Below are 113747 nucleotides of genomic sequence, written 5' to 3'. Positions count from 1 at the left end.
TACCTGCATCGGCATCGAACACCGAGGTGTGGGTTTCACCGACGAAATCGGTGGCCACCACCTTGTCTTCGGTGTAGCCCAGGATGCCCTTCAGCGCGCCTTCGCTCTGTGCCTTCACTTCGGCGCAGATCTCGGCGTAGGTGGCTTCCTTTTCCAGCTCGACGGTCAGATCGACCACCGACACGTCCGAAGTCGGCACGCGGAAGCTCATGCCGGTCAGCTTCTTGTTCAGTTCCGGAATGACCACGCCCACGGCCTTGGCCGCACCGGTGGACGAGGGAATGATGTTTTCCAGGATGCCACGGCCGCCGCGCCAGTCCTTGTTGGACGGGCCGTCAACGGTCTTCTGGGTGGCGGTTGCCGCGTGCACGGTGGTCATCAGGCCACGCTTGATGCCCCACTTGTCGTTGATGACCTTGGCCAGCGGGGCCAGGCAGTTGGTGGTGCACGACGCGTTGGAAATGATGGCCTGGCCGGCGTAGGTCTTGTCGTTCACGCCGAACACGAACATCGGCGTGTCGTCCTTGGACGGGGCCGACATGATCACCTTCTTCGCGCCCGCATCGATGTGCTTCTGCGCGGTTTCCTTGGTCAGGAACAGGCCGGTGGCTTCCAGCACCACGTCGGCGCCGACTTCGTCCCACTTCAGGTTGGCCGGATCGCGTTCCTGGGTCAGGCGGATCTTCTTGCCGTTCACCAGCAGGTCGTTGCCCTGCACGGCCACGTCGGCCTTGAAGCGGCCGTGCACGGAGTCGTACTTGAGCATGTACGCCAGGTAGTCCGGCTCCAGCAGATCGTTGATGGCCACGATTTCGATGTCGTCGCCGAAGTTCAGCACCGCCGAGCGCAGGACGTTGCGACCGATGCGACCGAAACCGTTGATACCAACCTTGATTGCCATGTTCTCAAGCTCCTGCGGCCGCGACAGGTGCGGCGGGATGGATAGGGCCCACAAGTCTAGCAAACCGGGCCTGACCACCGTGGGCCAGACCCCCTGCTGGCAGGGGCCGCCGGGGGGATTTGATCCGGATCAAAGCGTTAGCGCGGCGTGAGGCCGACACTGGCCCCATCAACCCCGCAACGAGAACACCCCCATGCGCACGCATTCCCCCCTGATCCTGGCCAGCCTGGCCGCCGCCCTGTCACTGGCTGCCGCCCCGGCCATGGCCCAGTCCAAGGGCGACTGGACCGTTTCGGCCGGCGTCCACCAGGTCGCGCCGAAGTCCAACAACGGCTCGCTGGCCGGCGGCACCCTGAAGGTGGACGTGGACAATGATGTGAAGCCGACCATTACCGGCGAATACTTCATTGCCGACAACCTGGGCATTGAAGTGCTGGCCGCGCTGCCGTTCAAGCACGACATCAACATCAACGGCCTGGGCCGTGTGGGCAGCAGCAAGCAGCTGCCGCCGGTGGTCACCCTGCAGTACCACTTCAACAGCAAGGGCAAGGTGTCCCCGTTCGTGGGTGCCGGCCTGAACTACACCACCTTCTTCAGCGAAGACACCACCGGCGCGCTGGCCGGCAGCAACTTGAAGCTGGAAGACTCCTGGGGCCTGGCCGCGCATGCCGGCGTGGACTTCGCCATTGGCGAAAAGGGCGCCCTGCGCGTGGACATGCGCTGGATCGACATCGACAGCAAGGTGAAGCTGGACGGCGAGAAGATCGGCACGGTGAACATCGATCCGCTGGTGTACGGCGTGTCGTACGTCTTCAAGTTCTAAGGAATGTTCTGAGTGCGGGGGCTTCGCCCCCGCTCCCCCGTCTCAAGCAGCAACCCGCCAAGCAAAGACGCTCGCAGCATGTTGCCCCGGTGTGTGTGCCGGGGCTTTTTTGATTGGGCGGGGCGGGTGGATTTCATTGGTCTGCGGCCACTTCCACCCGGTTGCGGCCGGCGGCCTTGGCGCGGTAGAGCGCCTGGTCGGCCCTGGCCAGCGCCTGTTCAAGGGTATCGCCGCCGTCGTCATGCCAGCGCGCTACGCCAATGCTGACGCTGACCACTGGCGCCGCATCGGAATCGGCATGGGCGATCGCCAGCGCCTGCACCTGCTGGCGCAGCTGTTCGAACGGTGCCGACTGCGGCTGGCCCGGCTGCCAATGGCCCAGCGCCACGAACTCTTCGCCGCCATAGCGCGCCACTACCGAATCCACGTCGCGCAACTGCGCCGACAACGCCGCGGCCACGGCATGCAGCACGGTGTCGCCGGCGGGGTGGCCGTGGTGGTCGTTGTAGCGCTTGAAGTAATCGATATCGATCATCGCGATGCGCAGCGCACCGCGCGGGTGTGGCGTGCGCAGGTAGTGCTGGAAGATCTGCCGGGCACGGCGGTCGAAGGCGCGGCGGTTCAGCAGGCCGGTCAGGCCATCGTGGTTGGCCAGCGCGTCCAGCCGCTGTTCGGCAATGAAGGTGGCGCGTGCCTGGCGTTCGGAGATGTAACAGCCCACCATGCCCGCCACGTGGGTGGCCAGTACGAACATCAACGCCTCGGCCAGGGCCGGCCCGGCCGGCAGCACGTTTACTTCGGCCAGCACGAAGGCGGCGCTGATGACCGTGCCGTTGAAGGTGGCCACCTTGAAGCGCAACCCGCACAGGAAATAGTTGAACAGCAGGAACAGGCTGACCCCTTCGTAGGGGTAGCCACTTTCGGCGTGGTGCGCGGTCCACACCATGGCCACCAGGGCCAGCCCGCTGCACAGCACCATGGCCCCGCCGATGTACTGTTGGTAGCGGCGCCACGCCGGCAGATAGGTCATCACCACGCCCACCAGCAGTGCCGGCAGCAGCACGCCCAGGCGCCAGCGCAGCACCACGGCGCCGATGTCGGGCGGCAACCATTGTCGGTCCAGCGCGATGAACAGCAGCGAGAAGCAGGCCGCCACGGCGCAGGCCCAGCGCATGCGCCACAGCACCTGTGCGTCGAAGGCAACGGCAAATCCGGATTCGTCGATCGGTACTGCGGTAACGCGCCTGTCGGTGCTGGTCATCGCCGTCCCCATGCGTGGCCGCGCCAGCCTAGCGGCAAGCAGATCAACGCGGCGTCGGCAGCGGGCCGCTGGCGACGCGCCGCGTTGCGTCAATTCCCTGCCCGGCGGCGCCGCTAGAATGGGCGGATGAAAGCCCTGCACTCCCTGTTCCTCGCCGCCGCGCTCGCCCCGGCCCTGCTGACCCTGTCCGCGCCCGCCCATGCCTGGGGCGCACAAGGCCACCGCCTGGTGGCCGAGGTGGCCGAAACCCGCCTGAACCCCACGGCCCGTGCCGAAGTGGACCGCCTGCTGGCCACCGAACCGGGCGCCACCCTGGCCAGCATCGCGCCCTGGGCCGACCAGCTGCGCGCCAAGGACCCCGGCCTGGGCCGCCGCTCGGCCGGCTGGCACTACGTCAACATCGCCGAAGACGGCTGCCATTACGAAGCCCCCAAGCACTGCAAAAACGGCAACTGCATCGTGGAAGCCCTGAAGGCGCAGAGCACGATCCTGGGCGACCGCCAACTGACCGATGGCGAGCGCCTGCAGGCGCTGAAGTTCGTGGTGCACCTGGTGGGTGACGTGCACCAGCCGATGCACGCCGGCTACGGCCACGACAAGGGCGGCAACGATTTCCAGCTGCAGTTCGGTAACCGCGGTACCAACCTGCATTCGCTGTGGGACAGCGGCATGCTCAACACCCGCAAGCTGGATGACAGCGGCTACCTGCCGGTGCTGCGCGCACTGCCGGCGCCGAAGCTGGCACGCCAGTCCAACCCGCAGCAGGATCCGCAGCGCTGGGCCGAAGCCAGCTGCCGCATTTCGGTGCAACCCGGCGTTTACCCCGCTTCGCGCAAGATTGGCGATGAATACACCGCGCGCTATCGCCCGGTGGCCGAGGCGCAGCTGCGGCTGGCCGGTGAAAACCTGGCCCAGCTGCTGAACCGCGTGCTGGGCACACGCTGAGGAGGTTCCATGTCGGTCCAGGTCCAATCCTTCTTCCACCGCGACAGCAATACCTTCAGCTATCTGGTCAGTGATCCGGCCAGTGGCGAGGCGGCGTTGATCGATCCGGTCCTGGATTACGACCCGGACACCGACGCCAGCAGCGACGCGCCCGTGCGCCCGCTGCTGCAGGCCATCGAACAGCAGGGCCTGCAGCTGCGCTGGCTGCTGGAAACCCACGCCCACGCCGACCACGTGTCGGCCGGGCGCCGGTTGAAGGCGCGGTTCCCGCAGGCCACGCTGGCCATTGGCGAGGGCATCCGCGCGGTGCAGGCCACCTTCGCGCCGCGCTACGGCCTGGACCTGCCAGCGCAGCACGCGCACTTCGACCATCTGTTCAGCGATGGCGAAACCTTCGCGCTGGGCTCGCTGCAGGGCCGCATCATCGCGGTGCCGGGCCACACCAGCGACAGCATCGCCTACCTGATCGACGATGCACTGTTCACCGGCGACTCGCTGTTCATGCCCGATGGCGGCACCGCCCGCTGTGATTTCCCGGGCGGTGACGCGGCGCAGCTGTACCGCTCCATCCAGCGCCTGCTGGCGCTGCCCGATGCCACCCGCGTGTTCGTCTGCCACGACTACGGCCCGGGTGGCCGTGCGATTGCCAATGAAACCACCATCGGCGCGCAGCGTGCGCACAACATCCACGTGCACGACGGCGTGGACGAAGCGGCGTTTGTCAGCGTGCGGCAGGCACGCGATGCCTCCCTGGCCGAACCGAAGCTGATGCAGCCGGCGGTGAAGGCCAATATCCAGGGCGGGGCCTGAGAGCGGCGGCGAGGACACGCCGGGCATGGCCCGGCGCTACCGTGTTCCTGTCAGGCGCTAGCGGCCCTGGGTGCGCACCACGTGCTGGCCTTTCACGATTTCGAAGGTGAAGGCGTACTGCAGGGTGACCGCCACCGGTTCGATGCTGTCGGCGCCCTTGCAGTCACTGCGGTCTTTCGGCACGTTGCCCGCTGCAAAATGACAGACCGCCGCCGGGGAATACTTCCACTGCGCGACCGCATCCTGCGCGGCCTTCAGCAGCGGGCCATTCTCCGTCGCTGCACCCGCGCTGCATTCCTTCCGGTCGGTCAGCGGCATGCTGCGTTCAACCCCGCCCTGCGCGTCCACCACCACCTGCAGGCAGACCGTGGTGGGCGGCAACGCGGTGCGTGGGTCGCGCTCGCCCACCACCGGGTCCGGTGCCGCATACAGCTGCGGCATCCGGTAGCCCTCGCTGGCAGCCAGCGTGTATGGCTGGACCTGCCCCGCACCACCGGCCGCATTGGGCTGCAGGCGCTGGTGGCCGACGCTCTCGTTGCGCGTATCGACCGTGGTCAGGCGTTCATGGCTGGCGCACCCGGCCAGCAGCGCCGCCAACAGCCACAGCGGCAGGCCTCTCACTTCCGGCCACCGTCGGCCTCATCGTCATCCATGGCGAAGGTGATCGGCACCTTCACCGCGGCCGCCACGGGCACGCCGCCCTTCAGTGCCGGACGGTAGGTCCAGCTGCGCGCGGCAGCCTTGGACACTTCGTCGAACACGCCCGGATTGGTGGCGCTGAGGATCCGCACATCGGTCAGCTGGCCCTGTGCATCCACCTCCAGGCGCAGCGTGACCACGCCGGTCTGGCCGTTTTCAAACGCCGAGCGCGGATAGCTGGGCGGGGGCATCTTGTCGATCTGGATATCGCGATTGCCCGCGCCCGCTGACGCAACGCGCTCTACACCACCGGCCCCCTGGCTGGCCCACGCCAACGCCGCCCCACCCATGCACAGACCCACCAGCAACAGCTGGCCCGACAATTTCGGCAATGCCTTCCGTTTCGACTGCTTCAACATGGCGATACGCTCCTTCAACACGGGTTGGCTGCGCCAATGGCAGGCCATCGGCGCAACCGGGTGGACCAGCTGCGCCTTCAGCAGCGTGCTGGCGTAGAGACGGCGCTGCGAGGGCTGCGCGGCAACGGTGCGTGCATCGCAGGCCAGTTCCTGGTCGCGCAGGAAACGGCGCGCGGCCCAGGACAGCAACGGGTGGAACCAGAACACCGTGCGCGCCAGCAGCAGGCCGCCATTGGCCCAGTGATCGCCGTTGCGGCGATGGCTGCGTTCGTGCAGCAGGATCAGGGCCTGCTCATGGGCATCGAACTGTTGGTCGAAGTGCGGGCCGACCACGATGCGCGGCCGCCACAGCCCCACCAGCGCGGGCAGGCCGGGGTCGGCGCTGGCCTGCCAGCTGCCATCGGCACGCGCCTGCAGGGGGCCCAGCGCCTGCTCGAAACGGCGTTGCGCACGTAGCGCGCGCAGCAGCTGCAGGCCGGCACCCAGCGCCCAGGCCACGGCCAGCAGCCACGGCCACAGCGGCAACTGCGCGGCAGGCCCTTCCAAGGTGCCCGGCACCACCTTGAATGGCAGCGTGGGCACGTGCTGCAGCACTGGCAAGGCCGGCACGGGCAGCAGCAGGGCCAGCAACAGCAGCGGCAGCAACCACCAGCTGCGATAGGCCAGTTCCGCACCACCCAGCGCTACCAGCACGGGCCGCGCGGCCGCCAGCAGCAGCACGCCCAACGCCAGCCCCAGGCTGGCCTGCCACAGTCCATCGAGCAGCTCATTCATCGTCCATCTCCTGGATCAGCTTCTTCAGTTCGGCAATGTCCTGTGCCGTCAGCCGCCCGCGCTCGCTGAAGTGGGCGACCAGCGGCGCCACCCGGCCATCGAACACGCGGCCGATGAAATCCTGGCTCTGCATGTCCACCCACGCCTGGCGTTGCAGCAGCGGCAGGTAGAGGTAGCGACGGCCGTCGCGTTCGGCGGCAATGGCGCCCTTGGTCAGCAGGCGGTTGAGCAGGGTCTTGATGGTCGGCTCGGCCCAGTCGCGGTGGGCCAGCGCGGCGACCACATCGTCTGCGCTGCGCGGCGACTGCTGCCACAGCACTTCCATCACGATGGCTTCGGCTTCACTGATCGGGCTCATTGTTTACATCCGTAATCGACAATTCGATTACGCGCGTAATCGAGCGTGCTGTCAAGCCCCTCGACATGCGGTTCATCTGCCACGGACCAGCATCGAAGCCACCGCCCACGGAGCCTGCATGAAGCCCCTGCGCAAGAAGGACTACCCCGTCCAGGACGCACGCCGGTTCCTGGAACCGGGCCCGATCGTGCTGGTCAGCACCGCGGCGCAGGGCCAGCGCAACCTGATGACGATGGGCTGGCACATGGTGATGGGCTTCTCGCCGTCGCTGGTGGCCACCTACCTGTGGAGCGAGAACCACAGCTTCGCCCTGGCCCGGGACAGCGGCGAATGCGTGATCAACGTGCCCGGCGTGGAGCTGCTGGACACGGTGGTGGACATCGGCAACTGCAGCGGCCGCGACCTCGACAAGTTCGCCCACTTCGGCCTGGACGCGCTGCCAGCGCGCGAGGTGGCTGCGCCGCTGGTGGGCCAGTGCCATTCCTGCTTCGAGTGCCGCCTGTACGACGACAGCCAGGTGCAGTCGAGCAATCTTTTCATCTGGGAAATCGTGCGCGCACACGTGGCGCCGCGGCCGAAACTGCCGCGCACGTTCCACTATCGCGGCGATGGCCAGTTCATGCTGTCCGGCGCCGAAGTCTCGCGTCGACGGCGGTTCAAGCCCGACATGCTGTAATGCCCGCACTCCCCCGCACGCAGGACCTTGCCGCATGACCGAACACCTGACCGACCTGGACGCCGCCGTTGACTGGCTGTTCGCGCGCGTGGACGGGCCGCTGCGGGTGGGTGCGCCGCTGGCGCTGGGCAAGCCGCACCGGCTGTTGAATGCCTTGTATGCGCGGGTGGAAGCAGATCCGTCGCGACCACTGCAGCTGTACACCGCGCTGTCGCTGAACCCGCCCAAGGCGCGCGGCGATGGCCTGGAGGCGCGCTTCATGGCGCCGTTCGTGCAGCGCCATTTCGGCGAGGATTTCCCGCGCCTGGCTTACGCCGATGCCATCGCCCGCGATGCGCTGCCGGCACACGTGCAGGTGGAAGAGTTCTACATGCAGTCCGGCGCGCTGCTGGGTTCGCGGCAGGCGCAGTCCAGCTATACCAGCCTGAACTACACGCACGCGGCCGATGCGGTGGCCCAGCGCGCGCCGCAGGTGATCGTGCAGAAGGTGGCCATGCGCCCGGATGATCGCCGGCTGTCGTTGTCCTGCAACAACGACATCACCCAGGACACGCTGGATGCCATTGCCGCACGCGGCCTGCCGCGCCCGTTGCTGGTGGCCGAGATCGACCCGCAGCTGCCCTACCTGGGCGGTTCGGCCACGGTGGATGTGTCCTTCTTCGACCTGGTGATCACCCCGCCGCCGCCCTACCCCGCGCTGTTCGGCCTGCCGCGGCAGCCGGTGGCCGACGCCGACTACGCCATCGGCCTGTATGCCAGCACCCTGGTGCGCGATGGCGGCACGCTGCAGATCGGCATCGGCACCCTGGCCGATGCACTCAGCCACGCGCTGGTGCTGCGCCATACCGACAATGCGCGCTACCGCCGCGTTCTGCATGCGCTGGACCCACAGCTGGCCAGCCATCCGCTGGTGCAGGAAATCGGCGGGCTGGAACCGTTCGAGGTCGGCCTGTATGGCTGCAGCGAAATGCTCAACGAGGGCTTCCGCCGGCTGGTGCAGACCGGGGTGATCAAGCGCAAGGTGCACGACGATCTGGCCCTGATGCAGCGCATCGAGAACGGCAGCACGCTGTCGATCGACCACGCCACGCTGGCCGCCGAGGGTGAATACCTGCACGGCGCGTTCTACCTGGGTTCGCCGGAATTCTACGAATGGCTGCGCACCCTGCCCGAAGACGAATGCCGCGCGATCGGCATGCGGCGCATCAGCGAGATCAACCAGCTCTATGGTGGCAACGAGACCCTGGAGCGCCTGCAGCGCCGCCATGCGCGCTTCTTCAATTCCTGCATGATGGCCACCGCGCTGGGCGCGGCAGTGTCGGATGCGCTGGATGATGGGCGGGTGGTCTCGGGTGTGGGTGGCCAGTACAACTTCGTGGCCATGGCCCATGCGTTGCCGGAAGCACGCAGCATGTTGATGTTCCGCGCCGCGCGCGACGACAAGGGCCAGCGCGCCTCGAACGTGCGCTGGAACTATGGCCACACCACCATTCCGCGGCACCTGCGCGATATCTATCTGAACGAGTACGGCATTGCCGATCTGCGCGGTTTGACCGACGAGGACTGCGTGCAGGCGATGACCGCCATTACCGAAGCGCCGTTCCAGGCAGCACTGCTGGAGCAGGCGCACGCGGCGCGCAAACTGCGAGCCGCGCAGCAGCCGGATCCGCAGCGACTGCAGCGCAACACGCCTGCCGCGTTGGCGGCGGCGCTGGCACCCTTCCGCAGTGATGGCACCCTGCCCGACTACCCGCTGGGCAGTGATTTCAACGAGATCGAACAGGTGCTGGTGAAGGCGCTGGGCTGGCTGAAGGCCAATACGCAGACGCGCGGCGCGACGCTGCGCACGGCGTGGGCCGCGCTGCGCCAGCCGGCCGGCGATGGGGATGCGGTGTACCTGCAGCGCATGGGTCTGCAGGCGCCGAAGGATTTCGGCGAGCGATTGAACGCGCGGCTGCTGCGGCTGGCGTTGGCGCGCACCGCGTAATCGTGCGTACGGTGGCGCCGGGACATGCCCGGCGGAACGGCTTCAGTGCCAACCAAGGTTGGCACCTACCAGAGCATCACGGCACGCTATGCTTTGCCGATGAATGACGATTCCCGTTTCCTGCACGACCTGCAGCAACGCCAGGCCGCAGGCGAAGACCTGCGCTATCTGTGTTTCTGGGGCCACCAGCCGCCGCGCAGCGGTGTCTCTGCATCCTGCTTCAGCCAGTGGTACGACGCCGGCTTCGACATTGATGGCGTGCACTACCGCACCGCCGAGCATTACATGATGGCCGGCAAGGCGCGGCTGTTCGGCGCAAGCGTGCTGCTCGACAAGATCATCGCCAGCGCCACGCCGGACAAGGCCAAGGCGCTGGGCCGCCAGATCGAAGGCTTCGATGAAGCGCGCTGGGTGCAGGCGCGCTACGACCTGGTGGTGGCCGGCAACCGCGCCAAGTTCAGCCAGAACCCGGAACTGGGCGCCTTCCTGCGCGCCACGGCGGGTTGGGTGCTGGTGGAAGCCAGCCCGGTGGATTTCATCTGGGGCATCGGCCTGGCCAAGGACCACGCCGACGCGCACAACCCCGCGCAATGGCGCGGGCTGAACCTGCTGGGCTTTGCATTGATGGATGTGCGCGAGGCGATGTAGCGCTCATCCACGCATGGCGTGGATCTACTGCGCCGAACAAGAAAGGCCGGCTTGCGCCGGCCTTTCCCTTTCCTGCTTCGCGGGGCCGCTTACAGCGCCTTGGCTGCTTCCACCACGTGCGTGGCGGTGATGCCGAAGTGCTGGTACAGCTTGTCGGCCGGGGCCGAGGCGCCGAAGGTGTCGATGCCGATCACCGCACCGTCCAGGCCGACGAACTGGCGCCAGAAGCCGGTCACGCCGGCTTCCACCGCCACGCGCTTGCGCACGGCGTTGGGCAGCACCGATTCACGGTAGGCCGCATCCTGGCGCAGGAACACGTCGGTGGACGGCATGGAGACCACGCGGGTCTTCAGGCCGGCGGCATCCAGCTGCGCCTTGGCTTCGGTGGCCAGAGACACTTCCGAACCGGTGGCGATCAGGATCACGTCCGGGGTGCCGGCCGCATCGGCCAGCACATAGCCGCCGCGTTCGATCTGCGCGATCTGCCCGGCATCGCGCGGCTGGTGCGGCAGGTTCTGGCGGCTGAACACCAGGCAGCTCGGGCCGTCCTGACGGGTGATCGCAGCCTTCCAGCTCACTGCCGATTCCACTGCATCGCAGGGGCGCCACACATCGTTGTTCGGGATGTAGCGCAGCGAGGCCAGGTGTTCCACCGGCTGGTGGGTCGGGCCGTCTTCGCCCAGGCCGATCGAGTCGTGGGTGTAGACGTGGATGGCATGGGCCGGGATCAGCGCGCTCATGCGCACGCCGTTGCGGGCGTAGTCGCTGAACACCAGGAAGGTGGCATCGAACGGAATGAAGCCACCGTGCAGGGCCAGGCCATTGGCAATGGCGGTCATGCCGAACTCGCGCACGCCGTAGTACACGTAGTTGGCGTTGGCGTCGTCGCTGGCGACCGACTTGCTGCCCTTCCACAGGGTCAGGTTGGAATGCGCCAGGTCAGCCGAGCCGCCGACGATTTCCGGCAGCAGCGGGGCGAAGGCTTCGATGGCCAGCTGCGAGGCCTTGCGCGAAGCGATCGTCGGGCCTTCCGCGGCCACCTGGGCGATGTAGGCATCGGCCTTGGCGATGAAGTCGGCCGGCAGTTCGCCGTGCGAGCGACGGGTCAGTTCGGCCGCTTCGGCCGGGAACTGCGCGGCGTACTTGTCGAACTGCTGTTCCCATTCGGCCTGGCGCAGGGTGCCGGTACCGCCAGCGCGCCAGCCGGCGTAGATCTCTTCGGGAATCTCGAACGGACCGTAGTTCCAGCCCAGCTGCTTGCGGGTGGCTTCCAGTTCGTCCTTGCCCAGCGGCGCACCGTGGCTGGATTCCTTGCCGGCCTTGTTCGGCGAACCGAAACCAATCGTGGTGCGGCAGCAGATCAGGGTCGGCTTGTCGTCCTGCGACAGGGCCGCTTCGATGCCGGCCTTGATGCTTTCCGGATCGTGGCCATCGACATCGCGCACCACGTTCCAGCCATAGGCCTCGAAACGCTCGGGGGTGTTGTCGGTGAACCAGCCTTCGACGTTGCCGTCGATGGAGATGTGGTTGTTGTCCCAGAAGCAGACCAGCTTGTGCAGGCCCCAGGTGCCGGCCAGCGAAGCGGCTTCATGCGAAACGCCTTCCATCAGGCAGCCATCGCCCATGAACACCCAGGTGCGGTGGTCGACGATTTCCAGCTCCGGGCGGTTGAAGCGCTGTGCCAGCAGCTTCTCGGCCAGGGCGAAGCCCACGGCGTTGGCAAAACCCTGGCCCAGCGGGCCGGTGGTGGTTTCCACGCCCGGGGTCTCGTGGCGTTCCGGGTGGCCGGCGGTGTGGCTGCCCAGCTGGCGGAACTGCTTGAGCTGTTCGATCGGCAGGTCGTAGCCGCTCAGGTGCAGCAGGGCGTACTGCAGCATCGAGCCGTGGCCGTTGGACAGCACGAAGCGGTCGCGGTTGAACCACTGCGGGTTGTTCGGGTTGTGCCGGAGATAGTCGTTCCAGAGGACTTCGGCGATATCGGCCATGCCCATGGGCATGCCGGGGTGGCCGGACTTTGCGGTTTCAACCGCATCGGCGGCAAGGAAGCGGATGGCGTTGGCCAACTGGCGACGGGTAGGCTGCGTCATGGTTCTGTCGGAATCGGGAGGCGGCCGCGGACGTGCGGGCCCCCCATTGTCCCACAGACCCGGGGCCGGGTTCAGGCGTAGGGCCAGATCCCTTGCCAGAGAAAGGGATCTGGCCCCGCCCGCCGCTTACTTCGGGGCGGCGGCCTCGATCACAGCGCACATCGACTTCTTCTGGAAGTCCTCGCCGGTGGCGTAGGTGGCCGGGGTGGTCTTGGTCACGGTGATCTTCGAGCCCTTGCCCTCGGCCTCGATCAGCACGTTCCACGGCAGGGTGGTCTGGCCACCGTTGAACTGGACGTTCTGCTCCATGGTGAGCATGCCCAGGTCCTTGTCCACGGTGGCCACCTTCAGGCCCGACTTCACGCCTTCGATCTGGATGCGCTTGAGCGCGTCAGCCGGCGTCGCGTTGGGCACTACGTCCCAGGTGGTGAAGGTGCGCCCTGCGAAAAAGCTGCCGGTCTTGGTGTAGTTGGTTTCACAGGCCTTCTGGGCACTGGCGTCGAAGGCCAGCAGGCCCAGGGCGGCGACCATCACGTACGAAATCCTCATTTCTGCTCCCGTTCGCACGGCGCCAATCCCGACGCCTTCCATGCGTCGGGATAGTATCCATGGCATTCAGGGCGCGTTCAATCGCGCGGCGCAGCCGGCTCCGGGCCATCGTGCGCTTCGCCCTTGGCCACCAGGGTGGTCAGGGCCAGGTCGCCGGTCACGTTCAGGGCGGTGCGGCACATGTCCAGGAAGTGGTTCACGCCCAGGATCAGGCCGATGCCCAGCGGGTTCACCCCGACCATGGCACAGATCATGGCCACCACCGGCAGCGAGCCGGACGGCACGCCGGCCGTACCGATGCCGCCCAGGATGCACACGGCCATGACCATGATCTGCTGGCCGATGCTCAGGTCCACGCCGAAGAACTGGGCCAGGAAGATGACCGTCACGCCCTCGAACAGCGCGGTGCCGTTCTGGTTGGCGGTGGCGCCCACGGTCAGCACGAAGCGCGACACGCGCTGCGGCAGGCCCATCTGGTCGGCCACGCGCAGGGCGGTGGGCAGGGTCGCGTTGCTGGAGGCGGTGGAGAAGGCCATCACCGTCGCTTCCTGGGTATCGCGGAAGAACGACAGCGGCGAACGGCCCGACAGCCACACGGCGGTACCGTAGGTCACCACCATGTGCAGGCCCAGGGCCAGCACCACCACGCCCACGTAGGCGCCCAGGCGGATGATCAGTTCGAAGCCGAACAGTGCGGCCAGGTTGAACATGAAGCAGGCCACCGCGTACGGGGCCAGGCGGATGACCAGGTTGATCAGGGTCATCGAGATTTCGAACACGCCCTCGATGGCGCGGCGCAGCGGCGCAACCTTCTCATCGTCGGTCAGCACCATGCCGATGCCGAACATCAGTGCGAAGAACATCAGCGACAGGATGGCGCCGTTGTCCGAAGCGGCCTGCAGCACGTTGCTGGGCACGATCGACAGCAGCATGTCCATGCCCTTGGGCGTGCCATGGATGCCGGCCACGATTTCCTTGCTGCGCTCGGCGTTTTCCGAAAGCATCAGCGCGGCGGTCTGCGGGTCCACGCCGGCGCCGGGCTTGAGCACGTTCACCAGCACCAGGCCGATGCCCACGGCAATGCCGGACAGCAGCACGGTATAGGCCAGGGTCTTCCAGCCGATACGGCCGAGGGCGCGGATATCGCCCATTTCCGACACACCCATGATGAGTGCCGAGAAGATCAGCGGCACGATCAGCATGAAGATCAGGTTGAGGAACAGGCCCGAGGCGGGCGTGGTGATGTAGTCCATCACCCACTTGGCGCCGGTCTGCAGGCCTTCCACGCTGCCACCCAGGGCGTGCACGATCAGTCCCAGGACCAGGCCGATCGCGAAGCCGATGCCCATCTTCCAGTGCAGGGGCAACTTCTTCTTGCCGGCAGCAGCTGCTGTCATATGCGGGGTTCCTCGAAAAATGAATCTACTCTAACAAAGCGCGCAGGCCGCGCTGGTTCAGGGTTGCCGCGTGGGGTACAGCGGCGCCAGCCCAGTGTCGCCGGCCGCGTGCGGGGCCGACCAGTGCGGTCCGTCACGGAAGGCCACCCGCAGGCGCGCCCGCAGCGCACCCAGTTCGCCCTGCCCGCCCCAGCGCGCCTGCTGCAGGTCCTGCAGCACCTGGCGCTGTTCGGCGTCGGCCAGGCGTTCGATCACCTGCTCCAGGCGGTCCACGCCGGCCATCTTGCACAGCTGTGCCTCTACCTGGTCGAAGCCGTCGGCATCCAGCGCGCGGCGCAGGTCGGCCGTGCTGCCGCCACCCCGGCGGACCGGGGACGCCGCCGCGCCCGCCGGGGCACCGGCAGGCGCCGCTGCCCTGCGGCCACGGCGCCAGCCCCACAGCAGGGTCAGCAGCCACAGCACGACCAGCCCCACCACGGCGGCCACCCACGGCCATGCCGGCAGCGCGCGCGCCGTCGCGGCCAGGGCCGTCTGGGTCGCCGGGGTCGCATCCTGGCCGGGCAGGGCCGATTGCGTGTCGATCGGCTGCGGTGCAGGCACCCCGCCACGCCCGGCGCTGACCGCCAGGCGCAGTTCGGGCAGGCGCGCCTGCTGGGCCGTGCCACTGTCCACGTTCCACCAGGCCACGCTGGGCCCGGGCACCACCAGCTCGCCCGGTGTGCGCGGCACGATCGAATAGCGCCGGGTGATCTTCAGCCGCGGCGTGCTGCCGGTGAAGGTTTCATCGTATTGCGCCGGTTCGGCGAACACCTGCGCCGTATCGCCCAGGTCGGGCACCGGCAGGTCGGTGAACTGCGCGCGCGTGGCCCCATTGGCCACCGCTTCAACGACAACGGTGGCGGCCTCGCCGGTACGCGCGGTGGTCGGCGCACTGGTATAGCGCAGCTGCAGGCCGTGCAGCGGCAGCCAGGGCTGCGGCGCCTGCGCCGGTTGCTCGCGCACCTGCAGGGTGCGCTCGGGCGCGACGGCATTCATGCGGCCATCGCCGCCGTTGCCGAAGAAATCGTCGAAGAAGCCGCCGGCGCTGCGGCCGCTGAAGCGTGCGCCCGGCAGGCGCAGCGCACCGCTGCGTTCGGGAATGAGCAGGAAGCGCCGTTCAACCACGTTGTAGCGACGGCCATTGATCTGCCGCACGTCGGTGCGGTCCTCGCCCACCCGCTGCAGCGATGCGCCCTGCGGCGTATCGAGCACCAGCTCGCCCGAGGCCAGCTGCGAGGCGAAATACAGCCTCACCACCACGCCTACGCTCTGCTGCACGTAGGGCGTGTCATCGTCCACCTCGGTTTCGACGAAGGCGGCGGCATTGGTCTGCGCCGTCGCTACTGCCGCGGCATTCACCTGCAGGGTGAGCGGCACCGTGCGTGCGGCGCCGACCTGCAGCGAGGGGACCTGCAACGCGCCGGTGCGGCGCGGCGTCAGCAGCACCGTGTACACATCGCGGCGCTGCATGCCGCCATTGCTCCACTGCACCTGACGGCTGCTGCTCTGTGCGCCCAGCGCGAAATCGACGTTCAGCGGCGTGTAGTCCGGCGTGCCCTGGTCGGTTTCCACATTCAGGGTGACCGAGTCGCCGGCGGCGATGGTGTCCGGTTCCAGCCACGCACGGGTCTGTGCCATCGCGGCCAGCGGCAGCCACAACAGCCAAAGGGCCAGCGCCGGCAACGCCCAACGTTCATGCACGCGTGCCCTGCGCTTCATCGCCCTTCCCTCTTTCTACGTTCGTTTTCCAACTGGAACTTGGTGCGCAGCAGCGCTCCCGGATCATCGGGAACGCGGCGCATCCACGCTTCCACGGCCTGTTGTTCCTCGCGCTGCTGCGGGGTGCGGCCGTCGCTGCGCGCGGCCACCTTGCCGGCCTGGTCGGCAGGCTGCGCCTGCTGCAGGGACTGCTGCATGCGCTGGCGCTGCTGGGCATCGGCCTGCGCCTGCGCCTTGGCGTCGGCAGACTGTGGCGGTTGCTGCGAATCGCCCGCGCCCGAACCGTCCTGCTGCTCACCCGGTTTGCCGTCCTGCGGACGTTGCGGCTGGCCCTGCTGGCCTTGTTGACCCTGCTGCCCCTGTTGACCCTGACCCTGCTGGCCCTGCGACGGCTTGGGCTGCTGCGATGGGTTCTGCGACTTCGGCGGCTGTTTGCCCTGCCCTTCGTTCTTGCCCGGTGGCGGCTTGCGCTTGCGCGCGGCATCGACCACCGCGCGGTTGGCCACCGCATCAGCCATGCCCGGGTGCCTGGCCAGCGCCTTGTCATACGCGGCGATGGCGCCGTCATAGTCGCCCTGGCGTGCCAGCGCGTTACCCAGGTTGTACCAGCCGGCATCGCTGTCGATGCCTTCGAACTTCTGCCGGGCCGCCGCGAAATCGCCGTTGTGGTACGCCTGCACGCCTTCGGCCAGACGCTCGTGTTCGCGCTGGTCGCCGCGTTGCCACAGCGTGCCGTGCTCTGCGCGGGTGGGCGCGGCAGGCGGCGCGGCCTGCACCTGCCCGCTCAGCGGCAACAGGCCCACGGCCAGCACGGCGGCCAGCAGTGCGCGGCGACGGAACGCCAGCAGCGCCAGCAGCATCACCGGCGGCAGCAGCCAGTAGCCTTCGTCCTGCCACTGCCGGCTCTGGCCGGGACGCGCCTGTGCCTGCGCGCCGCTGCCGTCAAGTACATCCAGCGCCTGCAGGTCGCGATCATCGGCGGCAATGCGCTGGTAACGACCGCCGCCGGCCGTGGCCACTGCGCGCAGCCCCGTTTCGTCCAACGCGGCCTGCGCGATCTGGCCGCTGCTGTCGCGGTAAGCGGCACCGGCGGGCGTGCCCAGGCCCAGCACCGACACCTGCAGGCCGAGTGCGCGCGCCTGCGCCGCGGCCAGTGCTGCTTCGCCGTTGGCCTGGTCGCTGATCAGCAGGATGCGTCCGCGCAGCGCACCGGTCTGCCGCAGCAACTGGGTGGCCCAATCAATACCGCGGTCGGCACGCTGGCCATCACGCGGCATCACATCCGGCGCCAGCGCATCCAGGTACAGCGCCACGTTGGCCACATCGTCGGTCAACGGCGCCACCGTATAGGCATCGTCGGCGTAGACCACCAGGCCCACCTGCCCGCCCTGACGCGCCCGCAGCAGAGCGCCGATCTTGGCCCGTGCCTGCAGCAGGCGCGACGGCGGCAGGTCGGTCGCGGTGATGCGGCTGGACAGATCCAGCACCACCACCAGAGGCGCGCTGGACTGGAACAAGGGCTGTGTCTGTTGCCGCCAGCTGGGCCCGGCCAGGGCCAGCACGGCCAGCGCCCAGCCCAACACGATCGCCCACGGCAACCGCAGCCGTCGGCGCCCCTCGGCCGCCAGCAGGTGCGGCAGCAGATGCGCATCCACCGCCTGCCGCCAGCCTTCGCTGCGGCGCTGCCGCCACAGGGCGAAGGCGATGATCACCGGCAGCGCCAGCAACGCCCACAGCCAATCAGGCCGCAGGAAATGCAGCGCGTTCCAGTCCGGTAGGGCCAGCGACAGGGCGATCATCGGCGGCGCTCCGGCCACAGCCAGGCCAGCGAACCCAGCAACAGCGCCAGTGCCAGCGGCCAGGCGTAGCGTTCGTCGCGCGGGCGCGTGCTCGGGCCCTTGCCGGCGATCGGCTCCAGCCGGTCCAGTTCGGCATAGATGCCCACCAGTTCATCGGTATCGCGCGCACGGAAGAAGCGGCCGCCGGTCTGCTCGGCGATCCGCCGCAGCGTGGCCTCGTCCACCGGGTCACGATCGGCGGCGATGGGAATACCGAACAGGCGCATGCTGCCGTCGCCACCGAAGGCCACGGTGTGTACCCGCACGCCTTCGGCCTTGGCCAGCTCGGCCGCGCGCAGCGGTTCCAGCACGCCGGCATTGCTGACACCGTCGGTCAGCAGGATCAGCACCCGCTGTCCTTCCGGCTGCGCGCGCAGGCGCTTGACGGCCAGTGCGATGGCATCGCCGATGGCCGTTTCGCGCCCGGCCAGGCCGACCACGCTGTCGCGCAACTGGTCGCGCACGCTGGCCAGATCGGCGGTGATGGGGGTAAGCGTGTAAGCGCGGTCGCCGAACACCAGCAGGCCGACGCGGTCGCCGGCACGGCGGTCCAGGAAGTCGGCCAGCACCGCCTTGGCAGCGGTCAGGCGTTCCACCGCCTGCGGGCCCAGCACCATGTCCGGTTCGCTCATGCTGCCGGATACGTCCATGGCCAGCATCATCTGCCGGCCCTGCTGCGGCGGGGTGATGGCTTCGCCCAGCTGCTGCGGGCGGGCCATCGCCACGCACAGCGCGGCCCAGCCCAGCCACAGCAGCAGGGTGCGCAGCCACGACGCATTCACCCGCCCACCACCGGCCAGGGCCTGCAGTTCGGCGGCGGCATACGGCACGCGCAGCGCCGCGCCCGGCAATGCGCGGCGCGGCCAGAAGTGCATCAGCAGCGGCAGCGGCAGTGCCAGCAACGCCAGCGGCCAGGCCAGCTGCAGATCCGGCCAGGGCCAGTAGGAGGCCAGCAGGTTCATCGGCGGCGCTCCTGCAGCAGCTGCAGATAGCGCTGCCGCGCCCACGCGCGAACATCGTCCAGCTGCGAGGTTTCTATCTGCGGGCGGTACGGGCCTTCGGCCAGCAGGGTGCGCTGCGCATCGGGCAAGGCGTTGTGCGGATCGATGCGCGCCCACCAGGCCGCATCCTGCAGCGCTTCGCTGCCCGGTTGCGCCTGGCGTGCCGCACGTCGCAGCAGACCGCCAATCGCGGCCAGCTCGGCCGGACCAGTGCCGGCCGCCCGCAGTTCCTGGTCGAAGGCGTGCAACCAGCGCTGGCGGCGACGGCGACGCCGGACCACGATCACCACGATGACCGCCAGCACCAGCACCACGGCGGCGATCACCATCAGCCAACCCGGCGCAGGCGGCCACCAGGCCGGTGCAGGCGGCAGCGCAACGTCGCGCAGCGGCAGCGCGGCGCTCATGCCGGCACCTCGGTGGCCGCCGGGGCCAACCAGGCATCGCTGGCGGCATCGGTCGAGAGCAACTGCACATCGATGCGGCGCGCCACCAGGTGCCGTCGCAGCGCGTCCACCGGCGCGACGAAATGGGCATGCCAGTGCGCCTGCACATCGCTGCGGCGCAGGTCCAGACTGACCCGCTGCTGTGGCGACAGGAACTGCAGCGCGGCCGATGGCGGCTGCATTTCCAGCGGATCCACCAGCAGCAGCAGCGTCACGTCGTGGTGTTGGGCCAACGCGCCCCAGCGCGCAGGGGCGATGCGCAGGGCTTGCTGCGGATCGGCCAGCACCAGCAGCCGCGCACCGGGGCGCAGCACGCGGCTGGCGTGGTCCAGCGCGCGCTCCAGGCCCAGATCGTCGGCGGGCGGCTGCGCGTACCAGCGGGTAAGCGCGTCGAGCACGCGCAGCACGCCGCGCGGCCCGCCAGCAGGGGCTACCGGCGGTTCGCGGTCGCTGCCGCGCAACGCCCCGATGCGGTCGCCACGGCGCTGCGCCGACCACGCCGCAATGGCGCCGGCACGCGCGGCCTGCACCGACTTGAAGCGCACGCGGGTGCCGAAATACAGGGCCGGCGCGGTGTCGGCCACGATCAGCGTGACCCGCTCGCGCTCGGCCTGGAACAGCTTGGTATGCGCGCGCCCGCTGCGGGCGGTCACCCGCCAGTCGATATGGCGCGCGTCATCGCCGGCCACGTACTCGCGCGATTCGGCGTATTCCATGCCACGGCCGCGCAGCGGCGACGGTGCCTGACCGGCAAGACCGGTGCGACCGCGACGCGGTGCCGGCGGGCGTTGCGCCAGGCCACGCAGGGCCACCAGTTCGGCCAACTGCGGTCGCAGGCCGTCGCCGGCGCTGGGCGTGGGAAGATCGGTCATGCGCGGACTCAGGGCGCGGGCACGCGGGCCAGCAGTTCCTGCACCAGGCGCTCGCCGTCCCAGCCTTCGGCGGTGGCTTCATAGCTGGGCAGCACCCGGTGGCGCAGCACGTCGGCGGCCACCGCCCGCACGTCGTCGGGGGTGACGAAATCGCGACCGGCCAGCCAGGCGCGCGCACGCGCGCAGCGTTCCAGGGCGATGGACCCGCGCGGGCTGGCACCCCAGGCGATGCGGCGGCCCAGTGCCGGGTCGTAACGGCCGGGATCGCGCGAGGCCAGCACCAGTTCCACCAGGTAGCGTTCCAATGCCGGCGCCATGTGCAGATCCAGCACCTGCCGGCGCGCATCGAAGACATCCTGCATCGGCAGCTTGTCCGGTGCCGGCGCCGCTTCACCCAGCGCACCACGCGCACGCTCCCGCGCCAGCCGCAGGATCTCGGCTTCGGCGGCCTGGTCGGGGTAGCCGATGCGCACGTGCATCAGGAAACGGTCCAGCTGCGCTTCCGGCAGCGGGAAGGTGCCTTCCTGCTCGATCGGGTTCTGCGTGGCCATCACCAGGAACAGCGACGGCAGCGCATAGGTGTGCCGGCCGACGGTCACCTGGCGTTCGCCCATGGCTTCCAGCAGCGCCGACTGCACCTTGGCCGGGGCACGATTGATCTCGTCAGCCAGCAGGATGGGATGGAAGATCGGGCCGGGCACGAATTCGAAACGGCCTTCCTGCGGGCGCCAGATCTCGGTACCGGTCAGGTCGGCCGGCAGCAGGTCGGGGGTGAACTGCACGCGCGCGAACTCGGTTTCCAGGCGTGCGGCCAGCGCGCGGATGGCGGTGGTCTTGGCCAGGCCGGGCGCGCCTTCCACCAGCAGATGGCCGTCGGCCAACAGCGCGATCAACAGGCGCTCGACCAGTGCGGCCTGGCCGACGATCTCCGCCGACAGCGCATCGCGCAGGGCGGTGAAGGCGGCATGCAGCCGCGAGGTGGCCGGCGCAGGCGGCGGGGAGATGGATTCGGGCATCGGCGGTGGCAGGTTCATGGGGGCCTTTGACCGGCGCAGGACGGCACGGGTTCCCCACATCATCGCAGGCTGGTCCGGGGATTGGATCAAGGATGGATGAATGGCCCTGCGCGCAGGGCGTGGATCCACAACGAAAAGGGGCCGCACATGGCGGCCCCTCTCGTACATCCGGTGGCACCGATCAGCTGCGCTTGGCTACGCGCAGCACCTTCGGGGTCACGAACACCAACAGTTCCGCCTTGTCCTTGTTGCGGCCGCGCTTCTTGAACAGATTGCCCAGGAAGGGCACGTCGCCCAGGAACGGCACCTTGCTGACGCTGTTGCGGTCGGTGAACTCGTACACGCCGCCGATCACCACGGTCTGGCCGTCTTCCACCAGCACGGCGGTGTTGACTTCGCGACGGTTGATGTTCGGCACCTGGCCGTAGCCTTCCAGCACAATGTAGCTTTCGACCTCGTCCTTCTTCACCGCCATGTTCAGGAACACGCGGTTGTCGTCGGTGATGGTCGGGGTGACCTTCAGCTCCAGCACCACTTCCTTGAACTGCACGTTCGGCGTGGCCGCAGCACCGACACCACCACCGCTGATGGTGACGTAGCCGATTTCCTTACCCTGCTTGATCAGGGCTTCGCGCTGGTTGGTGGTGACCACGCGCGGGTTGGAAATGACTTCACCACGCGACTCTTCCTGCATGGCCGACAGTTCCACGTCCAGCAGATAGCCGGCGTTGAGGATCGACAGTGCCAGCGAACCGGGGTTGCTGGTGGAGGCCACCGGCAGGTTCCAGTTCAGACCGCGGGTGATGGACGAACCGACCGCGACAGGACGGGGGCCCACGCTTCCGCCCGCAACCCAGTCACGAACGGCCTTGGCATTGGTTTCCGCTGCGTCAACCTGCGACTTGCGGGTCGCGGCATTGGCATCCAGATCACCACTGAAGTACACGTTGTCGCGGCTGCCGCTGATGCCGAACTTCGCACCCAGTTCGCGGGCAAAGGTATCGGTGGCGATCACGATGCGGCTTTCGATCAGCACCTGGTCGACCGGGCGGTCGATCACCCCGATCAGCTCACGCATGCGCGCGATCTTCTTCGGAATGTCGCTGATCATCAGCGTGTTGGTGCGCTCGTCGGCCACGATGCGGCCGCGCGAGGACAGGAAACCACTCTCTTCCTGCGACGACGAACCACTGCCGCCACCACCCTGGCCACCACTACCGCCGCCGCCGATGCCCTTGGCTTCGGTCAGCGCTTTGAAGATCTGCGTGGCGCTGTGGTAGTTGATCTGCACGTAATCGGTCACCAGGTCTTCGCGGTTCTCGATCGCAATGCGCGCGTCTTCCTTTTCCTGCTCGAACTTGGCCAGTTCGGCCTGCGGCGCAACCCAGATCACGCTGCCGTCGCGACGCTTGTCCAGGCCCTTGGCACGCAGCACGATGTCCAGTGCCTGGTCCCACGGCACGTTGACCAGGCGCAGGGTCACGTTGCCCTGCACCGAATCGGAGGCCACCACGTTCAGGTTGGATTCTTCGGCGATCAACTGCAGCACGGTGCGCACCGGCACGTCCTGGAAGTTGAAGGTGACCGGCTTGCCGCTGTAGCCGCGCTGCGGCACGCCCTTGGCGGCCTGGCTGACGCTGCCGGCGCTGACCGCACCCACCGCGGCCGGAGCCTTGCGCGGGGTGATCTCGACCACGTATTCGTTGCCGCTCTGGTAGGCCAGCGATTCGACCGCACCGCCGGTGCTGAGCACCAGCTGGGTGCCGGCACCGGACGGCTTGGCGTCGATGCGCTGCACCGGCGTGGCGAAGTCGGTCACGTTCATCGGCTTCTGCAGGTTCGCCGGCAGGCGTGCGTTGCCCACATCCACGATCACGCTGTTGTCCTGCGTGCGCAGATCCGGGATGGCGCCCTGGCCGTCGAACTGCACGATCAGGCGGCCGCTGCCGTCGTCACCGCGCTTGAAGTCGATGCGCGACACCGCCAGGCTGGCCGGCGCGGTGGCCGGTGCAGCGACGGTGGTGCTGGCCGGCTTTGCAGCCGGTGCGGCAGCCAGCGCCGGAGCGCAGGCCAGCATCAACGCGACTCCCAGCGCGCTGATGCGGTTCAAGGTAGAGCGCCGGATGGGTCGCAGCCCCTTGGCTTGGTGAAAAGTCATCGTGCTATCCCCAGTAAACGATCATTGATCTTCCAGCGCGAGCGTAGCCGGACGTTCCAGCCAGCCACCCGCGCCATCCGGCACCAGTTCGATCAGCTCCACGCGGTCTTCGAAGACCGCGGTGACCCGCCCGTCGCTCTGCCCCAGGTAACCGCCCGGGCGTACCCGGTAAGTCACCTTGTCCGGCCCCATCACCAGCGCGACGGTACCGCCGCCGGTGCCGATGGTGCCGACCATGTCCAGTGCATCCAGCGGGAACCCTTCCAGGGGTTCCTTGCGCCGGTTCGGATCCGGGCGCAATCCGCCAGTCCCCTGCTGCGGATTGGTCCAGGCATCGGTGAACGGATCGCGCATGCCCTGCGCGGAATATTCGAAGGTCTCGAACTGCTGCATGACGGGCAGCGGCTCCAGCGGCTGCGCCGGTCGGGCGCGTTCGCTCTCGACCCACTTCTCAAGGTTGGGGGCATCGCCCGGCGTGCTGGTCACACCGCGGCCGCAGGCGGCCAGCAGCAGTACCGCCATCGCCATGCCACCGCGTGCAATGAAGGAACGGATCACTTCTGCGCCTCCTTGCCTGCTTCGCCTGCTTCAGCCTTCTGCTGTTCCGCCACCTCGGTTTCATCCAGGTAACGGTAGGTCTTGACCGTACCGGACAGCACCAGCGCACCGGCGCGGATGTTGCCGTTGGTCTTGTCGGCCGGCTTCAGGTTGATGTCGTGCATGGTCAGGATGACCACGCGCGGCAGCGAGGCCACGCCACTGACGAACGCACCGAACTGGTGGTAGCTGCCCACCATGCTCAGCTTGATCGGCTTTTCGGCGTAGAACTCCTTGACCTGCTCTTCTTCCGGCTCGAACAGCTGGTTGGCCAGGCCGCTGGACAGCGCGGTCTGCGAGATGTCGATGATCAGATCGGGCATCTCGGTCTTGCTGGGCAGCTGGCGCAGCATCTGCTGCAGCACCTGTTCCATCTGTGCCAGCTGCTGCTTCAGCGGTTCCAGGTTGACCGCGCGTTCCTGTTCCTTGGTGAATTCCTGGCGCAGGGTGGTTTCCTGGCTTTCCAGGGTCTGCAGCTCTTCGCGCTTGCCGCTGATCAGCAGCATCCACAGCACGAAGATGATGACCAGGGCGATCAGCGAGCAGAAGACAATCTTGGCGTTGCGCGGCCAGTTGCCGATGTCGTTGAAATCAAGGTTCTTCAGTTCGACTTTCTTGCTCATGCGCGGTCCCCCTGCGGCAGGGCATGGAAGGCCTGCGGCGGCTGGGCCAGGCGGCTACCCTCGTTCTTCGGTGCGGCGGCCGGCGGTGCCGGTTGCGCTGCGGGGGTGGCCGGTGCGGCCGGGGCCTGCGGTGCAGGTGCCGGTGCGTTGCCCGGGGCCGGTGCATTGGCCGGCGCCGGGGCTGCGCCCGGTGCGGCCGGAGCAGCCGGTGCGGCGGCATCCGGGCCCGCACTGAGCGGGGCCACGGTGGGTGCAGCCGGTGCGCCAGTTGCCACGCTGCCGTCGGCGTTCAGGCCCGGAGTGGTCGACTCCTCGCTCTGTGCCGGCAGCTTCACCGTCACCTTGAACACATACGGCAGGGCCTTGATGTCAGCCACCGGACCCACCGGTGCGGCGTCCTTGTCTTTCTCAGGCTCGCTGGCCTTGATAATCGACAGTTCCGGGTTGGTCATCCAGCCGGACACTTCCAGGTTGCGCATGTAGGCGGACACGCGCGCATTGGACTGCGTGCGGCCTTCCAGGGTGAGGGTGTCGCCATCCTGCTGCAGGGCGGTCAGCACCACGCCATCGGGAATGGTGCGGACCAGGGCGTCGAACAGGTGAACCATCTGCGAGCGCTTGGCCTGCAGCTGTTCGATCACCGCCTTGCGGGCCAGCAGACGGTTCTTCTGCTCGTCCAGACGGTCGATCTCGGCGTTCTGCGCCTTCACCTTGGTGATCTCGGCCTGCAGGTAGGCATTGCGGTCCATCTGGCCGCTCACCTGCATGTCGTAGTAGAACCACACCAGCAGCGACAGCAGCACACCGCCGAGTGCGGCCATGCCCAGCATGACCCCGAACTCGCGCTGGCGTTGCTTGCGCCGTTCGGCGCGCCAAGGCAATAGATTGATGCGTGCCATCAGTCGAAGCTCCTCAGTGCCAGACCGGTGGCGATCATCAGCGCCGGGGCATCCTGGGCCAGCGCCTGGGCCTGCACCTTCGGGCCCAAGGTCATCTGTGCCAGCGGGTTGGCGACTACGGTCGGCACGCCCAGCTGTTCTTCGACCATTTCCGGCAGGCCTGCCAGCGCAGCGCAGCCGCCGGCCAGCACGATGTGATCAACCCGGTTGAATTCGCTGCCCGCGTAGAAGAACTGCAGCAGGCGGCTGATCTGCTGCACCGTGGCTTCCTTGAACGGTTCCAGCACTTCCATTTCGTAGCTTTCCGGCAGCCCACCCTGGCGCTTGGCCAGACCGGCTTCCTCGTAGCTCAGGCCGTAGCGGCGCATGATCTCGTCGGTCAGCTGCTTGCCACCGAACACCTGTTCGCGGCTGTACAGGCTGCGGCCACCGCGCAGGACGTTCAGGGTGGTCATGGTCGCGCCGATGTCCACCAGGGCCACCACGCCATCGCTGGACACCGGCAGTTCGCTGGCCACCAGGGCGAAGGCGTTCTCGACCGCGAAGGCCTCCACGTCCATCACCTTGGCCTGCAGGCCACCCAGTTCCAGCGCCGACTGGCGCAGTTCCACGTTTTCCGAACGCGATGCGGCCAGCAGCACCTGGACCATTTCCGGGTTGTTCGGGATCGCCCCGATCACCTCGAAGTCCAGGTTCACTTCCTCGATCGGGTACGGAATGTAGTTGACCGCTTCCAGCTCGATCTGGGCTTCCATGTCGTTTTCGTCCAGATCGGCCGGCATCGGGATCACCTTGGTGATCACCGCCGAGCCGGCCACGGCAGCGGCGGCCAGCTTGGCCTTGCTGCCGGAGCGGTTCATCGCGCGGCGGATGGCCTCACCCACGGCCTCCACTTCAACGATGTTCTTCTCCACCACCGCATTCGGCGGAAGAGGTTCCACGGCGTAATGTTCCACGCGGAAACGGCTACCGCTGCGGGAAAGCTGCAAGAGCTTCACCGCAGTCGAACTGATGTCGACGCCTATGAGTGGCGACTGACCTTTTGGGATAAGCCCCACGGTTTCTCCCCTGCCGACGGGCACTTGGACACAAGAACTGTGTCCGCGCATTAATAACGTATTCTTAGCAAATGGCAACCACCCTGCTGTGAAGTCCCTCACAGGTTCACGATGCAGCCCCTGGCGTTTGTCGTTGCGTCCCCTGGTAGCGACCCCAGCCGCCACCGTGCGTAATCTATACTCTGCGACCACGAAATTCGCAATCGGAATCTGAACCCGATGACTCGACTCCGCCGCTGGCTGCGCTGGATCTTCCTTGTTGTACTGGTCCTGGCGCTGGTCGGAGCGGCCGCCGTGGGCGGCCTGTACTACGCCGTGTCCTCCAAGCTTCCCGACGTGCAGACCCTGCGCGATGTGGAAATGCAGGAGCCCATGTACGTCTACGCTGCCGACGGCAAGCTGATGGCGGTGTTCGGCGAGACCCGGCGCACCCCCATCACCATGAAGGACGTGCCGGACAAGCTGAAGAAGGCCTTCCTGGCCACCGAAGACGCCCGCTTCTATGAACACGGGGGCGTGGACTACAAGGGCATCGGCCGTGCGGTGTGGCTGCTGGCCACCACCAACGACAAGCGCGTGCCCGGTGGTTCCACCATCACCCAGCAGGTGGCCCGCCAGTTCTTCCTCAGTTCCGAATACAGCTACACCCGCAAGCTGGCCGAGATCCTGCTGGCCCGCAAGATCGAGTCGGAGCTGAGCAAGGACGAGATCTTCGAGCTGTACCTGAACAAGAGCTTCTTCGGCAACCGCGCCTACGGCGTGGCCGCCGCGGCCGAGTTCTACTACGGCAAGAAGCTGAACGAGCTGGACCTGGATGAAATGGCCTCGCTGGCCGGCATCCCCAAGTTCCCCTCCTCGGGCAACCCGATCTCCAACCCGGAACGTGCCCGCCAGCGCCGCGACAACTACGTGCTGCAGCGCATGGCCGACCTGAAGTTCGTCACCCAGGCCGAGGCCGACGCGGCCAAGGCCGTGCCGATGCACGCCACCGCGCATGAACCGCCGGTGCAGGTGGAGGCGCCTTACGTGGCCGAGCTGGTGCGCCAGGAAATGATCGCCCGCTTCGGCGGCGATGTGGTCAACAAGGGGTACCACGTCACCACCACCATCGATGCCACCCTGCAGACCGCGGCCAACCTGGCCGTGCGTGACGGCCTGCTGCTGTACGACCACCGCCACGGCTGGCACGGCGTGGAAAAGCAGGTGACGCTGGGCGCCGGCGACGATGCCGCGGCCCTGGCCGAGCACCTGCGCGGCATGTACGGCCAGGCCGGCCTGCTGCCGGCCATCGTGGCCAGCACCGGCGCCGATGGCAGCGCCACGGTGGTGCTGGCCAACCGCAGCGAGATCGTGCTGCCGGCCGGTGCCGCCAAGTGGACCAACAAGACCCCCGGCAAGCTGGTGCAGCGCGGTGACATCGTGCGCGTGCGCGCCGGTGCCAAGGAAGGCGAGTGGCTGCTGGACCAGATTCCGCGCGGCCAGTCCGCGCTGGTCTCGCTGGACGCCCACAGTGGCGCGCTGAAGGCGCTGGTGGGTGGCTTCAGCTTCTCGGGCAACAAGTTCAACCGTGCCACCCAGGCCCGCCGCCAGCCCGGTTCCAGCTTCAAGCCGTTCGTCTACGCAGCCGCCTTCGACAAGGGCTACAACCCGGCCTCGATCGTGCTGGACGCCCCGGTGGTGTTCCGCGACCGCCGCGGCAAGACCTGGGCACCGCAAAACGATGGTGGCGGTTTCCGCGGCCCGATGCGCCTGCGTGAAGCGTTGGTGCAGTCGCGCAACCTGGTGTCGGTGCGCCTGCTGGACGGCATGGGCGTGGACTACGCACGCAAGTACATCAGCGAGTTTGGCTTCGCCGAATCGGAGCTGCCGCCGAACCTGTCGATGTCGCTGGGTACCGCCTCGCTGACCCCGCTGTCGGTGGCCCGCGGCTATGCCGTGTTCGCCAACGGCGGCTCGCGCGTGGACACCTGGTTGATTGACCAGGTGAACGACCGCGACGGCAACCTGGTGTTCAAGGAAAACCCGGCGCTGGCCTGCCGTGAGTGCGCCGGCAGCAGCGACCAGCCAGTGAACCAGGTGGTGGACGGCTTCAACTTCGGCGCCCCGGCCCCGAAGGTGGACCCGACCGCTGCCGCCAAGCCGGCCACCGAGACCCCGGCCGCGCCGGCCAACCCGGATGCCCGCACCGCCCCGCGCGCGATCGATGCCCGCACCGCCTACCAGCTGGTGTCGATGATGCGCGACGTCGTGCAGCGCGGCACCGGTACCGCCGCCAAGGTGCTGGGCCGTGAGGACGTGGGTGGCAAGACCGGTTCCACCAACGACCACCGCGACGCGTGGTTCTCCGGCTTCGGCGGTCCCTACGCCACCACCGTCTGGGTGGGCCGCGACGACTTCCGTTCGCTGGGCTACCGCGAGTACGGCGGCAAGGCCGCCCTGCCGATCTGGATCGACTACATGCGCGTTGCGCTGAAGGACACCCCGATCGCCCAGAACGAGCCGCCGGCGGGCATGGTGCAGACCACGTTGAACGGCGCCACCGAGTGGGTGAAGGTGGAAGACATGGACCGCCTGACCGACTACGACCTGGACCTGCAGAGCACCCCGCAGGCCGACGCCGCCGCGTTCGATATCTTCTAAGGGACGGATGGGTGGGGGCCAACCTTGGTTGGCCCTGCGTGCCGACCAAGGTCGGCACCTACCAGAGCAAGGTAGCGGGCCAACCTTGGTTGGCCCCACGCAGCCCGTTGGTTGGCCCTTCGTGCCGACCAAGGTCGGCACCTACCAAAGCAAGTGCCCACCGAGCACGCGCATGTCACATCCCTGCGCTACTCTGTACCCAGGTCGCAACAGGAGTCATCGCATGCATCGCGCACGCCAGCATGCTGCCAGCCAGACCCGCGAGCGACGCCATCGCCTCGCCCACGAAGCCGCCCGCCTGATGGCCGAAGGCGGTATCCGCGACTACCATCAGGCCAAGTTGAAGGCCGCCAGCCGGCTCGGCATCCACGACGATGCTTCCCTGCCCCGCAATTCCGAGATCGAAGACGCCCTGCGCGAGCACCAGCGGCTGTTCGCTGGCCCCCAGCACAGCAGCCAGCTGCAGCGCCGCCGCGAGGCTGCGGTCAACGCGCTGGAGTTCCTGCACGGCTTTGCCCCGCGCCTGGTCGGCCCCGTGCTGGACGGCACCGCCGATGCCAACAGCCCCGTGCAGCTGCACCTGCACAGCGATGATGCCGAGGCCGTGCACCGCTTCCTGGACGAGCACCGCATTCCCGCCGAATCGCGCACGCGCCGCCTGCGGCTGGACCGCGAGCGCAGCCTGGACGTTCCGGTCTGGGTTTTCAGCGCCGAGGAACTGACCTTCGACCTGGCCGTACTGCCCTACGACGCCCTGCGCCAGGCGCCGCTGTCACCGGTGGATGAAAAGCCGATGCGGCGCGCTTCGGCGGCGCAGGTGCGGCAGCTGCTGGCCGAAGACGAAGCCAGCAGCTACTTCGGCACATGAGGCAGCGCCGGCCGCGACCGGCGCCACCCTCGCCCACCTACCACTGGCTGTACGGCAGCTGGTCGCGATACATCACCCGCCCCATCAGCGGCCAGGGCTCCCGATAGCTGGACTGGTACATCATGTTGGCGTGCATGCGCCGCAGGTCATGCAGTATCCACAGGTGTGCGTGCACATCGCCGAAGTCGTCCGCCCAGCCGTGGGCCAGGCGACTGCGCTCCCCCTCCAGTTCCGGCACCACGTCCTCCGGCACCTCCAGTATCGGCTGCAGTGCCTGGTGCACCTGCATGCTGCGTTCGCTCGCCTCGTGCAGGGTCTGGATGTACTCGCTCACCTTCTCGCAGGGGTACGGCGCGCACACACCGGCCATGCCGATGTAATCGGCAATGTCAGCCAGCATGTCCGACTGCAGTTGCAGCGACACCGGCACCTGCAGGGCCTGCCGCACCTGCATGGCCCGCTGCGCACCGGCCACGATGCGCGCATGGGTAGTGAACGGCGTCAGCCCGCGGCCATCGGCATGGCGCACGGCCCCCATCCGTCGATGCGCCTCGTAGGACAGCATCTCCATGCGCACCTGCGCCGCCTGCGGGTGGACGCGCGGCACCGTGGGGTTCATCGCGCGCCAGCCCACCCAGACCGTCGTGGCCAGGCACACGCCCATGAAGACCACCACGAGCGTGACCGAATTGAGGTAACGCCGGTAATAGTGGAACTTCGCGCGCAGCGTGTAATAGCGCCGGTAGCTCATGAAGCGGCTCACGTAGCGATAGCTGCGCATTTCCCTTTCCAGCATGCTGGAACGCCGCCCCGGTTCGGGGTTCTGCTTGTCAGTGCTCATGGTTCACCAGCCAATGCCCAGGCCCACGCCCATGGTGCGTTCACCGCTGTTGGTGAAGGCGCCATTGAGGCTGAAGGTGGCCGAGCCTTTTTCGTTGAGGACACGCTGGTAGCCCACCGCCATGGCCGATTCGCCATCGCTGTAGCCCACGCCTGCGCCCAGGCGGTTGTAGGTGTTCAGGCCAGCGGTGTTCATCGCCATCGCACTCTGCGCGCTGCTCATCGCCGCCATGCGGTTGAAGCGCTTGTCCATCTTGTCCAGGCGACGATCCACCTCGCGCGAGATGCCATCGCTGTACTCGTTGGCACGGGCCAGCATCTTTTCCAGATCGGCGGTGTCGACCTGCGGGGTCGGTTCCTTCGGGGTTTCCGGCGTGGCGTTGGGGGCCTTGCCGGTGTCGGCCACGGTCGGCGTTTCGCTTTGAGGCTGCGGGGCTTCCGGCGTGCTGGCAACGCGCGCCTGCGGCTGCCCGTCGATGCGCTGTTCCAGGCCATCCATGCGCCCATTGAGCTGCTGCTGCACGTCGTGCAGCTGCCCGCCATTGACCGCGTCACGGCTACCGGCAGCCACCAGACCGTTGGCCACGTTGGAAATGACCATGCCCTGCGCACCGGCCAGGGTGAGCTGGTTCAGGCCGTCGCTGCGGGTGGTGGTGTCCTGGAAGACGGAGCGGAGCTGGGTTTCCACCTTGTCCACGCGCGAGCCCTGGGTGGTGACAGCGCCATCGAGCGACTGCAGTGCATCGTTGAGGGTGGACTGCTGCTGGCCTTGCACGGTGAAGTGTGGGCCGATGATGTTGCCGTTGCTGTCTATGTGAGCGCCGCCACCGAGGGTGGCCAGGGTGGCGTTGAGCTGGGCGACGGTGGTGGCGTCCTGGGCATTGCGGCCGTTGGCTACGTTGGTTAGACGGCGCTTTGCACCGTCACTCCCGAACGAGACCGTGTGTGATTCCGTCGCAACTGATCCATAGCCAATGGCCACGCTATTAACTGCCCCAATCGCCACACGGCTTTCTGTTCCCAATGCGATTCCATTCTCCTGAAGAACTGAAGAGCCCGTACCCAAAGCAAAAGCGTTACCCGCATTCCGATCGACGAAAGCAGCGCGACCGAGTGCAACACTGTTCTTTGCAAGCGATCGAGCGTAGCTGCCGACCGCCCCCCCCCCTTCACTGTCCGGCGATGCCTCAGCAGAATCACCAATGGCGACACCAACAAGACCAGCTCTAGCCGCTGCGTCCTCACCACCTCCGCCTATCGCGAGGAACCGCGCACTTCCCTCTACACCGTCAAGTCGCTCACTAATCGCAAACAGTTGTCCACCATTAACGACGTCCTTGCTCCGAGCGGAAAGCTCTCCATCCGCCACGCCGGTCACTGTCGCGCCACCGAAGTCAATAACGCTCCCCGTCTCAGCCGCAGACGAGCGCGTAAGATCGTTACCCGTCACCTGAGAATCGCGCAGCGCATCCAGATCGCTGCGATTGCGGGCGATCTCCTGCTTGGCATCGTGCAACTGGCTACCCGTCACTGCATCGCGACTGCCCGCTGCGATTCGACCATCAGCCAGATTGGTCAGCACCGCCCCCTGTGCGCCGGACAGCGTGAGTTGGTTCAAACCATCAGCGCGGATCCCGGTGTCCTGGAACGCCGAGCGCAGCTTGCCTTCCAGCGAGCCGACCCGTGCATCGGTCACAACCACCGCACCATCCAGCGCGGTCAGCGCATCGCCGACGGTGTTGTGGTTGCTCCCCTGAATCGCGTAGGTGGGCGCGATGATGTTGCCACTGGCATCGAGGCCGGCACCACCTCCAAGGGTTGCCAGAGATTCCCTGAGTTGTGCAACTGTAACTACGTCATTCTCAGCGTGGCCTCGACCCACATTTACGATCCGGCGTTGCCGCCCCTTTGTCCCGACAGAAACCGTATTCGTCTCGTCAGCGATTGCCCCATACCCAAGGGCTACAGCACCTTCTGCGTCAGCGCCGACAACTGCACGAGCTCCCAAGGCAACGCCCCCACTAGCCTGAACGTGCGAGCTAGAACCTAGCGCGAAACCCTCGGTTGCCTCTTCTACTACCCACGAAGCCCGCCCCAATGCAACCGAGTTAACGCCGAGCGCTTTCGAGAAGCTGCCCACAGCGGTGCCACCTTGACCAGTCGGTGACGATTCTGCGGAATCACCGATGGCGACACCCAACCACCCGGCAGACGCATCCTCGCTAAACTCGTCGTAGCCAACCTGCAGGAAGCGACTGCCCTGCTCCATCTGCTCAATCCGGGCATTGGTGGCAAACAACTGCCCACCATTCACCGCATCCGTACTGGCAGCCGAGCTGATATCCCCCGGACCGACACCCTTCACCACGGCACCTTCAAGGTCAACCAGGGTCCGGTCAGCATTGAACTTCACCACGCCTTCCAGATCCGGTTCGAAGCCATCGAAGTCGGCGCGCAGGCGGTCCAGATCCACACGATGGTCAGCCAGACGATCAGCGTGATCCACCAACTGCAGATCCTGGGCCTCGTTCCGCGCCTCTGCCGAGCCTACGCGCTCGTTGGTGGCAAACAGCTGCTGACCGGTCACCGCATCGGTGCTCGATGCGCCCAGGATGCCGTTAGCGATGTTCTGGATGCGGCGGCGCGCGCCGTTCTTGTTGGACACGTCCAGTACGGTGCCGGTGTTCTCGGCACCCAGGCGAACCTGGCCGCTGGCCGACACCTGCCCGATCAGACCGGCCACGGTACCTACCTGGCTGATGGCGCTGTCGGCCGCCGTCTTCGCGGCGGTTGCCGTGGACTGCGCGGTGGTCACCGCCGAGTTGGTGGCATGCAGCTGCTGACCGGTCACGGCCTCGGTGCTGGAGGCACTGAGCGTGGCATTGGCCACGTTGCTGATGCGGCGGCCAGCACCATTCTTGTTGGCTACATCCAGCACGGTGCCGGTGTTCTGCGCACCCAGGCGCACATTGCCGCTAGCAGACACCTGCCCGACCAGACCGGCCACGGTGGTCACCTGGCCGAGGGCATTGTCTGCGGTCGTCTTCGCGGCGGTTGCGGTGGACTGCGCGGTGGTCACCGCCGTGTTGGTGGCATGCAGCTGCTGCCCCGTCACAGCATCGGTGCTGGAGGCACTGAGCGTGGCGTTGGCCACATTGCTGATGCGGCGGGCAGCACCATTCTTGTTGGATACGTCCAGCACGGTGCCGGTGTTCTGGGCACCCAAACGCACATTGCCGCTGGTAGAGACCTGCCCGACCAGACCGGCCACGGTGGTCACCTGACCGAGGGCATTGTCTGCGGTCGTCTTCGCGGTGGTTGCGGTGGTCTGTGCGGTGGTCACCGTCGTGTTGGTGGCATGCAGCTGCTGGCCGGTCACGGCATCGGTGCTGGATGTACTGAGCGCGGCGTTGGCCACGTTGCTGATACGACGAGCGGCGCCATTCTTGTTGGATACATCCAGCACGGTGCCGGTGTTCTGGGCACCCAAACGCACATTGCCGCTGGCCGAGACCTGCCCGACAAGACCGGCCACGGTGGTCACCTGGCCCAGCGCGCTGTCCGCTGCGGTCTTTGCCGCCGTGGCGGTGGTCTGCGCGGTGGTGACTGCGGTGTTGGTGGCATGCAGCTGCTTGCCGGTTACCGCTTCGGTGCTGGTGGCGCTGAGCGTTGCATCGGCCACCCCGGTCAGCTTGCGGTTAGCGTTGGACTTGTTGCGGATGTCCAGCTGGATGCCCGTGTTGTCACCACCCACGCGCACTGCACTGCTGGCCGAGGTCTGCGTAACCAGTCGCGTGTTGACCAATGCCTGGTCGGCAGCGGTCTTGGCGGCATTGGCCGTGTTGGTCGCGGCGGTGACGTTCTGGTTGGTGGCGTGGAGCTGCTTGCCAGTTACCGCGTCGGTACTGGTAGAGGACAGTCGGGCGTCTGCCACGTTGACGACCCGGCGCTTCGTACTGCTGCTGCCCACCGATACCGAGTTGGATTCGGTCGCCTCCGAATTCAGCCCCAGTGCCACACTTCCGACCGCCAATGCTTTGGCGTGATGACCTACGGCTACACCGTTGTATTCAGCGCGTGCATTTCCACCCAGGGCCACTGCACCCGAGTATCCTGCTGTACCTGCAAAGGCATTTCCGCCGATAGCTATCCGCGCAACGCCCGCGGAGCTTTCGACGGTGCGCGCCCCGCTACCCACGGCAATCGAATTCTGGGAGTACGCCTTGGCATTGTTTCCCATGACCGTGGTACCAATTCCATTCCCTTGGGCATGGGCTCCCACTACCGTCGAGTAGCCCTGTAGTGCTTCGGCTCCGTACCCAAATACGGACGTATTGTCTCCCAGACCGCGCGCCTTGTTCCCAAAAACCGTCGCGTAGCTCCCGTCCACATAGGCGCCAGCACCCATGACAAAGAAGAAACCACTTCGCAAGGACGCGTCGGCATGGCTCACCGTGTCATGGCCAAGGAACGGGGCACACCTTGTGAATCCAGACTCGTTGCTACCGCAGCCAAGAAAGACAGTGTCATTTGCGCTGGCAGTACCACCGGCGATCAAACCGGCGGCCACTAGAACCGAAGAAAAAGCTAGTTTGTGCTTGCTGGACTTTCCTTCGCAACGCGCCAACTCACTGGCCACGACCCAGCACTGCAGAGCCTTCGACCATAGACGACGATAGATCCGGTTCATGTTCACTCCTTAACAACCAAGGGAAAAGAAGCCCGTCGCTGCGTGCCGCCGCGACGGGTCGAGCGCTTCAGAGCGCGAGGGCCTGCACGTGTTCGCGATAGCCATCGCGGGTCAACCGATAGCGCAGCTGCAGGCGATGGCCAGGCTTCGGGGTAAAGGGCAATTGCAGGGATGCGCCGGGGTACAGGCTGCGTGAGACGTCATGGGCGGTGCAGGCACCGGTTGCATCGCAGTCGGCCACGCTGGTCAGGCCCACCCGCAGCGTTCCGGCATTGACCAGGCTGTCGCCCTGTATGCGCACGTCCACGCGTCCATTGGCCGGAACCACGTTTACCAGCGCGCCCCAGACCAGGCTCATGCCCACCGCGGCGCGGGTGGCCGGATCGTCCGGCTCGGCATCGTCGGGGCCGCGCACAGCTTCGAAGTACACGCGGTAGGCGGTCTCCTTCTCCACCGGCTGCAATGGAATGACCCGGATCAGCCGATTGGCGCCACCCGCCAAGGCGAACTTGCCGGGTGTGATCGTGATCGCCGCGTCGGCCGGCTCGATCTCGACTTCCTGCTCGTCCCCACTGGCTGGATCGTCGATGCGAAGGATCGACGCCTGCACGTACTGCGCGGTAGTGGATTGCGAGTACACGCGGATCTGCGCGCCCTTGCCGGCCTCGACCGAGGTGCGCATGGGATGTACGGTCAGGTTGGCGTGGGCGGGCACCGCTGCAAGCAGCAACGCGCAGGCGAACAGGCAGGGCAAAGCAGGATTCATGGCGAACTCCATCAACATCAAGGGCGGGAAGTGGGCAGGCGCAGTTCGACCTTCAGATCGCCCTGGTAGGCACCAGAGCGCTTCTCGTCGATAGGGACGCGCGGGGTATCGAGGGTGAGCGGCGTGGGCACGCAGAACACCGGCTGGGTCATGCCCGGCAACATCACCAGGCGCAGGCGCGCGGTATCGATGTTGCGCAGCTGCTCTTCCACGCCATTGCGCATGGGAATGCGCGCGCCGTTGTGGTCGAGGGTGACGGTGTAATCCACACGCTGGCCGTCGTCGCTACCGCCATCGGTGTGCCAGACCGAATAGCCGGTGGGGCCGGGACGGCGCGTGCCGCTGTCGCGCACGGTGACGCCGAGGTACTCGCTCTGCGAACCGAGGCCGTCATACAGGCACATGTCCAGGTGCGCGCGGCCACCGACCGTTCGGGCAATGGGGTCGTAGCTCAGATTGAGGCCTACGGTGGGGGCGGCTTCCTGGAACTCGGGCAGGTAGATGGAGACCGCGTCGTAGTCGGTGATGGTGAGCGTGAAACGGTAGGTGTACGTGGCGAGGTTGCGGGCGTCGGGGGTGTTCGCGCGGAGTTCGAGCGTTGCGGTCCAGATGCCTGCGACGAGCTTCCCAAGTTCCGGCATCTCAATAGCAAGCTGAGCGCCAATTCCCGCGGGTTCTGCCCCAGGGCAGACATTGAAGTAGGTCGACCAAGGCGCCATGATCCCGAGTTGCCAGTAGTCACCCAAGCAGGCGCGACTGCTGAGCGCCCGTTCCACCCCCCCTCGGATGCTCAACTCTGTATGCATTTGGCTGCGTTGCTCAACGAAAGTCAGAGCGATACTTCTGAGACCAGTATCAGGATCCTCGATCCCCTCAACCGGGCACCTACCCCTCTCCGCGCTGCTATCCGAAACACACGTCAGGTGCAGTTCGCCGTAGCGCTTTCCCAGATCCACGTGGTCATACGCCAGCAGCGTTCGCGGCGGCATCAACACAATGTCCCCCGGCATCGCAGACCGATCCCACGTCATCACGATGTCGCGATGCTCATCAGTCGGGTGCGTCTCCGGCGGCCGTTGCGCCATCGCACGCGGCGCCATCACCACCAGCGCACAGAACAGCACCAGCCACCACCACAGCCGCCGGCTCATCGCACACCTCCTGCTGCCGCCTGCTGGCTGCTGGCCATCAAGGCCTTTTCCTGCAGCAGCCGCGTCACCCGCGCCTGCTGGCGGATCTCTGCGGGCAACTGCGCCACGTTCAGCGGTTCGCACTGCACGGCCCCCACCAGCAGCACCACCTGGCGGCGCTCGCGTATCTGCAGCGGGCATTGCAGCAGGCGATCATCCTGCAGCAGGTAGAGCACGGTTTCGCGGCGCGGGAAGTCGGCCACGAAGCCGCCATTGCTGCCGGTGCCCGGCACCGGTGCGTTGAGGATGCGGGCGCCGCGCAGCGGCGTGCCGGCCAGGTCCTGCGCGTTGCCGATGAAGGTGTAGGTCACTTCAATCGGCACCGGCATGCGCATCAGCTTGCCGGGCGGCAGGAACAGCGGGCGCGCGCCGCCCACGCCGCTCACGCGGATGGAGGCGATGCTGTCCAGCGCGCTGGCGTCCTGCACTTCGGCGCGGTGCGATTGGTAGGCCGGCAGTGGCAGCAGGCGGCGCTCGCCCAGCTGCAGGCGCTGGCGGCGCAGGCCTCCCACCTGCAGCTCGGCGGCCACGCCGGTCAGCTCCAGGTCGTCGGTGCCATCGACTTGTACGGCCAGGCCCGCATCGGCGCCCAGGCCACCGCCCCAGTACAGCCCGCGCGAGCCCAGTGCGACGCCGGAACTATGGGTGGCGCTGTAGGCCATCTCGTCGCGGCCGCGCTGCTGGTAGCGCGACACCGTCGCGCCGGTGTGGCCGATACGGTTCTGCACCTGTGCGCTCAGCGTGGCGCTGTAGCGATCGCTGTTGTTGCCGCGCAGTTCGGCGGACAGTTCGCGGAACTGGTCGTCGTGGTCCTGGCGCAGGCTCTGCGCCACGCTGTAGGTCAGATCCGGGCGTTGGTGCTGCGGTTGGCGCAGATCCAGCCCGTAGCGGCGCTGCGCGTTGCCGCGCTCGCCCTGCTGCAGGCGGGTCAGGGCAAGGGTGAGGAACACGCCGCGATCGCGGCTGCTGCGCAGGCTGCCGTCGTTGTGCTGCTGCCACACGCCCACGCGGGTGGACGCGCTGAAATCGCCCCAGCGTTCGCTGCGGTTGTAGCTGGCCTGCCAGGTGCGGCTGAGCTGCGGTTCGCGGCTGGGCTGCGGCGCCCACGGCGGCAGCAGCGGGTCCAGGCCATGCAGCGGATCGTCGATATCGCCGGGCACGCCCACGCCCTGCCGCCAGGTCTGGCGCCGGGTATAGGCCAGGTAGGCATTGCCCCCGGCCACCGGCAGCGCCACCGAGGCGCTGAGCGAATCGACGCAACCCAACTGGTCGCGTGCATCGTCGCGGAATTCGCATGCCTTGCCGCGCATGCGCTGCTGGTACAGATTCCACGACGCACGGCGGCGGTAGGACAGCTGATACTGCTGCCCACCGCTGCCGTCGCTGCCGTGCATGCCGCTGAAGCTGGCGCGGATTTCCTGCGTGGCAAACAACCGGCGCAGGTCCACGCGCAGTTCGCCATAGCTGAAGCCGCCCAGGTCGGCCACGCCGGCGATGACGGTGGCGCTGCGCCCCAGCGGCACGCGCACGCCGCCCATTGCCGACATCTCGCCGTCGAACTGGTCGCTGCGGCGCTCGCTGCGGCGGCCGCCCTGCAGGAACCACTGCACGCTGCTGTCGGCCCAGTCGCCGCCCTTGTCGAAGGGCGCGTCTTCGCTGCGCACCAGCACGCCGTCTTCGTAGATGCGCAGGGTGACGGTGTAGTTGCCGAACGGGAACCGGCGCGTATCGATCTGGTTGATGCCGGCCTGCAGGTAGTAGGTCTGCAGCAGGCGCTGGCCATCGAAGGCATCGACGCGTGCATCGCGTGCCAGCAGCACGGTCAGCGGCGTGGCCTGCACCGCCGCCTCGCTGTCCACGTAGGCCTGGGTGGTGCCGATGCGCAGGCCCTGGAAGCGGTCCAGCGGCAGCATGCTGAAACTGAAGGTGCCGCCCTGCGGGCTGGACAGGTTGCGGCGGTCCATGCGCCCGGCCTGCAGGTAGTGCTCCGGGCCGATGTCATGCCGGTAGTAAGCGTTGTCCAGCTGGAAATCCTGCCGGGTGCGCTGGTTGCGGTAGCGCTGGTGGCTGAAGGTCCAGTTGGCCGAGACGTGGCCGCGCTCGAACAGGCCCAGCACGCCGGTACCCTGTGCGGCCAGCGCCTGGTAATCGCGGCCGCCGCTCAGGTTCACCGTCTGCTGGTGCAGGAAGGCGTTCTCGGCGTTGGCGCTGACCTGGTGGTGGCGCTGCGCGGCGGGTTCGCCGGGAATCCATTGGCGGGCGACAAACAGGCGCACCGCGCCCTCGCCCTCGTCATACAGTGCGCGCACGGCGGTGGGGTCCTCCGGGGGATCGAGATAGCCGCAACCGGCGGCGGCACCGCCGTAGCGGCAGGCCAGGTGGCTGTTGCGCGGCAGCGGCTGCGACAGTGCCGGCAGCAGCGCCGCCTGTGCTTCGGCGGGCAGCTGCAGCGCCTGCAGCGCTTCGGCGGGCGCTTCCAGCTGCACGTGGTCGAGGGTGACGCGCACGGGCATCAACCCGGTCGAACGGCCGAACAGGCGCACGTCCAGCTGCTCGGTCTGGCCTTCGACCAGATCCTCGAAGCCGGCAGGAACGCCGCGCGCGGCGACCATCGGCGCAGCCAGCGACAAGGCAAGCGCGAGCGCCAGCCGGGTAACGGCGGGGGCGGTAGCATTCATGGGGGGGCAACCAGAAGCGGCCGGCCCAGCAAGCGGGCCGGCGCGGGGCGGAACTTACGGGCTGGCGGTCTTCTGCTTCATGGCGATGCTGACCATGCCCTGGAAGCTGTCAGCCACGGTGATTGCGCCTGGGGTCTTCTGGGCGATCTCCAGCGGCATGGCCACCGAGGCACCCGGCAGCGCGCCATCGAACAGATCAGCAGCCAGGTAGTCGGTGGCGGCCAGGCCCAGCTCACGGTTGTTCAGGCTGACCTTCAGCGGCACCGACGGCGTGCCGGCGGCATTGCCGATCAGCACCGGCTCGTTGATCAGACGGACTTCGATGTCCTTGTCGATGTCGTTGGAATAGATGCGCACCTGCCGCTTCCAGGCATCAAGACCCGTTCCCGGCTTGTGGACCATCTTGATCGCATCCGGCAGCGGGCTGCCGTCGGCCTGCAGCAGGGCCAGGGTCGGGTCGACGTCGGCCAGGATGGTGATGTGGGTTTCGGCGGCATTCGCGGACAGCGAAGCGGTGACCAGCGCTGCAGCCAGCGCGGCCTTCTTGAAGATGTGCATGGGTGTCTCTCTCGGACAATGAAATAGGGAAAGCTCCCCTCCCGAACGGAGATAAGGGAGGGGAGCGCCGCCCGCCTGGGTGGGGGTGGGCGACGGAGAGAATGGTAGGAATCCCTACTCCCGGCGGCTATTCAAGCATTCCTAAAACGTTGAACGTTAAGTGGAATTCTTGAATTCGCTCAATGTTCGAGAGTTATGCAAGTTTCCTCAGGTCGGGTTTGCAAGAATCCTCATTGCATAGATCGCGCAGTCGAGCATGGCTCGGCTCTACAGCTGTGGAGGCGGGCTCGCCTGCATCGGGTCGAGCAGCAGCATTTCCTGCACTTCATTCCACATCTTTTCGCGCACGCGCCGCACCAGGGCCGAATCGCGTTTGGCCGGAACCGGAACCGGCAGCACCTCGCGTGCGTACGCGGACAGCAGCGTTGCGGCGCTGGCGGCGGTGGGTCGCTGCAGGGGATCGGCGTGCATCAAGGCCGCTACCAGCTCGCGTATCGCGCGCGGCACGCCGCGGCGCAGCCGCCCCACACTGGGCCGCTGCTGGGCGCTGGCCGGTTCACCCGGCTCGGCCTCGTCGCGATGCATCAGCCACGAGGTCAGCAACTGGTGGATGGTCGCACCCAGCCCATACAGGTCTTCGCGCAGGTGGCTGCCCTGGAATGCGCCGTGGCGCGCTTCCGGCGGCATGTAGCTGGGCGTGCCCCAGGGCACATCGCTGGTGGCATCCACGCGCAGCGCGCCTTCGAAGTCCAGCGGGCGCAGGCGTCCGCTGCGGTCCACCATCAGGTTGGCCGGCTTCAGGTCGCGCCATACCCAGCCCGCCGCATGCAGTTGCGCCAGCACGGTGGCCACCGCCGAAGCGTAGGCCAGCGCGGTCTCCAGCGCGATCTTGCGCTGCGGGTCGGCGCAGGCCTGCAGCAGCGGTTCGCCATCGATGTGTTCCATCACCAGATAGCGGTGCTCGCCGATGCAGAACGCATCGATCACCGCTGGTGCAGCGAAGGCGGCACCGTGCGCGGCACGCAGGAAGGCTTCTTCGCGTTCGACGAAACTGCGGCCATCCAGGCCCAACCAGTTGGTCTCGCCGTGGCGGCGCCCTTCTTTCACCACGCACAGCCGCGCCGGGGACGAGGCGATGTCCACCGCGCGGTACACACCGCCCTTGCCGCGCTGCATGAAGGCGTCGTGGCACAGGAAGCGGGTCTGCAACGGCGTGGGCGGTGCGGCGGCATCGATCACTGGTGCGAACGGGCAGTCCACCCAGTCGGGCACGGCCTTGCCCGGTTCGCGCAGATCCGGCACCTGTTCGCCGCTGGGCAAGCGCAGCGCGCTGACCTTGCGCCCGTCGGCATCTTCCATTTCTTCATGACCGAACGCGCCGTAGCGGAAGTACACCGCACTGCCGCGCCGGTAGGGGCGGTCAAACGGTACGGCGGGCGCGGCCAGATCACGCGTGGCCTGGTCCAGCATTTCGGCCAGCGCCAGCGCGTGCGCCGCGTCGCGCGGGTAGACGGTGATGAACTTGCCGATCTGGCTGAAACCGAACGGAATGGCGCTGTTCAAACGGTTGAGGATGTTCAGGGTCTTCACCGATTTGAACGCCACGCCCTGCTCCACCAGCAACGGCGCGCAGCGGCGGAATACATCGATGGCATTGGGCAGAGTGGCTGAGACGTGCAGCTTCCAGCCCTGCGACGGGTGCTCGGCCTGCGGGGGGCGGTAGCGCCAGCCCGAACGTTGCGGTACCACCGGCAGGTACTGGTCCACCAGCGCGCGCCATTCCTGTTCACGATGCGCGGCCGGGGCCGGCGATGCGCCCGGTGCGGGCGCGTGGTCGATTGCGGTATCGATAGGCAGCACGGCAGCTCTCCTTGCGGCAACGACAGAAAGCGATATGCGGGTGCGCAGCGCACACCCGCATATCGGCGCAACATCAACTACTGGTGGTGGTGGTCGTGGTGGTGCACAGCGGCGTGCTGGTGGTGGTGACCGTGCGGCTGTGGCAGGTGCACGCGGCCACCGAACTGTCGCCGGCCGACATCGCCTGCAGTTCTTCCGGGCTGGACGCGAACTGCGAGAAGTACGCCTTCCATTCGCTGCTGCCGGCGCCGGCATGGATCGCTTTCAAGCCCTGCGCGCGCAGCTGGTCGGCGAAGGCCTTGTCATTGATCGCCTTCTGCACCACGTCGTTTGTCTTCTGCGAAAGTGCCATCTTCAACTCCTTGTGGATCGATGAGGACGCAAGGGTCGGTGCCGCGATGTCGTCAGCCCGACCCGGTGGTGGTGGTGCCGGTGCAGATGGGGCTGGTGGTGGTGGTGACCGTGGTGCTGTTGCAGGTGCAGGCCGCCGCGCCCGCCTTGGCCCCCAGGGCCTGCAGCTTGGCCGGGTCGGTCGCCAGGCCGGTGAAGTGCTGGGCACCGAAATAGGTTTTCCAGGCGGGGCTTTCCTGCCCACCCACCACCGCCGCCAGGGCCTGGCTGCGGATCTGTTCGGCGAATGCGGGATCGGACAACAGTTTCTGTACGAACTCGGTCTGGACAGCCATGTGCGTATCTCCCTTTCCGTTGGAAGGAACAACGTGTGCCGGCGGCTGGCCGGTGGTGCTTCCGACGATGCGTGCAGGGTCACCGCGGCCATGCGCCGCGCGCCCTTGAACGGCCCCCCATCGTCAACGGGTGGTGGCGTGTGCCGCGCACATGACCGGGCACCGGCGCTCCTGCCAACGGCACAGGCACGGCACGCGGCAACGGTCGTCGACCGGCACGGCGGCATTCGTAGTTGGTTCGGGAACACCGGCGCAGGCCTGCGCGATATGCGGCCTGCAGCGGATGTTTACGTGCGTTGCCTCGTCTTCCCCATCGCAATCCCCTTGCGTTCCGGATCAGCACATCAGCGTTGGCGGGGCCGTCATGCGACGGCGGCACCGGGCGGGCGATACCCCGGCAGCCATCCAGCCCAGAGTGTGCGGTGCAGCGTCTGCCGCAACACCGGGCCGGTCAATGGGGTTTCTGCATGAGCACCCATTCACCATTCCGTTCTGCGCGGGCACGCACAGTTCCGCTTCGCAGGCGTTCTCATATTCACGCGCCCGGTTTGGGCAGCGTCGCCCGGTTCTGCGCAAAAAAAACGCCCCGCACAATGGCGGGGCGTCTTCATTGCAACCTGCCGGGGCGATCAGCCCTGGTAGTCGCGCACGTCGCTGCCGGTGTAGACCTGGCGCGGACGGCCGATCTTCATTTCCGGGTCAACCTGCTGTTCCAGCCAATGCGCCACCCAGCCGGAGGTACGGCCCAGGGCGAACATGACGGTGAACATTTCGGTCGGGATCTGCAGCGCCTTGTAGATGATGCCGCTGTAGAAATCGACGTTCGGGTACAGCTTGCGGGCGACGAAGTACTCGTCCTGCAGCGCGGCCTGTTCCAGCTTCACGGCCACGTCCAGCAGCGGATCCTGCACGCCCAGCTGCTTGAGCACCTTGCTGGTCATTTCACCGATGACCTTGGCGCGCGGGTCGAAGTTCTTGTACACGCGGTGGCCGAAGCCCATCAGGCGGAAGCCGGAGGTCTTGTCCTTGGCCTTCACCACGGCCGATTCGACGTTGTCGGCCGAACCGATTTCTTCCAGCATCTTCAGCACGGCTTCGTTGGCGCCGCCGTGGGCCGGACCCCACAGCGCGGTCACGCCAGCGGCGACCGACGCGTACGGGTTGGCACCGGTCGAACCGACCAGGCGCACGGTCGAAGTCGAGGCGTTCTGCTCGTGGTCGGCGTGCAGGATGAACAGCAGGTCCAGCGCCTTCACCACGTCCGGGTTCAGATCGTACTGGCCATCGGCCGACTCGAAGGTCTGCTTCAGGAAGCGGCTGACGTAATCCAGCGAGGTGTCCGGCTTGTTGGCCGGCAGGCCCTTGCCGTGGCGGTAGATCAGCGCCGACAGGGTCGGCACCTTGGCGATCAGGCGCACGGCGGCCTGGCGGCGCTGTTCTGCGTCGGACAGGTCCAGCGAGTCGTGGTAGATGGCCGACAGCTGCGCAATGGCGGCTGCCAGGATGGCCATCGGGTGGGCATCCTTGGCGAAGCTGGCGATCAGCGCGTTGACCGAATCGTCGACGTTGGCTTCGGCGGCCAGCTCATCGGTGAAGGCCTTCAGCTGCTCGGCGCTGGGACGCTCGCCGTTGATCAGCAGGTAGGCCACTTCGACGTAGCTCGACTTTTCCGACAGCTGTTCGATCGGGTAGCCGCGGTACAGCAGCACGCCCTTGTCGCCATCGATGTAGGTGATGGCCGACTTGCAGCTGGCGGTGGCGGTGAAGCCGGAATCGTAGGTGAAGAACCCCGTTTCCTTGGTCAGCTTCGCGATGTCGACGCAGTCGTTGCCAAGGGTGGGTTTGATGACGGGCAGAACGACCGACTTGTCGCCGGCGTTGAGCGTGACCTGATCAAGATCGGACACTGTGTGCGCTCCTTCATGGGAAGGCGCCTGCCCAAGCGCATTGGTCAGGCACGTGAATGACGTCCTCGGCCTGTGCCGGGGATCACGCCATTATCGCACAGCAGCATTTGCCGGGTGCTAGACAGAAGTCGTAGACGACAGGCAGCCGCAGGCCTGCCGACAAGCGGCCCGGATGGGCAAAGCGGCCAGGGGCTGAACGCACTGTTCCGTCCATCCAAACGCCCGTTGGGCAGGCGCCGGACAAAAACAAACGGCCGCGCAATGCGCGGCCGTCGGTTCCAAGCAGTAACGACGTATCAGCGCGCGTAGCGCTTCTGGAACTTGTCGATACGGCCCGAGGTGTCGATGACCTTGTGCTTGCCCGTGTAGAACGGGTGCGAAGCCGAGGAAATTTCGACCTTGACCAGCGGGTATTCGTTACCGTCGGTCCAGGTGGTGGTTTCCTTGGTCGCCATGGTCGAGCGGGTCAGGATCTTGAAATCGGAGGTGACGTCTTCGAAGACGACGTCGCGGTAGTTCGGATGGATATCGGCCTTCATGGGCTCACACCGTAAATGGGCTGGTGGTCAAGAGCGGCATTATAAGCACCGGTTGCCGCGCGGGGCAACCGGTGCGTGGGCATTGGCCTCAGACCGCGCCCAGGGCCTGGCGTACCAGGGCCTCGAAACGGGCCTGGTCGTAGGCCATCAGCAGATCGCAGTTGTCGGGCTGGCCGGTCTGGCGGTTCCAGTCGACGATGGTGGCGCCGCGGCTGAACGTGCCGTTCAGTTCCACGTTCAGCGGACGCGATTCCACCTGCAGCTGCCCTTCCGGGTTCAGTGCCCAGGCCATGGCCACCGCATCGGCGGTGTACCAGCGGCCGCCCTTGGCGTCTTCGGACAGGGCGCGGGTCTTGCGCGAGATCAGTTCGTAGAAGCGCGCGCGGTCGGAATCGGCCTGCAGCCACTGCTCGGCCTGCTCCAGCGGCAGACCGTGGGCCACGGTAGCTTCCCAGTCCGACACCAGCAGATGCTTGAACGAGGTGAACACCACGTGCGCCGCTTCCGGATCGAAGGCGATGTTGAATTCGGCTGCCGGGGTGATGTTGCCGTGGCAGGTGACTGCACCGCCCATCACCACGATGCGCTTGATGCGCTGGGGCAGGGTCGGGTCGAGCTTCAGTGCCAGGGCCAGGTTGGTCAGCGGGCCCAGCATGACCAGCATCAGCTCGCCGGCGTACTGGTGCGACAGGCGCAGGATGGCCAGCGCGGCGTGCTCGGTCTCGGCCTGGCGGCTGGGCGGCGGCAGGTCCACGTCGCCGTAGCCGTCGCGGCCGTGCACGTGGGCGGCATCCACCGAGGGGTGCAGCAGCGGGTCGGGGCTGCCAGCGAACACCGGCACGTCGGTGCGGCCGACGATGTCGCAGAGCTTGAGGGCGTTGCGGACGGTGTAGTCGAGGCCGACATTGCCGGCGGCGATGGTCAGGGCGACCACGTCATGCCGTTCGTCGGCAAAGGCCATCAGCAGGGCCAGGGCGTCGTCCACACCGGGGTCGGTGTCGATCAACAGCGGGATCTTGTGGGTCATCGTTGCCGTCTTCAGATCGGCAACGAAGTGTGGACCGGGTTGATGACCGTTGCAAGTATGGGGGTTGGGGTGTCTGGCAGGGCTGCGCCCTGCCCCGCCTGTAGAGTCGAGCCATGCTCGACTGAAGCAACGTCAAAAGCCTGCGTTCCGTGGGATGGCGGGGTGGGTCCGGTTGCGGGGGACGCTGCAAGTACGTCCTTGTAAGCTCGGTCGCGCCATCCATGGCGCTCACGCCCCCGCAACCGGACCCACCCCGCCTTCGACGGCTTCCTGCGATCTGCCGGAACGGCAGTGGGGTCGGATCCCGTTGCGTTGCAACGGGCTCCGACCCAGTTCTCGAGCCATTCGATGTGTCGCGAATGCCTGCTTTGAAATGGATGTCGTGCGCTTGCACAGAATTCGAGGTTTCAAACTTTCCTCATTGAGGTGGCAGGGGCCTCGTGGAAAACATGGGGCGCCATCGACAACGGATGGCACGGGCTTCCAATCCCGTTTGACTACCTTGTTGTTTACGCTTGCCTGCCGGCGTTGCGCGCTCATTCCCGCGTGGCGTCCGGCAGGCAATCCGTCCGTGCGTCTTATGGCGGGTGGTGCGTGGGGGCCTCGTGCCCGCCGGCGTTTGCGAGGTAGTCACCGGTATTGGAACCACTCACCACCCGCCACCTGCGCTGCCGCGTCGGTGGTCATCCATTTAGGACACCACGATGAGCACTACCCACTACCCTTTTCTTGTCGCCACGCTGGGTGAGGCGGCGGGTCGGTTGCCGGATGATCTGGCGCGTACGCTGGAATCCACATTGGCCGCTACACAGCCTGCCAACACCGGCGACGGTCCTACCCTGCTCGCGTGCCTGCGCCACATCCGTCAGGGCGATGGCGCCGATGGCCAGCCGGTGCCGGGCCGGGGCCGTTCTGCCAGCCAGCGTGCGGCGCTGGCCCGGTTGGACCGGGCTACGGCCGGTATGGGTGTTCTGCTGGAAGTGCTGCATGCCGCAGAGCGCGTGCGTGTGGACGGCGAGCCGGACCAGCAGGTGGGGGATGACGTGCGCGAAGGCTTGTTGCTGGCCTGCCGCGGTCTGTGCGAGTACATGGGCACGCAACTGCCAACCGGGTAAACCCCCGCCACGCGGATACGGATCTCGAACAACGCGCGCCGCGGGAAACGCCGCCGGGCATGGCCCGGCGCTACCAACCCGGTAGATCCACGCCGTGCGTGGATGGGCATGCCCTGGCCGCAACCATCACAAACATGAATTCATCGTCGCCGGGCACACCCTTGGAGCGCTCGACACCATTTGCTATAAAAACCAATACACATTTTATAGAAAACCGCCATGAAGCTGCCCGCCCCGGCGCCGGATCTGGCCACCCTGACCCGCAAGTACGGCGAGAGCCTCGGCCGCATTCTTGATGCGCGCATCGGACCTGAGGTGAATGGCGCCTACGAGCACTGGGACAAGCTGCGTCACAGGACTCCCGCGCCGGGTCTTAGCGCCGAGCAATGGTGGCTGGGCATCGCCTGGACGCGCGCGGCTTTGCTCAAGCCCCTGCCGCTGTTGCTGGACAAGACGCAACAACCCTTCAAGCTTGCGCTCACCGATACGATGCAGCGCCGACTGCACTTCATTGACCGCGAGGCTGCAGGCTCCGTGCAGGGGGTGGATGCAGCCAGTGGCCAAGGGCGTTTCCTGATGCGCTCACTGATCGAAGAAGCGATGACCTCGTCGCAGCTGGAAGGTGCTTCAACCACGCGGGCCGTGGCGAAGGAGATGTTGAGCACCGGTCGCGCCCCGCGCGACCCATCCGAGCGGATGATCTACAACAACTACGTCGCGATGAACGTCATCCGCGAACGCGGCGTACGCCCCATCACGGCAACCGAGATTCTGGAGCTGCATAGCATCCTCACAGATGGCACGCTGGAGCTGACAAGCGACAGTGGACGCTTTCGGACTGCCGAAGACAACGTTGCAATCTTCGACCGTGGCTCTCCACCCACGCTGCTGCACATTCCTCCCCCGGCCGAAGAAGTACCCGCGCGGATCGAGCGGCTTTGCCAGTTCATCAACGAAGAAAGCACGCCCTTCATTCACCCGGTCGCCAAAGCCATCGCCGTGCACTTCCAGATCGGCTACGACCATCCTTTCGTGGACGGCAACGGCCGCACCGCGCGCGCCTTGTTCTACTGGGCGATGATGAACGCTGGCTACTGGATGACCGAGTACTTCTCCATTTCCAGCGTGTTGAAAAAGTCACCCGGCAAGTACATGCGCGCCTACCTGTACACCGAAAGTGACAACCAGGATCTCGGTTACTTCGTCTCCCAGCAACTGGAGGCAATCGAGCAGTCGATCCAAGGACTGCATGCCTACATCGCCAGGAAGCATGCAGAGGATCAAGCCGCGCGACGCATGCTGCGTACTGCACGGCTGGGCGGCGTGCTGCTCAATCATCGACAGCGCGCACTTCTGGCCAATGCACTGAAAGACCCCGACCGGACCTACACGGTCGCCAGCCACCAGGCGTCACACACCATTACCTACCCCACCGCATTGAAGGATTTGAATGGTTTGGTGGCAGCGGGGCTGGTCAGCAAGGAACGCGTCGGCAAAGCATCGGAGTATTTCGTGCTGCCAGGGCTGTCAGAACGGCTCGCCCTGTAAGTTGATCCACGCCGGGCATGGCCCGGCGCTACCTGGTAGATCCACGCCATGCGTGGATGGGCATCGCGAGGCATGGGGTCAGAGCCCTTTGCTGCGCAAAGGGATCTGACCCCGGGGCTTATGCCGAGGCGTAGCGTACGGCGGTGCCGATCCAGCGCTGCACCACGCGGTCGGCCAGCGCGGGCTGCTGGGCCAGCAGGCGCTCGGCCAGGTCGTGTACGCCCGGCAGCAGGCCGGCGTCGCGGGCCAGGTCGGCAATGCGGAAACCGGCCAGGCCGGTCTGCCGGGTGCCCAGCAGTTCGCCGGGGCCACGCAGTTCCAGATCCTTTTCGGCAATGACGAAGCCATCGTTGGTTTCGCGCATGGTCTGCAGGCGCTCGCGCGCCATCTGCGAAAGCGGCGCCTGATACAGCAGCACGCAGCGCGACACGGCCGTGCCACGCCCTACCCGCCCGCGCAGCTGGTGCAGCTGGGCCAGGCCCAGACGCTCGGCGTTCTCGATCACCATCAGCGAAGCGTTGGGCACGTCCACGCCCACTTCGATCACCGTGGTGGCCACCAGCAGATCGATGTCGCCGGCCTTGAACGCCACCATCGTCGCCAGCTTTTCCGCAGCCTTCAGCCGGCCATGCACCAGCCCCACGCGCACGCCCGGCAGCAGCGCCTGCAGCGACTCGTAGGTGGCCTGCGCCGGCGTGGCATCCAGCTCTTCGCTTTCTTCGATGAGGGTGCACACCCAGTACACCTGCCGGCCTTCCTGGCAGGCCAGGGCGATGCGCTCGATCAGTTCCGGGCGGCGGTCGTTGTTCAGCGCCACGGTCTGCACCGGGGTGCGGCCGGGCGGCAGTTCGTCGATGGCCGACACATCCAGATCGGCATATTCGGACATGGCCAGCGTGCGCGGAATGGGCGTGGCGGTCATCACCAGCTGGTGCGGCACGCTGTGCGCGCCTGCGCCCTTGTCACGCAGCGCCAGGCGCTGGTGCACGCCGAAGCGGTGCTGTTCGTCCACGATGGCCAGCGCCAGATCCTGGAACACCACCGCGTCCTGCATCAGCGCGTGGGTGCCGACCACCACCTGCGCCTCACCATTGGCCACCTGCTCGATCACCTTGGCGCGCGCCTTGCCGGTCACCTTGCCGGCCAGCCAGGCAATGCGCACGCCCAGCGGTTCCAGCCAGCCGCGCAGGTTGTTGAGGTGCTGTTCGGCCAGCAGCTCGGTGGGCGCGGCCAGGGCGACCTGCTTGCCCTGCTCCACCGCCAGCATGGCGGCCAGCGCGGCCACCACGGTCTTGCCCGAACCCACATCGCCCTGCACCAGCCGCAGCATCGGACTGGGCCGCGCCAGGTCTTCGCGGATCTGCTTGAACACCCGTGCCTGCGCGCCGGTGAGGGCGAACGGCAGCTGCTTCAGCAGGGCCTTGGCCAGCTTGCCCGGGCCTGCCAGCGGCGGCGCGTGGTGCGCCTGCAGGGCAATGCGCTGGCGGCGCAGACTGAGGTGGTGGGCCAGCAGCTCTTCCATCGCCAGGCGGCGCTGCGCCGGGTGCGTGCCAGCGGCCAGGGCGGCCAGATCGGCATCCGGCGGCGGCCGGTGCACGGTCAGCAGCGCGCTGCGCAACGACGGCAGGCCCAGGCCATCGAGCCAGCCACTAGGCAGCAGCTCCAGCGTGTCTTCTTCGGGAAGGCGGTCCAGGGCCTGGCCGATCAGCTTGCGCATCGTCATCGGCCCCACGCCTTCCACGGTGGGATAGACCGGGTCCAGGCGATCGCCGAGGTCGGGATCGTCATGGCGGCCCAGCACCTGGTAGCTGGGGTGGACGATTTCCAGGCCCAGGTGGCCCGGTTTCGGCGTGCCGAAGCAGCGCAGCCGGTTGCCCACTGCGAACTGGCCCACCTGCTGCTGGCGGAAGTGGAAGAAGCGCAGCACCAGCGTGCCGCGGCCTTCATCTTCCACCGCCACCTTCAGCATGGGCCGGTGGCGCATGCCGCGTTCGACCGCCACCACGCGCACGTCCACCTGCGCCGGCACGCCGTTGCGCAGGTCTTCGATCAGGGTCAGGCGGGTACGGTCTTCATAGCGCAGTGGCAGGTGCAGCCACAGATCCTGCAGGGTGGCCAGGCCACGCGCCTGCAGTTTGGCGGCCACGGCCGGGCCCACGCCGGCCAGCATCGCCAGGGATGCTTCGCCGGACGGTGACAGTGCCGGGGTGACCGCCGCCTTGCGTGCCACGTGGCGGTCAGTCGATGACCATCACCGCGTCGACCTCGAAGTTGGCGCCCTTCGGCAGGCCCGAGACTTCGATGGTGGAACGGGCCGGGAACGGGGCCTGGAAGTAGTCCTGCATGACCGCGTTGACCTTGGCGAACTCGCCCAGGTCAGTCAGGTACAGGCCCAGACGCACGACCTTGTCCAGCGAACCACCGGCGGCTTCGGCCACGGCCTTCAGGTTGTCGAAGGCGCGGCGGGCCTGCGCTTCGATATCGCCGGCACCGACGATGTCACCGGTGGCCGGGTCCAGCGGAATCTGGCCGGAGAAGTACACGGTGTTGCCGGCGCGCACGGCCTGCGAGTACGGGCCGATGGCGGCGGGTGCCTTTTCGGTGTTGATGATCTGGCGGGACATGGTCGCTCCGGTGCTTTGGGAAAACAGAGCGGTGATTGTACCGGGTGGGGATGCATCCACGCATGGCGCGGATCTACGGCCATGGGGTCAGAGCCCTCTCCGTTGGAGAGGGATCCGACCCCAGGTGTGCGTTACTGGCGGCGTACCGACTGCACCACCGACAGGCGGCGCAGGCGGCGCATCACTTCGGCCAGGTGGTTGCGGTCGCGTACCTGGATGTTGAACGCCAGCACGGCGGCGTTGAAGTCGCGGTCCAGGTAGTCCACCCGTTCGATGTTGGAGTGGCTCTGGGCAATCGCGGCGGCCAATTGCGCCAGCACGCCGGTGCCGTTCTCCACTTCCACCACCAGGGCGGTGTCGTAATCGCCGGACACGGTGGTGTCCCAGCCGATCGGCACCCAGCGTTCGGGCGACTTGCGCAGCTCGGCCAGGTTCGGGCAATCCATGCGGTGCACCACGATGCCCTTGCCGGCGGTGTGGTAGCCCATGATCTCGTCGCCGGGAATCGGCTGGCAGCAGCCGGCGAAGGTGACCACGCCGCGCTCGCTGCCGTTGATCAGGATCTTTTCCTGCGAATGGTGGCGCGGGCCGCCACGCAGTTCGGCGTAGGACATCAGCGCCTGCGCGGCCTGGGTCGGCATCCAGTTGCCCAGCGCCACTTCGGCCAGCAGCGCTTCCAGGCGCGGGTAGCGGTGCTCGGCCAGGAAGGCATCCAGGCGGCCCTTGGGCAGGCGTTCCAGCGACGAATCCATCGCTTCCAGCGCGCGGTCCAGCATGCGATGGCCCAGCTGCACGGCGTCTTCGTGTTCCAGCTGCTTCAGCTGGTGGCGGATGGCGGTGCGTGCCTTGCTGGTCACCACGAATTCCAGCCACTGCGGCTTGGGCGTGGCCGAACGCGCGGTGATGATTTCCACCGACTGCCCCGACACCAGCTTGGTGCGCAGCGGCACCAGCTTCTTGTCCACCCGCGAGGCCACGGCCATGTTGCCCACGTCGGTGTGCACGGCGTAGGCGAAATCCAGCGCGGTGGCGTTGCGCGGCAGGGCCAGGATCTTGCCCTTCGGGGTGAACAGGTAGACCTCGTCCGGGAACAGGTCGACCTTCACGTTGTCGAGGAATTCCAGCGACGAACCAGCCGCGCGCTGCGAATCGATCAGTTCCACGATCCAGGCATGGGCCCGGCTCTGCGCGCTGTTGGGGGTGTCGCCGCCGAACTTGTAGGTCCAGTGCGCGGCCACGCCGCGTTCGGCGATCAGGTCCATTTCCTCGGTGCGGATCTGCACTTCGATGGGCGAACCGTAGGGCCCGAACAGCACGGTGTGCAGCGACTGGTAGCCGTTGGCCTTGGGAATGGCGATGAAATCGCGGAAGCGCCCGTCAAGCGGTTTGAAGGTGGCGTGCACCGCGCCCAGCGAGTGGTAGCAGCTGGGCACGCTGCGCACGACCAGGCGGAAGCCGAACACGTCCATCACCTGGTCGAAGGATTTGTTCTCGTCGCGCATCTTGTTGTAGATGCTCCACGGGGTCTTGATGCGGCTGACCAGGCGGTGTTCCAGGCCTTCTTTGGCCAGCCGCTGCGACAGCTGCACTTCCACCTGCGCCATGGCCTCGCGGCGCACCACCGGCTGGCTGCGGATGTGTTTTTCGATGATCGCGTGGCGCCACGGGTACAGCGCCTTGAAGCCCAGGTTCTGCAGCTCGCTCTTGACCAGGCTCATGCCCAGGCGCTGGGCGATGGGCGCGTAGATTTCCAGCGTTTCGCGGGCGATGCGGCCGCGCGCTTCGCGGCTCTGCGCGCCCAGCGTGCGCATGTTGTGCAGGCGGTCGGCCAGCTTGATCATGATCACGCGCAGGTCGCGCGACATCGCCAGCAGCATCTTGCGGAAGCTTTCGGCGGCCGCTTCCTGGCGGTCGCGGAACTTCAGCTTGTCCAGCTTGGTCACGCCATCCACCAGCTCGGCCACGGCTTCGCCGAACTCGGCAGCCAGTTCCTCGCGGGTCAGCGGGGTGTCTTCGATGGTGTCGTGCAGGATCGCAGCGATCAGCGCTTCCACATCCAGGCCCAGCTCGGCCAGCACCTGGGCCACGGCCACCGGGTGGGTGATGTAGGGTTCGCCCGACTTGCGCGTCTGCCCAGCATGTGCCGACGCACCGACTTCCCAGGCCCGGCGCAGCAGCGGCAGCTGCTCGGGGGGCAGGTAGTGGGCGGCGCGTTCAAGCTGGAGGACGTAATCAGGTACGGCCGCGGCGGTGGGCGCGGCTACCTTGGCAGTGGGGCCTGGGTTCATGCCCGAAGCCTATTCCAGCGCGACGTTTACGGCAAACCCTGAATGCGAAACAGCCCGCACGGGGCGGGCTGTTCGGCTGTCCAGCAATGACCTTGATCGATGCGATCAATCGTCGTTCTTGGACATGTCTTCGTCGGCAACCACTTCGGCGGCGGCCCATTCCAGCGCTTCGCGCTCGGCACGCTCGCGCTCGGCCTTCTCGACTTCGTCGATCAGCGCGTTGTCGATCTTGCGGGCGGCGATTTCGCGCAGCGCCAGCACGGTCGGCTTGTCTTCGGTTTCGCTGTTGTCCAGCGTGGCCTGCACGCCATTGGCGAGCTGGCGGGCGCGCTTGGAGGCCATCATGACCAGGTCGAAACGGTTGTTAACGACTTCCAGGCAATCTTCTACGGTAATGCGGGCCATACGGGCTCCCGGCGACCGGTCGGCCGCTCAGTCGAATGAGGGAAAGGGGACGGAGTGTACGGCCAGGGGCTGGACAAAATCAAGCCAACCCCTGGCGGAGCCTTTTGGAATCAGTCAGTTGCGCCCGAATCCGGGGTCAGCAGGGCCTGGATCAGGCCGGCATGGCGGACCTTCTGGGCCTCCCGGCGCAGGCGGCTGGCGGTGAAGATGGCGCACAGCTCGTTCACTGCCGTGTCGAAGACTTCATTCACGATCACGTAGTCGAAGTCGTTGAAGTGCAGCATTTCCTCGCGCGCCGCACCCAGCCGCTGGGCGATCACCGCCTCGCTGTCCTGGCCGCGCTTGCGCATGCGGTCCTGCAGGGCCTGCTTGGACGGCGGCAGGATGAACACCGTCACCGTGCCGGGCACCAGCTGGCGCACCTGCTGCGCGCCCTGCCAGTCGATCTCCAGCAGCACGTCCTGGCCGGCGGCCAGCTGCGGTTCCACCGACTGCCGGGCGGTACCCTTCCAGTCGCCGTGCACCCAGGCGTGCTCGAAGAAATCGCCGGCGGCGATCATTTCCTCGAACTTCTCCGCGCTGACGAAGTGGTAGTGCTCACCGTTCACTTCGCCCGGGCGCATGGCGCGCGAGGTGAAGGAGATCGACAGCGCGATCTGCGGGTCGCGCGCCAGGGTGGCGTTGACGATGCTGCTTTTGCCGGCGCCGGACGGCGCGGCCACGATGTACAGGGTGCCGCGCGCGGGCGCGCCGATGGGGGTGGGCTGGCTGCTCATTCGATGTTCTGCACCTGTTCGCGGATCTGGTCGATCAGCACCTTCAGTTCCACCGCCGCGTTGGAGGTGCGGCTGTCCACCGACTTGGAACCCAGGGTGTTGGCTTCGCGGTTGAATTCCTGCAGCAGGAAATCCAGGCGGCGGCCGACCGGCTCGCGCTGCTTCAGCACGCGGCGGATTTCCACGATGTGGCTGCCCAGCCGGTCCAGCTCTTCATCCACGTCCAGCTTCTGCAGCCACATGACCAGTTCCTGCTCGGCGCGGCCGGGGTCGACCGGGTGCGGCAGGTCGGCCAGGCGGGCGGCGAGCTTGGCGCGCTGCCCGTCGCGAATGGCCGGAATGAGCGTGCGCACTTCGGCGGCGATGCGCTCGATCGCGTCCACGCGCTCGGCAATGGCGGTGGCCAGCTTGTCGCCTTCGCGCTCACGGGCGGCCACGAAGCCGTCCAGCACCTGCTCCAGCAGGGCCAGCGCTTCCACCTGCAGGGCGGCGGCATCGGTGGCCTCGCCCTGGGTCACGCCCGGCAGCTGCAGCAGCTCGGTGAAGCTGACCTGCAGGTTGGGGAAATCCGAGGTGAGGCGGTGCGCCAGCTGGCCCAGCTGGCCCAGCAGCGCTTCGTTCACCTGCAGGCTGGCAGCGGCTTCGGGTGCGCGCAGGCGCATCACCAGGTCCAGCTTGCCGCGGCTCAGGCGCGCGGCGATGCGTTCGCGCAGCTGCGGTTCCAGCGCACGCAGTTCCTCGGGCAGGCGGGTGCCCACTTCCAGGAAGCGGTGGTTGACCGAGCGCAGCTCGCAGCCCAGCGTGCCCCAGGCCGTGGCGCGCTCGCCACCGGCATAGGCCGTCATGCTTCGAATCATCAGCGTTTCCGATGCTCTCAAAGGGGGAATGGTACCCTAGCGGCCCTATTCGAGCCTCCCTGCCTGCCCCTGACGGGTGCGGGCATGGCGGCGTACCTGCCTGTCTTACCCTCCAGGGAATTCGCACCATGTCCGATGCCCGCCCCAGTGGCCGCCAGCCCGACCAGCTCCGTCCGGTCGTCATCCAACGCGGTTTCACCCGCCACGCCGAAGGCTCGGTGCTGGTCTGCTTCGGTGAAACCCGCGTGCTGTGCACCGCCAGCGTGGAAAACCGTGTGCCCGGCTTCCTGCGCGGCAAGGGCGAAGGCTGGGTGACCGCCGAGTACGGCATGCTGCCGCGCGCCACCCACACCCGCAGCGACCGTGAAGCCGCGCGCGGCAAGCAGGGCGGCCGCACGCTGGAAATCCAGCGCCTGATCGGCCGCAGCCTGCGTGCCTGCGTGGACCGCAACGCGCTGGGCGAACGCACCATCACCCTGGACTGCGACGTGCTGCAGGCCGACGGCGGCACCCGCACCGCCGCCATCACCGGTGCCTACGTGGCCCTGGTCGATGCGGTGAACGTGCTGATGAAGCGCGGCGACATCAAGCGCAACCCGATCCTGGGCGCGGTGGCTGCCGTGTCGGTGGGCGTGTACCGCGGCACCCCGGTGCTGGACCTGGACTATGCCGAAGACAGCGACTGCGACACCGACATGAACGTGGTCATGAACGATGGCGGCGGCTTCATCGAACTGCAGGGCACCGCCGAAGGCCATGCCTTCCGCCGCGATGAACTGGATGCGCTGCTGGGCCTGGCCGAAAAGGGCGTGGGCGAACTGCTGGCCGCGCAGCAGGCGGCGCTGTCGGCATGAACCGGCGCATCGCCCTGACCACCCTGGTGGTGGCCGACTACGACGAAGCCATTGCCTGGTACACCGGCAAGCTGGGCTTTGCCCTGCTTGAGGACATCGACCAGGGCAGCAAGCGCTGGGTGGTGGTCGGCCCGACCGACGGCAGCGCCGCCGCCCTGCTGCTGGCCCGCGCCAGCAACGAGGAGCAGCGCAGCCGCATCGGCAACCAGACCGGCGGCCGCGTCGGCTTCTTCCTGAACACCGACGATTTCCGCCGCGACCACGCCGCCATGCTGGCCGCCGGGGTGGAATTCCTGGAAGCCCCGCGCGAAGAACCCTATGCCACCGTTGCGGTGTTCCGCGACCTGTACGGCAACACCTGGGACCTGCTGGAGCCCCGCGCATGAAGACGCTCGTGCTTGCCAGCCACAACGCCGGCAAACTGGTGGAAATGCAGGAGATCCTGGCCGACCTGCCGCTGCAGATCACCTCGGCGGCCGAGCTGGGCCTGGGCGATGTGGACGAAACCGGCCTGACCTTCGTCGAGAACGCGCTGCTGAAGGCACGCGCCGCCTGCGAGGCCACCGGCCTGCCGGCGCTGGCCGATGATTCGGGCCTGATCGTCGATGCCCTGGGCGGCGCGCCCGGCCTGTACAGCGCGCGCTATGCCGGCCACCCGACCAACGCGGCGGCCAACAACGCCAAGCTGCTGCAGGCCATGGCCGATGTGCCCGATGGCCAGCGCAGCGCGCGTTTCTATGCGGTGATCGTGCTGCTGCGCCACGCCACCGACCCGCAGCCGCTGATCTGCGAAGGCCGCTGGGAAGGGCAGATCATCCGCGAACTGCGCGGTACGAATGGCTTTGGCTACAACCCGGTGTTCCTGGACACCACCCACGGCCTGACCGCCGCGGAAATGGAGCCGGCGCTGAAGAACGCGATCAGCCACCGCGCACTGGCCCTGCAGCAGCTGAAGCTGCAGCTGGCTGCCGCTCTCTGACCCACACCCGCACGTAGTTCTGCCGTCATGTCCCACGCCCACGATCACTGCAACCACCTGCCCGGCGAAGCCTGCGACGGCGACCACGGCCACCCCGCACCGGTGCGGCTGGTGCCGCCGCCGCTGTCGCTGTACGTGCACCTGCCCTGGTGCGTGCGCAAATGCCCGTACTGCGATTTCAACTCGCACCAGGCCAAGGGTGAGCTGCCGTTCGAGGCCTACATCGACGCCCTGCTGCGCGACCTGGACCAGGATCTGCCGCTGGTCTGGGGCCGGGTGGTGCACAGCGTGTTCTTCGGCGGCGGTACGCCCAGCCTGTTCCCGCCCGAGGCCATCGATCGCTTCCTGCAGCAGGCCAGCGCGCGCCTGCGCTTCGCGCCCAATGCCGAAATCACCCTGGAAACCAACCCGGGCACCGCCGAACACGGGCGCTTCGACCGCTACCGCGCGGCAGGCGTGAACCGGCTCAGCTTCGGCATCCAGAGCTTCGACGATGCCGCGCTGAAGCGACTGGGCCGCATCCACGACAGTGGCGAGGCCGAGCGCGCGGTGAAGATGGCCCAGGACGCGGGCTACGACAACTTCAACATCGACCTGATGTACGCGCTGCCGGAACAGACCCTGGCCGGCGCCGAGGCCGACCTGGAACGCGCGTTCGCCCTGCAGCCGGCGCACATCTCGCACTACCAGCTGACCCTGGAACCGAACACGGTGTTCTTCGCGCGGCCGCCGCAGGGCATTCCCGATGAAGACAACGCCTGGGACATGCAGGAGCACTGCCAGGCCTTGCTGGCCCAGGCCGGTTACGGCCAGTACGAGGTCAGCGCCTATGCCCGCCCCGGTCGGCAGAGCGCGCACAACCTGAACTACTGGCGCTTCGGCGATTACCTGGGCATCGGTGCCGGCGCGCACGGCAAGATCAGTTCCGGCGCCGAAGAACACGTGCTGCGGCGCTGGAAGGTGAAGCACCCGCAGGCCTACCTGGACAGCGCCGGCACCCCGGCCTCGTTCGGCGGTGACGAGGTGATCGCCGCCGAACGCCTGCCGTTCGAGTACATGCTGAACCTGCTGCGCTTGCACGAAGGCTTCAGCCTGCGCGATTTCGAATCGCGCACCGGCCTGCCACGCAGCGTGCTGGACGCCCCGCTCGCCCAGGCCCGCCAGCGCGGCTGGCTGCAGGTGGCCGACGGCCATGTGCAGCCCACCGAGCTGGGCCGGCGCTTCACCAACGATGTGGTGAGTCTGTTCCTGGAAGATTGATCGGGCGCTCTGGATGGCGCCAGGCAATGCCCGGCGGCTGGCGCCCTGCCCTGCCGACACGGTAGATTGCCGTAACGATCCGCGGGAATCCGGAACCCCTCGTCGATGTCTGCCGTTTTTTCATTGTCCAGCGCGGACACCGCGCGCCTGGCCGCCGCCGACCTGCCACCGCGGGTACGCGAGGTGCTGGGCGCGTTGATCGGCCTGTGCCACCACACCCTCACCGCGCCGTTGATCCTGACGGTGGAGGCGCTGGAACAGACCCTGCTGCACGACGCCGACCACGCGCGCAATCCGCAGCAGCAGGCCGACCTGCTGGCCCAGCGCGGGCAACTGCACGCCTTCGCCGGGCACTTCAGCGAGCGCATGCTCGATGCCCTAACCGATGCACTGGTGCGCTTGCGCGAACCAGCCGCAGCACCCGCGGCGCCGGCAACGCCGCCGCCGCTGCCGGCCATGATGGGCCTGTCGCTGGTTGCCGAACACGAGGTGGACCGCGACCTGCTGCTGGTTGAAATGGTGCGCAGGGAAACCCTGCGCTCGGCCAATGCGCTGAACCTGCTGGGCCAGCGCATGGGCGTGCTGGCCGCCGCGCCGGCCTTCGATGCGGAAACGCTGCCGCTGGCACCGCAGGCGCTGTGCGCGATGGTGCGCCGCCTGGCTGAACGCGATGGCCTGAGCATGGAGGTGCAGCTGGCGCTGTACCGCAGCTTCGAGCGCCAGTGCCTGGAGCGCCTGGGCGATACCCTGGACCGCGCCAACGCGCTGCTGGCCCAGCACGGCGTGCTGCCCGGCCTGGTCTACACCCCCTATCTGGCACGCTCGTCGGCCACCCGCCGGGTGATCACCCGCTCGGTCGGCCACGAACGCAGCGGACGCCCCGCGCCGCGCACGGTGACCCCGATGACCGGCTGGGGTGGTTCGGCACCGGCCGGTTCGTGGTCGAACCTGATGCAGGACGCCTTTGCCGGCGCCGATGCGGCGGCCGCCGGGCTGACCGTGCCGGCCAACACCGTTCTGCACGAACTGCTGCAGCAGGCCCGCCGCCTGCCGGCGCAGCCGCTTGCCCTGGAACCGGCCGCGCTGCCCACCGCCGCGGTGGATGCCGTGCTGGCGCGCCTGCAGGGCCAGGCCAGCGCCGCCACCAGCGTGACCGACCTGCAGGGCGCCCTGCTGGCCCAACTGCGCAGCGAACATGGCGCGCAGGCACAACTGGCCGGGCACGACCGCGACAACCTGGACCTGCTGCGGCTGCTGTTGCAGCAGGTCCAGCAGCAACAACGGCCCGACCCGGTGCCCGCGGCCCTGCTGGCGCGCCTGCAGGTACCGCTGGCCCGCGCCGCCATGGCCGACCCGGCCTTCTTCGTGCGCGACGAACACCCGGCGCGCGAACTGCTGAACACCGTGGCTGAAGCCGGCGCACGCTGGCTGGGCGACGACGACGTGGACCCGCAGCTGCTGCAACGGCTGGCGCAGAGCGTGCAGGGCCTGCTGGGCCAGGATGCGCGCACGCCGGAAGCATTTGCCGCCGCCAACGAGGAAATCCAGCAGCACCAGCGCGCCGCCGCGCACCGCGCCGAACTGGCCGAACGCCGCCACGTGGAAGCCGCACGCGGCAAGGAACGGCTGGAACTGGCCCGGCGCGAAGCCACCACCCAGATCGACCAGTGGTGCCAGGCCACGCAGCCGCCGCGCTTCGTGCAGACCCTGCTGCGCCAGGCCTGGGCCGATGCCCTCACCCTTACCCGCCTGCGCCACGGCGAAGATTCGCCGCAATGGCGCGAGCGCCTGCAGCAGACCGAGCGCATCGCCACGGTCACGGCCGCACCGGCCAGCGCGGCCGGCATGACCGACGCACCGCTGGCCGCCGATGTGGAAGCGGCGCTGCTGCAGGTGGGCTACCACGCCGACGAAGCCGCCGCCGTGGCCCGTCGCCTGGCAACCCCGGGCGGCGAAGACGAAAGCACCTCGCGCACGGAACTGAGCGCGCGCCTGAAGGCACGTGCTCGCCTGGGCGAACAGAACGACGGCAGCGCCGACAGCCAGGCCGACGCCGGGCGCAGCGCGCGCAGCGACAGCGAGGAAGCCTGCTACCAGCAGCTGGTCACCCTGCCCTTCGGCAGCTGGTTCGACATCGACGTGGGCGACGGTGCGCAACGGCGCCAGCGCTTGTCCTGGTACAGCCTGCTGACCGGGCACGTACTGCTGGTGAACGCCCGTGGCCAGAAGATCGGCGAAACCACGCTGGATACGCTGGCGCGGCAGATGGCCGGCGGCCAGGCCCAGCTGGTCACCGAAGAAAAGGGCCGCCTGGTGGACCGCGCCTGGCAGGCCAGCCTGTCGGCGCTGCGTTCGCTGGCCAGCCGCCTGAACCCGGAGCCCAAGGCATGAGCACGCAACCGCCCGTGGATACCCGCCGCGCCCCGCGCCGGCAGGTGGCCGACCTGGTGCCGGTGACCGACCAGATGCGCGACGCCGTGATCGGCCGGCTGGGCAATGTTTCCGAAACCGGCATGCTGATGCTGGCCAGCACTGGCCTGCGCGAGGATGCGCTGTACCAGCTGCGCTTCCCGTTGGCGCTGGGCGATGGCCGCAATGAAACCATCGACGTGGGCGTGCACCTGCTGTGGAGCGAGCCGGCGCACGTACCGGGCCAACACTGGGCCGGCTTCCGTTTCCTGACCCTGTCACGCGAGCACCGCCAGCTGCTGCGCGGCTGGATCGGCGAAGACAACGATCAGGCGCCGGTTTCGACAGGCTGAGTGCCGGTTCCGGCACAGCGGTTTTTCGCCGTATGCGGCAGAATCTAAGGCCGTTTTCCGTGTCGAGCCACCGCAATGATCCAGCAAGACCCCGGCGCCCTGTATTCCGACCACCTGGCCGTGCTGTGCCGACGCGCCGAACAGGCGCTGGCGCGCGGCGGTTTCGCCCATCTGGTGGTGCCCAGCGGCACCCTGCATTACCAGGTGTTCGACGATCGTGACTACCCGTATGCGGTGAACCCGCAGTTCAAGGCCTGGCTGCCGCTTACCCGGGTGCCCAACAGCTGGGTGGTGTTCACCCCCGGCAAGCGCCCGGCGGTCATCTTCCACCAGCCCTTCGACTACTGGCACGTGGTGCCCGATGCCCCCAGCGGCTGGTGGGTGGAGCACTTCGACATCCACATCATCCGCACGCCGGACGAGGCGCTGGCCCTGCTGCCGGCCAACCCGGCCCGCTGCGCGATCCTGGGTGAGCCGCAGAGCGCGCTGGGCGCCTACGTGCCGAACAACCCGGCGCCGGTGCTGAACTACCTGGAATGGCACCGCGCCTACAAGACGCCGTATGAAGTGGCCCTGATGCGGCAGGCGCAGGTACTGGGCGTGCGTGGCCACCGCGCCGCCGAGGCCGCGTTCCGCAACGGTGCCGACGAATTCAACATCCACATGGCGTACTGCCAGGCCGTCGGCCAGGATGCCAACGAACTGCCCTACGGCAACATCGTGGCACTGAACGAACACGCCGCCGTGCTGCATTACACCGAACTCGGCCGCAAGGCACCGCAGCCGCTGCGCAGCTTCCTGATCGATGCCGGCGCCAGCGCCCTCGGCTACGCCAGCGACATCACCCGTACCTACGCCGCGCACGGCCACGACGAGTTCGCCGCAATGATCGATGCGGTGGACGCGGCCCAGCAGCAGATGTGCGCGGCCGTGCGCGCCGGCTTCGACTACAAGCAGCTGCACGTGGACGCGCACCTGTCGCTGATGGGCGTGCTGAAGGACTTCGGCGTGATCAAGGTTTCGCCGCAGACCGCACTGGAAACCGGCGTCAGCGCCGCGTTCTTCCCGCACGGCATCGGCCATCTGATCGGCCTGCAGGTACACGACGTGGCCGGCTTCGCGGCCGGCGAAGACGGCGGCCGCATCGAGCGCCCGGCCGGCCACCCCTACCTGCGCCTGACCCGCGTGCTGGAACCGGGCATGGTGGTGACCATCGAACCGGGCCTGTACTTCATCGACATGCTGTTGAACGAAGTGAAGGCAGCCGGCCATGGCGATGCGATCAACTGGGACCGTGTGGATTTCTTCCGCCCCTACGGTGGCATCCGCATCGAAGACGAAGTGCTGTGCACCGAAGGCAACGCGGACAACCTGACCCGCCCGGAGTTTGCGGCAGCCAACGGCTGAGCCCCTCGTGGCTGGGCGCTGGGTGCGGCGGGATTACTGATATCTGGCCGGGCGGATGGGCTGCGCAGGGGACGCTGCAAGTACATCCATGTAAGCTCGGTCGCCGCATCCATGCGGCTCACGCCCCTGCGCAACCCATCCGCCCGGCCACGGACAATTTCCGTGCGCGTCCAGCCACGGAAAAGAAAAAGAAAATCAAGAGCGGGTCGCTCGCTGCGCTCGCTCTGTGTCGACCAAGGTCGACACCTACCAACGGCCGCGTGAACCAACACCGCACGTTCCAAGAATCGCCGTTACCAACAGCCGCGTGAACCTGTCGAAGGCGGGGCACTGCGGGTTTGCGGGGTGTGAGCCGCATGGATGCGGCGACCAAGCCCCCATGGACGGGTTTACGGCGTCCCCGCAAACCCGCAGTGCCCCGCCATCCCACGGAATGCCGCTCTTGCTTTGGCCGTTGCCGTTGCTTCAGTCGAGCAAGCTCGACTCTACGCAGTCCCGCTCAACCCGCCATCACCGCTTCGATCTCGTCGGCGCTGCGCGCCAGGCCTTCGGTCAGCACACGATGGCCGTCGTCGGTGATCAGCACGTCATCCTCGGTGCGGATGCCGATACCGCGCCAGCGCGGTTCCACCGTGGTGTCGTCCACGCCGATGTACAGGCCCGGTTCGATGGTGAAGGCCATGCCCGGCTCCAGCAGGCGCGATTCGCCGGCCAGCCGGTAGTCGCCCACATCGTGTACGTCCAGACCGATCCAGTGCCCGGTCTTGTGCCGGTAGAAACGCTGGTACAGCCCTTCGGCCAGGTTCTTTTCCAGCGTGCCCTTCAGCAGTCCCAACCGCAGCAGGCCCTCGGTCAGGGTCTGCACGGCGGCCAGATGGCCGGTCTCGTAGGCCACGCCCGGGCGCGCCTGCGCCATGGCGGCGGCCTGCGCCTGACCGACCAGATCGTGCAGCGCGCGCTGTTCGGCAGTGAAGCGACCGTTCACCGGGAAGGTGCGGGTGATGTCGCTGGCGTAGCCACGGTACTCGGCACCCGCATCGATCAGCACCAGTTCGCCGTCGCGCGAACGCGCGTTGTTGTCGCGGTAATGCAGGATGCAGCCGTTGCGACCGGCACCGACAATGCTGCAGTACGCGGGAACGGCATCGCTGGCGCGGAACACCCGCTCCAGTTCGGCCTGCAGTTCGTATTCGTGGATGCCCGCCCTGGCCGCGTGCATCGCCGCCAGGTGCGCACGCACGCTGATCTGCGCTGCATGCTGCATCAACGCCACTTCGGCACCGGATTTGAACAGGCGCTGCTCGTGCAGCAGGTGGCCCAGCTCCAGGAACTCGTGCGGCGGCTGCGCGCCGTGGCGTACCTGCGACCGCACGCGGTTCACCCAGCCGATCAGCTTCAGGTCGAAATCCGCTTCGCGGCCGAAGTGGTAATAGACGCGCGAGCGCCCTTCCAGCAGGCCGGGCAGGATGTCGTCCAGATCATCGATCGGGTAGGCATCGTCCATGCCGTAGTGCGCCACCGCCCCGTCCTGGCCCGCGCGGCTGCCATCCCACGCCTCGCGCTCGGCATCGCGTTCGCGGCAGAACAGGATGGCTTCGCCGTGGCGGCGGCCGGGAATCAGCACCAGCACCGCCTCCGGTTCCGGGAAGCCGCTCAGGTACTGGAAATCCGAATCCTGGCGGAACGGAAAATGGGTATCCAGGCTGCGCACCTTCTCCGAGGCCGCCGGCAGGACCAGGATCGCATCGTCGCCGGCCATGTCCATCAGCTGGCGGCGGCGGCGCTTGTACTCGCCGGCGGCAATGCCGGTGCGCTGCTTGATATCCATCAGTTCAGGCGCTGGCGGTGGCGCGCGGCCAGCACCACATCGCCGTGCAGCAGCAGCACCGCCACGCGGATGAATTCCTCGATTTCCGACAGCGCCTCGTCATCGTCCTCACCGCCGGCCTCGAAATCCTCGCTGGAGGCACGCGCCAGGCTGGCCATGTCGGTCAGGGCTTCCTCGCCCTCTTCGGACAGGGTGGGACGGCGGCCGCCGCTGCCCAGGCCGAAGCCGCCCAGGAACGAACGGGTCCAGCTGAACATGGCATCGGCCTGCGCGGCCACGTCGTCGTTGTCGGTCAGCAGCAGCTCGAAGGCGAAATCACGGTCTTCCAGCTGCTTGATGGTGGCTTCCAGCAGCTGCGCCAGCGCGCTGCCGGGGGCGACCGGGGCCAGATTGTCGTCGGCCAGCACGCGGGCCGGCCAGTCGTTGCCGGGGGCGCCGCCGGCGGCCAGCCAGCCGCACAGGCCGCCATGCAGCTCGGCAGCGGTGGCGCCCAGGCCCAGTTCCTGGCTGGCGCGGGAAACGTCGTCGACGGAGGGAAGTTCGGTCATCGTGCGGCTCGTTCGTAAGGGAAACCCGGGGCGCGCACGCGCGCGCCCGTGAGCCCTGTAGTGTAGCAACCCAACCGGGTCGTCCTCGTGGCAGTCCGGCCCTGCTGCGACAACGCTTGACCGCCCTTACCCGGCTTGCCTATCGTGCGGCATGGAACCCGCCGACCCCCTTGCCCAGCTGCAGGCTTTTGCCGCCCGCGTGGAAGCGCTGCTGGAGCGCAACCAGCGCCTGGCCGAGGAGAACCGCAGCCTGCGCCACCAGCAAGAACAACTGGTGGCCGAGCGGTCCACCCTGCTGGCCAAGAACGAACAGGCCCGCTCGCGGGTGGAAGCGATGATCAGCCGGCTCAAATCCCTGGAGCAGCACACATGAGCGCAGAACCGGTCAGTGTCCGCATCCTCGATCGTGAATACACCGTGGGCGTGGGCGGCGATGAACGCGACAGCCTGATGGCCGCCGCGCGCCTGCTGGATGCACGCATGCGCGAGATCCGCGGCAGCAACCGCATGGCCGCTGTTGATCGGGTGGCGGTGCTGGCCGCACTGAACCTGGCCCACGAGCTGCAACTGCTGCGCGACGAGAACGCGCGCCAGGCGGTGGCCCTGCAGCAGACTCTGGCCGATCTGAACCGGCGCCTGGACCGCGCGATCGATAGCAGCGTGTGAGCAACGCGCACAACGCGTCTTCTCATATCTGAATTGGCACGGACTGTTGCCGACGAACGGCCTATCCAGATCGTGCACGCTGGCTATAATGGCCACGCGTTCTCTGCGGTACTCGACGGCATGTGCAAACATTCGCCTTGTCCCTTAAGAACGACACCGGGAGCGCGACAGCGCCGGGAGTGCAGGTCCGCCTTGTAGCGGGAAGCCCGATGGTTCTCCAGCGTTCCCACTTGAGCCCCCGGGTTCAAGGTCGTTTCGCATGCATCGACATTGCGGAGAATGCAATATTCCAGCAAGGGCGGCGTCTTCGGGCGTCGCCCTTGTTCTTTCCGGCACAATGGCCGCTGTTTCCTGCCGCCACCTGCCATGACCGACCCGCGCCAGGCCCTGCGCCACGACCTGCGGCAACGCCGCCGCGCACTTTCCGCGCCCATCCGCATTGCGGCTGCCGAATCGCTGGCCGACGCCCTGCTGGCCCTGCCGTTCGCCCCGCGCGAAGGCGCCGTGGCCGGCTACTGGGCGCTGGATGGCGAGATCGCCCTGCACCGCTGGCAACTGCAGTTGCCTGACACCGTGGCCTACTGCCTGCCGGTGCTGGCCGGCGATGTGCTGCGCTTTGCGCCGTGGCGGCCGGGCCAGCCCCTGACCAGCAACCGCTACGGCATTCCCGAGCCCGATGTGGCCGTGGCCGACACCCTGGACGCCAGCCAGATGGCGCTGGTGGTCACCCCGCTGGTGGGCTTCGACGCGCAGTGCCGGCGGCTGGGCATGGGGGGCGGCTGGTATGATCGCAGCTTCGCCTTCCGCCACGACCGGCCGGCACCGCCCTGGCTGGTGGGTGCCGCGTTCGCCGCGCAGCAGGTCGAGTCCTTGCCGGTGGCGTCGTGGGACGTGCCGGTGGATGCGATCTGCACCGAAGACGGCACCCTGTTCCCCTCCGCTGCCCCCGTGAACGCATGACCGCCCGCAAGCGCTATTGGCTGATGAAGTCCGAACCGGACGCTTTTTCCATCGATGACCTGGCCAAGGTGAAGGTCGAGCCCTGGAACGGCGTGCGCAACTACCAGGCGCGCAACTTCATGCGCGACGGCATGCAGGTGGGCGACGGCATCCTGTTCTACCACTCCAATACCAAGGTGCCCGGCATCGTCGGCCTGGCCACGGTGGCCAGCCCGGCCTACCCGGACGACACCCAGTTCGACCCGGAATCCGACTACCACGACCCCAAGAGCACGCGCGAGAACCCGCGCTGGATGCTGGTGGACGTGGCCTTCGACCGCAAGCTGCCGCAGGTGATCGCGCTGGACGAGATCAAGCTGCACGCCGACGAACTCGGCGAAGGCTTCCCGCTGGTTGCCAAGGGCAACCGCCTGTCGGTGTTCCCGGTCACGGCCCCGCAGTGGAAGCTGCTGCTGTCGCTGGAAAAGAAATCCTGATTCCCTGCCTGAGAGTTCTCCCATGTCCGAAGCCAAGCGCCTGGCCGCTGAAAAAGCCATCGAATACGTCGAAGACGGCATGATCGTCGGGGTCGGCACCGGTTCCACCGTGGCCTACTTCATCGATGCGCTGGCCCGCATCCAGCACCGCATCAAGGGCGCGGTGTCCAGTTCGGAACAGAGCACCGCGCGCCTGAAGCAGCACGGCATCGAGGTGATCGAGCTGAACCACACCGGCAACCTGTCGCTGTACGTGGACGGCGCCGATGAGTGCGATCCGGGCAAGTGCCTGATCAAGGGCGGTGGCGCGGCGCTGACCCGCGAAAAGATCATCGCCGAGGCCAGCGAGCGTTTCGTCTGCATCGTCGATCCCAGCAAGCAGGTGCCGGTGCTGGGCAACTTCCCGCTGCCGGTGGAAGTGATTCCGATGGCGCGCAGCCTGGTGGCCCGACAGATCCGCGACATGACCGGCGGCCAGCCGACCTGGCGCGAGGGCGTGGTGACCGACAACGGCAACCAGATCCTGGACATCCACAACCTGCAGATCACCGATCCGGAAAAGCTGGAGCGCGAGCTGAACCAGCTGCCCGGCGTGGTCTGCGTGGGCCTGTTCGCGCGCCGTCGCGCCGATGTGGTGATTGTCGGCGGTGAACCGCCGGTCGTGCTCTGACCCCTGCGAAGGACCCTGACGATGTCGCTGTTGCGTTCGCTGCTGATGCTTCCGCTGCTGGCCCTGACCGGCTGTGCCACCGATGCCGCCCGCCACTGGGTGGAGCTGGACGGTGCCCGTTACAAGGTCGAGCTGGCCACCAACGATGAAACCCGCGCCCGCGGCCTGATGTTCCGCGACCAGATGCCGGCCGACCACGGCATGCTGTTCGTGCACGAGCAGGAGGAGATGCAGGCGTACTGGATGAAGAACACCCGGATCGCGCTGGACATCCTGTACTTCGACAGCCAGCGCCGGCTGGTCAGCCAGCAGCGCGATGTGCCGCCCTGCTCGGCCGGCGACCGCTGCCCGCCCTACCCCAGCAGCGGCCCGGCCCGCTACGTGCTGGAGCTCAATGCGGGCCAGGCGGAAAAGCTGAAGCTGAAGGACGGCACCGCACTGACCTTCGGCCCGGGCATCGAGAACTGACGGACGGCCGGGCTGCGCCCGGCACCTGCCGAATCAACATCGACGTCAACGTCAACGTCAACGTCAAATTCGTGCATTTCGAGGAATGGCGGGGGGGTCCGATGGCGGGGGACGGCGCAAGTACGTCCCTGTAGCCTTGGCCGCGGCATCCATGCCGCGGACACCCCCGCCACCGGACCCACCCCGCCTTCGACGGTTGGCCGCGATCTGTTGGAACGGCGCGGGGTCGGACCCCGTTGCTGCGCAACGGGCTCCGACCCCAGATTGATTTCGATATCTGACGGTAGATCCGCGCCATGCGTGGATGGGAAACAACGACAGGCGGAATTCACGCCGCACCGCTTGAAACCGCCTGCGATTGCCGCCAGTCTGTGGCCATGCAGGACCGGATCACACTCCCCGACTGGGATGCACTGGCCGACCTCGATGACGAGGCGCTGCCACTGTTGCCGACCGCGCTGCTGATCGCGCGCGATGAATACCCCGATCTTCAACCCGGCGTGTACGAGGCGCTGGTGCAGAGCCATGTCGATCACCTGCGCGCCGAAGTGGACACGATCGAGCGCTGGCCGATGAAGATGGCCGCGGTGAACCGCCACCTTTTCGACGAGCTGGGTTACAGCGGTGACCACCAGCAGTACTACGACCCCCGCAACAGCTACCTCAACCAGGTATTCGAACGGCGCCTGGGCAATCCCATCTCGCTGGCCCTGGTGCAGATGGAAGTGGCCCGGCGGCTGGACATTCCGCTGGACGGGGTGTCCTTCCCCGGCCATTTCCTGGTGCGCCTGCCCGTGGACGACGGGGTGCTGGTGATGGACCCGTTCAATGGCGGTCGCCCGCTGGACGTGGACGAGCTGCGCGAACGCGCCAAGTCACACCTGGGCGGGCAGGCACCGGACGACCAGGTGCTGGCGCAGATCCTGGATCCGGCGCCGAGCCGGGCGATCCTGATCCGCATGCTGCGCAACCTGCATGGCGTCTATGCCGAAGCCGGCGAATGGGACCGTGCCGCGCGCAGCGCCGACCGCCTGCTGAAACTGGCCCCGGAACAGGACGATGCCCTGCGCGACCGTGGCCTGGCCTATCTGCAGCTGGAATACCTGGCCGGCGCCCGGCATGACCTGGGGCAGTACCTGAAGCGCAACCCGGACGCCAGCGATGCGCAGTGGCTGCGCGAGAAGCTGATCGACCTGGGCGGGCCGATGCCGCGGTTGCATTGATTTACCGGTGTGCGGACCAACGGTCCGCACCCACCCGGTAGCGCCGGGCCATGCCCGGCGGCGCCCCAATCAATCGATCTCGACCATCTCGAAATCGTCCTTGGTCACCCCGCAATCGGGGCAGGTCCAGGTCTCGGGAATGTCCTCCCAGCGCGTGCCCGGGGCGATGCCCTCTTCCGGCAGCCCGTCCGCCTCACGGTAGATGAAGCCGCAGACCACGCACATCCAGGTGCGCAAGGTGGTGGGGGTGGCATCGCTCATCGGATAATCAACGCTGGATTCACTGGCCGTCATTGTCCCACCGCGGCCCTTCTACCGGTAGCCATCCATGAACGCAGCTTCCCCGGCGCCCCGCGGCGTCTACCTGATCACCCCGGACGAGGCCGATACTGCGCGCCTGCTGGCACGCACCGCGCCGCTGCTGGCCGCCGGCGCCACCTGGCTGCAGTACCGCAACAAGACCGCCAGCGATGCGCTGCGCCTGGAACAGGCCACCGCCCTGCAGGCGCTGTGCGCCGGACACGGGGTGCCGCTGATCATCAACGACGACCCGGCGCTGGCGCAGGGCGTGGGCGCGGCCGGCGTGCACCTGGGCGGCACCGACGGTGACATTCCCAGCGCGCGTGCCCTGCTCGGCCCGGCCGCCATCATCGGTGCGTCCTGCTACGACCAGCTGGCCAACGCCGAAAAGGCCGTGGCCGCGGGCGCCAGCTACGTGGCCTTCGGCGCCTTCTTCCCCACCACCACGAAGATCACCAGCAGCCGCGCCCACACCGACCTGCTGCGGCAAACCGCCGCACTGGGCGTGCCGCGGGTGGCCATTGGTGGCCTGACCCCGGACAATGTGGGTCCCATCATCGACGCCGGCGCCGACCTGGTGGCCGTGGTCAGCGGCATCTATGCCGCACCGGACCCGGTCGCGACCCAGCGCGCCTTCCTCGCCCAGTTCGCGTAATGCCCAGGAAAGCCCCATGAACCACGACCAGTCCCACGCCCTGTTCTCCCGCGCCCAGCAGCTGCTGCCGGGCGGCGTCAATTCGCCGGTGCGCGCGTTCAAGTCGGTGGGCGGCGAACCGTTCTTCGTCGAACGCGCCGACGGCGCCTACCTGTACGACGTGGACGGCAACCGCTACATCGACTACGTGGGCTCGTGGGGCCCGATGATCGTCGGCCACAACCACCCGGCCGTGCGCCAGGCGGTGAAGCGGGCGATCGACAACGGCCTGTCCTTCGGCGCGCCGTGCGCGGCCGAAGTGGCCATGGCCGAGACCATCACCCGGCTGGTGCCGTCGTGCGAAATGGTGCGCATGGTCAATTCGGGCACCGAAGCCACGCTGTCGGCCATCCGCCTGGCGCGCGGCGCCACCGGCCGCAACCGCATCGTGAAGTTCGAAGGCTGCTACCACGGCCATGGCGATTCGTTCCTGGTCAAGGCCGGCAGCGGCATGCTGACCCTGGGCGTACCGACCTCGCCGGGTGTGCCGGCGGGCCTGAGCGAACTGACCCTGACCCTGCCCTATAACGATTTCGAAGCGGCCACCGCGCTGTTCGAGGCGCAGGGCAGCGAGATCGCCGGCCTCATCATCGAACCGGTGGTGGGCAACGCCAACTGCATTCCGCCGCGCGAGGGCTACCTGCAGCACCTGCGCGCGCTGTGCACGCAGCACGGTGCGCTGCTGATCTTCGATGAAGTGATGACCGGTTTCCGCGTGGCCCTGGGCGGCGCGCAGGCGCACTACGGCATCACCCCGGACCTGACCACCTTCGGCAAGATCATCGGCGGCGGCATGCCGGTGGGTGCCTATGGTGGCCGCCGCGACCTGATGCAGCAGATTGCACCGGCCGGCCCGATCTACCAGGCCGGCACGCTCAGCGGCAATCCGGTGGCAATGGCCGCCGGCCTGGCCATGCTCGACCTGGTATCGCAGCCGAGCTTCCATGCCGACCTGGCCGAGCGCACCGCGCGCCTGTGTGCCGGCCTGGAAGCGGCGGCCGCCGAAGCCGGCGTGGCGGTGACCACCACCCAGGTGGGCGCCATGTTCGGTCTGTTCTTCACCAGCGAAAAGGTGGAGACCTATGCCCAGGCCATCGCCTGCGATATTCCGGCGTTCAACCGCTTCTTCCACGCCATGCTGGAACAGGGCGTGTTCCTGGCGCCGTCGGCGTACGAAGCCGGGTTCATGTCCAGCGCGCACGACGATGCGGTGATCGAGGCGACGCTGGCGGCCGCACGCATCGCGTTCAAGGCCGCAAAGGGGTAAGCGGCCTCGGGGGGACCGACCTCCCGCTCTCTGGTGGCTGCCAACCTTGGTTGGCACCGCTGTTGCCTGGTAGGTGCCAACCTTGGTTGGCACGCGTGCAGTCGAGCATGGCTCGACTCTACAAACGGCATCAACCGAAGACGAAGCTGCCCTTCATCATCGCGAAGTGCCCCGGGAACGAGCAGAAGAAGGTGTAATCACCGCCCTTCTGCATGCCCTTGGTGGAAAACCGCACGCGCGTCGTCTCCCCGCCGCCGATCACCTTGGTATGCGCCAGCACCCGCTTGTCGGCCTTGGGCAGGTAGCTGTCGGCCAGGCTCATGCGCATGCCGGCCAGGGCCACCGGCTGGTAGTCGGCCGTGCGGGTCAGCACCCAGTTGTGGCCCATGGCGGTGGCCGCCAGCTTGCCGGTGTGGCGCAGGGTCAGGTCCACTTCGCTGCAGTCGGCTGCCACCTTGATCTGCCGGCTGCTGAAGGTCATCTGGTCGGTGCTGTCGATGCTGACCGCACACACCCGCGCCATTGCCGCCGGTGCGAACAGCAGCGCACCCAGTCCAATTGCCACGCCCCAAGCCTTCATCAATGCATCTCCTGCCAAGTCGTCTTCATTCTAGGCAGTGACCGCGCGCACGTGCTGCGACAGGGTGTCGCATGCGGTGCGCAGGCTCAGGCATGCTGCAGGCATGGAGATTCGACTGTTGCTGCTGGATGTGGATGGCGTGCTGCTGCAGTACCAGCGCGCGCGCCGCGTGCTGTACCTGGCGCAGGCCCTGCAGCGCAGCACCGCGCAGGTGCAGGCCGCGCTGTTCGACAGTGGGCTGGAAACCGCCTACGACGCCGGGCAGGTCAGCACCGAGGACTATCTGGCACAGCTGGGCCACGCATTGGATGTCAGCGTGGATGTGCCGACCTGGATCGCCGCACGCCGGGCCGCGTGCCGGCCGCAGGTGGCGGTGGTGCAGCGCTTGCTGGCCTTGGACGACGGCCTGCCGCTGGCGGTGCTGACCAATAACGGACCACTGATGGCGCAGGTGCTGCCGGAACTGCTGCCGGACCTGCACGCGCGCCTGCAGCCGCGCGTGCTGTGCAGCGGCATGCTGGGCGGCCGCAAGCCGGACCCGGCGGTGTTCAAGCGCGCCTTGCAGCGGCTGGATGCCGATCCAGGCCACACGCTGTTCGTCGATGACCTGTTCGTCAACGTGCGCGGCGCACGCGCGGCCGGGCTGCACGCCGAGACCGTGCGCGACGGGCGCGGGCTGGGGAAGGTGTTGAAGCGCTACGGGATACGATGATCCGGGGTCAGAGCCCTCGCCGTGGGCGAGGGATCCGACCCCTGGGCCATGATCGGGGTCAGATCCCTCTCGTATGAGAGGGCTCTGACCCCATCATCAGGACGTGCAGATCAGCGCGTGGCAACGAACGCGGCGATGGCCGCGCGCAGTCGCTTCAGGCCCTCGGCCACTTCTTCATCGGTGATGTTCAGCGACGGCACGAAGCGCAGCACGTCCGGGCCTGCCTGCAGGGTCAGCAGGCCCTGGTCGGCGGCGTGGTCCAGGATGGCACCGGCCTGGCCGGCGAAATCCTTGTTCAGCACGGCGCCCAGCATCAGGCCGCGGCCGCGCACATCGCTGAAGATGTTGAACTCCTCGTTGATGCGGGCGAACCCATCGCGCAGCGCCTTCGACTGGCGGCTGACGTTGGCGGCGATCTCGGCCGAACCCAGCTTGCGCAGCGCCACCCGCGCCACCGCAGCGGCCAGTGGGTTGCCACCGAAGGTGGTGCCGTGGGCGCCGAACTGCATGGTTTCGGCCACCTTCGGGCCGGCCAGCATGGCGCCGATCGGGAAGCCGCCACCCAGCGCCTTGGCCAGGGTGACCATGTCCGGCACCACATCGTCCTGCCAATGCGCGAACAGGGTACCGGTGCGGCCCATGCCGGCCTGGATCTCGTCCAGCACCAGCAATGCGTTGTGCTGGTCGCAAAGCTCGCGCACGCGCTTGAGGAAACCGGACTTGGCCGGCATCACCCCGCCCTCGCCCTGGATCGGCTCCAGCATCACCGCGGCCACGTCGCCGGCGGCCATCGCGGTTTCCAGTTGCACTTCATCGTTGAAATCGATGTACCGGAAGCCACCGGGCAGCGGCTCGTAGCCTTCCTGGTACTTCGGCTGGGCGGTGGCGGTCACCGCGCCCAGGGTGCGGCCGTGGAAGCTGCCGCGGAAGGTGATGATGACGCGCTTGTCGGCCGGGCGGCCCTGGCTGGACGCCCACTTGCGCACCATCTTGATCGCCACTTCATTGGCTTCGGCGCCGGAATTGCACAGGAACACGCGCTCGGCGAAGCGGCTGGCCTTCACCAGTTCTTCGGCCAGGTGCAGCGGCGGTGCGCTGTAGAACACGTTGCTGGTGTGCCAGAGCTTGCCGGCCTGTTCCACCAGGGCGGCGGTCAGGTCCGGGTCGTTATGGCCCAGGCCGCATACGGCAATGCCGGCGGCCAGGTCGATGAATTCACGGCCCTGGCTGTCCCACACGCGGGCGCCCTGGCCTCGCTCCAACACGACCTGGCGGGGCTTGTAGACCGGCAGGTAGTAGTGCGAAAGGGAGATCAGCGGATCGGTAGCGGCGGTCATGGCAGTGGGCACGATTCAGGAACCCCCATTCTCGCCCCCCAGACCCTGCGGCACAATGCACCGATGCGACCGTTTTCCGCCCCCCAACTGAACCCCGCCACCGCGTCCGGCTGGCGCCGCACCTGGTTCGACATCATCTACCGGCACGACACCCGGCCCTCGCGCAACTTCGACCTGATCCTGGTGGTGGCGATCATCGCCAGCATCCTGGTGGTGATGATCGACAGCGTGCAGCATCTGCACGTGGCCTGGGCCGATGGGCTGTACGTGATCGAATGGGTCTTCACCGCCCTGTTCACGATCGAGTACCTGCTGCGCCTGGCGGTGGTGAAGCGCCCGCTGCGCTATGCGGTCAGCATCTGGGGAATCATCGACCTGCTGTCGATCCTGCCCGCCTACCTGTCGCTGTTCGTGCCCGGCGCACAGAGCCTGCTGGTGGTGCGCGCGCTGCGCATCCTGCGCGTGTTCCGCATCCTGAAGCTGACCCGCTACATCGAAGAAAGCGGCATCCTTCTGCAGTCGCTGTGGCGCAGCCGGCGCAAGATCCTGCTGTTCCTGTTCACGGTCATCACCATCACCATCATCGCCGGCACCCTGATGTACGTGATCGAAGGCCCCGAGCACGGCTTCAGCAACATCCCGGCCAGCATGTACTGGGCGGTGGTGACCATGGCCACGGTCGGTTTCGGCGACATCGTGCCGCAGACCGTGCTGGGCCGTTTCGTCACCTCGGTGCTGATCCTGATCGGCTACAGCATCATCGCCGTGCCCACTGGCATCTACACCGCCGAACTGGCCAGCAGCATGCGCGAAGCCGAACTGGCCGCACGCCGCGACGCCCGCGGCTGCCCGCACTGCGGGCTGGAAGGCCACGAGCCCGATGCGCGGCATTGCCGCCGTTGCGGCCATGCCATTCCCGATACCTTCAACCGTTGATCGCAGCGGCCGGGCATGGCCCGGCGCTGCCCCTCGGTCTGGTCAGTGCATGCGGTTGCTGGTGGTGACCAGGTCGTTGTAAGCGTCCATGATGGTCGACTGCGCACCTTCCGGATCGGAGGTGAGCCAGCTGCCGGAGGCCTTGCGCTCGGCGGCCAGCGCTTCGGCGGTGATCGGCTTGCCCTCGCTCAGGCGCTCCACCCCACGTCCGGCGCTGCGCACCAGCTTGTCCGCCGAACGCCGTACATGGCCCCACATCGGGTTGTCCTTGCCGACACCGGCCTCCTCGATTTCCTTGATCAGGCCCTGGTAGTCGGCCAGGTGTGTGCGCAGCGCCGACAGGTCGGGGGCCTCGGCCTGGAAGGCCAGCGCCAGCTGCTTGCCGTCGCCGACGATGCGCAGGTGGTAGTAGGCCAACGACCGGCCTTCGCTGTCTTCGATCTGCTGCAGCTGCACGGCACGGCGTTCCTGCTCGCTCTTTTCCAGTGCAACATCCAGCGCGTCGCTGGCCTCGAAGAACCCTGCGTAAGCCTGCATCAACGGCCCGTGCTGGGCGCGCAGGCCCTCGCCACCGTCGCGCCGGTACTCCTCGCGGGTGAAGTAGCCATCGGCCTGTTCGATCAGCACGTTCAGCGCCTGGAACGACTGCTGGTAATCGCGTACCGCAGCGTCCATCGGCGTGGCCGGGGTCAACGCCAATGCGGCGGTCAGCGGCTGCGCGCAGTACTCCACCCGGTGCGACGGCACCTTGCCCGGCGAACGGGGCTGCTTTTCCTTGCCGGTCGGGCCGGCGGCGGCATCGGCCATCCAGCCGGTATAGGTCTGGAAGCCCTCGCGCACGGGTGCTTCGACGCCGTTGTAGCAGGCAATGTAGGCATTGATCTTGTCCACGCTCCGGTCGGCAACCAGAGCGCCGCCGCCGGGACCGCAGGCGGCAAGACCGATCATCGCGCCAGCCAGCAGCACGGGGACGGAAACACGGGAAACACGCATGGAAACTCCTCAGGCAATACAGAAAAACGGGGCGCCAGCGTGCCCGGTCGCGGGCCGCGCTGCACCTGGATGACGCCCGATTGCTCGCAAACGCGGGCGCTGCGGGGATCACGCATCGAACTGACGCATCTGGCCGTGCCACATACGTCAGCAGGAAATCGTTTACTGCCGGTTGCTCTCATCCACCAGCACGTTGTACGCCTGCAGCAACTTGCCCGGCGAACCGCTGGGAATGTCCGAACCCTGCGCCAGCCACTTCTTTTCGATGTCGGTGAAGGGACGCTTGCCGGACACGCGCTCCAGGCGCCACTTCGCATCGCGGCGGAACACCTCCGCCTCATGCTCGAAGCTGTTCCACTGCATGCGCCCCGGCTCCTGTTCGCCAACGGCGGCATGTGCTTCGTCGGAAATGCGGTTGAAGGCATCCAGCAACGTCTGTGCCTGGGAGACGTCGAAGCGGTCTTCGGCCATCACGTCGATCAGCGCCTTGGCGTCGCGCATCATCGCCATGCGGTAGTACTCGCGGGTCAGTTCACCGCGCTGCTTCATTGCCTCCAGCGCGGCGTTCTGCTCGGCCATGTTCTGCGCTTCAAGCGCGTTGCTGAACGCCTGGCTGTGTTCGGCGAAGGTCATCAGCGCGGTCATCAGCGGCGCATGCATGTCCTTGCCACGTGCGAAGTCATCGTCCTGGTAGTCCTCGCGCGCGTAATAGTCGTGGCCTGCATGGGCCAGCGGCTGCAGCGCATGCAGGCTGTTCAGGTACTGCTGGGCGGCGGCATCCAGCACCGGCAGCGGCGGCTGTGCAGCCCGTGCGGTGGCGATCTTCGACTCGCAGTTCTTCAGGTCGGCGGCGGTCAGGTCCGGCGGGCCGATCGGGCGATCCTCGCGACCGCTCGGGCCGGCCTTCGGGTCGGCCATCCAGCTGGTGTAGTAGTCGATGCCCTGGTGCAGGCCACTGTCCACATCGTTGTAGCAGTCGATATAGGCGTTGAGCTTGGTGGTCATTGCCAGCTCGGCCGCGTCGGCGTCCGATACATCGGCCGACGCGTCCTCGGCATCGGCATGGCCGTTGTGTTCGGCAGGGCCTGCAGCGCCGGGCAACTTGCCGCAGGCGACCAGTGCCAGCGACAGGGCAGCGACCAGCGCTGCAGAACGCAGTGGCGTCTTCATGCAATCACATCCTTGTTGAAATCGGTTCCAGCCGGACATTCTAGCGATCCGTGGCAGGCGCGATCCTTGACGCCTGCCGCAGATCGGCTGCCGCGCGTCAGTCCAGGAACAGGTCCGGCAGCAGGGCGCGCGATGGATCGACCGCATAGCCGGACAGATCGGTCACGCCCGCTTCGGCCAGCACCTCGTCATCGAGCAGGAAGCGACCGTGGAAACCAGCCGCTTCCCGCACCAGCACCGCATGCGCGGCGTCGGCCATGATCTGCGGCGTGCGGCAGCCGGCCGCATCCACACCGGGAATCATGTTGATCGCATCGGTGGCGATGACGGTGCGCGGCCACAGCGCATTCACCGCCACGCCCTGCGGGCCGAACTCGGCGGCCAGGCCCAGGGTGACGAAGCTCATGCCCATCTTGGCCAGGGTGTAACCGGTGTGCGGCGCCCACCATTTCGGGTCCAGGCTGGGCGGCGGCGCCAGGGTCAGGATGTGCGGATTGGGCGCCTGCAGCAGGTACGGCAGGCAGGCCTGCGCGCACAGGAAGCTGCCGCGTGCATTGACCTGCTGCATCAGGTCGAAGCGCTTCATCGGCGTATCCAGGGTGCCGCGCAGCCAGATGGCACTGGCGTTGTTGACCAGGATGTCGATGCCACCAAAGGTATCCACGGCCGCGGCCACGGCGGCCTGCACCTGGTCTTCTTCGCGGATGTCGCACTTCAGCGCCAGCCCCTGGCCACCGGAGGCGGTGACCGCTTCGGCGGCGCTGTGGATGGTGCCCGGCAGCTTCGGGTTGGGTACCGACGACTTCGCGGCGATGGCCACGTTGGCGCCGTCACGCGCCGCGCGCAGTGCGATGGCCAGGCCGATGCCACGCGAGGCGCCGGTGATGAAAAGGGTTTTGCCCTGCAGACTGCCCACGTTCCACACTCCAGCGTATGCAATGAGCCGCTAGTATGCCGCGCCGACGCGGAGTTCACCGCACGTTGACGATACTGGCGCCCCGGTCAACGCACGAGGTGTACGCCATGCGCCGTTCCCGTCTGCTGCTGCCTGCCCTGGGCCTGGCCCTGCTTGCCGCCTGCCAGGGTCGCCCGCCGGAACCCGGCGCTGCATCTGCCGGCGGCGACGCGCCTGCCGCTGCCAAGGCCGCCGATGGGTCGTTGCGCTGGAGCGAAGCGGTGGTGTGGGATGGTGACCTGAATGCCTGCCGCCAGGGCGACACCGCGGCCACCCGCGACTGCCTGGCAAAGGCCATGCGCGATGGCGGGGCCAGCGCCGATGCCGTTGCCGCGGCCGGCCAGCTGTCCAGCGCCGGCGAGCTGGCCTATGTGACCGCCTGGCACGAGCACGATGGCCTGGGCGTAGCCACGGTGGCCTACCCGTTCCGCGCGAATACCAACGAAGGCACGCGCCTGGTCGATGCGTCCGGCAAGCGGATCGATGTGGATGCCGTGCAGCTGGATGATGCACTGCGTGCCGACCCAGGCGTGCAGGCCGTGCTGCAGGCCAACCCGCAGGCCACCCCGTTCCCGCCGGCGCAGGCCGCCGGCACCGCGCCGCTGGACGGCGGCGGCATCCGCCTGCTGTACCGCACGCCGCTGCGCGACTGCCATGCCTGCCCTGACGTGGGCCATCTGCAGATCGGCTACGACTTCGACGGGCAGCGCAACTTCATCGGCCAGCAGCTGATACCTGCCGCCCCATGACATCGCCGGGCCGCGACGGGGCCGTAGAGTCGAGCTTGCTCGACTGCTGCACCATCCACGCATGGCGTGGATCTACTGCTGCATCAACGCATGGCGTGGATCTACCGAACCGCCATCCATGGCGTGGATCTACCGAACCGCCGGGCATGGCCCGGCGCTACCGGGGTGTGTCGTCAGCGGTACGCCTGCACCTGCCGGCGCAGCAGGTGCGGCACGATCAGGCGGTGCACCGGCGCGACCGGCAGCATGTACACACGCCCGAAGGCGTTGTGGGTATGCACCACGGTGGCCACTTCCAGCAGATCGCCCTGCCATTGCAGGGCCAGCTGCACGCGCAGGTGGCGGTCGTCGTCTTCCAGCACGATGGCATCGTCATCCAGCGACTGCAGGGTGAAGATGCCCAGGCGCTGGCCCGGCCGCGGGGCTGCGGCGGCCTGCACCGCGCGCAGCGAGCCCAGGTCTTTCATGCCCAGCAGGGCCATGCCGCAGTTGCGCAGGGCCATCAGCCCATCGAACCAGGCGGGAATGGTCGCGGCCATGTCGCGGTAGGCCTGCAGGGCGGTGCGCCCGTCGCGCCGGGTGTGCGCCTGGCAGGCATGCACGAAATCGGCGCCGGCCAACTGCCCCGCGAGCACGCTGCCAGCACCAGGCGCGCGTGTCCGCACACGCGCTGCGGTCACGGCTTGGGCCCCTGCCCCTCGTTGTCTTCCCAATGCAGGATGCGCCGGGTCACGAACCGATAGACCGGTTTGCCGGTCGCAAACCACAGCTCGCGTACCCACGAGGTGCGCTTCAGTACGCGCTTCTCCACCGGGGTCAGCGCCTGGCGGCAATACATGCGCTTGTGCTTGAGCAGGTGGCGCAGGTCCTCGCGCGCCAGCAGGCGCATCCAGCGCGAGCGCGGGTGGCCGATTACCGCCAGCTGGAAGTCGATCAGCGCCGGTCGCCCGTCCTCGGTCACCAGCCAGTTCGCTTCCTTGGCCAGGTCGTTGTGCGCGACCCCACGGCGGTGCAGCTGCTGCAGCAGGCGCCGCGCGGCATGGAACCAGGCCACGTCGCCGCGCGGCGGGCGCTGGTACATGGCGTCGCCGGCCATGAAGCTGCGGTCCAGGTGGTGGCCGTTCCAGGCCAGCAGCTGCGGCACGTCGGCCATGCCGTGGATGTACTGCAGCGCGCGCGCTTCGCGACGGGCCAACCACCAGGCCGGCAGACGCAGCCACAGCGGCGTGGCGCGCAGATCGCGGCGCACGAAACGGCCCTGCGGCCCTTCAATCAGCAGGATGCGGCCGAAGCTGTCGGCCTTCAAAGCGTGTGATGGAGCGTCGGGCGTGTACGGCATGCGGCCATTCTAGGCGATGGCGGTGGTTGCAAACGGTCACGAAGCGGCTGGGAACCAGTCACCTTCACGCCTCTATAATCGTGCAATGGACTCTTCATGGATCGACGCCACGCTTGCGTGGATTGCCGCTCACCCCGTACTGGCGGGCGCGGTCATTTTTCTGATCGCCTTCTGCGATGCGGTCATCATTCTGGGCGCGATCGTGCCGGCGCTGCCGTTGCTGTTCGCGGTGGGTGTGTTCATCGGCCTGGGGCAGATTTCCGGGCCGTATGCGGTGGCGGCGGCGGCACTGGGCGCCTTCGCCGGTGACGGCATCAGCTACTGGATCGGCCGCCGCTGGGGCGATCGCCTGCGTGGCGTGTGGCCGTTCAGCCGTTACCCACAGTTGCTGGATCGCGGCGAGAACCTGTTCCGCCGCAATGCGTTCAAGAGCATCCTGGTGGCCCGCTACGTTGGCGCGATCCGGCCATTCGTGCCGGCCATCGCCGGCATGATGAACATGCCGGCCAGCCGCTACGTGCAGGCCAGCGGCATCGCCAGCATTTCCTGGGCACTGCTGTTCCTGGCGCCCGGCTGGGTGCTGGGTGAAGCCTATGACGCGGTGGCCGCCGTCGCCGGCCGGCTGGTGGTGGTCATCGGCTTGCTGGTGGTGCTGATGGGTGTGGTCTGGGCGCTGGTGCTGTATGGCTACCGCTGGTCGGCCGCGCGCATGGACCATTGGCTGGCCCGGTTGCTGGATTGGTCCAACCGCCATCCCACCCTGGGTCGCTACACCGTGGGCGTGCTGGACCCCAAGCGCCGCGAATCGGTGCCATTGGCCATGCTGGCACTGATGCTGCTGGTGCTGGGCTGGGGCTGGTTCGCACTGTTGACGGTGGTGGTGGCGCACGGCGAACCGCTGGCCGTCGATCTGTGGGTGCATCAGGCCATGCTGGCCCTGCGCAACCCGTTGGCCGACTACCCGATGGCCGCCCTGGCCTCATTGGGTGCCTGGCAGGTGCTGCTGCCGGCCACCGCCGCCGGCATGGGCTACCTGGTGTGGCGCCGGCGCTGGATGGCCGCCGCGCACTGGCTGGCGGCACTGGCCTTCGGCCTGGCCCTGACCATGCTGCTGGGCGCCACGGTGGACGTGGTGCGCCCGCTGGATGCCAGCAGTGGCTTCGGCTTCCCGTCGGTGTCGGTCACCATGGCCACCATCACCTTCGGCTTCTTCGCCGTGCTGATCGCACGCGAAATGCCCGGGCGCACGCGCGTGTGGCCCTACCTGGTGTCGGGCATCGTGGTCAGCCTGATTGGCTTTGCCCGCCTGTACCTGGGCGCGCACTGGCTGAGCGACGTGATCGGCGGCATGTTGTTCGGCACGTTCTGGCTGCTGGTGCTGGGCATCGCCTACCGCCGCCGCTTCAACCGCTCGTTCTGGGTGAAGCCGGTGGCCTGGCTGTTCTACGGCGTGTTCGCGCTGGCGGCCATGTGGTACGCGCCGCGCAATATTCCGGTGAAGCTGCAGCGCTTTGAACCGGCGCTGCCGGCACCGCTGGCGATGGATCGGCAGGCCTGGTGGCAACAGGGCTGGGCGACACTGCCGGCGCGCCGCAATGAATTCGACGATGACCAGCGCTGGCCGCTGGATGTGCAGGTGGCTGGCCCGCTGGCACCGCTGCAGGCCCAGCTTGAAGCCCGCGGCTGGCAGGTGCAGGCCCAGGCCGGCTGGGAAGAAGCGCTGCTGATGCTGGACAAGAACACCGGCGCCGAGCAGCTGCCGGTGCTGCCGGCCACGCTGGATACGCGGGTGGAAGCGCTGTTGATGGTGCGCCAGGGCGCGCGCCCGGATGAGCGCTACGTGCTGCGCCTGTGGCCGGCGCCGATGCAGCTGCAGCCCGGCGCGGTGCCGCTTTGGCTGGGCAGTGCGCAGACCCTGCGCTATGAACGGCACTTCGAGTGGATCGGCATGTGGCACCCGGTGCGCGGCGTCGATCCGGCGTTCAACGCAGTGAAGGACGCCGTGCAGGGCCTGCCGCAGCGCGAGGATGTGCACCGCGAAACCGGGTTGCCGGTGTTGAGATTGCAGACGCAGCCGTGATGCGTCCGCCGGGCATGGCAAAGCGTGCGCACCAAGGTGCGCACCTACCAAACGCAGGGCTTTACGGCATCCGGTAGATCCACGCCATGCGTGGATCGCACGCCGAGCGTGCGCACCAAGGTGCGCACCTACCAAACGCAGGGCTTTACGGCATCCGGTAGATCTACGCCATGCGTAGATGGCACGCAGAGCGTGCGCACCAAGGTGCGCACCTACCGAACGCAGGCCTCTACGGCATCCGGTAGATCCACGCCATGCGTGGATGGCAGGCCGAGCGTGCGCACCAAGGTGCGCACCTACCAAACGCCGCGGTTTACGGCATCCAGCCCAGCAGCTGCTGCAGGCGCTGGTGCGGGTCGTCCAGCTGCAGCAGCTGCAGGCGCTGCTGTTCGGCCAGCGGCAGCAGTTCGGCCAGGCGCCAGCCCACCCAGCTGGCCTGGTCCAGCAGCGCCGGCGTGGCCGGTGCATAGGCCTCGCCGGCCTGTTCGATGATGTGCCCCAGCACGGTGGCCAGCAGCGCGTGCTGCGGCCGCAGCTCGTCATCGGGATCCTCGTCGCACCAGCGTACGTCCGCCACCACCAGGCCGTTGTCACGCACCCGCGTGCGCTCGACGTGGAAGCGGCGGGTGCCACGCAGCCGCAGCTGCAGCACGCCGTCGGCGCCCACGTCGAAATCCTCGATGCGCACCTGCACGCCGTAAGCGGCCGGGATGGCCGGCTCACCCACTTCCTGGCCGTCCAGGATCAGGCACACGCCGAAGCCTTCGCCGCTGCGCCCGCAGTCGCGCACCAGGTCCAGGTAGCGCCGTTCGAACACGCGCAGGCCCAGCACCGCGCCCGGCACCAGCGCGGTGTGCAGCGGGAACAGCGGCAGCGCGGTATCGGCGCTCATCGGCCCTGCAGCGCGGCCAGCAGCCGGCGCGGCGCGGCGTCGAAGCCGCCGTTGGACATGAACACCACGTGGTCGCCGCTGCGCACGTCGGCCTGCAGGCGGGCCAGCAGCGCGTCGGTATCGGGCACCGCGTGCGCGGTGCCGCGTACCGCGGCGATCACCGCGGCGGCGTCCCAGGCCAGTTCCGGGCGGTGCAGGAACACCACTTCGTCGGCCAGCGCCAGCGACGGCGCCAGCGCCTGCGAATGGGCGCCCAGCCGCATCGAATTGCTGCGCGGTTCCATGGCCACCACGATGCGTGCATCGCCGACCTTGGCGCGCAGGCCTTCCAGGGTGGTGGCGATCGCGGTCGGGTGGTGGGCGAAATCGTCGTAGATGGTGATGCCGTCGTAGCTGCCGATCACTTCCATGCGGCGCTTGACGCTGCTGAAGCGCGCCAGGGCCGGAATGACCTTGGCCGGGGCCACGCCCACGGCATGCGCGGCGGCCAGCGCGGCCAGCCCGTTGAGCACGTTGTGGCGGCCCAGCAGCGACCACTGCACATCCCCCAGCGCTTGGCCGCGGTGGTGCACGCGGAAGGCACTGCCATCGGCGGCCAGCAGTTCGGCATGCCATTCCAGCGACGGGTCGAAGCCGAAGCGCTCGACCGGGGTCCAGCAGCCCATCGCCAGTACTTCGGCCAGGTAGCGGTCCTCGCCGTTCACGATCAGGCGACCGCGCGCGGGCACGGTGCGCACCAGGTGGTGGAACTGGCGCTGGATCGCGGCCACGTCGGGGAAGATGTCGGCGTGGTCGTACTCAAGGTTGTTGAGGATCGCCACCAGCGGCCGGTAATGCACGAACTTGCTGCGCTTGTCGAAGAAGGCGGTGTCGTACTCGTCGGCCTCGACCACGAATTCGCGGCCCTGGCCTACCCGCGCCGATACGCCGAAATCTTCGGCAACGCCGCCGATCAGGAAGCCCGGCGCGCGCCCGGCGCTTTCCAGCAGCCAGGTGAGGATGGTGGTGGTGGTGGTCTTGCCGTGGGTGCCGGCCACGGCCAGGGTGTCACGCCCCGGCAGCACCTGTTCGGCCAGCCACTGCGCGCCGGAGATGTAGCGCTGGCCCTGGTCCAGCACCGCTTCCACGGCCGGGTTGCCGCGCGACAGGGCATTGCCCACCACGACCTGGTCGGTGCCCGCAGGCACGCTGTCGGCCCGGTAGCCCTGGTCCAGGGTGATGCCCAGCTGTTCCAGCTGGGTGGACATGGGCGGGTAGATGGCCTGGTCGCTGCCGCTGACCGCATGGCCCAGTTCCCGCGCCAGCGCGGCCACGCCGCCCATGAAGGTGCCGGCGATTGCAAGGATATGTACGTTGCTCATGAGCGGGGATTGTGACCGATCACGGCTGTATCGGGCCATTGTCAGCATCAGGGTCAGACAAGTCCTACATCCACTATGAGAAAAGTCCAATCGTCTGTCGGGGAATTCCTGATAGCGATGTTATGTGAACCCGTACACAATTCAGAACGCCAGCCGCAGTACCCGAACCGGTCCTACTCCCCAAGAGGCCATCCCCAAGGGAGCTCATGCTGCGGGGCCTTGAGCAAGCCTTCCGCTGGCGCCTATGAAACGACACAGGCCTGATCCGCAAGGATCAGGCCTGTGTTTTTGTACCCGAAGGGGCCGGCGGCATGGCCGGCCCGACGGATTCAGTGCTGGATCGCTGCCAGGATGCGGGCTTCGATCTCGTCCAGCTCGCCCACGCCATCGACGCGGGCCAGGGTGCCACGGCCGGCGTAGAAGTCGACCACCGGGGCGGTCTGGTCGTTGTAGACCTGCAGGCGCTGGCGCACCGATTCGGGGTTGTCGTCGGCACGGCCCTGCTCCTGGGCACGGCCGGCAATGCGCTCGACCAGCAGCTCGGTGGCCACGTCCAGCTGCACGACGGCGTCCAGCGGCTTGCCGATCTTGGCCAGCAGGCCGTCCATCGCATTGGCCTGGGCCACGTTGCGCGGGTAGCCGTCCAGGATGAAGCCCTTGGCGACATCGGCCTGGGTCAGGCGCGACTCGAGCATGCCCAGCAGGATGTCGTCCGACACCAGGTTGCCGGCATCCATCACCGCCTTGGCCTGCTTGCCCAGTTCCGAGCCCGCGGCGATTTCAGCGCGCAGCATGTCACCGGTCGAAATGTGGGCGATGCCCAGCTTTTCCTTCAGGCGCGTCGCCTGCGTCCCCTTGCCCGAACCGGGCGGTCCCAACAGAACCAATCGCATTGACCTGACTCCAACGTGTTGAAAACAAAGAAGGTTCGCGCACCGGACGGGCCGGTATCGCTGCACCGCAATAGCGCCACTTTACCGCATCCGGGTAATGTCCCTGCAATGTCCACTCGTACCAGCAGGTAGAAGCATGCGCAACGGCACCCTCCTCTACGCCCAGTCTGGCGGCGTCACCGCTGTCATCAATGCCTCGGCGGCGGCCGTGATCGAGCAGGCCCGGGCCAAGGGCATCAAGGTCCTGGCGGCGCGCAACGGCATCCTCGGTGCCCTGCGCGAAGAGCTGATCGACACCAGCAAGGAAAGTGCCGCGGCCATCCGCGCGCTGGCCCACACCCCGGGCGGCGCCTTCGGCTCGTGCCGCTTCAAGCTGAAATCCCTCGACGCCGACCGCGCCCGCTATGACCGCCTGCTGGAGGTGCTGCGCGCCCACGATGTGCGCTGGTTCCTGTACAACGGCGGCAACGATTCGGCCGACACCGCGCTGAAGGTTTCGCAGCTGGCCAAGGCGTCGGGCTATGACCTGACCTGCATCGGCGTGCCCAAGACCATCGACAACGATCTGGCGGTGACTGATACCTGCCCAGGCTTCGGTTCGGCGGCCAAGTACACCGCCGTGTCGGTGCGCGAGGCGGCGCTGGACGTGGCGGCCATGGCCGAGACCTCCACCCGGGTGTTCATCTACGAGGCGATGGGCCGCCATGCCGGTTGGCTGGCCGCCGCTGCCGGCCTGGCCGGCAATGGCGAGGACGAAGCCCCGCACATCATCCTGCTGCCCGAGCGCGCCTACGACGAGGCCGCGTTCCTGGCCAAGGTGAAGGCGGTGGTGGAACGGGTGGGCTACTGCGTGGTGGTGGCCTCCGAAGGCATCGCCACCGCCGACGGTCGCTTCGTGGCCGATGCCGGCGGCAGCAAGGATTCGTTCGGGCATTCACAGCTGGGCGGCGTGGCCGCGCACCTGGCGGGCCGGGTGAAGGACCAGCTGGGCCTGAAGGTGCACTGGGCACTGCCCGACTACCTGCAGCGTTCGGCCCGCCACCTGGCCAGCAAGACCGATTGGGAACAGGCGCAGGCGGTGGGCAAGGCGGCCGTGCAGCTGGCGCTGAAGGGCCAGAACGGGGTGATGCCGGTGATCGTGCGCAGCAGCGATGCGCCCTACCGCTGGAAGATCGAAGCGGCACCACTGTCGAAGATCGCCAACCATGAGAAAAAGATGCCGGTCGGCTTCATCCGCCGCGATGGCTTCGGCATCACCGCCAAGGCGCGCGCTTACCTGTCGCCGCTGATCAAGGGCGAAGCGCCGCTGCCCTATGGCAGCGATGGCCTGCCCAAGTACGTAACGCTGAAGAACGTGGCGGTGAAGAAGAAGCTGCCCGCGTTCGAAGGCTAGAAGCCGGTACCGAACCGGGGTCGGATCCCGTTGCCTGCAACGGGCTCTGACCCCGCGGTCTACGGGCAGGCCTTGCCTTCCATCTGCAGCTGCGCGGCGAACATCGTCACCTGCGGGATCTTGCCGGCGGCGGCCTGCTTCTTCGCCTCTTCCAGATAGATGCGCGACTGGCCCTGGCCATCCAGCGCCTGGGTGTTGTTCACCGGCAGGCGCCACACCCGCACCACGGCCTGCTGCGCCGGGCAGGCGGCATTGGGCACGCGGATCACATCATTGAGCTTCCAGCCCTTGTCCGCACTGGGTTGCGCCTTGGCGTAATCGACGAAGCGCGCGCGTGGCTGGCACTGCTCGCTGGTGCGCACCGCGGCGAAGCGGTACGGCTCGGCCGCCTGGCCGGTGAAGGCGCCTTCCAGCCGCGCACAGGCTTCGGGAATCTGCCGCAGCGTGTGCGTGGCGCCCACGGCCTGCGGTGCACCCACGGCGCGCTGCAGTTCCGGGGTTTCGGCCGCGAGCGCCGGCAATGCAGGGGCCAGCACGGCGATCATCAACAGGGGAAGGCGCATGGGAGTTCTCCTACGGGACTGTGCGCAGGCTTGCAGAGCGTGGCTTAACGGGGTGCAAAGGGCGGGGGCCGGCGGGTCACAACGCGCGCCGCTGCGCTCGCCGGGCATGGCCCGGCGCTACCATCCGGGCGCAGAGGGACGCATACTGCGGGCACCAGGGAATGCTGAACACCGCCATACGTTGGACGACCGCCATGGTCGGCACGGGTTGGTTCCAGGCTGCAGCCCGTCGTCCCCTTCGTGGTGAAGTTCATCGCCACTGGATGCTCATCATCCAATCTGCGGAGGGGTCTAATGCTGGAACGTCATGGGCTGTCACTGGCGCTGGGCTGCGCTGTCCTCGCCATCCTGTTTGGCATCGTCTCGGCGCGCTGGATCCTGCGCCAACCCACCGGCAACGAACGCATGGTCGCCATTGCAACGGCGATCCAGGAAGGCGCGCGCGCCTATCTGAACCGCCAGTACCTGACCATCGGCGTGGCCGGCGTGGTGCTGTTCGTGCTGGTGGGCGTGTTCCTGAGCTGGTACACGGCCATCGGCTTTGCCGTCGGTGCGGTCCTGTCCGGTGCGGCCGGCTACATCGGCATGAATGTCTCGGTGCGGGCCAACGTGCGCACGGCCGAAGCGGCGCGCCACGGCATCAGCGCAGCGATGGACGTGGCGTTCCGTGGTGGCGCGATCACCGGCATGCTGGTGGTCGGCCTTGGCCTGCTGGGCGTGGCCGGTTACTACGCGCTGCTGCTGCGGCTGGGGCTGCCGATGGACCAGGCCCTGCACGCCCTGGTGGGCCTGGCCTTCGGCTCGTCGCTCATCTCGATCTTCGCGCGGCTGGGTGGCGGCATCTTCACCAAGGGCGCCGACGTCGGCGCCGATCTGGTCGGCAAGGTGGAAGCCGGCATTCCCGAGGATGACCCGCGCAACTCCGCGGTGATCGCCGACAACGTGGGTGACAACGTGGGCGACTGCGCCGGCATGGCCGCCGACCTGTTCGAAACCTACGCGGTCACCGTCATCGCCACCATGCTGCTGGGCAGCCTGATGCTGAGCGAAGCCGGCGCCAACGCGGTGCTGTATCCGCTGGTGCTGGGCGGCGTGTCGATCATCGCGTCGATCATCGGTGCGCTGTTCGTGAAGGTCAAGCCAGGCGGCTCGATCATGGGCGCGCTCTACAAGGGCGTGATCGTGTCCGGCGTGCTGGCGGCCATCGCGTTCTATCCGATCACCACCGGGCTGATGAGCGACAACGTGCACGGGCCGATTGCCCTGTACGGCTGCGCGCTGATCGGCCTGGTGCTGACCGGTCTGATCGTGTGGATCACCGAGTACTACACCGGCACCCAGTACAAGCCGGTGCAGCACGTGGCGCAGGCCTCGACCACCGGCCATGGCACCAACATCATCGCCGGCCTCGGCATTTCGATGAAATCCACCGCCCTGCCCGTGGTAGCCGTCTGTGCGGCAATCTGGGGCGCCTACGCGCTGGCCGGCTTGTACGGCATCGCCATCGCCGCCACCGCGATGCTGTCGATGGCCGGCATGATCGTGGCCCTGGACGCCTACGGTCCGATCACCGACAACGCCGGGGGCATTGCCGAAATGGCCGAGCTGCCCTCGGAGATCCGCGACATCACCGATCCGCTGGATGCGGTGGGCAATACCACCAAGGCCGTCACCAAGGGCTATGCAATCGGCTCGGCGGCCCTGGCCGCGCTGGTGCTGTTCGCCGACTACACCCACAACCTGCAGGCCGCCAATCCCGGCCAGGAATTCCGCTTCGACCTGAGCGACCACACGGTGATCATCGGCCTGCTGATCGGCGGCCTGATTCCCTACCTGTTCGGCGCGATGGCGATGGAGGCGGTCGGCCGCGCAGCCGGCGCGGTGGTGGAGGAAGTGCGCCGGCAGTTCCGCGACATCCCCGGCATCATGCAGGGCACCGGCAAGCCGCAGTACGACAAAGCGGTGGACATGCTGACCCGCTCGGCCATCCGCGAAATGATCGTGCCCTCGCTGCTGCCGGTGGCCGTACCGGTGGTGGTCGGCCTGCTGCTGGGGCCACGCGCATTGGGCGGCCTGCTGATCGGCACCATCGTGACCGGCCTGTTCGTGGCCATTTCCATGACCACCGGCGGCGGCGCCTGGGACAACGCCAAGAAGTACATCGAGGATGGCCACTTCGGCGGCAAGGGCAGCGAGGCGCACAAGGCCGCGGTGACCGGCGATACCGTAGGTGATCCGTACAAGGACACCGCCGGGCCGGCGATCAATCCGCTGATCAAGATCATCAACATCGTGGCGCTGCTGCTAGTGCCGCTGCTGTAACGCCCTGCGGGAACCGACGTGTAGAGTCGAGCTTGCTCGACTGCTTTTGGCCTTGCCGGCAAGAGCAGTCGAGCAAGCTCGACTCTACCGGCGGAAAGGGATCCGACCCCGGCGGATCCGACCCCGCAGTAGATCCACGCCATGCGTGGATGCGGTCAGCGACCGCGCAGGAAGAACGACACCGGCACCATCACCTGCACCGGGTCGCCGGCCACCTCCGCCGGCGGCGCCGGAACCGGGCTGGCGCGCGCAACGGTGTCCAGCGTTTCCTGGTCCAGCAGCGCGTGGCCACTGCTGCGTTCAATGCGCGCCGCGGTCACCCGGCCATCGCGGAACACCGCGAAACGCACGTACGCAACACCCTGCTGGCGCAGGCGTTCGGACTGCCGTGGATAGCGCCGGTGCTGCTGCAGATGGCCCAGCAATAGACCCTGCCAGGTGGCGTTGGCGGTACTGGGCTGCCCCGCCGTGGTCTGCGGCGCGGCGTAACGCGTCCCTGCATCGGCGGCGACCTGCGGCGGCGCGCTGGTCTGCGCGACGTTGGCATCGGCGGTGTCCGGCGACGGGCGTGGCTGCGGCGCGCGCGGCGGCGGCAGATCACCCTGCGGCTGCACGGGCACCTGCGGCTGTTGGTGCTGCACCGGCTTCGTTGCCTGCCGCTGCTGTTGCTGCTGCAGCGGCCCGCTGGCGACCTCGCGCGGCGGCACAGGCGGGGCCTGTGCCATCGGCGCCAGTTCCAGCATCAAGGCCGCCGGCGCCGCCACGGGGGGCTGCACCGATACGCGTGCCGCCCACCAGCAGGCCACGCCGATCAACAGCGCATGTGCCAGCAGCACGATCGCCAGGCTGGTCGCCCAGCGCCGCAGTCCGCTCATCGGGCGCCCTGCTCCAGCCCGACCAGCGCCACTTTCAGGTAGCCGGCAGCGCGCAGCGCATCCAGCGTGGCCATCAGCTCACCGTAGGCCACCTGTTTATCGGCGCGCAGATGGATGCGTTGCCCGGTGTCACCCCCGGTCGCGGCCTGCAGCGCCGCTGCCAGACCCTCGCGCGTGACCGCCTGCTCGCCCACGCGCAGCGACAGATCGGCCTGCACGGTCACATACACCGGTGCCTGCTCGCTGGGCACGGCCTGCGCGCTGCTGGTCGGCAACTGCACTGGCACCGACACGGTGGCCAGCGGTGCGGCCACCATGAAGATGATCAGCAGCACCAGCATCACGTCGATGAAGGGCGTGACATTGATTTCGTGTGCTTCTTCCGGCGTATCGTCACACTCGGACGCGGTCCTGATCGCCATGCCTGCCTCAGCCGATGCCGCGCTGCGCAGCGCGGTCCAGATCACGCGAGACCAGTTGCTGCACGCCCGCCGACAGATCGCCCAGCAGGCCGCGCAGGCCGGCCAGCACGCGACTGAAGTGGTTGTAGACCAGCACCGCCGGAATCGCGGCCACCAGCCCCAGCGCGGTGGCCAGCAAGGCCTCGGCAATGCCCGGTGCCACCACGGCCAGGTTGGTGGTGTTGCTGTGGGCAATGCCGATGAAGCTGTTCATGATGCCCCACACCGTGCCGAACAGGCCCACGAAGGGCGCCACTGCACCAATGCTGGCCAGCACGCCGATACCGCGGCGCTGCATGCGCGCGGTGTCCAGTTCGATGCGGTCCAGGCGCGAGGCCACGCGTTCTTTGATGCCTGCACGGTCAGCCAGCCCGGCGGACAACTGCAGTTCGGTGCGGGCGGCCAGCAGCATGGCGGCGGCCGTGCCCTGCCCCAGGGTGGCGTCCTGCGGGTCTGCAGGCAGCTGCGGCGCAGCCAGCAGCCGCGTACGCGCAGCGCGCAGCGCGCGGGCCTGGCGCTGCAGTTCCCAGCCCTTGGCCAGCAGCACGGTCCAGGTGGCCAGCGAGGCCAGCGCCAGGGCAATCATCACCGCTTTGACCACCATGTCGGCGGCCAGGTACATGGCCCAGGGAGTCAGCGTAGAGGGGGCCATCGGGGCCAGGTCAGCAGGCAGCATCGTCGTTACGTCCATCAGCATCAGGGGCGGCGCGGCGGCGGCCGGCACGCAGGTCGGCCGCGTCCATCTGCAGGCGCGGCGTGGGATCGGGGCGCGGCGCCGGGCGGCTGAGCACATAGCCGGCGCTGAGCGCAAAGAACAGGCCGACGCCCAGCAGCAGGCGCCAGGAGGGGTGTGCACCCCAGCAGAACAAGGCAAAGCCAACCGCCATGCCGGCGCTGGCAAAAGCCTTGCCCTTGCGCGACACCGCGCCCTGTTCACGCCACAGGCGCAGCGACGGGCCGTAGCGTGGGTGGGCCAGCAGGCGCTGCTCGAACTTCGGCGAACTGCGTGCGAAACAGCCCACCGCCAGGATCAGGAAGATGGTGGTGGGCATCACCGGCAGCAGCGCGCCGATCACCCCCAGCCCCACCATCAGCCAGCCCAGTGCGAACCACAGCCAGCGCATCAGGCGCTGGCCTGCAGCGGCCGCCCAGGCATCAGCAGAACTCCCGTTCGACGTGGCCATGCACGCTGCGGAACGCCGTGTCGGCGGCGTCGATCACCTGCTGCTCCTGCTCGGCGGTCAACACCACCGCATCCAACGCAGCAGTGAATTCGCGCCAGTGGCGCGCCGCGCCGTCGGGGTGTGCGGCCAGGTGGCGCGCGCCGAAGTCGCGGTCCAGCCCCAGCGCAGCGGCCATCTTGTACAGCACCGTACCGCCCAGGTTGGATCCCTCGGCCACGTACAGCCAGCCCAGCGCGGCCGGCAGGGAAAGGTCATCGCCCAGCGCGGCGATATCGGCACCGGGCAGCGTCTGTTCCAGATCCTGCAGGTCGCGCCGCACCTGCTGCAGGCGGCGGCGCTCGTGCAGGTCCGGCAGCAGCGCATCCAGCGCGGGGTTGGCATACAGCGCGTCGATGCTGCGGTGGAAGCGGTACTGCACGCGCAGGAAACGGGCGAAGTTGCTGCGATTGGCGAAGATATCGCCGGCCATGATGCGCTTGTCCAGCGCACCGTGGCTGTCACGGGTGGCGGTCTTGAGCCGCACGCTGCGGCTGGTTTCGGAGGTCACGGAGGCGGTCATGCAGGGAACCCGGGGAAGCGTCGTGCAGTAGACGTCTGAACGGGGGATTTCCCCAAGCGCGCAAGCGTCGATAATGCAGGTTCCCAACCCGCCAGGTAACGACCATGATCACCACCGAACCGCGCATGACCAATCTGTTCCTGCAGCTGGGCCTGGATGCCAGCGCCGAAGGCATCGCCCAGTTCATCGGCAGCCACCAGCTGGCCACCGAAGTGGAAGTGGTGGACGCGCCGTACTGGAATGATGCGCAGCGCCAGTTCCTGGCCGAATCGCTGGAAGCGGACGCGGCCTGGACCACCGTGGTTGACGAGCTGAACGAGGCGCTGCACGAAGATGCGGTGAAGGCTGCGCGCGGTCTGTAAGCGCGCAGGCCGGGGTCAGAGCCCTTTCCACAGGAAAGGGATCCGACCCCGACGTTGCCCGGCCGGTCAATACCGCCAGGTCACCGCCAGGCGTGCGGTGCGGCCCGGGGCCGGCATCACGCCCAGGGCAAGCGGGTCCAGGTAGTAGCGATCGGTCAGGTTGTCCACGTTCGCTTCCACCGACAGCTGGTCGTTGAACACCCAGCTGGCAAACACGTCCACCAGGGTGGTGGGACGGTACAGCTGCTGGATGGCCGACAGGCCCACGTTCCACTCCTTGTCCAGCTTGCTGATCGGGCCGGCGTTGTGCACCACGCGGGTGCCGAACGTCAGGCGCTCGTCGAACAGGCGCGAGCCCAGGGTCAGGTTGACCATGTAGCGCGGCGGGTTCTGCGTGTTGGTGTAGGACCCTTCGAAACCGCCGTCAACACAATCCGGGGTGGCCGCCAGTTCGGCGTTCTTCCGCTGCACGCCATAGGCGCGGCGTTCGGCGGCAATGTCCGGCGCGCAGGTCTTGGCCTTGAAGTAGTAATGCGCGGACAGATCGGCAAACAGCGTGCCGCTGTCATAGCTGGACTGGAACTCCATGCCCGACACCTTGAAGCGGTCGATGTTGCGGATCAGCCCGGCCGACAGCGTGCGGTAGTCGCGGGTGATCAGATCGTCGATGCGGGTATCGAAGTAGGCCAGCTTCAGCGCCAGACGATCGCCGGCGGTGAACAGGTCGTGGTGGATGGTGCTGGCGCCCAGCTCCCAGCTGTGTGCGGTTTCCGGCTTCAGTTCCGCCACCGGCCGTGCGGCGGTGAACAGCCCCAGCGTGGTTTCGAACAGGCTGGGCAGCTTGGTGCCTTCGGCGTACTTCAGGTAGATCATGGCGTCTTCGCTGAAGCGGAACGCCACGCTGGCGGTGGGCGAGAACGCGCTGTCACGGCGGCGGATCGGCTGCGACCAGGTCCAGCTGACCGGCACTTCGTAGTCCTCCGGGGCGTCGGCATCGTAGAAGTTCCAGCCGCCCAGATCGGCCACCGTGCCTTTCTTGTACGGCGAAGCCAGCAGCGAGGCCTGGGTGAAGTTGCCGTTGGCGTCCGGGTACCAGTTCAGCAGCGCGATGCGCTGCGCGCGCCACGACGGCAGCGCCGGGTTGCCGTTCAGCAGCTCGGTGTAGCGGTACTGGCCCTGCACTTCATAGGCTTCGACGGTGGCCAGGCGGTTGCGGTCGTGCACGTCCACGCGGTTCCAGCGGCCGCCGGCCATCAGTTCCCAGTGTTCGTTGGGCTCCCACTTCAGCGCGGCCACGGCGCTGTATTCCTTGCGCCAGGCATTGCGCAGGAAGCGGTTGTTGACCAGGTCGTCCTCCATGATCGGGCCGGAGCTGCCCGGCCCGATGTCTTCATCGCTGTAGGACAGGCCGTAATCCAGGGTGAAACGGCCCGCGCCGGTCTCGAAGATCGAGGTGTTGCTGGCGTCCAGGCCGAAGCGCTTCTGCCGCAGCGGGTTGCGGTAGGCATCCTTGTAGCCGGGGTTGCCGCTGAAGCTGGGCGCGTCGTACCACTCGGTGTGGCGGTCGAAGTACCACGGGGTGATGCCGGTCAGGCTGTTGTACATCACGCTGTCGGCGTCGGTGTACCAGGCGTTCACGCGCAGATCGACCTTGTCGCTGTCCGGGTTGAAACGGTAGCGCGCGCTGTAGCTGTCCATGTCCACGTGGCCCGGGTCCCACTGCGGTACGCGGTCGCGGTCCACGCGGATGATCTGCGAGGCCATGATCTCGCCGGCGGTGCCCTCGTAGCGGCGGTAGCCCAGTTCCAGGGTCTGCGCATCATCAATGCGCCAGGTGCCCTTCAGCAGCGCCGATTCCGAGCGCGAGGAGGTGTTGAAGACTTCGGTGCGCGGCGGGTTCAGCGGCGCCAGCGTGCGCCGGGTCTGCGGGAAATCGTCGTAGCCGTGCTTGCCGGAGAAGTAATTGCCATTGTCGCGGTAGGCGTACGCGGCCACCAGATCGAAGCGATCCCAGTGGCCGGCCGCGGCCACGTTGAAGAACTGGCTGCCGGTGGCGCTGCGGTCGCTGCGCGGGGCGGCATCGTAGGCCGGCAGGTTGTTGGCGCTGCCGTTGGCCAGGCCGCCGCGCACGCGCACGCCCACGTCGCGGCCTTCGCGCAGCACGTCGTCCACGTTCAGCGTTTCCATTTCCACCACGCCGCCGATGCCGCCGGAGGCATTGGCCTGCAGGCTGGGGCCCTTGGTGATGGTCAGCCGCGAGATCAGGTCGGGGTCGAGGTAGGTGCGCTGCGACTGGCCGGCATAGCCGCGATAGGTATCCATGCTGGACTGGCCGCCGTCGATGATGACCGGTACCCGGCTCTGGCCCTGGATGCCGCGGATGTTGACGTCGAAGCCGTTGCCGACGCGCGGATCACCGGCGGTTACGCCGGCCACGCCCTTTACGATGTCACCGGTGGAGGTGCCGCGGAAGCGTTCCAGCGTGGTGCGGTTGATCGTGCTGGTCGAGCCCACCGTGCGGTAGCTGTCGAGCAGGCGTGCTTCATCACTGACCGCACCGCCCTGCACCGGGTCGCCGGCCACGCTGAGCGTGTCGGTCACGATCACATCATCGCCGGCCTGCAGCGGCGCGCCAGCTTCCAGGATGACCGCATCGGGGCTCACCGGGCGCGCCAGCAGACCGGTGCCCTGCAGCAGCTGCGACAGCGCCTGGCTGGCCGGCAGGTTGCCACTGACCGCCTGCGAAGTGCGCCCGGCGGTGAGCGCTGCGGCATAGGCCACCTGCACGCCGGACTGGCGCATGTAGCTGCGCAGTGCTTCATCCAGCGACTGGGCAGGAATGTCGAAGCGCTGCACGGCGGAGTCGGCGCCGCGCGGTGCGGACTGGGCAAAGACGGCAGGCGCGGTGGCGGCCAGGCCGGCAGCCAGCAGCGCGATGCACAGGCGGGACGGACGCGGCCGACGGCCACGGCTTGAGAAGTCGTACATGGGAAACCTGTCAGGAGAGCGTTACCGCGGACGCGGCGTCATCCGCACAGCGCGCGGACACAACGACGTACGTGGCGGCGGCGGGTACGTTCGTGGAGTAAGACGGATGGGGTGAGCGGAACCCCAAGGTGAATTCATCCACGCCGTGCGTGGCTGCGGGGTTGTCGGCAGGTTCATCCACGCATGGCGTGGATCTACGGATGGACGATGGCCACGCCCAGCGGCCAGCGGGTCACCCGCAGGCCGGCGGTGGCCGCCAGCGTGTCCAATGCCTGCTCGGGGCGGTCGATGCGCAGGGCCGCGCTGATCGGCGGCAGCGATGACAGATCGCCGCGTACGAAGGTCGGGCCGCTGCGGTAGCGGCCCAGGCGGTCAATCGCCTCGGCCACCGGGGTCTGTTGCAGCAGCAGTTCGCCGCGGCGCCAACTGCCAATGCTGTCGGTATCGGCGTCTGCCAGGCGCTGCACGCCGCTGTGCCCGCCATAGGACGCGCGCTGCCCGGCGCGCAGGTAGGTCCAGCCACCATCGGCGGGGCTGGCCACGCGCACCTGCCCCTGCCCCACTTCGGTCTGCGCACCATCGCCCTGCCGTTCCACGGTGAATGCCGTGGAGATGTCCTCCACCACGCCATTGCCAGCCGACACACTGAAGCGTCGTTGGGCATCGGCCGTCACCTCGAACCAGGCACGGCCACGCAATAGTTCGATCTGCCGTGCCGTCGCGTCGAAGCGCACGGCAATGGCGCTGTCGGCGTCGAGTACGGCGCGACTGCCGTCGGGCAGGCGCACGTCCTGCACGAACTGCTGGCTGCGGTGGTCGGCCTGCAGGCGCAGCCAGGCATCGGGCCACACCACCAGCAGCGCCACCGCGGCGGCGGCGGCCATCGCCCAGCGCAGACGCCGCGGGCGCCGACGCGGCAGCGCGACCGGCGCGCACACCGGGGGCGGCCCCAGGCTGCGCCACAGCCGACGCTCGTGCTCGAACGCACGGCGATGGCCCGGCTGCTGCAGCCAGTGCTCGAAGGCCTGCATGCGCGCATCACACAGCTCGCCGGCCGCCAACCAGGCAATCCAGTCGCGGGCCTGCTCGGCCAGGGCAGCATCGTGGGCGGAAGATGTCGGCAGGTGCGGGCTCATGGGCTGGCGGGTGGGCGCGTTCACGCGCGTGGCAGGGTGCAGGGTGGCAGGCACGCCACTGCAGGGAAGACGTCTGCGGGCGGGCCGGCCCCAAGCCGATCCATCATCGGCCTTCGCGGGCCCAGGCCAGCCGCTGCAACGCGGAGCGTATGTGGTTCTCGACGGTGGTGACCGACACCGCCAGGCGCCGGGCGATTTCGGCCTGGGTCAGGCCCTGCAGCCGGTTCAGGCGGAAGATGGTGCGCGTGGGCTCAGGCAGATGGCCGGCCACTTCCAGCACGCGCTGCAGTTCGTCCTGTGCCATCACCTGCGATTCGGTGGACACGGTGTCCTCGTCCTGCCACAGGTAGTGATCGGCCAGCAGACGGTTGCGACGGGTGGCCTCGCGGCCGTGATCGGTGGCCAGGTTGATGGCCAGCCGGTACAGATAGGCGCGCGGGTTGTCGATGGTCTGCTGGCTGTCCACGCCGCGGGCCTTGAACCACACGGCCTGGATCACGTCCTCGGCGCTGCTTTCGCTGCCCAGGATGCGCTGCACGCGGCGCAGCAGCGCCGGCCGTTCGCGGATCAGCAGTTCGGTAAGCGTGGCAGCATTGGAGGGCATGCGCGGTGGGGGCAGACAGGGGCGGCGCGCATGCTACTCCGTTGATGAGAATAAATCACGTTTGCATTGCCGGGCACATCAATCACAGGCAGTCGGTCAGTGCCTCGTACACGCTGCCGGGCATGCCCGGCACCGGCACATGGATGGCCTCTCTGACCGGTGCCGCCTCCCAGGCGCGCAGCACATCTTCCAGCCGCGTACCGGCTGCGATCGGCAACGCGCAGGCAAAGGCGCCCTGGTCCACGTCGAAGCGGCCGTCGCCGCGCACGCGGGTATCGCTACCGGCAAAGGTCCAGATGCAGCCGGCCAGCACGCCGGAGCCGGAATGCACGGAGCAGCGCAGGCGCATGGCCCAGAGGTTGTAGTACTGCCCTTCGCAGAAGGTATCGCCACAGACGTCGTCGAAACCGCGTTCGAGCGCGCGTTCGGCGGCCAGGAAACGCTCGTGGCCGGCCGCAGACGTCGGGTACTGGCGTGCATCAACGTAGGGCCCGGCGGCCTGGACAGGGCCAGCCAGCAGCATTCCCGCGCACAGCGCAAGGGCAAGCAGCATGCGCATCAGCCCACCCTTCCCTGCCGCTGCAGGCAGGCAGCCAAGCCCTCGAACAGGCCGTGGCCAACGCCGGGCAACGGCGCGGTCAAACCACCCGGCGCCGCCAGCGCGGCATGGAACGCTTCCACGGGCACGCCCGGCTGCAGCGGCACCGTGCAGGCCCAGCGCCCGTTGTCCACCTGCACCAGGCCGGTATCGGCCTGCACTGACAGTTCGCTGGCGGCAACCACCCAGACGCAGCGTTGCACGGTGCCGCGCGCGGCCAGCACCGCGCAGCGGAACTGCATGACCCGGTAGTTGCTGTAGTCGCCCTCGCACAGGGTATCGGCGCACAGCGCAGAGAACTCGCGGGCCAGCGCGGCTTCCAGATCGAAGGCACGGTCCCAGTTGGCTTCGGGATGGGGGTAGTCGATCAGATCCACATGCAGCCCGCGCGCCAGGCCGGGCAGCGAGGCAGAGAACAGGAGGGCGCCGCAGCACCCGATCATCCATCGCATGTCAGCACTCCAGGTGAACGAGGCTCCAGCCTGCGCCCGCCCGTTACGACCGCCCATCGGGGAAACCCGCGCCGGCCGGTGGGCGATGCACGCCGCGGCAGGTGGGAACCGCCCCCCCTGCACAGCGCCCGGCAAAGGCATAAAATGGGGGGCTAACCGTCTACACCCCCACCTGGAGCACACCATGGGTCTGGAACTCGTCTCGCCCGGCAAGAACCCGCCGGAAGAAATCAACGTCATCATCGAGATCCCGAAGGACTCGGAGCCGGTGAAGTACGAAGTGGACAAGGAAACCGGCGCGATCTTCGTCGACCGCATCCTGTCCACCCCGATGCGCTACCCGTGCAACTACGGCTACGTGCCCAGCACCCTGTGCGGCGATGGCGACCCGGCCGACGTGCTGGTGGTGCTGCCGCTGCCGCTGGTGCCGGGTTCGGTGGTGCGCTGCCGTCCGGTGGGCGTGCTGAAGATGAGCGATGAAGCGGGCAGCGACGAAAAGATCCTGGCGGTGCCGGTGTCGAAGATCTTCAGTGGCTACGCCCATGTGGAAGACATCGCCCAGGTGTCCAGCCACTGGCTGGAGCGCATCGGCCACTTCTTCGAGCACTACAAGGATCTGGAAAAGGGCAAGTGGGTGAAGCTGGACGGTTGGGGTGGCGCGGCCGAGGCCAAGCAGATCCTGATCGAGGCGCACCAGCGCCACTTGGACAACAAGGCCTGATCCTGAACAGGATCGCTCCGGCGCAGCCCGCAGGAGCGATCCTGGTCACGTTTCATGACGGCGGTCCATCACTGTTGGCGCCGTATTAGGTAAATTGCGTCACTTCACACGTCTTCGACGCCCATCGTCGAGACAGCCAGGGGAATGTGTCGTGCGTATTCTGCTTGTAGGGGATGCAGCCAGCCTGCCGGCTGAGCTGTCCGAATTCATTGCCGATCTTGGGGAAGACTGGCAACCGTTGACCGCCACCGATGGCCACAGCGCGATGAGCGTGGTGGCTGCGCAGGGCGTGGACGCGGTGATCGTCTGCCCGCAGCTGCCCGATCTCAATGCCACCACGTTGCTGGGGCAGATCCGTACGCTGCGCCCGGAAACCATCCGTATCGCGCTGGTCGATGCCCAGCAGGGCAACCGGCCGCCGCCGGCGCGCCTGATCGGCGTGGCCCACCGCTTCCTGCCGCTGCCACTGGCGCCGGAAGTGCTGCTGGAAGCGCTGACCAGCCTGGAAGAGCTGCGCGAAGTGCTGGACAGCCCGCGCCTGCGCGATGCCATCGGCCGCATCGAGAAGCTGCCTTCGCCGCCGCACCTGTACCTGAGCCTGACCCAGGCGCTGGAACACGACGACGAGACCGACAGCGCCGATGTCGCCAAGCTGGTGGCCGCCGACCCGGCCATTGCCGCCAAGGTGCTGCAGCTGTCCAACTCGGCGTTCTTCAGCCAGGGCCGCACCATTGCCGACCTGCGCACCGCGGTAACGCGGTTGGGCCTGGCCACGCTGCGTGACCTGGTGCTGGCCAGCGAGGTGTTTTCCGCGCCCACGCTGTCTGCGGCCGAGCGCAATTCACTGCAGCAGCGCGCGCTGATGGCCTCGCGCCTGGCCGCGCGCCTGCTGCCCGAATCCAGCGCCGAGCTGGGTGCCACCGCCGCACTGCTGGCCGATATCGGCCTGCTGCTGCCGGGGGTGCGCAACGAGCGTACCGACCCGTCGCTGGGCGGCGATCCCCTGCCCGGCCATGCCGAGGCCGGCGCCTACCTGCTGGGCCTGTGGGGCCTGCCGATGCCGATCATCGAGGCCGTGGCCTTCCACCTGCAGCCGCAACGTTCGACCACCCGCAGCTTCTGGGTGACCGGCGCGGTGCACGTGGCGCTGGCGCTGGTGAACGGCGACCCGGTGGACGAGGACTACCTGCAGCGTGCAGGCGTGCTGAACAAGCTGCCGCAGTGGCGCGAACACGCCAACGGCCTGATGGGGCTGGTGCCCAGCGAGGCCTGAGCGCCGCACAACAAGGCAAACCGAGGGCAGGCCGCAGGGCCTGCCCTTTTTTCATGCCGCCTGCAGACCCGGTGATCGCGCAAAGAAAGAGGGCGGACCTTGCGGTCCGCCCTCCTTGTACTGCGTGTTCCAGGCTTCGATGGATCAGAAGCGCTGGTTGTACTGCACGAACAGGTAACGATCGTAGTCCAGCATCGGATCGAGCTGCACGGCGCTGGCGTTGGTCACCGCGTAGGTGATCGGCGGGGTCTTGCCGAACACGTTGCGGGCACCGACGGTCACGCTGCCGTTCCACGGAGCCTGCCAGGTGGCCGAGATGTCGTGATAGACGATCGCGCCCTTCTTGTTGGCACCCAGGCCACCGGCCCAACCACCGTTGTCGGTCTGGTAGTTCGGCTGGTTGCACTCGATACCGGCTTCCTGGTCGTAGCAGAAGTCACGGAAGCCACCGTAGTAGCGCATGCTCCAGTTGGCCGACAGGTCACCCTTGGTCCACGTGGTGGTCAGGGTGCCGCGGACGCGCGGGTAGTTCCAGTAGCCTGCGTAGTCATCCCACTCGGCACCCTTGGTGGCCTGCTGGCGGAAGCTGACCAGGTAGTTGGTGTCCAGGTTGAACGACAGGGTGCCGAAGGCGTATTCCGGCAGGCGGTAACGCACGCCGAAGTTGTAGCCTTCGGTTTCCAGCGAGCCCAGGTTGGCGTTGCCGCGGCTCAGGCTGGTGACCTGACCGGTGGTGGCGTCACGGCTGAACTGGTTGCAGAACGCTTCGTTGTTGTTCTGGTAGCACTGGTTCAGCACGTAGTTGGCCGACACAGCGGTGATCACGTTGTCGACGGTGATCTTGTACCAGTCCAGCGAAACATTCAGGCCATCAACGAAGCTCGGGCTGTAGACCAGGCCCGCGGTGCGGGTCTTGCTGGTTTCCGGCTGCAGCGTTTCGTTGCCCACGCCCGAGTTGAACGGAGCGTTGCCCTGCACGTCACGTGCGGTGACCGGACGGCCAGCGGCGTCGGTCTGGCGGAAGTCCGAAGCCAGGCCCTGGCCGGCGCAACGTGCGGCAACGCCGGCGTTGGCGGTCTGGCCGAACACGGCATCACACGGGTCGGTGAAGGTGTCGAAGGTCTGCGAACCGCCACCGAAGGTGTCGTCCAGGGTCGGTGCACGGAAGCCTTCACCGTAGGTGGCACGCACCAGCAGGTCTTCGATCGGCTTCCAGGTGACGCTGAACTTGCTGTTGACGGTGTTGCCGAACTTGTCGTAATCCGAATAACGGCTGGCGATATCCAGCGACAGTTCCTTGGCACCCGGCATGTCACGCAGCAGCGGGACCATCAGCTCCAGGTAGACTTCGTTGGTCTTGTACTTGCCGCTGGTGGCCTGTGCGGCCAGGTCGGTGGTGTAACCGGCCGAGGACAGCGCGTCCGGGTTGTCGAAGCCGGACACTTCGCGGTGCTCGTAGCCAGCAGCGAAGGCGAACTCGCCTGCGTCACCCGGCATGTCGAACAGCGAACCGGTGATGTTGGCGAAGTACTGCTTGCTCTTGCTCTGGGCGGTCGAGTTCAGGATCGTGTTGATGTACGCCAGCGCGTCCGGGGTAGCGCCCGAAGCGCCGCCCAGCACGTTGAACGGGGTGCACTGGCCGGTGCCGGTGCCAAGCGCGATCGGGTTCTCAGCGGTGCCGCACTGGGCGACGCCGGCGGCGTTGATGAACGACGGGCCCAGGGCCTTCTGCAGGGCCAGCAGGTTGATGTTGCCCGAGCTGATCTGGGTCACATCGTACTGGTTGTAGTTGATGCCCACATCCCAGTCGAACGGACGGTTGTTGAAGTCGAAGTTGCCTTCCAACGCCGCGTCGAAGTGCAGCGACTTGACGTTGTTTTCAGTGATGCGCGGCAGTTCGAAGATACGACGGCCCCAGCCGGAGATGTCCTGGCCGGTCGGGTTGTACAGGCTGTCCTTGCTGATCACGACCGGGAAGGTCGGCTGCGAGGTGCCGGTGAGCGGGTAGCCGGCGATCTGGCGCTTGGAATCGCGCTCGGAGTACATCGCGGTCGACTTCAGACGCAGGTTGTCGTTGATGTCGTAGCTGGCCGAGGTGAACATCGACTTCTGCTCGCCACCCTGGTTCAGCATCATCTGCTGGGAGGCGTTGTAGTAGTCGTCTTCACCGATCAGGTGGTAGTTGTTCCAGTCGCTGGAATCAGCGCCGACGCCAACCGGGGTGTCCCACGAACCGGTGTGGTTGACCACCCAGGTGTTGGGCTGCCAGACACCCTTGGAGTTGTACGAGCCTGCACCTTCGGTGCCAGCGGCACGCGGATCGGTGAAGCGGCCCCACGGGCCGGCCGGGCTCAGGCCGTCTTCCTTGTGGTTCTGGCCGTAGCTGTAGCGGGTCAGGCCACGGTCCTTGGCCCACACCGGATCTTCCTTGGTGTAGTTGGCGCCGAACACGATCGAGGAACGCTCGCCGGTCGAGCCCAGGGTCAGGCTGTACTGGGTCTTGGCACCGTCGCCACGGCTGTTCTGGCCGTAGTAGACGCTGGCTTCTGCGCCGTCGAAGTTCTTGCGCAGGATGATGTTGACCACGCCGGAGATGGCGTCGGAACCGTAGATGGCCGAGGCGCCGTCCTTCAGCACTTCCACGCGATCGATCAGCGAGGTCGGGATGGTGGACATGTCGGTGAAGCCAGCCAGGCTGGTGCTCCAGCGCTTGCCGTTGACCAGCACCAGCGTGCGCTGCTCACCCAGGTTGTAGAGGCTGACGTACTGGCCGCCCTGCTCCGGGTTGGAGGCCAGCACGGCCGCCTTGCTGAAGGTCTGGGTGCCGGCAACCGACAGGTTCTGCAGGAGGTCGCCAACGCTGACCAGACCCGAACGCTGGATTTCCTCGTGGCTCAGGGTCAGAACCGGCTGCGAGGTCTCCACGTCCACCGAGCGGATGCGCGAGCCGGTGACTTCCAGACGATCGAGGGTGGTGGCAGCAGTGGCTTCCTGGGCGGAAGCGAAGGCCGGGGTCAGCGCAATCGCGATGCCGGCCGGCAGCAGGCCCAGCCGCAGGGCGGGGTTGCGAACGTTCATCAATCTCTCCAAGGTACGTGTTAGTAGCGTGTTAAAACACCCCAGCACGTTACGATTGCGTTGCAGCGCTGTATTTGCGCGAACCAACGAGAGACTTTGCTGATTTTGGCGGGAGCTTCGCGCCCTCTTCACGGAACCGCGAAGCAGACGTGCCATAACGGGCGCGGAAGGCCCGCGCGAAGCTGCAGCAGTTGTCGAAACCACTGGCGGCGGCGACTTCGCCCACCATCATGTCGGTGTCGCGCAGCAGGTCGGCGGCACGCTCCAGGCGCAGGCGCGCCGAAAGCGACTGCGGGCTTTCTTCATACAGGCTCTGGAACGTCTTGGACAGGTACCAGCTGGAGAAGTTGGTCAGCTCGGCCAGTTCGCCAATGCGCACCACGCGGTGGCTGTTGCCTTCCAGGTACAGGCGGGCACGCTGCATGCGGCCGAACACCTGGCGCTTGCGGCTGCGCGAGCGGCCCGGGCAACGCTGCACGTTGTCGGCCAGGCCACGCTGCAGGCCCGCCAGGTGCAGCAGCAGCGGACGCAGCGACTGCGCCGGCTGGCCGCTGGCCAGGGCGTCGCGCCACAGGCGCAGGGCCACGCGGGCGTCGCCGCGGTTCATCTGGCCACGACCGGCATACAGGCCGCAGTCGGCCATCTCGGCCAGCGCGCGCAGCGCTTCGATGTTCAGGTTCAGGCCAACGCACAGCCCATTGCGGCCGGCCTGCACCAGCGGGCGGGATTCCTTTTCGAAGGCGATCCACTCGCCCTGGCGCAGGCGGAAGCGCCCTTCCTTGGCCTCCACCCACGAGGTGCCACGCACCTGCATCCATACGGTGAAGCTGCTGCCTGCGGTCTGCAGGCTGCCCAGCCGGGCAACACCCAGGCAGGTCGGGGCCACGTCATCGACAGCCTTGTCCAGCGAGACGGTTTGGCCACGATCGGCCAGCGAGAGTTGACGCATGGGAGCACCACGGATTTGCCAAGTACAGGCCACCGTTTTGCCAAATCAGGTGCATGCCGGTCAGGAAGAACCGCCGAGATCGCCACGAAATCGCTACGACTTCGCCACGAAAGAGTTACGAAGGCCCTTTGTCGTTGAAAATCAGCAGCTTGGAAAACGCTGGAAACAGCGTCGGCGCTGCTGCCGGCAGGTGCATCACGCCAATGTCGGCACCGTCGGACACCGCCAGGGCCAGATACAGGTCGCTTCCGTCAGCACTGGCACTCAGCCCGTTGCCTGCGCTCAGCCGCTGCGCGTCCAGGCAACGCTCCGGTTCGGTCGCCCCGCCCTGCATGCGGGTGAGCGTGGTGGAACAATCGGCCGTGCTGCCCAGGTAATCGATGCGGCCATTGCCGGCCACCGCCCAGGTGCGATAGCGCCAGCGGCTGGGCCAGCCGTCGCTGACCTGCTGCACGCTGGCCGCGTCCAGGTCGGGATTGATCGACCACAGCCCGCTGGCGGCCAGGCGGGTGTACAGCACCCGGCCACTGCTGCGGTCCAGGCGCGCCTGCGATACGCCGTCCAGGCTGGCCAGGCGGCGCCACGGCTGGGTGGTGCGATCGAACAGGCTCAGCCGCACCCGCTGCTGGTCATCGCGTTCCAGTACCAGCACCTGTTCCGGCGTGGCCCCGTACAGCGCCTGCAGCGGTTGCTGCACCGGCACCGGCAGTACCTGCAGGCGCTCGTCGCGCGGGGCGATTTCGTAGACCACGGCCTGTCCGTGCGCATCGCGCCCGACCACCAGCAGCTGGCGGCTGTCGGTGGACCAGTCGGGGGCCTGCCGCGCTTCCGGCCGCAATCCTTCAATCGGGCGCAGCGAATCGGGGCGCTGCATGTCCGCCCACCACAGCGCAAAGCTGCCCGAGCGGTCTGAACTGAACACCAGTTGCCGCCCGTCCGGGGCCACCATCGGCTGGCCATCGCGCCCACTGGAGGCGAACAGGCGCTGTGCGCTGCCGCCCTGCACCGGCATGCGGAACATGCCGAACTGCGCGCGGCGATGGACGAAGGCCAGCATGTCGCCGCGCCGCGAAACCGCCGGCCACTGCGCATCGTCCAGGCCGGCATCGCGCAGCGTGTGCCGTTCCACGTCCAGGTAGTACAGGCGCGCCTCGCTGTCCACGCGGCGGCCGAACACGATGTGCCGTCCATCGCCCAGCCAGGCCCAGCCACGCAGCTCGGCGGCCTCGTTGGTCAGCTGTTCCGGGGTGCCGCCGTTAGCCGGCATGCGCCACAGATCGCCCAGCTGCGGGTTGCGTACGAACACCAGCCAGCGCCCATCGGGCGAATAGCGGGGTGCGTAATCGAAATCATCTTCACCGGCACCGTACTGCAGCGCGCGCCACTGCCCACTGGGCAGGTCCAGCACGCGGATGCCGCGATGCGCATAGCGGCCCACCATGCTGCCGAACACCAGGCCACGGCCATCGGGGGTCCAGTCGAAGCTGAGCAGCTCGGTGCCATCGCAGCGCGTGGCCTGGCGCAACGCGCCGCCGGTGGCACTGGCAATCAGCACCTGGCAACTGCCATCGGCAGCGAAGCGGGCGAAGGCGATCTCGCGCCCGTCCGGCGACCAGCTGGGGAAACGGTCGCTGGCACCGGCCGGCGGTTGCACCAACTGACGTGCCGGCGCGTTGCCCGAGGTCTGCACGCGGATGGCGCCACCGTTCTGGCTGTCATCGTTGGCGCCTTCGTAGGCCACCTGCGAGCCATCGGGCGACAGGGTCGGGTAGGTCTCGAAACCGGCGGTGGCGGTGATCAGCCGATACGGGCGTTCGGGGCTGCCGATGACCCGCGTGCCGTCTTCCACCACTGCATCCAGCGGCGAGGACGGCGCAGGACGTTGTGCCAGCAGCACGCTCAGCACCAGCAGCGCCAGCAGCATGGCCACGCCCACCGCCAGCAGCAGGCGACGACGCCACAGGCGCCAGCGGCGCCGGCGCGCATCCTGCGGGTCTTCCACTGGCGCGTCGACGGCGGTCTCCACCGGCGCGCTGTCCTGCGCCTCCGGCTGCGGTTCGCTGTCGTGCAGCCACTGCACCGGCACCAGCAATCGATAGCCGGTCTTGGCAATGGTTTCGATGTACGACTGGCCGCTGTCGTCGCCGATGGCAAAGGCCTTGCGCAACTGCGTGACCGCCTGGGTCAGCACATCGTTGGTAGGCAGCGTATCGGGCCACACTTCGGCGAACAGCTCATCGCGGGTGACCACGCGACCGGGCTGGCGCAGCAGCACGCGCAGCACGCCCAGCGCCTTGGGCGTCAACCGGCGCGGACGACGCGCACCCGGCACATCCACTTCGCGCGACGACACGGTCACTACGCATTCGCCCACGCGAACGCGGTCACACTCTTGCGACTGGCTCTCGTTGCTGTTCATTGATTGCTAGACGTTTGAAACACGTTGCAGATACCACTGGGCAGCGTTGTGTTTCCGTCCCTGCAACCTCCAAAAGCCAGATTCCGCACAAACCATCGGCGCATACCGCAAAAAAAACGAAGCGCGCGAATACTAGCCTATGCAGGTTACCTCGCCTATCGCGTGGTGGACATCAGGCTCTCTCTCGCCGACGCATTCAGATAATAAGCTGCACCATTCGCGCCCTTCGGGGCGCGAAATTTTTATCTGGCGTTCATTTTCAGGCACGCCGCAGCATGGTCAGGCCGACCAGTCGCGAAACCACCAAAGCTACGTACATCACGCCGGAAAACTGCTCCAGCATGACCAATGCGCGTGCCTGTGGATGCAGGGGAACCACGTCACTCAGACCGACCCCGGACAGCAAGCTGAAGCTCAGATAAAGCAGCTCCATCCACGTGCGCTGCAGCCCCCCGCCGGTGCCCTGGAAACTGCCCGGATACCACTGCTGGCAGACCGCGAATGCGAACGCGAATCCCCATGCGAGTAATGTGAACGTAGCACCAACGGCAAACAGTTCGTCGCGGGTCACCTTGTGGTCCTGCAGCATGTACGCGGTCAGCGCACCGGCGGTGTAGAAGTACAGCAGGCTTTCAAGCAACTGCGCGGTGCTGCCCAGACCGGGGTGATCCAGCAGCGCAGCGGCAATGGAAAACACCACCGACGGAATGGCCAGCACCAACGCCAGCCAGGTACCCAGCGGGCTGCTCTGCACCACCCACAACGCCAGACCCAGCACTGCCATGCCGAACACCCCCAGCGCGGCGCGACCGCCGGCGGTTTCGTCCAGCGCCGGGTACAGCAGCACCGCCAGCAGCTGCGCCGCCAACAACCAGGCGGAAGGATGGCGGCGGGCAATGGCCAGCCAGCGGGTGGTCACGGCAACAGGCATGGTCTGCATCCCCTGGGTGATGCGGCGAGCATAGCCGGTGCCGGGTGAGCGCAGCGGTTCGTGTTTACCGCTGCGCTCGCCGGGCAGGGCCCGGCGCTACCGTTTCAGCCCTGCTGGTAGACCTGGGCACCGGCGGCGCGGAACTGCGCTGACTTTTCCTGCATGCCGCTCTCGGCGTATTCGCGCACGTCCTGGGTGATCTTCATCGAGCAGAAGTGCGGGCCACACATCGAACAGAAGTGGGCCAGCTTGTGTGCGTCCTTGGGCAGTGTCTCGTCGTGGAATTCCTTGGCCTTTTCCGGATCCAGGCCCAGGTGGAACTGGTCTTCCCAGCGGAACTCGAAACGCGCCTTGCTGAGGGCGTTGTCACGCACCTGTGCACCCGGGTGGCCCTTGGCCAGATCGGCGGCGTGGGCGGCGATGCGGTAGGCCATGATGCCGTCGCGCACATCCTGCCGGTTGGGCAGCCCCAGGTGTTCCTTGGGCGTGACGTAGCAGAGCATGGCAGTGCCGAACCACCCGATCATCGCCGCGCCGATGGCGCTGGTGATGTGGTCGTAGCCAGGCGCGATATCGGTGGTCAGCGGACCCAGCGTGTAGAACGGCGCCTCGCCACATTCGCGCAGCTGCTTGTCCATGTTTTCCTTGATCAGCTGCATCGGCACATGGCCGGGCCCTTCGATCATGGTCTGCACGTCGTGCTTCCACGCGATCTTCGTCAGCTCGCCCAGCGTTTCCAGTTCACCGAACTGCGCGGCATCGTTGGCATCGGCAATACAGCCCGGGCGCAGGCCATCGCCCAGCGAGAAGGTCACGTCGTAGGCCTTCATGATTTCGCAGATCTCCTCGAAGTGCGTGTAGAGGAAATTCTCCCTGTGGTGGGCAAGGCACCACTTGGCCATGATCGAACCGCCTCGGCTGACGATGCCGGTCAACCGCTTGGCAGTCAGTGGCACGTAGCGCAGCAGCACGCCGGCGTGGATGGTGAAGTAATCCACGCCCTGTTCGGCCTGCTCGATGAGGGTGTCGCGGAAGATTTCCCAGGTGAGTGCTTCGGCGCGCCCGTCCACCTTTTCCAGCGCCTGGTAGATCGGCACCGTACCGATGGCCACCGGCGAATTGCGGATGATCCACTCGCGCGTTTCGTGGATGTGCTTGCCGGTGGACAGATCCATCACCGTGTCGCCACCCCAGCGGATCGCCCACACCAGCTTTTCCACTTCTTCGGCGATGCCGGAGGACACCGCGCTGTTGCCGATGTTGGCGTTGATCTTGGTCAGGAAATTGCGGCCGATGATCATCGGCTCGCTTTCGGGGTGGTTGATGTTGTTGGGCAGCACGGCACGACCGCGGGCGATTTCATCGCGCACGAACTCGGGCGTGATGATCTTCGGGATGGATGCACCGAAGGATTCACCGGCGTGCTGCTGCAGCAGCGTGGCATCACGGATGTCCTGCAGACGCTGGTTTTCGCGGATCGCCACGAACTCCATTTCCGGGGTGATGATGCCGCGCCGTGCGTAGTGCATCTGGGTGACGTTGGCATCGGCCCGCGCGCGCCGCGGCAGGCTGCGTGCTGGGAAGCGCACCGCATCCAGTTTTGGATCGTGCTCGCGTTCGCGACCGAAGCGCGAACTGAGCGCGTCCAGTTGCTCGGTATCGCCCCGCTCTTCGATCCAGGCACGGCGCAGCGCCGGCAGGCCGGTGGTCAGGTCGATGCGCGTGTCCGGATCGGTATAGGCACCGGACGTGTCGTACACGGTCAACGGTGGATTCTCTTCGCCACCAAACAAGGTGGGCGTGCGGGTCAGGGCGATCTCGCGCATGGGCACGCGCAGGTCCGGGCGTGAACCGGCCACGTGGATCTTCCGAGAGCCGGCAATGGGCCGGGTCACGGAGGCGGAAAGTTGCTGGGCCTGCTGCTGCAGATCGGAAGGCTGTGCGTTCATCGGGCATCGTCCAGGAAGGTCAGGGACGAAGCGGCGGCGCACTGCGCACCGCGCCCGGACGGTCCTTGGGCGGACTCCGGGCACGGTTGCACTGCAAAGCTTCCCTACGCCGGTATGAACCGGATCAGGTTCCAAGGGACTGTCTCAACCGCGGCCACTGGCCACGGTACCCCCGCTTCTTGCTGCGTATTAGAGCACAGGCGGGCTCAGTAGCCCGCCGCCTGGCCATCCTTGCGGCTTTCCGAGGCGCCGAAGTACACACCGGTTTCCGGATCACGCAGGATCGCCTGGTAACCGCCATAGGGGCCATCGGCGAACACCACGCGGTGGCCCTTGCGCATCAGTGCGCGCACGGTCTCATAGGGGAAGCCGGTTTCCAGGTTCACTTCGCCACCATCGCTCATGGCCGTGGCCTGGCCGGTGGGCTCGGTGGACCCCTCATGCTGGATGCGCGGCGCATCGCCGGCTTCCTGCAGATTCATGCCGAAGTCCACCAGGTTCATCACGATCTGCGCATGGCCCTGCGGCTGCATCGCTCCGCCCATCACGCCGAAGCTGGCGTACGGCTTGCCGTCCTTGGTAATGAAGGCCGGAATGATGGTCTGGAACGGGCGCTTGCCCGGCGCGTAGCCGTTGGGATGGTTCTTCTGCAGCACGAACATCTCGCCGCGGTCCTGCAGGATGAAGCCCAGCCCCGGCGGTGCCATGCCGCTGCCCATGCCACGGTAGTTGGACTGGATGAGCGAGACCATCATGCCGTCGCTGTCGGCCACGGTCATGTAGATCGTGTCGCCCTGTTCGAGCTGCTTGGGCGTGCCCGGTTGCACTTCCTTCAGTGCCTTGTCCATCGAGATCAGCGCGCGGCGCTGCGCGGCGTAATCCTTGGAAATGAGCTTCTGCACCGGCGCCGGCTGGAAGGCCATGTCGGCATAGAAACGCGCGCGATCGGCGAAGGCCAGCTTCTTGGCTTCCACGAACAGGTGCACATGCTCGGGCGAGCCGAACGGAATCTTCGAGAAGTCGTAACCTTCCAGCACGTTGAGGATCTGCAGCGCGGCAATGCCCTGGCTGTTAGGCGGCAGTTCCCACACGTCATAGCCGCGGTAGTTGCTGCTGACCGGCTCGACCCATTCACCGTGATGGTCGGCCATGTCCTGGTAACTGAGATAACCGCCGTTTGCCTTGAAGTAATCACCGATGGTGCGTGCTACGTCGCCCTTGTAGAACGCATCGCGGCCACCGTCGGCGATTTTCTGCAGGGTATCGGCCAGGTTCGGGTTCTTCCACATCTGGCCCTTGCGCGGGGCGTGGCCGTCGATGGTGAACTGTTCGGTGAAGCCGGGGTACTTGGACAGGCGCGGCACCGAACGATCCCAGTAATAGGCAATCACTTCCGCCACTGGGTGGCCTTCGCGCGCGTAGCGGATGGCCGGGGCCAGGTTGTCGGCCATCGGCTTGCGGCCGAAGCGGTCATGCAGGGCGAACCAGCCGTCGACCGCGCCGGGCACCGATACCGGCAGCGGACCGGTGGCGGGGATCTCCTTCAGGCCACGGCGCTGGAATTCGGCCAGGGTGAGTGACTTCGGCGAACGCCCCGAGCCGTTGTAACCGTAAAGCTTCTTCGTCTTCGGGTCCCAGACGATGGCGAACAGGTCGCCGCCGATGCCGTTGCCGGTCGGCTCCATCAGCCCCAGCGCGGCGTTGGCGGCAATGGCGGCATCGACGGCCGAACCGCCGCCCTTCATCACGTCCAGCGCGATCTGGGTGGCCAGCGGCTGCGAGGTGGCGGCCATTGCGTGCGGGGCAATCACTTCGGAACGGGTGGCAAAGGTCTGGCCGGTGATGCGGTCGGCGGCACTGGAAACGGCGGGGACCGCGGCCAGCACGGCAGCGGCAAGCAGGGAACGGGCAAGGCGTCGGGACACGGTTGGGGTCCGATGGAAGGGTGGTGTCCTGATCTTCGCCGCTTCGGGCGGCAGCCGGAATCGGGCAGAGGTCATGGGCGGCGGTACTTGGGTGGGTGCGGACCTTGGTCCGCACGACCGTCGGTTTCGGTAGGCGCGGACCTTGGTCCGCACGGCCCTCGGTTTCGGTAGGTGCGGACCTTGGTCCGCACGGCCCTCGGTTTCGGTAGGTGCGGACCTTGGTCCGCACGGCCCTCGGTTTCGG

The 113747-nt window shown here is 67.4% G+C and carries 102 protein-coding genes, 1 other RNA gene and 1 riboswitch (1 of these 104 running past the window's edge); of the genes, 36 read left to right on the top strand and 67 right to left on the bottom strand.

Features of this window, described 5'->3' with window-relative positions:
* Window positions 1-901: the 5' portion of a type I glyceraldehyde-3-phosphate dehydrogenase gene (gene gap, locus G4G00_RS07785; RefSeq protein ID WP_019660012.1), read on the bottom strand. It extends 104 nt beyond the left edge of the window; 901 of the gene's 1005 nt are visible here — the first part of the coding sequence; the start codon lies at window positions 899-901; its stop codon lies beyond the left edge, outside the window.
* Between the two features lie 193 nt (window positions 902-1094).
* On the opposite strand from gap, the gene G4G00_RS07780 reads away from it, so the two are divergent.
* On the top strand, window positions 1095-1724 hold the full coding sequence (locus tag G4G00_RS07780; RefSeq protein ID WP_108754000.1) for an OmpW family outer membrane protein: 630 nt from the start codon (window positions 1095-1097) through the stop codon (window positions 1722-1724).
* Window positions 1725-1857: 133 nt separating this feature from the next.
* Here the strand turns inward: G4G00_RS07780 and G4G00_RS07775 are convergent, their stop codons facing one another.
* Window positions 1858-2985, bottom strand: a complete 1128-nt coding sequence (locus G4G00_RS07775) for a GGDEF domain-containing protein (protein WP_164272352.1) — start codon at window positions 2983-2985, stop codon at window positions 1858-1860.
* Window positions 2986-3111: 126 nt separating this feature from the next.
* On the opposite strand from G4G00_RS07775, the gene G4G00_RS07770 reads away from it, so the two are divergent.
* Both G4G00_RS07770 and G4G00_RS07765 read left to right on the top strand, forming a co-directional pair.
* A complete protein-coding gene (locus tag G4G00_RS07770) occupies window positions 3112-3930 on the top strand; it encodes a S1/P1 nuclease (RefSeq protein WP_108754002.1) in 819 nt (272 codons plus the stop codon).
* A gap of 9 nt (window positions 3931-3939) precedes the next feature.
* Entirely contained in the window at window positions 3940-4740 is an 801-nt protein-coding gene (locus G4G00_RS07765) for an MBL fold metallo-hydrolase (RefSeq protein WP_164272349.1), read from the top strand.
* 57 nt (window positions 4741-4797) lie between these two features.
* Here G4G00_RS07765 and G4G00_RS07760 read toward each other — a convergent pair whose 3' ends face one another.
* The 3 genes from G4G00_RS07760 to G4G00_RS07750 are packed head-to-tail and all read right to left on the bottom strand — an operon-like array spanning window position 4798 to window position 6930.
* On the bottom strand, window positions 4798-5361 hold the full coding sequence (locus tag G4G00_RS07760) for a hypothetical protein (RefSeq protein WP_108754004.1): 564 nt from the start codon (window positions 5359-5361) through the stop codon (window positions 4798-4800).
* A complete protein-coding gene (locus G4G00_RS07755; RefSeq protein ID WP_164272346.1) occupies window positions 5358-6572 on the bottom strand; it encodes a TonB family protein in 1215 nt (404 codons plus the stop codon). The genes G4G00_RS07760 and G4G00_RS07755 overlap by 4 nt, the downstream gene beginning before the upstream one ends.
* Window positions 6565-6930 carry a BlaI/MecI/CopY family transcriptional regulator gene (locus G4G00_RS07750; RefSeq protein WP_108754006.1) on the bottom strand — a complete coding sequence of 122 codons (366 nt, stop codon included), beginning with the start codon at window positions 6928-6930 and terminating at the stop codon, window positions 6565-6567. Before G4G00_RS07750 ends, G4G00_RS07755 begins: the two co-directional genes overlap by 8 nt.
* A gap of 118 nt (window positions 6931-7048) precedes the next feature.
* On the opposite strand from G4G00_RS07750, the gene G4G00_RS07745 reads away from it, so the two are divergent.
* The 3 genes from G4G00_RS07745 (at window position 7049) to G4G00_RS07735 (ending at window position 10241) form a co-directional block, all read left to right on the top strand.
* A complete protein-coding gene (locus G4G00_RS07745; RefSeq protein ID WP_164272343.1) occupies window positions 7049-7606 on the top strand; it encodes a flavin reductase family protein in 558 nt (185 codons plus the stop codon).
* Between the two features lie 34 nt (window positions 7607-7640).
* The gene (locus G4G00_RS07740) at window positions 7641-9593 is read left to right on the top strand and encodes an acetyl-CoA hydrolase/transferase C-terminal domain-containing protein (protein WP_164272340.1); all 1953 of its coding nucleotides are present in this window, start codon (window positions 7641-7643) and stop codon (window positions 9591-9593) included.
* Between the two features lie 99 nt (window positions 9594-9692).
* Window positions 9693-10241, top strand: coding sequence for an NADAR family protein (locus G4G00_RS07735; RefSeq protein WP_164272337.1), 549 nt, complete (start codon window positions 9693-9695; stop codon window positions 10239-10241).
* 89 nt (window positions 10242-10330) lie between these two features.
* On the opposite strand, the gene tkt is transcribed toward G4G00_RS07735, so the two are convergent.
* The 14 genes from tkt to G4G00_RS07665 form a co-directional block, all read right to left on the bottom strand.
* On the bottom strand, window positions 10331-12328 hold the full coding sequence (gene tkt / locus G4G00_RS07730; protein WP_164272334.1) for a transketolase: 1998 nt from the start codon (window positions 12326-12328) through the stop codon (window positions 10331-10333).
* A 126-nt stretch (window positions 12329-12454) separates the two neighbouring features.
* Window positions 12455-12877 carry a hypothetical protein gene (locus G4G00_RS07725; RefSeq protein WP_233614725.1) on the bottom strand — a complete coding sequence of 141 codons (423 nt, stop codon included), beginning with the start codon at window positions 12875-12877 and terminating at the stop codon, window positions 12455-12457.
* A 77-nt stretch (window positions 12878-12954) separates the two neighbouring features.
* Entirely contained in the window at window positions 12955-14274 is a 1320-nt protein-coding gene (locus G4G00_RS07720; RefSeq protein ID WP_108750951.1) for a dicarboxylate/amino acid:cation symporter, read from the bottom strand.
* Window positions 14275-14331: 57 nt separating this feature from the next.
* The gene (locus G4G00_RS07715; protein ID WP_108754012.1) at window positions 14332-16032 is read right to left on the bottom strand and encodes a BatD family protein; all 1701 of its coding nucleotides are present in this window, start codon (window positions 16030-16032) and stop codon (window positions 14332-14334) included.
* Window positions 16029-17831: a VWA domain-containing protein gene (locus G4G00_RS07710; protein WP_108754013.1), complete on the bottom strand. Its 1803-nt coding sequence runs from the start codon at window positions 17829-17831 to the stop codon at window positions 16029-16031. The genes G4G00_RS07715 and G4G00_RS07710 overlap by 4 nt, the downstream gene beginning before the upstream one ends.
* Complete coding sequence (locus tag G4G00_RS07705) at window positions 17828-18832, bottom strand: VWA domain-containing protein (RefSeq protein WP_108754014.1); 1005 nt, start codon at window positions 18830-18832, stop codon at window positions 17828-17830. The genes G4G00_RS07710 and G4G00_RS07705 overlap by 4 nt, the downstream gene beginning before the upstream one ends.
* On the bottom strand, window positions 18829-19278 hold the full coding sequence (locus G4G00_RS07700) for a DUF4381 family protein (protein ID WP_108754015.1): 450 nt from the start codon (window positions 19276-19278) through the stop codon (window positions 18829-18831). The genes G4G00_RS07705 and G4G00_RS07700 overlap by 4 nt, the downstream gene beginning before the upstream one ends.
* A complete protein-coding gene (locus tag G4G00_RS07695) occupies window positions 19275-20189 on the bottom strand; it encodes a DUF58 domain-containing protein (RefSeq protein ID WP_108754016.1) in 915 nt (304 codons plus the stop codon). Before G4G00_RS07695 ends, G4G00_RS07700 begins: the two co-directional genes overlap by 4 nt.
* Before the next feature lie 8 nt (window positions 20190-20197).
* Complete coding sequence (locus G4G00_RS07690) at window positions 20198-21223, bottom strand: MoxR family ATPase (RefSeq protein WP_108754017.1); 1026 nt, start codon at window positions 21221-21223, stop codon at window positions 20198-20200.
* A 163-nt stretch (window positions 21224-21386) separates the two neighbouring features.
* The gene (locus G4G00_RS07685) at window positions 21387-23363 is read right to left on the bottom strand and encodes a type IV pilus secretin PilQ family protein (protein WP_108754018.1); all 1977 of its coding nucleotides are present in this window, start codon (window positions 23361-23363) and stop codon (window positions 21387-21389) included.
* Between the two features lie 21 nt (window positions 23364-23384).
* Window positions 23385-23921 carry a pilus assembly protein PilP gene (locus G4G00_RS07680; RefSeq protein WP_199911376.1) on the bottom strand — a complete coding sequence of 179 codons (537 nt, stop codon included), beginning with the start codon at window positions 23919-23921 and terminating at the stop codon, window positions 23385-23387.
* Window positions 23918-24583 (bottom strand): type 4a pilus biogenesis protein PilO, encoded by a 666-nt coding sequence (pilO, locus tag G4G00_RS07675; RefSeq protein ID WP_108757055.1) that lies wholly within the window; start codon window positions 24581-24583, stop codon window positions 23918-23920. Before pilO ends, G4G00_RS07680 begins: the two co-directional genes overlap by 4 nt.
* Window positions 24580-25482, bottom strand: coding sequence for a PilN domain-containing protein (locus G4G00_RS07670; RefSeq protein WP_108754020.1), 903 nt, complete (start codon window positions 25480-25482; stop codon window positions 24580-24582). The genes pilO and G4G00_RS07670 overlap by 4 nt, the downstream gene beginning before the upstream one ends.
* Window positions 25482-26540 carry a pilus assembly protein PilM gene (locus G4G00_RS07665; protein WP_164272331.1) on the bottom strand — a complete coding sequence of 353 codons (1059 nt, stop codon included), beginning with the start codon at window positions 26538-26540 and terminating at the stop codon, window positions 25482-25484. Before G4G00_RS07665 ends, G4G00_RS07670 begins: the two co-directional genes overlap by 1 nt.
* Before the next feature lie 219 nt (window positions 26541-26759).
* Here G4G00_RS07665 and G4G00_RS07660 point away from each other — a divergent pair, with 219 nt between their 5' ends.
* On the top strand, window positions 26760-29180 hold the full coding sequence (locus tag G4G00_RS07660; protein WP_108754022.1) for a penicillin-binding protein 1A: 2421 nt from the start codon (window positions 26760-26762) through the stop codon (window positions 29178-29180).
* 223 nt (window positions 29181-29403) lie between these two features.
* Entirely contained in the window at window positions 29404-30048 is a 645-nt protein-coding gene (locus G4G00_RS07655) for a hypothetical protein (RefSeq protein ID WP_164272328.1), read from the top strand.
* Between the two features lie 37 nt (window positions 30049-30085).
* On the opposite strand, the gene G4G00_RS07650 is transcribed toward G4G00_RS07655, so the two are convergent.
* The 12 genes from G4G00_RS07650 to G4G00_RS07595 form a co-directional block, all read right to left on the bottom strand.
* Window positions 30086-30889, bottom strand: coding sequence for a hypothetical protein (locus tag G4G00_RS07650; protein ID WP_164272325.1), 804 nt, complete (start codon window positions 30887-30889; stop codon window positions 30086-30088).
* Window positions 30890-30892: 3 nt separating this feature from the next.
* A complete protein-coding gene (locus G4G00_RS07645) occupies window positions 30893-35578 on the bottom strand; it encodes an ESPR-type extended signal peptide-containing protein (protein WP_164272323.1) in 4686 nt (1561 codons plus the stop codon).
* 67 nt (window positions 35579-35645) lie between these two features.
* On the bottom strand, window positions 35646-36344 hold the full coding sequence (locus G4G00_RS07640; protein ID WP_164272319.1) for a pilus assembly protein: 699 nt from the start codon (window positions 36342-36344) through the stop codon (window positions 35646-35648).
* A gap of 17 nt (window positions 36345-36361) precedes the next feature.
* Complete coding sequence (locus G4G00_RS07635) at window positions 36362-37495, bottom strand: CfaE/CblD family pilus tip adhesin (protein WP_164272316.1); 1134 nt, start codon at window positions 37493-37495, stop codon at window positions 36362-36364.
* On the bottom strand, window positions 37492-40212 hold the full coding sequence (locus G4G00_RS07630; protein ID WP_108754027.1) for a TcfC E-set like domain-containing protein: 2721 nt from the start codon (window positions 40210-40212) through the stop codon (window positions 37492-37494). Before G4G00_RS07630 ends, G4G00_RS07635 begins: the two co-directional genes overlap by 4 nt.
* Window positions 40213-40266: 54 nt before the next feature.
* A complete protein-coding gene (locus tag G4G00_RS07625; protein WP_108754028.1) occupies window positions 40267-40770 on the bottom strand; it encodes a CS1 type fimbrial major subunit in 504 nt (167 codons plus the stop codon).
* 267 nt (window positions 40771-41037) lie between these two features.
* Window positions 41038-42630: a protein kinase gene (locus G4G00_RS07620; RefSeq protein ID WP_159094010.1), complete on the bottom strand. Its 1593-nt coding sequence runs from the start codon at window positions 42628-42630 to the stop codon at window positions 41038-41040.
* 73 nt (window positions 42631-42703) lie between these two features.
* On the bottom strand, window positions 42704-42982 hold the full coding sequence (locus G4G00_RS07615; RefSeq protein ID WP_159094011.1) for a hypothetical protein: 279 nt from the start codon (window positions 42980-42982) through the stop codon (window positions 42704-42706).
* A 52-nt stretch (window positions 42983-43034) separates the two neighbouring features.
* A complete protein-coding gene (locus tag G4G00_RS07610) occupies window positions 43035-43316 on the bottom strand; it encodes a hypothetical protein (RefSeq protein WP_108754030.1) in 282 nt (93 codons plus the stop codon).
* Window positions 43317-43945: 629 nt separating this feature from the next.
* Window positions 43946-45223, bottom strand: a complete 1278-nt coding sequence (locus tag G4G00_RS07605; protein ID WP_164272313.1) for a citrate synthase — start codon at window positions 45221-45223, stop codon at window positions 43946-43948.
* 296 nt (window positions 45224-45519) lie between these two features.
* Entirely contained in the window at window positions 45520-45762 is a 243-nt protein-coding gene (locus tag G4G00_RS07600; RefSeq protein WP_079223041.1) for a type B 50S ribosomal protein L31, read from the bottom strand.
* Window positions 45763-45850: 88 nt separating this feature from the next.
* Window positions 45851-46789 (bottom strand): nucleoside hydrolase, encoded by a 939-nt coding sequence (locus tag G4G00_RS07595; RefSeq protein ID WP_108754032.1) that lies wholly within the window; start codon window positions 46787-46789, stop codon window positions 45851-45853.
* 704 nt (window positions 46790-47493) lie between these two features.
* Here G4G00_RS07595 and G4G00_RS07590 point away from each other — a divergent pair.
* On the top strand, window positions 47494-47904 hold the full coding sequence (locus G4G00_RS07590) for a hypothetical protein (protein WP_164272310.1): 411 nt from the start codon (window positions 47494-47496) through the stop codon (window positions 47902-47904).
* A gap of 219 nt (window positions 47905-48123) precedes the next feature.
* Entirely contained in the window at window positions 48124-49452 is a 1329-nt protein-coding gene (locus tag G4G00_RS07585; protein WP_164272307.1) for a Fic family protein, read from the top strand.
* A 118-nt stretch (window positions 49453-49570) separates the two neighbouring features.
* On the opposite strand, the gene recG is transcribed toward G4G00_RS07585, so the two are convergent.
* The 6 genes from recG to G4G00_RS07555 all read right to left on the bottom strand — a co-directional run bounded on the left by recG (window position 49571) and on the right by G4G00_RS07555 (window position 56402).
* Complete coding sequence (gene recG / locus G4G00_RS07580; protein WP_164272304.1) at window positions 49571-51682, bottom strand: ATP-dependent DNA helicase RecG; 2112 nt, start codon at window positions 51680-51682, stop codon at window positions 49571-49573.
* A gap of 7 nt (window positions 51683-51689) precedes the next feature.
* Window positions 51690-52076 (bottom strand): RidA family protein, encoded by a 387-nt coding sequence (locus G4G00_RS07575; protein ID WP_108750974.1) that lies wholly within the window; start codon window positions 52074-52076, stop codon window positions 51690-51692.
* A gap of 131 nt (window positions 52077-52207) precedes the next feature.
* Window positions 52208-54364 (bottom strand): bifunctional (p)ppGpp synthetase/guanosine-3',5'-bis(diphosphate) 3'-pyrophosphohydrolase, encoded by a 2157-nt coding sequence (locus G4G00_RS07570; protein ID WP_108750975.1) that lies wholly within the window; start codon window positions 54362-54364, stop codon window positions 52208-52210.
* A 105-nt stretch (window positions 54365-54469) separates the two neighbouring features.
* Window positions 54470-54769: a DNA-directed RNA polymerase subunit omega gene (gene rpoZ, locus G4G00_RS07565; protein ID WP_108750976.1), complete on the bottom strand. Its 300-nt coding sequence runs from the start codon at window positions 54767-54769 to the stop codon at window positions 54470-54472.
* Between the two features lie 110 nt (window positions 54770-54879).
* A complete protein-coding gene (gmk, locus tag G4G00_RS07560) occupies window positions 54880-55545 on the bottom strand; it encodes a guanylate kinase (RefSeq protein ID WP_108754034.1) in 666 nt (221 codons plus the stop codon).
* Window positions 55542-56402, bottom strand: a complete 861-nt coding sequence (locus tag G4G00_RS07555; protein WP_108750978.1) for a YicC/YloC family endoribonuclease — start codon at window positions 56400-56402, stop codon at window positions 55542-55544. Before G4G00_RS07555 ends, gmk begins: the two co-directional genes overlap by 4 nt.
* A 128-nt stretch (window positions 56403-56530) precedes the next feature.
* Between G4G00_RS07555 and rph the strand changes: the two genes are divergently transcribed.
* From rph to pepQ, 7 genes are all read left to right on the top strand, one after another.
* Window positions 56531-57256 carry a ribonuclease PH gene (gene rph / locus G4G00_RS07550; RefSeq protein WP_108750979.1) on the top strand — a complete coding sequence of 242 codons (726 nt, stop codon included), beginning with the start codon at window positions 56531-56533 and terminating at the stop codon, window positions 57254-57256.
* Window positions 57253-57642 carry a VOC family protein gene (locus tag G4G00_RS07545; protein ID WP_108754036.1) on the top strand — a complete coding sequence of 130 codons (390 nt, stop codon included), beginning with the start codon at window positions 57253-57255 and terminating at the stop codon, window positions 57640-57642. The genes rph and G4G00_RS07545 overlap by 4 nt, the downstream gene beginning before the upstream one ends.
* The gene (rdgB, locus tag G4G00_RS07540; RefSeq protein ID WP_164272301.1) at window positions 57639-58235 is read left to right on the top strand and encodes an RdgB/HAM1 family non-canonical purine NTP pyrophosphatase; all 597 of its coding nucleotides are present in this window, start codon (window positions 57639-57641) and stop codon (window positions 58233-58235) included. Before G4G00_RS07545 ends, rdgB begins: the two co-directional genes overlap by 4 nt.
* A 27-nt stretch (window positions 58236-58262) precedes the next feature.
* Window positions 58263-59495: a radical SAM family heme chaperone HemW gene (gene hemW / locus G4G00_RS07535; RefSeq protein ID WP_108754038.1), complete on the top strand. Its 1233-nt coding sequence runs from the start codon at window positions 58263-58265 to the stop codon at window positions 59493-59495.
* 105 nt (window positions 59496-59600) lie between these two features.
* Complete coding sequence (locus tag G4G00_RS07530) at window positions 59601-61886, top strand: DUF1631 family protein (RefSeq protein WP_164272298.1); 2286 nt, start codon at window positions 59601-59603, stop codon at window positions 61884-61886.
* The gene (locus tag G4G00_RS07525; RefSeq protein WP_108754040.1) at window positions 61883-62257 is read left to right on the top strand and encodes a PilZ domain-containing protein; all 375 of its coding nucleotides are present in this window, start codon (window positions 61883-61885) and stop codon (window positions 62255-62257) included. The genes G4G00_RS07530 and G4G00_RS07525 overlap by 4 nt, the downstream gene beginning before the upstream one ends.
* Before the next feature lie 75 nt (window positions 62258-62332).
* Window positions 62333-63664 (top strand): Xaa-Pro dipeptidase, encoded by a 1332-nt coding sequence (gene pepQ, locus G4G00_RS07520; protein WP_164272295.1) that lies wholly within the window; start codon window positions 62333-62335, stop codon window positions 63662-63664.
* Window positions 63665-64163: 499 nt separating this feature from the next.
* Here the strand turns inward: pepQ and G4G00_RS07515 are convergent, their stop codons facing one another.
* Window positions 64164-65486, bottom strand: a complete 1323-nt coding sequence (locus G4G00_RS07515) for an aminopeptidase P N-terminal domain-containing protein (protein WP_108754869.1) — start codon at window positions 65484-65486, stop codon at window positions 64164-64166.
* A gap of 5 nt (window positions 65487-65491) precedes the next feature.
* Window positions 65492-66040, bottom strand: a complete 549-nt coding sequence (locus G4G00_RS07510) for a UPF0149 family protein (protein WP_108750985.1) — start codon at window positions 66038-66040, stop codon at window positions 65492-65494.
* Window positions 66041-66191: 151 nt separating this feature from the next.
* Here G4G00_RS07510 and G4G00_RS07505 point away from each other — a divergent pair, with 151 nt between their 5' ends.
* From G4G00_RS07505 to G4G00_RS07470, 8 genes are all read left to right on the top strand, one after another.
* Window positions 66192-66413, top strand: coding sequence for a TIGR02449 family protein (locus tag G4G00_RS07505; RefSeq protein WP_079223080.1), 222 nt, complete (start codon window positions 66192-66194; stop codon window positions 66411-66413).
* A complete protein-coding gene (locus G4G00_RS07500) occupies window positions 66410-66706 on the top strand; it encodes a cell division protein ZapA (protein WP_108750986.1) in 297 nt (98 codons plus the stop codon). The genes G4G00_RS07505 and G4G00_RS07500 overlap by 4 nt, the downstream gene beginning before the upstream one ends.
* A gap of 97 nt (window positions 66707-66803) precedes the next feature.
* Window positions 66804-66989, top strand: a non-coding RNA gene (gene ssrS / locus G4G00_RS07495) — 6S RNA.
* Between the two features lie 83 nt (window positions 66990-67072).
* Entirely contained in the window at window positions 67073-67666 is a 594-nt protein-coding gene (locus G4G00_RS07490; protein WP_108754042.1) for a 5-formyltetrahydrofolate cyclo-ligase, read from the top strand.
* Window positions 67663-68142, top strand: a complete 480-nt coding sequence (locus tag G4G00_RS07485; protein WP_108754043.1) for an EVE domain-containing protein — start codon at window positions 67663-67665, stop codon at window positions 68140-68142. The genes G4G00_RS07490 and G4G00_RS07485 overlap by 4 nt, the downstream gene beginning before the upstream one ends.
* A 22-nt stretch (window positions 68143-68164) precedes the next feature.
* Window positions 68165-68812 carry a ribose-5-phosphate isomerase RpiA gene (gene rpiA, locus G4G00_RS07480; RefSeq protein ID WP_108754044.1) on the top strand — a complete coding sequence of 216 codons (648 nt, stop codon included), beginning with the start codon at window positions 68165-68167 and terminating at the stop codon, window positions 68810-68812.
* Window positions 68813-68833: 21 nt separating this feature from the next.
* Complete coding sequence (locus G4G00_RS07475) at window positions 68834-69280, top strand: DUF192 domain-containing protein (RefSeq protein ID WP_164272289.1); 447 nt, start codon at window positions 68834-68836, stop codon at window positions 69278-69280.
* 377 nt (window positions 69281-69657) lie between these two features.
* Entirely contained in the window at window positions 69658-70503 is an 846-nt protein-coding gene (locus G4G00_RS07470) for a SirB1 family protein (protein ID WP_164272287.1), read from the top strand.
* Window positions 70504-70572: 69 nt separating this feature from the next.
* Here G4G00_RS07470 and G4G00_RS07465 read toward each other — a convergent pair whose 3' ends face one another.
* Window positions 70573-70797 (bottom strand): rubredoxin, encoded by a 225-nt coding sequence (locus G4G00_RS07465; RefSeq protein ID WP_108750992.1) that lies wholly within the window; start codon window positions 70795-70797, stop codon window positions 70573-70575.
* 34 nt (window positions 70798-70831) lie between these two features.
* Between G4G00_RS07465 and thiE the strand changes: the two genes are divergently transcribed.
* Together thiE and hemL are read left to right on the top strand one after the other, a co-directional pair.
* Window positions 70832-71458, top strand: a complete 627-nt coding sequence (thiE, locus tag G4G00_RS07460; protein WP_164272285.1) for a thiamine phosphate synthase — start codon at window positions 70832-70834, stop codon at window positions 71456-71458.
* Between the two features lie 16 nt (window positions 71459-71474).
* Complete coding sequence (gene hemL, locus G4G00_RS07455) at window positions 71475-72764, top strand: glutamate-1-semialdehyde 2,1-aminomutase (protein WP_164272283.1); 1290 nt, start codon at window positions 71475-71477, stop codon at window positions 72762-72764.
* A 130-nt stretch (window positions 72765-72894) separates the two neighbouring features.
* On the opposite strand, the gene azu is transcribed toward hemL, so the two are convergent.
* Entirely contained in the window at window positions 72895-73344 is a 450-nt protein-coding gene (gene azu / locus G4G00_RS07450) for an azurin (RefSeq protein WP_164272281.1), read from the bottom strand.
* Between the two features lie 103 nt (window positions 73345-73447).
* Here azu and G4G00_RS07445 point away from each other — a divergent pair, with 103 nt between their 5' ends.
* The gene (locus G4G00_RS07445) at window positions 73448-74056 is read left to right on the top strand and encodes an HAD-IA family hydrolase (RefSeq protein WP_164272279.1); all 609 of its coding nucleotides are present in this window, start codon (window positions 73448-73450) and stop codon (window positions 74054-74056) included.
* A 110-nt stretch (window positions 74057-74166) separates the two neighbouring features.
* On the opposite strand, the gene G4G00_RS07440 is transcribed toward G4G00_RS07445, so the two are convergent.
* Entirely contained in the window at window positions 74167-75393 is a 1227-nt protein-coding gene (locus G4G00_RS07440) for an acetylornithine transaminase (protein ID WP_108757075.1), read from the bottom strand.
* Window positions 75394-75456: 63 nt separating this feature from the next.
* On the opposite strand from G4G00_RS07440, the gene G4G00_RS07435 reads away from it, so the two are divergent.
* Window positions 75457-76329 (top strand): ion transporter, encoded by an 873-nt coding sequence (locus tag G4G00_RS07435; protein WP_164272277.1) that lies wholly within the window; start codon window positions 75457-75459, stop codon window positions 76327-76329.
* A 42-nt stretch (window positions 76330-76371) separates the two neighbouring features.
* On the opposite strand, the gene G4G00_RS07430 is transcribed toward G4G00_RS07435, so the two are convergent.
* The 3 genes from G4G00_RS07430 to G4G00_RS07420 all read right to left on the bottom strand — a co-directional run bounded on the left by G4G00_RS07430 (window position 76372) and on the right by G4G00_RS07420 (window position 79408).
* The gene (locus G4G00_RS07430; protein ID WP_164272275.1) at window positions 76372-77322 is read right to left on the bottom strand and encodes a YiiG family protein; all 951 of its coding nucleotides are present in this window, start codon (window positions 77320-77322) and stop codon (window positions 76372-76374) included.
* A 162-nt stretch (window positions 77323-77484) separates the two neighbouring features.
* Window positions 77485-78492: a YiiG family protein gene (locus G4G00_RS07425; RefSeq protein ID WP_164272273.1), complete on the bottom strand. Its 1008-nt coding sequence runs from the start codon at window positions 78490-78492 to the stop codon at window positions 77485-77487.
* Window positions 78493-78589: 97 nt separating this feature from the next.
* Window positions 78590-79408: an NAD(P)-dependent oxidoreductase gene (locus G4G00_RS07420; RefSeq protein WP_108754870.1), complete on the bottom strand. Its 819-nt coding sequence runs from the start codon at window positions 79406-79408 to the stop codon at window positions 78590-78592.
* Between the two features lie 107 nt (window positions 79409-79515).
* On the opposite strand from G4G00_RS07420, the gene G4G00_RS07415 reads away from it, so the two are divergent.
* Window positions 79516-80196: a hypothetical protein gene (locus tag G4G00_RS07415; RefSeq protein WP_164272270.1), complete on the top strand. Its 681-nt coding sequence runs from the start codon at window positions 79516-79518 to the stop codon at window positions 80194-80196.
* Window positions 80197-80369: 173 nt separating this feature from the next.
* Here the strand turns inward: G4G00_RS07415 and G4G00_RS07410 are convergent, their stop codons facing one another.
* Window positions 80370-80876: a DUF2867 domain-containing protein gene (locus G4G00_RS07410; protein ID WP_164272268.1), complete on the bottom strand. Its 507-nt coding sequence runs from the start codon at window positions 80874-80876 to the stop codon at window positions 80370-80372.
* On the bottom strand, window positions 80873-81535 hold the full coding sequence (locus G4G00_RS07405; RefSeq protein WP_108754055.1) for a serine/threonine-protein kinase: 663 nt from the start codon (window positions 81533-81535) through the stop codon (window positions 80873-80875). Before G4G00_RS07405 ends, G4G00_RS07410 begins: the two co-directional genes overlap by 4 nt.
* An 85-nt stretch (window positions 81536-81620) precedes the next feature.
* Between G4G00_RS07405 and G4G00_RS07400 the strand changes: the two genes are divergently transcribed.
* Window positions 81621-83615: a bifunctional DedA family/phosphatase PAP2 family protein gene (locus tag G4G00_RS07400; protein WP_164272265.1), complete on the top strand. Its 1995-nt coding sequence runs from the start codon at window positions 81621-81623 to the stop codon at window positions 83613-83615.
* A 313-nt stretch (window positions 83616-83928) separates the two neighbouring features.
* Here the strand turns inward: G4G00_RS07400 and G4G00_RS07395 are convergent, their stop codons facing one another.
* From G4G00_RS07395 to G4G00_RS07385, 3 genes are all read right to left on the bottom strand, one after another.
* Complete coding sequence (locus G4G00_RS07395; RefSeq protein ID WP_108754057.1) at window positions 83929-84507, bottom strand: LON peptidase substrate-binding domain-containing protein; 579 nt, start codon at window positions 84505-84507, stop codon at window positions 83929-83931.
* Window positions 84504-85868 (bottom strand): UDP-N-acetylmuramate:L-alanyl-gamma-D-glutamyl-meso-diaminopimelate ligase, encoded by a 1365-nt coding sequence (mpl, locus tag G4G00_RS07390; RefSeq protein WP_164272263.1) that lies wholly within the window; start codon window positions 85866-85868, stop codon window positions 84504-84506. The genes G4G00_RS07395 and mpl overlap by 4 nt, the downstream gene beginning before the upstream one ends.
* A 329-nt stretch (window positions 85869-86197) precedes the next feature.
* Complete coding sequence (locus G4G00_RS07385) at window positions 86198-86761, bottom strand: adenylate kinase (protein ID WP_108750628.1); 564 nt, start codon at window positions 86759-86761, stop codon at window positions 86198-86200.
* Between the two features lie 136 nt (window positions 86762-86897).
* Here G4G00_RS07385 and G4G00_RS07380 point away from each other — a divergent pair, with 136 nt between their 5' ends.
* Complete coding sequence (locus tag G4G00_RS07380) at window positions 86898-88154, top strand: 6-phosphofructokinase (RefSeq protein WP_164272259.1); 1257 nt, start codon at window positions 86898-86900, stop codon at window positions 88152-88154.
* A gap of 59 nt (window positions 88155-88213) precedes the next feature.
* Here G4G00_RS07380 and G4G00_RS07375 read toward each other — a convergent pair whose 3' ends face one another.
* The gene (locus G4G00_RS07375) at window positions 88214-88717 is read right to left on the bottom strand and encodes a hypothetical protein (RefSeq protein WP_108750626.1); all 504 of its coding nucleotides are present in this window, start codon (window positions 88715-88717) and stop codon (window positions 88214-88216) included.
* 294 nt (window positions 88718-89011) lie between these two features.
* On the opposite strand from G4G00_RS07375, the gene G4G00_RS07370 reads away from it, so the two are divergent.
* Window positions 89012-91039 (top strand): sodium-translocating pyrophosphatase, encoded by a 2028-nt coding sequence (locus G4G00_RS07370; RefSeq protein WP_164272256.1) that lies wholly within the window; start codon window positions 89012-89014, stop codon window positions 91037-91039.
* Window positions 91040-91194: 155 nt separating this feature from the next.
* Here G4G00_RS07370 and G4G00_RS07365 read toward each other — a convergent pair whose 3' ends face one another.
* From G4G00_RS07365 to G4G00_RS07345, 5 genes are read right to left on the bottom strand one after another with little or no spacing between them, the layout of a single operon-like run.
* Window positions 91195-91914 (bottom strand): energy transducer TonB, encoded by a 720-nt coding sequence (locus tag G4G00_RS07365; RefSeq protein WP_164272253.1) that lies wholly within the window; start codon window positions 91912-91914, stop codon window positions 91195-91197.
* Window positions 91911-92336, bottom strand: coding sequence for a TonB system transport protein ExbD (gene exbD, locus G4G00_RS07360; protein ID WP_164272250.1), 426 nt, complete (start codon window positions 92334-92336; stop codon window positions 91911-91913). The genes G4G00_RS07365 and exbD overlap by 4 nt, the downstream gene beginning before the upstream one ends.
* A 7-nt stretch (window positions 92337-92343) precedes the next feature.
* Window positions 92344-93051 carry a tonB-system energizer ExbB gene (gene exbB / locus G4G00_RS07355; protein WP_240336093.1) on the bottom strand — a complete coding sequence of 236 codons (708 nt, stop codon included), beginning with the start codon at window positions 93049-93051 and terminating at the stop codon, window positions 92344-92346.
* Window positions 93038-93499, bottom strand: a complete 462-nt coding sequence (locus G4G00_RS07350) for a YbaN family protein (protein ID WP_164272361.1) — start codon at window positions 93497-93499, stop codon at window positions 93038-93040. Before G4G00_RS07350 ends, exbB begins: the two co-directional genes overlap by 14 nt.
* A gap of 31 nt (window positions 93500-93530) precedes the next feature.
* Entirely contained in the window at window positions 93531-94118 is a 588-nt protein-coding gene (locus G4G00_RS07345) for a biliverdin-producing heme oxygenase (protein ID WP_108754063.1), read from the bottom strand.
* Between the two features lie 104 nt (window positions 94119-94222).
* Between G4G00_RS07345 and G4G00_RS07340 the strand changes: the two genes are divergently transcribed.
* Window positions 94223-94480: a DUF2789 domain-containing protein gene (locus G4G00_RS07340; RefSeq protein ID WP_108754064.1), complete on the top strand. Its 258-nt coding sequence runs from the start codon at window positions 94223-94225 to the stop codon at window positions 94478-94480.
* Window positions 94481-94546: 66 nt separating this feature from the next.
* Here G4G00_RS07340 and G4G00_RS07335 read toward each other — a convergent pair whose 3' ends face one another.
* The 5 genes from G4G00_RS07335 to G4G00_RS07315 all read right to left on the bottom strand — a co-directional run bounded on the left by G4G00_RS07335 (window position 94547) and on the right by G4G00_RS07315 (window position 100258).
* Window positions 94547-97468, bottom strand: coding sequence for a TonB-dependent receptor (locus tag G4G00_RS07335; protein WP_164272246.1), 2922 nt, complete (start codon window positions 97466-97468; stop codon window positions 94547-94549).
* A 194-nt stretch (window positions 97469-97662) separates the two neighbouring features.
* Complete coding sequence (locus G4G00_RS07330; protein WP_164272355.1) at window positions 97663-98604, bottom strand: FecR domain-containing protein; 942 nt, start codon at window positions 98602-98604, stop codon at window positions 97663-97665.
* A 103-nt stretch (window positions 98605-98707) separates the two neighbouring features.
* On the bottom strand, window positions 98708-99208 hold the full coding sequence (locus tag G4G00_RS07325; protein WP_164272243.1) for an RNA polymerase sigma factor: 501 nt from the start codon (window positions 99206-99208) through the stop codon (window positions 98708-98710).
* A gap of 82 nt (window positions 99209-99290) precedes the next feature.
* Window positions 99291-99767 (bottom strand): hypothetical protein, encoded by a 477-nt coding sequence (locus G4G00_RS07320; RefSeq protein ID WP_164272240.1) that lies wholly within the window; start codon window positions 99765-99767, stop codon window positions 99291-99293.
* A complete protein-coding gene (locus G4G00_RS07315) occupies window positions 99767-100258 on the bottom strand; it encodes a hypothetical protein (RefSeq protein WP_108754068.1) in 492 nt (163 codons plus the stop codon). The genes G4G00_RS07320 and G4G00_RS07315 overlap by 1 nt, the downstream gene beginning before the upstream one ends.
* A gap of 184 nt (window positions 100259-100442) precedes the next feature.
* On the opposite strand from G4G00_RS07315, the gene ppa reads away from it, so the two are divergent.
* On the top strand, window positions 100443-100979 hold the full coding sequence (ppa, locus tag G4G00_RS07310) for an inorganic diphosphatase (protein ID WP_108754069.1): 537 nt from the start codon (window positions 100443-100445) through the stop codon (window positions 100977-100979).
* Between the two features lie 151 nt (window positions 100980-101130).
* Window positions 101131-102252 carry an HDOD domain-containing protein gene (locus tag G4G00_RS07305; RefSeq protein ID WP_108754070.1) on the top strand — a complete coding sequence of 374 codons (1122 nt, stop codon included), beginning with the start codon at window positions 101131-101133 and terminating at the stop codon, window positions 102250-102252.
* A 144-nt stretch (window positions 102253-102396) separates the two neighbouring features.
* Here G4G00_RS07305 and G4G00_RS07300 read toward each other — a convergent pair whose 3' ends face one another.
* The 6 genes from G4G00_RS07300 to ggt all read right to left on the bottom strand — a co-directional run bounded on the left by G4G00_RS07300 (window position 102397) and on the right by ggt (window position 113503).
* Window positions 102397-105330 carry a TonB-dependent receptor gene (locus G4G00_RS07300; protein ID WP_164272237.1) on the bottom strand — a complete coding sequence of 978 codons (2934 nt, stop codon included), beginning with the start codon at window positions 105328-105330 and terminating at the stop codon, window positions 102397-102399.
* Window positions 105331-105379: 49 nt separating this feature from the next.
* Window positions 105380-106279 carry a helix-turn-helix transcriptional regulator gene (locus G4G00_RS07295; protein WP_108750612.1) on the bottom strand — a complete coding sequence of 300 codons (900 nt, stop codon included), beginning with the start codon at window positions 106277-106279 and terminating at the stop codon, window positions 105380-105382.
* A gap of 115 nt (window positions 106280-106394) precedes the next feature.
* Window positions 106395-108698, bottom strand: coding sequence for a winged helix-turn-helix domain-containing protein (locus tag G4G00_RS07290; RefSeq protein ID WP_164272235.1), 2304 nt, complete (start codon window positions 108696-108698; stop codon window positions 106395-106397).
* 259 nt (window positions 108699-108957) lie between these two features.
* Window positions 108958-109629 carry an ion channel gene (locus tag G4G00_RS07285; RefSeq protein WP_164272232.1) on the bottom strand — a complete coding sequence of 224 codons (672 nt, stop codon included), beginning with the start codon at window positions 109627-109629 and terminating at the stop codon, window positions 108958-108960.
* A gap of 104 nt (window positions 109630-109733) precedes the next feature.
* Entirely contained in the window at window positions 109734-111578 is a 1845-nt protein-coding gene (thiC, locus tag G4G00_RS07280; protein WP_164272229.1) for a phosphomethylpyrimidine synthase ThiC, read from the bottom strand.
* 83 nt (window positions 111579-111661) lie between these two features.
* A riboswitch (TPP riboswitch) is annotated at window positions 111662-111762 on the bottom strand.
* A gap of 22 nt (window positions 111763-111784) precedes the next feature.
* Window positions 111785-113503 (bottom strand): gamma-glutamyltransferase, encoded by a 1719-nt coding sequence (gene ggt, locus G4G00_RS07275; protein ID WP_108754075.1) that lies wholly within the window; start codon window positions 113501-113503, stop codon window positions 111785-111787.
* Window positions 113504-113747 lie beyond the last annotated feature (244 nt).

This window comes from Stenotrophomonas sp. B1-1, from assembly GCF_010894375.1.
Taxonomy (GTDB): Bacteria; Pseudomonadota; Gammaproteobacteria; order Xanthomonadales; family Xanthomonadaceae; genus Stenotrophomonas.
The sequence above is the reverse complement of the archived record's forward strand: the minus strand, read 5'-3'. Positions and strand labels throughout refer to the sequence as shown.

Bases quoted from the DNA above. Each gene is read 5' to 3' on its own strand.
- G4G00_RS07780 (WP_108754000.1), top strand. From the start codon at position 1,095: ATGCGCACGCATTCCCCCCTGATCCTGGCCAGCCTGGCCGCCGCCCTG.
- G4G00_RS07775 (WP_164272352.1), bottom strand. From the start codon at position 2,985: ATGACCAGCACCGACAGGCGCGTTACCGCAGTACCGATCGACGAATCC.
- G4G00_RS07770 (WP_108754002.1), top strand. From the start codon at position 3,112: ATGAAAGCCCTGCACTCCCTGTTCCTCGCCGCCGCGCTCGCCCCGGCC.
- G4G00_RS07765 (WP_164272349.1), top strand. From the start codon at position 3,940: ATGTCGGTCCAGGTCCAATCCTTCTTCCACCGCGACAGCAATACCTTC.
- G4G00_RS07755 (WP_164272346.1), bottom strand. From the start codon at position 6,572: ATGAATGAGCTGCTCGATGGACTGTGGCAGGCCAGCCTGGGGCTGGCG.
- G4G00_RS07750 (WP_108754006.1), bottom strand. From the start codon at position 6,930: ATGAGCCCGATCAGTGAAGCCGAAGCCATCGTGATGGAAGTGCTGTGG.
- G4G00_RS07745 (WP_164272343.1), top strand. From the start codon at position 7,049: ATGAAGCCCCTGCGCAAGAAGGACTACCCCGTCCAGGACGCACGCCGG.
- G4G00_RS07740 (WP_164272340.1), top strand. From the start codon at position 7,641: ATGACCGAACACCTGACCGACCTGGACGCCGCCGTTGACTGGCTGTTC.
- G4G00_RS07735 (WP_164272337.1), top strand. From the start codon at position 9,693: ATGAATGACGATTCCCGTTTCCTGCACGACCTGCAGCAACGCCAGGCC.
- tkt (WP_164272334.1), bottom strand. From the start codon at position 12,328: ATGACGCAGCCTACCCGTCGCCAGTTGGCCAACGCCATCCGCTTCCTT.
- G4G00_RS07725 (WP_233614725.1), bottom strand. From the start codon at position 12,877: ATGAGGATTTCGTACGTGATGGTCGCCGCCCTGGGCCTGCTGGCCTTC.
- G4G00_RS07720 (WP_108750951.1), bottom strand. From the start codon at position 14,274: ATGACAGCAGCTGCTGCCGGCAAGAAGAAGTTGCCCCTGCACTGGAAG.
- G4G00_RS07715 (WP_108754012.1), bottom strand. From the start codon at position 16,032: ATGAAGCGCAGGGCACGCGTGCATGAACGTTGGGCGTTGCCGGCGCTG.
- G4G00_RS07710 (WP_108754013.1), bottom strand. From the start codon at position 17,831: ATGATCGCCCTGTCGCTGGCCCTACCGGACTGGAACGCGCTGCATTTC.
- G4G00_RS07705 (WP_108754014.1), bottom strand. From the start codon at position 18,832: ATGAACCTGCTGGCCTCCTACTGGCCCTGGCCGGATCTGCAGCTGGCC.
- G4G00_RS07700 (WP_108754015.1), bottom strand. From the start codon at position 19,278: ATGAGCGCCGCGCTGCCGCTGCGCGACGTTGCGCTGCCGCCTGCACCG.
- G4G00_RS07695 (WP_108754016.1), bottom strand. From the start codon at position 20,189: ATGACCGATCTTCCCACGCCCAGCGCCGGCGACGGCCTGCGACCGCAG.
- G4G00_RS07690 (WP_108754017.1), bottom strand. From the start codon at position 21,223: ATGAACCTGCCACCGCCGATGCCCGAATCCATCTCCCCGCCGCCTGCG.
- G4G00_RS07685 (WP_108754018.1), bottom strand. From the start codon at position 23,363: ATGACTTTTCACCAAGCCAAGGGGCTGCGACCCATCCGGCGCTCTACC.
- pilO (WP_108757055.1), bottom strand. From the start codon at position 24,583: ATGAGCAAGAAAGTCGAACTGAAGAACCTTGATTTCAACGACATCGGC.
- G4G00_RS07670 (WP_108754020.1), bottom strand. From the start codon at position 25,482: ATGGCACGCATCAATCTATTGCCTTGGCGCGCCGAACGGCGCAAGCAA.
- G4G00_RS07660 (WP_108754022.1), top strand. From the start codon at position 26,760: ATGACTCGACTCCGCCGCTGGCTGCGCTGGATCTTCCTTGTTGTACTG.
- G4G00_RS07655 (WP_164272328.1), top strand. From the start codon at position 29,404: ATGCATCGCGCACGCCAGCATGCTGCCAGCCAGACCCGCGAGCGACGC.
- G4G00_RS07650 (WP_164272325.1), bottom strand. From the start codon at position 30,889: ATGAGCACTGACAAGCAGAACCCCGAACCGGGGCGGCGTTCCAGCATG.
- G4G00_RS07645 (WP_164272323.1), bottom strand. From the start codon at position 35,578: ATGAACCGGATCTATCGTCGTCTATGGTCGAAGGCTCTGCAGTGCTGG.
- G4G00_RS07640 (WP_164272319.1), bottom strand. From the start codon at position 36,344: ATGAATCCTGCTTTGCCCTGCCTGTTCGCCTGCGCGTTGCTGCTTGCA.
- G4G00_RS07635 (WP_164272316.1), bottom strand. From the start codon at position 37,495: ATGAGCCGGCGGCTGTGGTGGTGGCTGGTGCTGTTCTGTGCGCTGGTG.
- G4G00_RS07630 (WP_108754027.1), bottom strand. From the start codon at position 40,212: ATGAATGCTACCGCCCCCGCCGTTACCCGGCTGGCGCTCGCGCTTGCC.
- G4G00_RS07625 (WP_108754028.1), bottom strand. From the start codon at position 40,770: ATGCACATCTTCAAGAAGGCCGCGCTGGCTGCAGCGCTGGTCACCGCT.
- G4G00_RS07615 (WP_159094011.1), bottom strand. From the start codon at position 42,982: ATGGCACTTTCGCAGAAGACAAACGACGTGGTGCAGAAGGCGATCAAT.
- G4G00_RS07610 (WP_108754030.1), bottom strand. From the start codon at position 43,316: ATGGCTGTCCAGACCGAGTTCGTACAGAAACTGTTGTCCGATCCCGCA.
- G4G00_RS07600 (WP_079223041.1), bottom strand. From the start codon at position 45,762: ATGAAGGCCGATATCCATCCGAACTACCGCGACGTCGTCTTCGAAGAC.
- G4G00_RS07595 (WP_108754032.1), bottom strand. From the start codon at position 46,789: ATGACCCACAAGATCCCGCTGTTGATCGACACCGACCCCGGTGTGGAC.
- G4G00_RS07590 (WP_164272310.1), top strand. From the start codon at position 47,494: ATGAGCACTACCCACTACCCTTTTCTTGTCGCCACGCTGGGTGAGGCG.
- G4G00_RS07585 (WP_164272307.1), top strand. From the start codon at position 48,124: ATGAAGCTGCCCGCCCCGGCGCCGGATCTGGCCACCCTGACCCGCAAG.
- G4G00_RS07575 (WP_108750974.1), bottom strand. From the start codon at position 52,076: ATGTCCCGCCAGATCATCAACACCGAAAAGGCACCCGCCGCCATCGGC.
- G4G00_RS07570 (WP_108750975.1), bottom strand. From the start codon at position 54,364: ATGAACCCAGGCCCCACTGCCAAGGTAGCCGCGCCCACCGCCGCGGCC.
- rpoZ (WP_108750976.1), bottom strand. From the start codon at position 54,769: ATGGCCCGCATTACCGTAGAAGATTGCCTGGAAGTCGTTAACAACCGT.
- gmk (WP_108754034.1), bottom strand. From the start codon at position 55,545: ATGAGCAGCCAGCCCACCCCCATCGGCGCGCCCGCGCGCGGCACCCTG.
- G4G00_RS07555 (WP_108750978.1), bottom strand. From the start codon at position 56,402: ATGATTCGAAGCATGACGGCCTATGCCGGTGGCGAGCGCGCCACGGCC.
- rph (WP_108750979.1), top strand. From the start codon at position 56,531: ATGTCCGATGCCCGCCCCAGTGGCCGCCAGCCCGACCAGCTCCGTCCG.
- G4G00_RS07545 (WP_108754036.1), top strand. From the start codon at position 57,253: ATGAACCGGCGCATCGCCCTGACCACCCTGGTGGTGGCCGACTACGAC.
- rdgB (WP_164272301.1), top strand. From the start codon at position 57,639: ATGAAGACGCTCGTGCTTGCCAGCCACAACGCCGGCAAACTGGTGGAA.
- hemW (WP_108754038.1), top strand. From the start codon at position 58,263: ATGTCCCACGCCCACGATCACTGCAACCACCTGCCCGGCGAAGCCTGC.
- G4G00_RS07530 (WP_164272298.1), top strand. From the start codon at position 59,601: ATGTCTGCCGTTTTTTCATTGTCCAGCGCGGACACCGCGCGCCTGGCC.
- G4G00_RS07525 (WP_108754040.1), top strand. From the start codon at position 61,883: ATGAGCACGCAACCGCCCGTGGATACCCGCCGCGCCCCGCGCCGGCAG.
- pepQ (WP_164272295.1), top strand. From the start codon at position 62,333: ATGATCCAGCAAGACCCCGGCGCCCTGTATTCCGACCACCTGGCCGTG.
- G4G00_RS07510 (WP_108750985.1), bottom strand. From the start codon at position 66,040: ATGACCGAACTTCCCTCCGTCGACGACGTTTCCCGCGCCAGCCAGGAA.
- G4G00_RS07505 (WP_079223080.1), top strand. From the start codon at position 66,192: ATGGAACCCGCCGACCCCCTTGCCCAGCTGCAGGCTTTTGCCGCCCGC.
- G4G00_RS07500 (WP_108750986.1), top strand. From the start codon at position 66,410: ATGAGCGCAGAACCGGTCAGTGTCCGCATCCTCGATCGTGAATACACC.
- G4G00_RS07490 (WP_108754042.1), top strand. From the start codon at position 67,073: ATGACCGACCCGCGCCAGGCCCTGCGCCACGACCTGCGGCAACGCCGC.
- G4G00_RS07485 (WP_108754043.1), top strand. From the start codon at position 67,663: ATGACCGCCCGCAAGCGCTATTGGCTGATGAAGTCCGAACCGGACGCT.
- rpiA (WP_108754044.1), top strand. From the start codon at position 68,165: ATGTCCGAAGCCAAGCGCCTGGCCGCTGAAAAAGCCATCGAATACGTC.
- G4G00_RS07475 (WP_164272289.1), top strand. From the start codon at position 68,834: ATGTCGCTGTTGCGTTCGCTGCTGATGCTTCCGCTGCTGGCCCTGACC.
- G4G00_RS07470 (WP_164272287.1), top strand. From the start codon at position 69,658: ATGCAGGACCGGATCACACTCCCCGACTGGGATGCACTGGCCGACCTC.
- G4G00_RS07465 (WP_108750992.1), bottom strand. From the start codon at position 70,797: ATGACGGCCAGTGAATCCAGCGTTGATTATCCGATGAGCGATGCCACC.
- thiE (WP_164272285.1), top strand. From the start codon at position 70,832: ATGAACGCAGCTTCCCCGGCGCCCCGCGGCGTCTACCTGATCACCCCG.
- hemL (WP_164272283.1), top strand. From the start codon at position 71,475: ATGAACCACGACCAGTCCCACGCCCTGTTCTCCCGCGCCCAGCAGCTG.
- azu (WP_164272281.1), bottom strand. From the start codon at position 73,344: ATGAAGGCTTGGGGCGTGGCAATTGGACTGGGTGCGCTGCTGTTCGCA.
- G4G00_RS07445 (WP_164272279.1), top strand. From the start codon at position 73,448: ATGGAGATTCGACTGTTGCTGCTGGATGTGGATGGCGTGCTGCTGCAG.
- G4G00_RS07440 (WP_108757075.1), bottom strand. From the start codon at position 75,393: ATGACCGCCGCTACCGATCCGCTGATCTCCCTTTCGCACTACTACCTG.
- G4G00_RS07435 (WP_164272277.1), top strand. From the start codon at position 75,457: ATGCGACCGTTTTCCGCCCCCCAACTGAACCCCGCCACCGCGTCCGGC.
- G4G00_RS07430 (WP_164272275.1), bottom strand. From the start codon at position 77,322: ATGCGTGTTTCCCGTGTTTCCGTCCCCGTGCTGCTGGCTGGCGCGATG.
- G4G00_RS07425 (WP_164272273.1), bottom strand. From the start codon at position 78,492: ATGAAGACGCCACTGCGTTCTGCAGCGCTGGTCGCTGCCCTGTCGCTG.
- G4G00_RS07415 (WP_164272270.1), top strand. From the start codon at position 79,516: ATGCGCCGTTCCCGTCTGCTGCTGCCTGCCCTGGGCCTGGCCCTGCTT.
- G4G00_RS07405 (WP_108754055.1), bottom strand. From the start codon at position 81,535: ATGCCGTACACGCCCGACGCTCCATCACACGCTTTGAAGGCCGACAGC.
- G4G00_RS07400 (WP_164272265.1), top strand. From the start codon at position 81,621: ATGGACTCTTCATGGATCGACGCCACGCTTGCGTGGATTGCCGCTCAC.
- G4G00_RS07395 (WP_108754057.1), bottom strand. From the start codon at position 84,507: ATGAGCGCCGATACCGCGCTGCCGCTGTTCCCGCTGCACACCGCGCTG.
- mpl (WP_164272263.1), bottom strand. From the start codon at position 85,868: ATGAGCAACGTACATATCCTTGCAATCGCCGGCACCTTCATGGGCGGC.
- G4G00_RS07385 (WP_108750628.1), bottom strand. From the start codon at position 86,761: ATGCGATTGGTTCTGTTGGGACCGCCCGGTTCGGGCAAGGGGACGCAG.
- G4G00_RS07380 (WP_164272259.1), top strand. From the start codon at position 86,898: ATGCGCAACGGCACCCTCCTCTACGCCCAGTCTGGCGGCGTCACCGCT.
- G4G00_RS07375 (WP_108750626.1), bottom strand. From the start codon at position 88,717: ATGCGCCTTCCCCTGTTGATGATCGCCGTGCTGGCCCCTGCATTGCCG.
- G4G00_RS07370 (WP_164272256.1), top strand. From the start codon at position 89,012: ATGCTGGAACGTCATGGGCTGTCACTGGCGCTGGGCTGCGCTGTCCTC.
- G4G00_RS07365 (WP_164272253.1), bottom strand. From the start codon at position 91,914: ATGAGCGGACTGCGGCGCTGGGCGACCAGCCTGGCGATCGTGCTGCTG.
- exbD (WP_164272250.1), bottom strand. From the start codon at position 92,336: ATGGCGATCAGGACCGCGTCCGAGTGTGACGATACGCCGGAAGAAGCA.
- exbB (WP_240336093.1), bottom strand. From the start codon at position 93,051: ATGCTGCCTGCTGACCTGGCCCCGATGGCCCCCTCTACGCTGACTCCC.
- G4G00_RS07350 (WP_164272361.1), bottom strand. From the start codon at position 93,499: ATGCGCTGGCTGTGGTTCGCACTGGGCTGGCTGATGGTGGGGCTGGGG.
- G4G00_RS07345 (WP_108754063.1), bottom strand. From the start codon at position 94,118: ATGACCGCCTCCGTGACCTCCGAAACCAGCCGCAGCGTGCGGCTCAAG.
- G4G00_RS07340 (WP_108754064.1), top strand. From the start codon at position 94,223: ATGATCACCACCGAACCGCGCATGACCAATCTGTTCCTGCAGCTGGGC.
- G4G00_RS07335 (WP_164272246.1), bottom strand. From the start codon at position 97,468: ATGTACGACTTCTCAAGCCGTGGCCGTCGGCCGCGTCCGTCCCGCCTG.
- G4G00_RS07330 (WP_164272355.1), bottom strand. From the start codon at position 98,604: ATGAGCCCGCACCTGCCGACATCTTCCGCCCACGATGCTGCCCTGGCC.
- G4G00_RS07325 (WP_164272243.1), bottom strand. From the start codon at position 99,208: ATGCCCTCCAATGCTGCCACGCTTACCGAACTGCTGATCCGCGAACGG.
- G4G00_RS07320 (WP_164272240.1), bottom strand. From the start codon at position 99,767: ATGCGCATGCTGCTTGCCCTTGCGCTGTGCGCGGGAATGCTGCTGGCT.
- G4G00_RS07315 (WP_108754068.1), bottom strand. From the start codon at position 100,258: ATGCGATGGATGATCGGGTGCTGCGGCGCCCTCCTGTTCTCTGCCTCG.
- ppa (WP_108754069.1), top strand. From the start codon at position 100,443: ATGGGTCTGGAACTCGTCTCGCCCGGCAAGAACCCGCCGGAAGAAATC.
- G4G00_RS07300 (WP_164272237.1), bottom strand. From the start codon at position 105,330: ATGAACGTTCGCAACCCCGCCCTGCGGCTGGGCCTGCTGCCGGCCGGC.
- G4G00_RS07295 (WP_108750612.1), bottom strand. From the start codon at position 106,279: ATGCGTCAACTCTCGCTGGCCGATCGTGGCCAAACCGTCTCGCTGGAC.
- G4G00_RS07290 (WP_164272235.1), bottom strand. From the start codon at position 108,698: ATGAACAGCAACGAGAGCCAGTCGCAAGAGTGTGACCGCGTTCGCGTG.
- G4G00_RS07285 (WP_164272232.1), bottom strand. From the start codon at position 109,629: ATGCCTGTTGCCGTGACCACCCGCTGGCTGGCCATTGCCCGCCGCCAT.
- thiC (WP_164272229.1), bottom strand. From the start codon at position 111,578: ATGAACGCACAGCCTTCCGATCTGCAGCAGCAGGCCCAGCAACTTTCC.